Origin of the sequence: Blautia sp. AF17-9LB, assembly GCF_003479185.1 — a bacterium.
Classification (GTDB): Bacteria; Bacillota; Clostridia; order Lachnospirales; family Lachnospiraceae; genus Fusicatenibacter; species Fusicatenibacter saccharivorans.
Map to the genome: position 1 here is coordinate 286,404 of NZ_QUGU01000002.1, position 114,740 is coordinate 401,143.

At 49.1% G+C, this 114,740-nt stretch carries 120 protein-coding genes, 1 tRNA gene and 3 pseudogenes (2 of these 124 cut by a window edge); 112 read left to right on the forward strand and 12 right to left on the reverse strand.

What is annotated here, in order from left to right; genetic code table 11:
• The 32 genes and pseudogenes from DWX00_RS03520 to DWX00_RS03670 all read left to right on the forward strand — a co-directional run.
• On the forward strand, window positions 1–137 hold the 3' portion of the coding sequence (locus tag DWX00_RS03520; protein ID WP_118594655.1) for a hypothetical protein. The gene continues 307 nt to the left of window position 1, outside the view; 137 of the gene's 444 nt are visible here — the last part of the coding sequence; its start codon lies off the left edge, out of view; its stop codon occupies window positions 135–137.
• Window positions 134–361, forward strand: coding sequence for a hypothetical protein (locus DWX00_RS03525; protein ID WP_118594656.1), 228 nt, complete (start codon window positions 134–136; stop codon window positions 359–361). Before DWX00_RS03520 ends, DWX00_RS03525 begins: the two co-directional genes overlap by 4 nt.
• Window positions 358–804: a VRR-NUC domain-containing protein gene (locus DWX00_RS03530; RefSeq protein WP_118594657.1), complete on the forward strand. Its 447-nt coding sequence runs from the start codon at window positions 358–360 to the stop codon at window positions 802–804. Before DWX00_RS03525 ends, DWX00_RS03530 begins: the two co-directional genes overlap by 4 nt.
• Before the next feature lie 10 nt (window positions 805–814).
• Window positions 815–1,078, forward strand: coding sequence for a hypothetical protein (locus DWX00_RS03535; RefSeq protein ID WP_118594658.1), 264 nt, complete (start codon window positions 815–817; stop codon window positions 1,076–1,078).
• Complete coding sequence (locus DWX00_RS03540; RefSeq protein WP_118043599.1) at window positions 1,075–1,332, forward strand: hypothetical protein; 258 nt, start codon at window positions 1,075–1,077, stop codon at window positions 1,330–1,332. Before DWX00_RS03535 ends, DWX00_RS03540 begins: the two co-directional genes overlap by 4 nt.
• Entirely contained in the window at window positions 1,329–2,108 is a 780-nt protein-coding gene (locus tag DWX00_RS03545) for a ParA family protein (protein WP_118594659.1), read from the forward strand. Before DWX00_RS03540 ends, DWX00_RS03545 begins: the two co-directional genes overlap by 4 nt.
• A gap of 46 nt (window positions 2,109–2,154) precedes the next feature.
• The gene (locus tag DWX00_RS03550) at window positions 2,155–2,523 is read left to right on the forward strand and encodes a hypothetical protein (protein ID WP_118594660.1); all 369 of its coding nucleotides are present in this window, start codon (window positions 2,155–2,157) and stop codon (window positions 2,521–2,523) included.
• 67 nt (window positions 2,524–2,590) lie between these two features.
• Complete coding sequence (locus tag DWX00_RS03555) at window positions 2,591–4,000, forward strand: ParB/RepB/Spo0J family partition protein (protein WP_118594661.1); 1,410 nt, start codon at window positions 2,591–2,593, stop codon at window positions 3,998–4,000.
• A gap of 10 nt (window positions 4,001–4,010) precedes the next feature.
• Window positions 4,011–4,625 (forward strand): DUF551 domain-containing protein, encoded by a 615-nt coding sequence (locus tag DWX00_RS03560; protein ID WP_118594662.1) that lies wholly within the window; start codon window positions 4,011–4,013, stop codon window positions 4,623–4,625.
• Window positions 4,606–4,842 (forward strand): hypothetical protein, encoded by a 237-nt coding sequence (locus tag DWX00_RS03565; protein WP_118607921.1) that lies wholly within the window; start codon window positions 4,606–4,608, stop codon window positions 4,840–4,842. Before DWX00_RS03560 ends, DWX00_RS03565 begins: the two co-directional genes overlap by 20 nt.
• 14 nt (window positions 4,843–4,856) lie before the next feature.
• Entirely contained in the window at window positions 4,857–5,300 is a 444-nt protein-coding gene (locus DWX00_RS03570) for a type II toxin-antitoxin system PemK/MazF family toxin (RefSeq protein WP_118594664.1), read from the forward strand.
• A 29-nt stretch (window positions 5,301–5,329) separates the two neighbouring features.
• On the forward strand, window positions 5,330–5,467 hold the full coding sequence (locus tag DWX00_RS19560) for a hypothetical protein (protein ID WP_158578739.1): 138 nt from the start codon (window positions 5,330–5,332) through the stop codon (window positions 5,465–5,467).
• A 1-nt stretch (window position 5,468) separates the two neighbouring features.
• Window positions 5,469–5,654: a hypothetical protein gene (locus DWX00_RS03575; protein WP_004840201.1), complete on the forward strand. Its 186-nt coding sequence runs from the start codon at window positions 5,469–5,471 to the stop codon at window positions 5,652–5,654.
• Window positions 5,654–6,082, forward strand: a complete 429-nt coding sequence (locus DWX00_RS03580; RefSeq protein WP_118594665.1) for a single-stranded DNA-binding protein — start codon at window positions 5,654–5,656, stop codon at window positions 6,080–6,082. The genes DWX00_RS03575 and DWX00_RS03580 overlap by 1 nt, the downstream gene beginning before the upstream one ends.
• A 23-nt stretch (window positions 6,083–6,105) precedes the next feature.
• The gene (locus DWX00_RS03585) at window positions 6,106–6,771 is read left to right on the forward strand and encodes a hypothetical protein (RefSeq protein WP_118594666.1); all 666 of its coding nucleotides are present in this window, start codon (window positions 6,106–6,108) and stop codon (window positions 6,769–6,771) included.
• Window positions 6,772–6,863: 92 nt separating this feature from the next.
• Window positions 6,864–7,115, forward strand: coding sequence for a hypothetical protein (locus DWX00_RS03590; RefSeq protein WP_118594667.1), 252 nt, complete (start codon window positions 6,864–6,866; stop codon window positions 7,113–7,115).
• A gap of 5 nt (window positions 7,116–7,120) precedes the next feature.
• The gene (locus DWX00_RS03595) at window positions 7,121–7,786 is read left to right on the forward strand and encodes a hypothetical protein (RefSeq protein ID WP_118043609.1); all 666 of its coding nucleotides are present in this window, start codon (window positions 7,121–7,123) and stop codon (window positions 7,784–7,786) included.
• Entirely contained in the window at window positions 7,783–8,025 is a 243-nt protein-coding gene (locus DWX00_RS03600; RefSeq protein ID WP_147398230.1) for a hypothetical protein, read from the forward strand. The genes DWX00_RS03595 and DWX00_RS03600 overlap by 4 nt, the downstream gene beginning before the upstream one ends.
• Window positions 8,026–8,530: 505 nt before the next feature.
• Entirely contained in the window at window positions 8,531–9,073 is a 543-nt protein-coding gene (locus DWX00_RS03605; protein ID WP_004840208.1) for a hypothetical protein, read from the forward strand.
• Window positions 9,074–9,087: 14 nt separating this feature from the next.
• Window positions 9,088–10,929 carry a terminase gpA endonuclease subunit gene (locus DWX00_RS03610; protein WP_118594669.1) on the forward strand — a complete coding sequence of 614 codons (1,842 nt, stop codon included), beginning with the start codon at window positions 9,088–9,090 and terminating at the stop codon, window positions 10,927–10,929.
• Window positions 10,930–10,940: 11 nt separating this feature from the next.
• Window positions 10,941–11,171 carry a hypothetical protein gene (locus DWX00_RS03615; protein WP_004840210.1) on the forward strand — a complete coding sequence of 77 codons (231 nt, stop codon included), beginning with the start codon at window positions 10,941–10,943 and terminating at the stop codon, window positions 11,169–11,171.
• Window positions 11,172–11,176: 5 nt separating this feature from the next.
• The gene (locus DWX00_RS03620) at window positions 11,177–12,724 is read left to right on the forward strand and encodes a phage portal protein (protein ID WP_243037944.1); all 1,548 of its coding nucleotides are present in this window, start codon (window positions 11,177–11,179) and stop codon (window positions 12,722–12,724) included.
• Window positions 12,651–13,307 carry an HK97 family phage prohead protease gene (locus DWX00_RS03625; protein ID WP_243037945.1) on the forward strand — a complete coding sequence of 219 codons (657 nt, stop codon included), beginning with the start codon at window positions 12,651–12,653 and terminating at the stop codon, window positions 13,305–13,307. Before DWX00_RS03620 ends, DWX00_RS03625 begins: the two co-directional genes overlap by 74 nt.
• Complete coding sequence (locus DWX00_RS03630; RefSeq protein WP_118594671.1) at window positions 13,304–14,875, forward strand: phage major capsid protein; 1,572 nt, start codon at window positions 13,304–13,306, stop codon at window positions 14,873–14,875. The genes DWX00_RS03625 and DWX00_RS03630 overlap by 4 nt, the downstream gene beginning before the upstream one ends.
• A 19-nt stretch (window positions 14,876–14,894) precedes the next feature.
• Window positions 14,895–15,224, forward strand: coding sequence for a DUF2190 family protein (locus DWX00_RS03635; protein WP_004840214.1), 330 nt, complete (start codon window positions 14,895–14,897; stop codon window positions 15,222–15,224).
• Window positions 15,221–15,529, forward strand: a complete 309-nt coding sequence (locus DWX00_RS03640) for a hypothetical protein (RefSeq protein ID WP_118594672.1) — start codon at window positions 15,221–15,223, stop codon at window positions 15,527–15,529. The genes DWX00_RS03635 and DWX00_RS03640 overlap by 4 nt, the downstream gene beginning before the upstream one ends.
• Window positions 15,526–15,849, forward strand: a complete 324-nt coding sequence (locus tag DWX00_RS03645) for a hypothetical protein (protein WP_004840216.1) — start codon at window positions 15,526–15,528, stop codon at window positions 15,847–15,849. Before DWX00_RS03640 ends, DWX00_RS03645 begins: the two co-directional genes overlap by 4 nt.
• Window positions 15,846–16,412: a phage tail protein gene (locus DWX00_RS03650; protein WP_118043616.1), complete on the forward strand. Its 567-nt coding sequence runs from the start codon at window positions 15,846–15,848 to the stop codon at window positions 16,410–16,412. The genes DWX00_RS03645 and DWX00_RS03650 overlap by 4 nt, the downstream gene beginning before the upstream one ends.
• A gap of 3 nt (window positions 16,413–16,415) precedes the next feature.
• A complete protein-coding gene (locus DWX00_RS03655) occupies window positions 16,416–16,913 on the forward strand; it encodes a hypothetical protein (protein ID WP_118594673.1) in 498 nt (165 codons plus the stop codon).
• Complete coding sequence (locus DWX00_RS03660) at window positions 16,888–17,196, forward strand: hypothetical protein (protein WP_118043618.1); 309 nt, start codon at window positions 16,888–16,890, stop codon at window positions 17,194–17,196. Before DWX00_RS03655 ends, DWX00_RS03660 begins: the two co-directional genes overlap by 26 nt.
• Window positions 17,197–17,199: 3 nt before the next feature.
• Entirely contained in the window at window positions 17,200–19,068 is a 1,869-nt protein-coding gene (locus DWX00_RS20365; protein WP_118594674.1) for a MobA/MobL family protein, read from the forward strand.
• Window positions 19,065–19,480 (forward strand): annotated as a pseudogene (locus tag DWX00_RS03670) (AAA family ATPase); the annotation flags it as partial. The gene DWX00_RS20365 and the pseudogene DWX00_RS03670, both read left to right, overlap by 4 nt.
• A 261-nt stretch (window positions 19,481–19,741) precedes the next feature.
• On the opposite strand, the pseudogene DWX00_RS20295 reads toward DWX00_RS03670, so the two are convergent.
• Window positions 19,742–19,876: pseudogene (locus DWX00_RS20295) on the reverse strand (transposase); the annotation flags it as partial.
• Between the two features lie 252 nt (window positions 19,877–20,128).
• A pseudogene (locus tag DWX00_RS03690) lies at window positions 20,129–20,272 on the reverse strand (winged helix-turn-helix transcriptional regulator); the annotation flags it as partial.
• A gap of 273 nt (window positions 20,273–20,545) precedes the next feature.
• Here DWX00_RS03690 and DWX00_RS03700 point away from each other — a divergent pair.
• Window positions 20,546–20,683 carry a hypothetical protein gene (locus DWX00_RS03700; protein WP_442857661.1) on the forward strand — a complete coding sequence of 46 codons (138 nt, stop codon included), beginning with the start codon at window positions 20,546–20,548 and terminating at the stop codon, window positions 20,681–20,683.
• A gap of 95 nt (window positions 20,684–20,778) precedes the next feature.
• Here the strand turns inward: DWX00_RS03700 and DWX00_RS03705 are convergent, their stop codons facing one another.
• The 3 genes from DWX00_RS03705 to DWX00_RS03715 are packed head-to-tail and all read right to left on the reverse strand — an operon-like array spanning window position 20,779 to window position 22,780.
• Window positions 20,779–21,801, reverse strand: a complete 1,023-nt coding sequence (locus tag DWX00_RS03705) for a helix-turn-helix domain-containing protein (protein ID WP_117814028.1) — start codon at window positions 21,799–21,801, stop codon at window positions 20,779–20,781.
• The gene (locus DWX00_RS03710; RefSeq protein WP_118594675.1) at window positions 21,798–22,184 is read right to left on the reverse strand and encodes an ArsR/SmtB family transcription factor; all 387 of its coding nucleotides are present in this window, start codon (window positions 22,182–22,184) and stop codon (window positions 21,798–21,800) included. Before DWX00_RS03710 ends, DWX00_RS03705 begins: the two co-directional genes overlap by 4 nt.
• A gap of 53 nt (window positions 22,185–22,237) precedes the next feature.
• On the reverse strand, window positions 22,238–22,780 hold the full coding sequence (locus DWX00_RS03715; RefSeq protein ID WP_243037946.1) for an Rrf2 family transcriptional regulator: 543 nt from the start codon (window positions 22,778–22,780) through the stop codon (window positions 22,238–22,240).
• Between the two features lie 127 nt (window positions 22,781–22,907).
• Between DWX00_RS03715 and DWX00_RS03720 the strand changes: the two genes are divergently transcribed.
• From DWX00_RS03720 to DWX00_RS03730, 3 genes are read left to right on the forward strand one after another with little or no spacing between them, the layout of a single operon-like run.
• Entirely contained in the window at window positions 22,908–23,888 is a 981-nt protein-coding gene (locus DWX00_RS03720; RefSeq protein ID WP_173829423.1) for an NAD-dependent protein deacetylase, read from the forward strand.
• Window positions 23,885–24,766 (forward strand): NAD-dependent protein deacetylase, SIR2 family, encoded by an 882-nt coding sequence (locus DWX00_RS03725; RefSeq protein WP_118594677.1) that lies wholly within the window; start codon window positions 23,885–23,887, stop codon window positions 24,764–24,766. Before DWX00_RS03720 ends, DWX00_RS03725 begins: the two co-directional genes overlap by 4 nt.
• A 16-nt stretch (window positions 24,767–24,782) precedes the next feature.
• A complete protein-coding gene (locus DWX00_RS03730; RefSeq protein WP_118594678.1) occupies window positions 24,783–25,619 on the forward strand; it encodes an NAD-dependent protein deacetylase, SIR2 family in 837 nt (278 codons plus the stop codon).
• Between the two features lie 167 nt (window positions 25,620–25,786).
• Here DWX00_RS03730 and DWX00_RS03735 read toward each other — a convergent pair whose 3' ends face one another.
• Window positions 25,787–26,140, reverse strand: coding sequence for a winged helix-turn-helix transcriptional regulator (locus DWX00_RS03735; protein ID WP_055187091.1), 354 nt, complete (start codon window positions 26,138–26,140; stop codon window positions 25,787–25,789).
• 154 nt (window positions 26,141–26,294) lie between these two features.
• On the opposite strand from DWX00_RS03735, the gene DWX00_RS03740 reads away from it, so the two are divergent.
• The 9 genes from DWX00_RS03740 (at window position 26,295) to DWX00_RS03785 (ending at window position 34,498) form a co-directional block, all read left to right on the forward strand.
• Entirely contained in the window at window positions 26,295–26,798 is a 504-nt protein-coding gene (locus tag DWX00_RS03740) for a flavin reductase family protein (protein WP_055218318.1), read from the forward strand.
• Window positions 26,799–27,052: 254 nt separating this feature from the next.
• Complete coding sequence (locus DWX00_RS03750) at window positions 27,053–27,970, forward strand: radical SAM mobile pair protein B (RefSeq protein ID WP_118594679.1); 918 nt, start codon at window positions 27,053–27,055, stop codon at window positions 27,968–27,970.
• 302 nt (window positions 27,971–28,272) lie between these two features.
• Window positions 28,273–29,163 carry a LysR family transcriptional regulator gene (locus DWX00_RS03755; protein WP_022462480.1) on the forward strand — a complete coding sequence of 297 codons (891 nt, stop codon included), beginning with the start codon at window positions 28,273–28,275 and terminating at the stop codon, window positions 29,161–29,163.
• A gap of 113 nt (window positions 29,164–29,276) precedes the next feature.
• Window positions 29,277–29,471, forward strand: coding sequence for a DUF4224 domain-containing protein (locus tag DWX00_RS03760; RefSeq protein ID WP_022462481.1), 195 nt, complete (start codon window positions 29,277–29,279; stop codon window positions 29,469–29,471).
• Window positions 29,472–29,491: 20 nt separating this feature from the next.
• Complete coding sequence (locus tag DWX00_RS03765; RefSeq protein WP_117760428.1) at window positions 29,492–30,835, forward strand: MATE family efflux transporter; 1,344 nt, start codon at window positions 29,492–29,494, stop codon at window positions 30,833–30,835.
• 138 nt (window positions 30,836–30,973) lie between these two features.
• Entirely contained in the window at window positions 30,974–31,138 is a 165-nt protein-coding gene (locus DWX00_RS20370; RefSeq protein ID WP_022462483.1) for an oxidoreductase Fe-dependent alcohol dehydrogenase family, read from the forward strand.
• A 467-nt stretch (window positions 31,139–31,605) separates the two neighbouring features.
• On the forward strand, window positions 31,606–32,622 hold the full coding sequence (locus DWX00_RS03775) for an O-acetyl-ADP-ribose deacetylase (RefSeq protein WP_118594680.1): 1,017 nt from the start codon (window positions 31,606–31,608) through the stop codon (window positions 32,620–32,622).
• A gap of 186 nt (window positions 32,623–32,808) precedes the next feature.
• Window positions 32,809–33,459: a vWA domain-containing protein gene (locus tag DWX00_RS03780; RefSeq protein ID WP_022462485.1), complete on the forward strand. Its 651-nt coding sequence runs from the start codon at window positions 32,809–32,811 to the stop codon at window positions 33,457–33,459.
• 4 nt (window positions 33,460–33,463) lie between these two features.
• Window positions 33,464–34,498, forward strand: a complete 1,035-nt coding sequence (locus DWX00_RS03785) for an alcohol dehydrogenase (protein ID WP_118594681.1) — start codon at window positions 33,464–33,466, stop codon at window positions 34,496–34,498.
• Between the two features lie 89 nt (window positions 34,499–34,587).
• Here the strand turns inward: DWX00_RS03785 and DWX00_RS03790 are convergent, their stop codons facing one another.
• A complete protein-coding gene (locus DWX00_RS03790; protein ID WP_416388102.1) occupies window positions 34,588–35,424 on the reverse strand; it encodes a 4Fe-4S binding protein in 837 nt (278 codons plus the stop codon).
• Between the two features lie 629 nt (window positions 35,425–36,053).
• Between DWX00_RS03790 and DWX00_RS03795 the strand changes: the two genes are divergently transcribed.
• The 3 genes from DWX00_RS03795 to DWX00_RS03810 all read left to right on the forward strand — a co-directional run bounded on the left by DWX00_RS03795 (window position 36,054) and on the right by DWX00_RS03810 (window position 38,344).
• Window positions 36,054–37,355, forward strand: coding sequence for an MFS transporter (locus DWX00_RS03795; protein WP_118594682.1), 1,302 nt, complete (start codon window positions 36,054–36,056; stop codon window positions 37,353–37,355).
• Window positions 37,356–37,489: 134 nt separating this feature from the next.
• Window positions 37,490–37,858, forward strand: coding sequence for a hypothetical protein (locus tag DWX00_RS20015; RefSeq protein ID WP_242998477.1), 369 nt, complete (start codon window positions 37,490–37,492; stop codon window positions 37,856–37,858).
• 270 nt (window positions 37,859–38,128) lie between these two features.
• The gene (locus DWX00_RS03810; protein ID WP_022462490.1) at window positions 38,129–38,344 is read left to right on the forward strand and encodes a hypothetical protein; all 216 of its coding nucleotides are present in this window, start codon (window positions 38,129–38,131) and stop codon (window positions 38,342–38,344) included.
• 36 nt (window positions 38,345–38,380) lie between these two features.
• On the opposite strand, the gene DWX00_RS03815 is transcribed toward DWX00_RS03810, so the two are convergent.
• Window positions 38,381–38,563: a hypothetical protein gene (locus tag DWX00_RS03815; protein ID WP_118594683.1), complete on the reverse strand. Its 183-nt coding sequence runs from the start codon at window positions 38,561–38,563 to the stop codon at window positions 38,381–38,383.
• Window positions 38,564–38,760: 197 nt separating this feature from the next.
• Between DWX00_RS03815 and DWX00_RS03820 the strand changes: the two genes are divergently transcribed.
• From DWX00_RS03820 to DWX00_RS03875, 12 genes are all read left to right on the forward strand, one after another.
• Complete coding sequence (locus tag DWX00_RS03820; protein ID WP_117509129.1) at window positions 38,761–39,756, forward strand: asparaginase; 996 nt, start codon at window positions 38,761–38,763, stop codon at window positions 39,754–39,756.
• Between the two features lie 333 nt (window positions 39,757–40,089).
• Window positions 40,090–40,362, forward strand: a complete 273-nt coding sequence (locus tag DWX00_RS03825; protein ID WP_191892600.1) for a hypothetical protein — start codon at window positions 40,090–40,092, stop codon at window positions 40,360–40,362.
• A gap of 48 nt (window positions 40,363–40,410) precedes the next feature.
• The gene (gene pcp / locus DWX00_RS03830; protein ID WP_117509128.1) at window positions 40,411–41,055 is read left to right on the forward strand and encodes a pyroglutamyl-peptidase I; all 645 of its coding nucleotides are present in this window, start codon (window positions 40,411–40,413) and stop codon (window positions 41,053–41,055) included.
• 139 nt (window positions 41,056–41,194) lie between these two features.
• Window positions 41,195–41,677 (forward strand): LeuD/DmdB family oxidoreductase small subunit, encoded by a 483-nt coding sequence (locus DWX00_RS03835; protein ID WP_055218301.1) that lies wholly within the window; start codon window positions 41,195–41,197, stop codon window positions 41,675–41,677.
• A 5-nt stretch (window positions 41,678–41,682) separates the two neighbouring features.
• A complete protein-coding gene (locus DWX00_RS03840) occupies window positions 41,683–42,933 on the forward strand; it encodes a 3-isopropylmalate dehydratase large subunit (RefSeq protein WP_117509127.1) in 1,251 nt (416 codons plus the stop codon).
• Between the two features lie 45 nt (window positions 42,934–42,978).
• The gene (locus DWX00_RS03845) at window positions 42,979–43,470 is read left to right on the forward strand and encodes a LeuD/DmdB family oxidoreductase small subunit (RefSeq protein WP_022462500.1); all 492 of its coding nucleotides are present in this window, start codon (window positions 42,979–42,981) and stop codon (window positions 43,468–43,470) included.
• Window positions 43,471–43,488: 18 nt separating this feature from the next.
• The gene (locus DWX00_RS03850; RefSeq protein WP_118594684.1) at window positions 43,489–44,736 is read left to right on the forward strand and encodes a 3-isopropylmalate dehydratase large subunit; all 1,248 of its coding nucleotides are present in this window, start codon (window positions 43,489–43,491) and stop codon (window positions 44,734–44,736) included.
• 34 nt (window positions 44,737–44,770) lie between these two features.
• Window positions 44,771–46,297: a Na+/H+ antiporter NhaC family protein gene (locus DWX00_RS03855; protein WP_118594685.1), complete on the forward strand. Its 1,527-nt coding sequence runs from the start codon at window positions 44,771–44,773 to the stop codon at window positions 46,295–46,297.
• 330 nt (window positions 46,298–46,627) lie between these two features.
• Window positions 46,628–48,400: an ABC transporter ATP-binding protein gene (locus DWX00_RS03860; protein WP_158578748.1), complete on the forward strand. Its 1,773-nt coding sequence runs from the start codon at window positions 46,628–46,630 to the stop codon at window positions 48,398–48,400.
• A gap of 2 nt (window positions 48,401–48,402) precedes the next feature.
• Window positions 48,403–50,301: an ABC transporter ATP-binding protein gene (locus DWX00_RS03865; RefSeq protein ID WP_118594687.1), complete on the forward strand. Its 1,899-nt coding sequence runs from the start codon at window positions 48,403–48,405 to the stop codon at window positions 50,299–50,301.
• Window positions 50,302–50,550: 249 nt separating this feature from the next.
• Window positions 50,551–51,243, forward strand: coding sequence for a YoaK family protein (locus DWX00_RS03870; RefSeq protein ID WP_242991102.1), 693 nt, complete (start codon window positions 50,551–50,553; stop codon window positions 51,241–51,243).
• Between the two features lie 35 nt (window positions 51,244–51,278).
• On the forward strand, window positions 51,279–51,560 hold the full coding sequence (locus tag DWX00_RS03875; protein WP_022462506.1) for a hypothetical protein: 282 nt from the start codon (window positions 51,279–51,281) through the stop codon (window positions 51,558–51,560).
• Window positions 51,561–51,659: 99 nt separating this feature from the next.
• Here the strand turns inward: DWX00_RS03875 and DWX00_RS03880 are convergent, their stop codons facing one another.
• Window positions 51,660–52,547, reverse strand: a complete 888-nt coding sequence (locus DWX00_RS03880) for a LysR family transcriptional regulator (protein ID WP_117509122.1) — start codon at window positions 52,545–52,547, stop codon at window positions 51,660–51,662.
• Window positions 52,548–52,800: 253 nt separating this feature from the next.
• Between DWX00_RS03880 and DWX00_RS03885 the strand changes: the two genes are divergently transcribed.
• The 3 genes from DWX00_RS03885 to DWX00_RS03895 all read left to right on the forward strand — a co-directional run bounded on the left by DWX00_RS03885 (window position 52,801) and on the right by DWX00_RS03895 (window position 57,034).
• Window positions 52,801–55,341: a heavy metal translocating P-type ATPase gene (locus tag DWX00_RS03885; RefSeq protein WP_118594688.1), complete on the forward strand. Its 2,541-nt coding sequence runs from the start codon at window positions 52,801–52,803 to the stop codon at window positions 55,339–55,341.
• 193 nt (window positions 55,342–55,534) lie between these two features.
• Window positions 55,535–56,701 (forward strand): GNAT family N-acetyltransferase, encoded by a 1,167-nt coding sequence (locus DWX00_RS03890; protein ID WP_118594689.1) that lies wholly within the window; start codon window positions 55,535–55,537, stop codon window positions 56,699–56,701.
• Window positions 56,702–56,728: 27 nt separating this feature from the next.
• Window positions 56,729–57,034, forward strand: coding sequence for an acylphosphatase (locus tag DWX00_RS03895; RefSeq protein WP_022462510.1), 306 nt, complete (start codon window positions 56,729–56,731; stop codon window positions 57,032–57,034).
• Here DWX00_RS03895 and DWX00_RS03900 read toward each other — a convergent pair whose 3' ends face one another.
• Window positions 57,035–57,286, reverse strand: a complete 252-nt coding sequence (locus DWX00_RS03900; RefSeq protein WP_022462511.1) for a YlmC/YmxH family sporulation protein — start codon at window positions 57,284–57,286, stop codon at window positions 57,035–57,037.
• A gap of 142 nt (window positions 57,287–57,428) precedes the next feature.
• Between DWX00_RS03900 and nrdR the strand changes: the two genes are divergently transcribed.
• The 12 genes from nrdR to metA all read left to right on the forward strand — a co-directional run bounded on the left by nrdR (window position 57,429) and on the right by metA (window position 68,470).
• Window positions 57,429–57,881 (forward strand): transcriptional regulator NrdR, encoded by a 453-nt coding sequence (gene nrdR, locus DWX00_RS03905; protein ID WP_022462512.1) that lies wholly within the window; start codon window positions 57,429–57,431, stop codon window positions 57,879–57,881.
• Between the two features lie 14 nt (window positions 57,882–57,895).
• On the forward strand, window positions 57,896–58,531 hold the full coding sequence (locus DWX00_RS03910) for a DUF3786 domain-containing protein (protein WP_117509119.1): 636 nt from the start codon (window positions 57,896–57,898) through the stop codon (window positions 58,529–58,531).
• Window positions 58,532–58,661: 130 nt separating this feature from the next.
• The gene (locus tag DWX00_RS03915; protein ID WP_117509174.1) at window positions 58,662–60,020 is read left to right on the forward strand and encodes a citrate/2-methylcitrate synthase; all 1,359 of its coding nucleotides are present in this window, start codon (window positions 58,662–58,664) and stop codon (window positions 60,018–60,020) included.
• Window positions 60,021–60,124: 104 nt separating this feature from the next.
• Window positions 60,125–61,012 (forward strand): patatin-like phospholipase family protein, encoded by an 888-nt coding sequence (locus DWX00_RS03920; RefSeq protein ID WP_055218274.1) that lies wholly within the window; start codon window positions 60,125–60,127, stop codon window positions 61,010–61,012.
• 74 nt (window positions 61,013–61,086) lie between these two features.
• Window positions 61,087–61,611, forward strand: coding sequence for a YqeG family HAD IIIA-type phosphatase (locus DWX00_RS03925; protein WP_117509173.1), 525 nt, complete (start codon window positions 61,087–61,089; stop codon window positions 61,609–61,611).
• A gap of 84 nt (window positions 61,612–61,695) precedes the next feature.
• The gene (gene efp, locus DWX00_RS03930) at window positions 61,696–62,253 is read left to right on the forward strand and encodes an elongation factor P (RefSeq protein WP_022462517.1); all 558 of its coding nucleotides are present in this window, start codon (window positions 61,696–61,698) and stop codon (window positions 62,251–62,253) included.
• Between the two features lie 269 nt (window positions 62,254–62,522).
• Window positions 62,523–63,434, forward strand: coding sequence for a DUF5688 family protein (locus DWX00_RS03935; RefSeq protein WP_118666314.1), 912 nt, complete (start codon window positions 62,523–62,525; stop codon window positions 63,432–63,434).
• A gap of 127 nt (window positions 63,435–63,561) precedes the next feature.
• Window positions 63,562–63,634: transfer RNA gene (locus DWX00_RS03940), tRNA-Arg, on the forward strand.
• Window positions 63,635–63,778: 144 nt separating this feature from the next.
• Window positions 63,779–64,657, forward strand: coding sequence for a hypothetical protein (locus tag DWX00_RS03945; RefSeq protein ID WP_117509117.1), 879 nt, complete (start codon window positions 63,779–63,781; stop codon window positions 64,655–64,657).
• Between the two features lie 75 nt (window positions 64,658–64,732).
• On the forward strand, window positions 64,733–65,434 hold the full coding sequence (locus DWX00_RS03950; RefSeq protein ID WP_117509172.1) for a pseudouridine synthase: 702 nt from the start codon (window positions 64,733–64,735) through the stop codon (window positions 65,432–65,434).
• Window positions 65,431–67,386, forward strand: a complete 1,956-nt coding sequence (gene ligA / locus DWX00_RS03955) for an NAD-dependent DNA ligase LigA (RefSeq protein ID WP_117804012.1) — start codon at window positions 65,431–65,433, stop codon at window positions 67,384–67,386. The genes DWX00_RS03950 and ligA overlap by 4 nt, the downstream gene beginning before the upstream one ends.
• A 151-nt stretch (window positions 67,387–67,537) precedes the next feature.
• On the forward strand, window positions 67,538–68,470 hold the full coding sequence (metA, locus tag DWX00_RS03960) for a homoserine O-acetyltransferase MetA (RefSeq protein WP_055228462.1): 933 nt from the start codon (window positions 67,538–67,540) through the stop codon (window positions 68,468–68,470).
• Window positions 68,471–68,557: 87 nt separating this feature from the next.
• Here metA and DWX00_RS03965 read toward each other — a convergent pair whose 3' ends face one another.
• Entirely contained in the window at window positions 68,558–68,791 is a 234-nt protein-coding gene (locus tag DWX00_RS03965) for a helix-turn-helix domain-containing protein (protein WP_022462523.1), read from the reverse strand.
• Window positions 68,792–69,028: 237 nt separating this feature from the next.
• Here DWX00_RS03965 and DWX00_RS03970 point away from each other — a divergent pair, with 237 nt between their 5' ends.
• The 27 genes from DWX00_RS03970 to rny all read left to right on the forward strand — a co-directional run bounded on the left by DWX00_RS03970 (window position 69,029) and on the right by rny (window position 99,956).
• Window positions 69,029–69,802 (forward strand): DUF6062 family protein, encoded by a 774-nt coding sequence (locus tag DWX00_RS03970; RefSeq protein ID WP_117509116.1) that lies wholly within the window; start codon window positions 69,029–69,031, stop codon window positions 69,800–69,802.
• Between the two features lie 31 nt (window positions 69,803–69,833).
• Window positions 69,834–71,903: an LTA synthase family protein gene (locus tag DWX00_RS03975; RefSeq protein ID WP_118594690.1), complete on the forward strand. Its 2,070-nt coding sequence runs from the start codon at window positions 69,834–69,836 to the stop codon at window positions 71,901–71,903.
• 121 nt (window positions 71,904–72,024) lie between these two features.
• Complete coding sequence (locus DWX00_RS03980) at window positions 72,025–73,656, forward strand: ABC-F family ATP-binding cassette domain-containing protein (RefSeq protein WP_022462526.1); 1,632 nt, start codon at window positions 72,025–72,027, stop codon at window positions 73,654–73,656.
• A 2-nt stretch (window positions 73,657–73,658) separates the two neighbouring features.
• Window positions 73,659–76,022, forward strand: coding sequence for a DUF2298 domain-containing protein (locus DWX00_RS03985; RefSeq protein ID WP_118594691.1), 2,364 nt, complete (start codon window positions 73,659–73,661; stop codon window positions 76,020–76,022).
• 98 nt (window positions 76,023–76,120) lie between these two features.
• Window positions 76,121–76,813: a polysaccharide deacetylase family protein gene (locus DWX00_RS03990; RefSeq protein ID WP_022462528.1), complete on the forward strand. Its 693-nt coding sequence runs from the start codon at window positions 76,121–76,123 to the stop codon at window positions 76,811–76,813.
• 113 nt (window positions 76,814–76,926) lie between these two features.
• On the forward strand, window positions 76,927–78,249 hold the full coding sequence (locus DWX00_RS03995; RefSeq protein WP_022462529.1) for a replication-associated recombination protein A: 1,323 nt from the start codon (window positions 76,927–76,929) through the stop codon (window positions 78,247–78,249).
• Window positions 78,250–78,263: 14 nt separating this feature from the next.
• Window positions 78,264–79,211, forward strand: coding sequence for a TIGR01212 family radical SAM protein (locus tag DWX00_RS04000; RefSeq protein WP_022462530.1), 948 nt, complete (start codon window positions 78,264–78,266; stop codon window positions 79,209–79,211).
• Window positions 79,208–79,726 (forward strand): DUF4364 family protein, encoded by a 519-nt coding sequence (locus DWX00_RS04005; RefSeq protein WP_022462531.1) that lies wholly within the window; start codon window positions 79,208–79,210, stop codon window positions 79,724–79,726. The genes DWX00_RS04000 and DWX00_RS04005 overlap by 4 nt, the downstream gene beginning before the upstream one ends.
• A 107-nt stretch (window positions 79,727–79,833) precedes the next feature.
• Window positions 79,834–81,426, forward strand: a complete 1,593-nt coding sequence (locus DWX00_RS04010; protein WP_022462532.1) for a peptide chain release factor 3 — start codon at window positions 79,834–79,836, stop codon at window positions 81,424–81,426.
• 38 nt (window positions 81,427–81,464) lie between these two features.
• Window positions 81,465–82,148 carry an L-serine ammonia-lyase, iron-sulfur-dependent subunit beta gene (gene sdaAB / locus DWX00_RS04015; RefSeq protein WP_118594692.1) on the forward strand — a complete coding sequence of 228 codons (684 nt, stop codon included), beginning with the start codon at window positions 81,465–81,467 and terminating at the stop codon, window positions 82,146–82,148.
• Window positions 82,138–83,010, forward strand: coding sequence for an L-serine ammonia-lyase, iron-sulfur-dependent, subunit alpha (sdaAA, locus tag DWX00_RS04020; RefSeq protein WP_055228454.1), 873 nt, complete (start codon window positions 82,138–82,140; stop codon window positions 83,008–83,010). The genes sdaAB and sdaAA overlap by 11 nt, the downstream gene beginning before the upstream one ends.
• Window positions 83,011–83,080: 70 nt before the next feature.
• On the forward strand, window positions 83,081–83,473 hold the full coding sequence (locus DWX00_RS04025) for an Asp23/Gls24 family envelope stress response protein (protein ID WP_022463352.1): 393 nt from the start codon (window positions 83,081–83,083) through the stop codon (window positions 83,471–83,473).
• 127 nt (window positions 83,474–83,600) lie between these two features.
• Window positions 83,601–84,038: a transcription antitermination factor NusB gene (gene nusB, locus DWX00_RS04030; RefSeq protein ID WP_022463351.1), complete on the forward strand. Its 438-nt coding sequence runs from the start codon at window positions 83,601–83,603 to the stop codon at window positions 84,036–84,038.
• A complete protein-coding gene (gene xseA / locus DWX00_RS04035) occupies window positions 84,028–85,254 on the forward strand; it encodes an exodeoxyribonuclease VII large subunit (RefSeq protein ID WP_118594693.1) in 1,227 nt (408 codons plus the stop codon). The genes nusB and xseA overlap by 11 nt, the downstream gene beginning before the upstream one ends.
• A gap of 22 nt (window positions 85,255–85,276) precedes the next feature.
• Window positions 85,277–85,522 carry an exodeoxyribonuclease VII small subunit gene (gene xseB, locus DWX00_RS04040; RefSeq protein WP_226906307.1) on the forward strand — a complete coding sequence of 82 codons (246 nt, stop codon included), beginning with the start codon at window positions 85,277–85,279 and terminating at the stop codon, window positions 85,520–85,522.
• Window positions 85,500–86,414 carry a polyprenyl synthetase family protein gene (locus DWX00_RS04045; protein WP_330415388.1) on the forward strand — a complete coding sequence of 305 codons (915 nt, stop codon included), beginning with the start codon at window positions 85,500–85,502 and terminating at the stop codon, window positions 86,412–86,414. The genes xseB and DWX00_RS04045 overlap by 23 nt, the downstream gene beginning before the upstream one ends.
• Window positions 86,415–86,425: 11 nt before the next feature.
• Window positions 86,426–88,303, forward strand: coding sequence for a 1-deoxy-D-xylulose-5-phosphate synthase (gene dxs, locus DWX00_RS04050; protein ID WP_118594694.1), 1,878 nt, complete (start codon window positions 86,426–86,428; stop codon window positions 88,301–88,303).
• Window positions 88,300–89,109, forward strand: a complete 810-nt coding sequence (locus DWX00_RS04055) for a TlyA family RNA methyltransferase (RefSeq protein WP_022463346.1) — start codon at window positions 88,300–88,302, stop codon at window positions 89,107–89,109. Before dxs ends, DWX00_RS04055 begins: the two co-directional genes overlap by 4 nt.
• Before the next feature lie 19 nt (window positions 89,110–89,128).
• On the forward strand, window positions 89,129–89,986 hold the full coding sequence (locus DWX00_RS04060; protein ID WP_055218241.1) for an NAD(+)/NADH kinase: 858 nt from the start codon (window positions 89,129–89,131) through the stop codon (window positions 89,984–89,986).
• Between the two features lie 29 nt (window positions 89,987–90,015).
• Window positions 90,016–90,492, forward strand: a complete 477-nt coding sequence (gene argR / locus DWX00_RS04065) for an arginine repressor (RefSeq protein ID WP_055218239.1) — start codon at window positions 90,016–90,018, stop codon at window positions 90,490–90,492.
• Between the two features lie 64 nt (window positions 90,493–90,556).
• Window positions 90,557–92,248 carry a DNA repair protein RecN gene (gene recN / locus DWX00_RS04070; protein ID WP_117509106.1) on the forward strand — a complete coding sequence of 564 codons (1,692 nt, stop codon included), beginning with the start codon at window positions 90,557–90,559 and terminating at the stop codon, window positions 92,246–92,248.
• Between the two features lie 164 nt (window positions 92,249–92,412).
• Window positions 92,413–93,633 (forward strand): SpoIVB peptidase, encoded by a 1,221-nt coding sequence (spoIVB, locus tag DWX00_RS04075; RefSeq protein ID WP_158554956.1) that lies wholly within the window; start codon window positions 92,413–92,415, stop codon window positions 93,631–93,633.
• 205 nt (window positions 93,634–93,838) lie between these two features.
• Window positions 93,839–94,639: a sporulation transcription factor Spo0A gene (spo0A, locus tag DWX00_RS04080; RefSeq protein WP_055218233.1), complete on the forward strand. Its 801-nt coding sequence runs from the start codon at window positions 93,839–93,841 to the stop codon at window positions 94,637–94,639.
• Between the two features lie 192 nt (window positions 94,640–94,831).
• Window positions 94,832–96,274: a glycogen synthase GlgA gene (gene glgA, locus DWX00_RS04085; RefSeq protein ID WP_118594696.1), complete on the forward strand. Its 1,443-nt coding sequence runs from the start codon at window positions 94,832–94,834 to the stop codon at window positions 96,272–96,274.
• 273 nt (window positions 96,275–96,547) lie between these two features.
• Window positions 96,548–97,615 (forward strand): recombinase RecA, encoded by a 1,068-nt coding sequence (gene recA, locus DWX00_RS04090; protein ID WP_022463338.1) that lies wholly within the window; start codon window positions 96,548–96,550, stop codon window positions 97,613–97,615.
• Window positions 97,616–98,242: a regulatory protein RecX gene (locus tag DWX00_RS04095; RefSeq protein ID WP_117760399.1), complete on the forward strand. Its 627-nt coding sequence runs from the start codon at window positions 97,616–97,618 to the stop codon at window positions 98,240–98,242. It begins immediately after the preceding gene.
• A gap of 148 nt (window positions 98,243–98,390) precedes the next feature.
• The gene (gene rny, locus DWX00_RS04100; protein WP_022463336.1) at window positions 98,391–99,956 is read left to right on the forward strand and encodes a ribonuclease Y; all 1,566 of its coding nucleotides are present in this window, start codon (window positions 98,391–98,393) and stop codon (window positions 99,954–99,956) included.
• A gap of 112 nt (window positions 99,957–100,068) precedes the next feature.
• On the opposite strand, the gene DWX00_RS04105 is transcribed toward rny, so the two are convergent.
• Window positions 100,069–100,899, reverse strand: a complete 831-nt coding sequence (locus DWX00_RS04105) for an AraC family transcriptional regulator (protein ID WP_055267029.1) — start codon at window positions 100,897–100,899, stop codon at window positions 100,069–100,071.
• Window positions 100,900–101,086: 187 nt separating this feature from the next.
• Between DWX00_RS04105 and DWX00_RS04110 the strand changes: the two genes are divergently transcribed.
• The 10 genes from DWX00_RS04110 to DWX00_RS04155 form a co-directional block, all read left to right on the forward strand.
• Window positions 101,087–103,669, forward strand: a complete 2,583-nt coding sequence (locus DWX00_RS04110) for a glycoside hydrolase family 3 protein (RefSeq protein ID WP_118594697.1) — start codon at window positions 101,087–101,089, stop codon at window positions 103,667–103,669.
• Window positions 103,670–103,958: 289 nt separating this feature from the next.
• The gene (locus DWX00_RS04115) at window positions 103,959–104,534 is read left to right on the forward strand and encodes a stage II sporulation protein M (protein WP_117814068.1); all 576 of its coding nucleotides are present in this window, start codon (window positions 103,959–103,961) and stop codon (window positions 104,532–104,534) included.
• Window positions 104,535–104,645: 111 nt separating this feature from the next.
• A complete protein-coding gene (gene xerD, locus DWX00_RS04120; RefSeq protein ID WP_118594699.1) occupies window positions 104,646–105,527 on the forward strand; it encodes a site-specific tyrosine recombinase XerD in 882 nt (293 codons plus the stop codon).
• Between the two features lie 206 nt (window positions 105,528–105,733).
• A complete protein-coding gene (locus DWX00_RS04125; RefSeq protein ID WP_117509100.1) occupies window positions 105,734–107,251 on the forward strand; it encodes a response regulator transcription factor in 1,518 nt (505 codons plus the stop codon).
• Window positions 107,248–109,050: a sensor histidine kinase gene (locus tag DWX00_RS04130; protein ID WP_117760396.1), complete on the forward strand. Its 1,803-nt coding sequence runs from the start codon at window positions 107,248–107,250 to the stop codon at window positions 109,048–109,050. Before DWX00_RS04125 ends, DWX00_RS04130 begins: the two co-directional genes overlap by 4 nt.
• 325 nt (window positions 109,051–109,375) lie before the next feature.
• Window positions 109,376–110,308: an ABC transporter permease gene (locus DWX00_RS04135; RefSeq protein WP_117509098.1), complete on the forward strand. Its 933-nt coding sequence runs from the start codon at window positions 109,376–109,378 to the stop codon at window positions 110,306–110,308.
• Between the two features lie 24 nt (window positions 110,309–110,332).
• Window positions 110,333–111,241: a carbohydrate ABC transporter permease gene (locus tag DWX00_RS04140; protein WP_117509097.1), complete on the forward strand. Its 909-nt coding sequence runs from the start codon at window positions 110,333–110,335 to the stop codon at window positions 111,239–111,241.
• 42 nt (window positions 111,242–111,283) lie between these two features.
• Window positions 111,284–112,819, forward strand: a complete 1,536-nt coding sequence (locus DWX00_RS04145) for an ABC transporter substrate-binding protein (protein ID WP_117509096.1) — start codon at window positions 111,284–111,286, stop codon at window positions 112,817–112,819.
• 160 nt (window positions 112,820–112,979) lie between these two features.
• The gene (locus DWX00_RS04150; RefSeq protein WP_158554955.1) at window positions 112,980–113,801 is read left to right on the forward strand and encodes an MBL fold metallo-hydrolase; all 822 of its coding nucleotides are present in this window, start codon (window positions 112,980–112,982) and stop codon (window positions 113,799–113,801) included.
• Window positions 113,802–113,840: 39 nt separating this feature from the next.
• Window positions 113,841–114,740 carry the 5' portion of a glycoside hydrolase family 30 protein gene (locus DWX00_RS04155; protein ID WP_117509094.1) on the forward strand. The gene runs 447 nt beyond the window's last position, so only the first 900 of its 1,347 coding nucleotides appear in the window; its start codon is at window positions 113,841–113,843; its stop codon lies off the right edge, out of view.

Below are 114,740 nucleotides of genomic sequence, written 5' to 3' on the forward strand. Positions count from 1 at the left end.
AAGAAGGTCTGAAAGACTGGCTCCTCTGGAAGCTGGGACTGAAGAAAGAGACAGTATTTGACCGGATGAAGCGAATGGGAGTGACCGGAGATGTTCTTCAGGACATGGAACTCCTGACAGGAGGGAAGAAGAGATGAAGACGAAAGAGTTGATTGAGTACCTTCAGGGGTTCGATGCAGAATCCGAAGTGGTGGTCATTGCGGCGAATCCGAAGGAACGGAAGAAGTATGACGGAGAGATGTTCGGAATCACGGACGGAGGGCAGCCGATCTTCTGCATTGAGATCAGCAACGAGTCCGATCTGGATGAGAAAGAGATCGCGGCAGCAGTACAGGATGAAAGAGAGGAAAAACAGAGATGAATTTGAGATACGCAAAGCGAAGCGAGGACACGGAGCAGATCAACGTGACATCGTGGGCGGCTTGGAACGAGAGACAGTACCCGGAACTGAAGTGGCTGCATCACATACCAAACGGAGGCAGCAGAAACAAGGCAGAGGCGGTCAAGCTGAAGCAGATGGGAGTGAAGGCAGGTGTCTCCGATCTCTGCCTGCCGTACCCAAAAGGAATTTACTGCGGATTGTACATCGAGATGAAGTTCGGAGACGGAAAGCACCAGAAGTCGCAGAAAGAGTTCCTGACCGATATGGCAGCAGTCGGACACTACGTCGCAACCTGCTACACATCAGAGGACGCGGTGAACGTGTTGAGAGAGTATTGCGAGCTATTATCTCCGCAGTGGATGAAAGAGCCGAACAACAGCGTCTGGAAAGAAGGTACGATTTCACCACTGAAGAAAAAGTGAGGACAGGAACATGGACGAATATGCAGCAGTAGTCAGAAAGTTCTATGAGGTGTACAGGCCTATCGGGAGAAAATACAACTTGCGTGTTCACAGCAGATTCTCCATGAACAGGCCCGGATTCATCAAGGTTTATCAGGGAGACGGTCCCGATCGGAAACAGATCATCAAAGTCGAAGAGGACGATGACGTTGCTTGCTACAAGAGAGCGATTGATGAACTGGAAAGCTGGGCGAGGAGCCGGGAAGACGAAAACGCGAGATACAGAACAGCATGAGACGAAGCGATTGCGCTTTTCCGTGCGGAAGATGCCTCTGCAACCATTGTGCAAACAACGTGGAAACGATAGACAACTGTACCGGAGAAGCAAAAGAACCTTGCTTCGTCTGCGATGAGTGCAGATGGTACGACGGAGACACAAGGCACAAGGATATGTGGAGGCAGGAGTGCGGAGAGTATATTGTGACGAATGAACACGCAGAACGCTTGCGAAGAAAATTGAAATTGATAACAGGAGGACACACATCATGAAAATTATTGCAGTTATGACACAGAAGGGCGGAGTCGGAAAGACGATGACAGCATCATCGCTGGCATACATCCTCGGAGTGGAGCATGGAAAGAGAGTGCTCATCGCTGACGCAGATCAGCAGGGGAACATCTCAATGTTGTACGGCAGATTTGAGCCGCAGGGCATCGGAATGTCAGAGTTATTAGAAAAGCACCGGGCGATCGGTGGTACATATAGCACAGAGCAGTTGATTGACGAGACACCATACGAAAACATTAGTATCATTCCGGCGAACGGATTCCTGATGAGAACGAACATGACACTGCTCCTCTTGGAACAGGACAACCAGATTCTCCGTTTCAAGATGGCGATGGAGGAGATTCAGGACAGATACGATTATTGCATCGTGGACTGCGGACTCCTGATGGATATGACAGTGACGAATGTTCTGGTGGCAGCAGACCTCGTGATTCTTCCGGTGAAGGTCGGAGGGTTCGAGATCGAGGCGATTGTGAACATGGAGGAACAGTTGGAAGACCTGCGAGGATTCAATCCAGACATCAGGATGAAACTGCTCATGACGATGCGTCAGAAGAACATGACAAGTCTTCAGGTTGAGGAGTGGTTGAAAGCGTCATCCGGTCAGGATTGCTTCCAGACGGCAATCAGACGCTCGATCGTGGCAGAGAAGGCAACAATGGAGCGCGTACCTCTGCCGAAGTTCTCAAAGAGCGGAATCGTCGCAAAGGATTACAGAGAAGTGGCAGAAGAGTTGCTGAAAGACATGGAGGGATAAAGGATGATGGTCGAATCAAGAAACAGCAGAAAAGGAGGTAGACGGCATGGAAGGAACGGCAACGATTAGTCTGGACACGCTGGACGAGTTGAGAAAGAAGGCAGAAGAAGCAGAGACGGAGAAGAAACGAAGCGATTGGTTTGTAAAGAAACTGATGAACTGCTACGGATTCGATACAGAAGCATATGACAAAGCACTGAAGGAGATTGACAACAAAAGGAACCTGACAGACAAGCAGTGCTCAAAACTGGTCAGAGAAGCAATGGCGAAGCACCTGAAGATCGTGATTGACCCGGAGGAACTGAAAGAACTGATTCAGGAGTACATCGACGAGGAAGCATCGGACGAGCATCTGGACATTGCGAAAGCAAGCCAGAAGGAACTGAAGCAGATTCAGGTGGTGCTGAAAGAGTAGTTATCCCGGCAGGAAATGTGGATATTGTGGATAAGTCATCAGATACAGAGACGAAGGAGGATAAGTGATGGCAGCAGGATGGAGCGTCATGGACGCAATCAACCGGAACAGCAAAGCGGCAGCAGAAGACAGACCGAAGGCGCGGTTCAGAACCAGAGACATCAGCGTGAAGAAGATGTACAGCAACGACATGAATTTCTATTCAAGGCAGGATATTGAGGAGTTGTCGAACCTCATTCTCGCCGTGGGACTGATTGAGAATATGGCAGTTACATATGACCCTTGCGAGAAAGGAGAGTACAGAATTATCTCTGGTGAAATGAGATGGAGAGCATTGAACCTTCTGCTCGAAAAAGGGTATTCAGAGTTCGAGGTGGCAACGTGTCAGATTCTGACACCTGCCGAAGAACACGAGGAGATGGTGCAGATCATCGTTGCGAACTCATACAGAACGAAGAACATCAAAGATCAGCTTGAAGAAGCGCAGAAGCTGAAAGAGTCCTTGCAGTACATGAAAGAGCACGGACTGACACTTCAGGGAATGAAACTGGACGGAAAGAAGATCAGAGACGTTGTGGCGAATATCATGAAACTGTCAGGAACGAAGGTGGCGCAGATTGATGGAATCAACAGTAATTTGTTGCCGGAGTTCGTGGAGCAGTTGAAAGAAGGCAAGCTGACGTTCTCTGCTGCATATGAACTCTCTGGAATGCCGAAAGAAGATCAGGAGGAGATGCTGAAGGCACACGAGGAGGGTGAGGCTCCGACATGGAAAGAAGTCAGAGAAGCGAAGCGGACAGAACCGGAAGAGATGTCAGAGTCTGACACGTTACCGGGACAGATGGAATATCCGAAGGACTATGAGAAACCGGAGGACGAAGAAGAGTCCGATCAGGGAGAAGAACCGGAGCAGGAGGAAGAATGGGAGCAGGCGCATCCAGAGAGTATCACATCATTGTGCTACTCATGCAAGAGATACGCAGAATGCAACGTGAAGACAGGAACCTGCGAGAACTGCGATCAGTATGTCAACAAGGCAGAGGCGGAGAAAACAGACGAGCAGAGGTACGATGAGGAGCAGGCAGCAATCGACAGAGAGACGGCCAGAAAGCTGCGCGAGCAGGAACAGGAAGAGAAGATGAACAATCTCCCATCTGATAGCAGGGAGGAAAAGGAGTACATCAGACTCTCCACGGACACCTTCGAGGATGTGATCGCCGGAAGAAGACCATACCTGATTCTGAAAAATGACAAGATCAGAACTGGAATGATCGTGAGCGCGCTTGAATTTATACAGGGCAGAGCAACCGGAAGAGAACTGGCACTGGAAATCGTCTGCATGGACGATGCAGGAACATCATCAGCACTGGAAGACGGATATTGTGTCGTAGGCATCCGGCAGCAGGAGATTCTGAAAGAAGCAGGAGCAGATGCAGCAGAGTATGCAGATCAGCCTGCTATGCAGTACGGAGCATAAGGAGGAAAACATGATTTTTATAAATTCACCATTCGCGATTCTGGATGAGGCTTTTCGGAGCCTCTATCCAGACAAGAAATACAAAGCCTGCATTGGACCGAGCATAAAAGACGATGAAGGAAACCGAGTGTTCGGGTTCACGCAGTTCAGCAAAGGAGAGACACCAGTCATCGCAATCAGCGCAGAATTGAACATCATGGACGCGACGGAGATATTCGCACATGAACTGGCTCATGTGGCAGCAGGCGAGGGAGCAGGCCTCGGAGAAAGATGGGACGAGGAGTTCCAGAGGATATTCGATGAGTACAACCGGATAGGAAAGGAACGGTTCAGAGAAGACGGAAAAGAGATCGAGACAGCACCGGAGTACAGAGGCGGATGGATTCGATCAGAAGACCGGATGCCGGAGGAAGGCGAAGATGTGCTCGTGTGGTTTGAGTATTTCCGGTTCGGGAACTATCAGAGATTATTCCAGACGGTAGGTATCAGTTGCGCATGGAGAGGCGAGTGGTCAGAGTTCGTGAATGGTTCGAGCGGTTGGAGAGATTTGAGAATTATCGCATGGCAGCCATTACCGGAACCATACAGAGAGGAGCAGGAAGACAATGGCGAAGAAAATGAGTGACGAAGAGATGTTGGAAGCAATGGAAGGGGCAGTGAAGATGCACTTCATGGCATTTCAGCAATTTATGAAGCAGACAGGCGGAGACATCGGCCTGTCACTGCAACTGACAACCAGTTACATGGCGGCGATGCTTAAAGGTTCACAAGAGCAGAACGAGAAGGAAGAGAAACTGTTAAAATTGTTGCTTCCGTCGGGGGAAAGCAATCTGACGAACTAAAGGGAGGAATTGACATGGCACTATTAAACGGATTCAAAGAAACAGAGACAGAGCAGCAGTACAGAAGAGGCGAAATCTATTACATCAACAACGCAAGCAAGGAACACGTCGGAAGTGAGATGAAAAAGGACAGACCTGCGGTGATCGTCTCCTGCGATGCGAACAACAAGCACAGCGATGTGCTCGAAGTGGTTTTCCTGACATCAGCACCGAAGAAAGACCTTCCGACGCACGTTACGATCAGGAGCACCGGAAGAAAGTCAGAGGCATTATGCGAACAGCCGACTCCGGTGTCTGTGGAGAGAATCAACAACTTCGTCGGTAAGGCATCAGAGAAGGAAATGGAGCAGATTGACATTGCGCTCCTGATCGGACTCGGCATCAAACTGGAAGGAGCCGAAAATCAATCGGGGGGGGGGCCTCACGGAAATCTGAACAGCAGATTCAGAGCAGCGTGAAGGACAGAAGCAAGGAAGAATCGGAGAAAATGGCCGAAGAGAACCAGATGCTTCGAGAAGAACTGAAAAAGCAGCAGGAGAGCACAATCCGATCAGAGGCGGAGTGCTCTGCATATAAAGCAATGCACGAACAACTGCTGAAAAAGCTAATGGAGAGGAGGGAATGAGATGCACAAGCTGGCACTACTGATGGAGGACATCGCAAGAGCAAGCGTGTCGGCAGTGGTTGGCCTGTTCATGTTAGGAGTCGCAATCGTGATCGGAATCATCGTTCTGGTCACGATTATGACCGTGTTGAAAATGGCAATCAATGACATCAGCGAGTTTTTCAAGAAAATAGCAAGGAGAAGATGATGAACAAAGCAATTTTGATGGGCCGCCTGACAAGGGAGCCGGAAATCCGGTATTCAAACGGACCGGAGCAGACAGCGGTGGGAAGATTTAGGCTCGCCGTGGACAGAAGAGGACAGAGACAGGGAAATCAGCAGAACGCAGACTTCATTCCGTGCGTTGCCTTCGGGAAGAAGGCGGAGTTTGTGGAGAAATACACGCACAAGGGAACAAAGGTGATCGTCGAGGGAGAAATCCGAACAGGAAGCTACACGAACCGGGAAGGGAGAAAGGTGTACACCACAGAAATCTATGTCAGTGACATTGAGTTCGCAGAAAGCAAGGCGGCAGCAGAACAGAACCAGAACCGGAACGACGATCAGTACGGAATGACAGGTGATGACGGATTCATGAACATTCCAGACGGCGAAGAGTTACCGCCTTTCAACTAAAGGGCGAGAAAGAAGGTGAAGAGATGAGATTGAGAGACGCAGCAAAGTGGATTAAAGAGAAAATCACAGGAAAGAAAGCAGAGGAGACTCCTGTTCTGACACCGATGATCGCAACAGAGGAAGACATCGAGAGGGCAAAGAAAATGGACAGGGAAATCGAGGAGATGGAAAAGAAATCAGCACTCATGGCCCCGGTTGTTACCTCGCAGGCAGAAATGGAACGTCTGAAAAGATTCGAGGCAGGTTCAAAGCAGATCGCAGAGATGACAGGGAAGCCACACGAAGAAGTGGCAGAAGCAATCCTGAAGGTCACAACAGAGACATCTGCATCACTGGAAGAAGCAACCGAACAGGTACGCGAAAGAATGGAGTTGCAGGCAGAGGTTGCAGCAGAGACGAAAGAAGAGTCAGACACTCCGTTCGTTCAGAGATGGGCGGAAGCGAAAGGAATGACAGTTCAGGAACTGGAACAGGAAACCGGATGGACGGCGGAGCAGTTGGAGCAGAACATCATTGACAGCAGCAGGATTATCACAACTGAACTCGTCAAAGCACAGAGACTCATGAAAATACTCATGACCAACAACAGCCGGAGACGAAAAGGGATTCCGATGGTGAGACGGCAGCAGTTACTGCGAGCAGAACGGAACCAGAGGAGGAGAAGGAGTGAGAACAGGAAAGAATCATGAAGGATATTCAGACCCGACGGCGAGTTGTGCTGTCGGGCATCTGACACATGAGGAGAAACAGAGGGAGAAGAAACGAAAGGAGGAAAAGAAGCGTGATAAAAGCAGTGTGCTGGGGAGTGCTCATTCTGATTCTTCTGGCAGTCGCAGCACTGGCACTGTACATCGTCGGGATGGCCCTGTACTTCCATTACCAGCTAAAGGACGGCAGGACAAGAAGAGAGTACACAGAGGAGCAGAAGAGGGCAGACGAAGAACAGATTCAGGCAATCAGGGAAATGCAGGCAAGGAGAGAAGAAAAGCGTCAGAAGAGGCGGCAAAGAAAGAGTAAAGCAAACAGGAGGTAACAGAGATGGATGCAACGAACAACGAGAAGGCGGATGTCCTGAAATGGATGCTCGGCCAGATTTACCGGGCAGAGAAGAGAAAGAAGCAGCTTGACGAGAGGCTGGTCAGGATTGCGGAAGAGAGGGACGCTCCGATCGGTGGTGTCGGATATAGACCACTGCCACGATCGTCTTCAGGAGAAGGGAATGGAGCAGCAAGCATCATCCTGAAGATGTCAGACATCGAGGAGAGAATCTACACACAGAAGGAAGAAGTGGAGAAAGCAATCGTCCGCGTGATGGACATTCTGGATTATCTGCCGCAGGATAGTCTGGAAAGAGAAATCTGCGAATTGCGACACATCGACATGAAACCGTGGAAGGATATTCAGGAGAGCATCCCGATGTCACGGAGCCAGTGCAACAAGAGATATAACAAAGCGATTGAGATGTTGCTGAATAAGGGACGCATTGAGCGAATGATCGAGGAGAACGAGGAAGCATACACGGACTGGAAGTTGGACAAGGAATGGAAGATGCTGAAGAAATCCCCTGAAAAACAAAGTGGGGGTATAGAGTCGGGAAACAAATCTGGAAAATATTTTCAGGAAAATCAGAAAGTAAAAGCGGTTAGCAATGCGGACAGAATTGATCGCAGAAAGAAGAAGGGAATGAAGACACAGAGGACATGATGAACGCACGGCAGCAGGAGCCGCATTCATCGCATCTGCATGGAGCAGGTCACAACACATCCATCTCACGGCAGCGGAGAACCACGAAAAAACAAGGTGGGGTATTCGTTGCCGTTTTCTTTTCTGGAAATATCAGATGGCCAGATCGGGAGCAGATCAGAGAGCCGGAGCAGATGCAGGTGTCAGACTCTGACACGCAGGAGATCAGAGCAGGAGCATCGGCAGCAGTACATACATAGCAGGACAGACAAGAGAAACCAGAGGCAGAGGACAGGCAGTGGAGCGCACGGAGGCAGTGAGAGCCAGTACAGAAGGACAGGAGAGCAGAGACAGCAGAGGAGACGGAGGCGGCGGCAGGAGGCGCGAGAGGGCGGCAAGGACACACAGGAGGAGCAGAGTGGACAGACACGACAGGGAGCAGAGGCAGGGCAGAGAGAAACATGAGACACAATGAGACATTCAAGTGTGCTATGATGGTAGCATGGACAAGCGGACGAGTGAGAGCGAAGCAACGTGACCGCACCACATAGTACAAGAGCGAGAGCACAGGGAGACACTGACGAGGTGATCTCCCTGTTTTTGTGTCCTGCGACTGCTGCAACGATGGCGGCAGGGCGCAAGGTACTTCCACAGGGGGGCCACGAATGCGGGGCGCGGAAGGTCCGGTATTTTTGCCTGTAAAGTCAAAAAAAATACGGCACTTCCTTCCTCTTTTGCCGCTGAAATGGAGGTGAAAATCAGAAAATGGATGTAAATCAGAAAGAACTCGCCGCCATTTTAGGCATCACAGACCGTCGTGTCCGGCAATTAAAGAACGAGTTCGGCTTGTTTTCAAAGGGTTTGTCGAGTGAAAAGAAACAAAAAAACTATGTTTTGGAAAAATGCGTCCCTGAATACATCAATTACAAGCTGGAAGCGGAAGTGCAGCAGGGTACAGGCTACAACAAAGAAAAGGAACAGGCCGAGCACGAGCAGATCAAGAAGAAAATCTCAATCCTGAAGCTGCGGAAGCTGAAAAGAGAGCTTCATGAGGCAGACGATGTGGAGGAGTTTCTGACAGATATGCTTGTGAATTTCAAGAACAGGCTTTTGTCCGTTCCGCAGAAGGTCGCACCTCTGATCGTGTCAGAGGATGATGTGAATGTCATTCTGGACATTCTGGAAAGAGAAATTTTTCAAACATTGGAGGAGTTGTCGGAATATGACCCATTGAAAATAGACAAAGATACCACATCACAGATACTGGAAGAGATGGACGAGGAAGAGGACGAGGACGAAAGCGAGTAAAGGGGTGAAAGAGTTTGTCATCGTCTGAACGACAGCGTTCCCGGCAACGGACGAGAAATTTATTTGTAAACACAATTAAAGCCACACTGAAGAAACCGGAAAAGCTGACCGTTTCACAGTGGGCGGAAAAATACAGAATACTGGATGAGTCCAGCAACTTCTCCGGCCAGTGGTCGAATGACATCACTCCGTATCTGGTCGGAATCATGGATGCGTTTAATGACCCATATATTCAGGAGATCAATTTCTGCAAGCCGACGCAGGTCGGCGGAACAGAAGCGATGCTCAATATGCTCGGATGGATAATCATGGATAGTCCATCACCGACGATGATTGTATATCCGAGCGATGATCTGGCAAAGGACACATCAAATGACAGAATCAAGCCGTCTCTGACAAAGACACCAGAGATCAAGGAGAGATTCTATGAACACTCATCGAAGGAACTGAACCTGAAGTTCCGGGGGATGAAGATATACCTTCGAGGTTCCGGTTCTCCCGGAAAACTGGCATCAAAGTCAATCAAGTACCTGTTTTTCGATGAGATTGACAAGATGGACGGTGCATCGAAAAAAGAGGCATCGCCTTACAATCTGGCGAAGGAGAGAACCAGAACATTCACATACAGCAAGAAGATATACACTTGCTCAACACCGACGCTGAAGACGAACTATGTCTGGCAGATTCACGAAGATGCAGACGAGCAGAGGCATTATTTCATGCCGTGTCCGCACTGCGGAGAGTATATCACGTTCGCGTTCAAACAGATTCATTTTCCGAGCGGAGAAGGGATGACAAACGCAGAGAGGGCAAAAGAGGCCGTCTATGTGTGTCAGGAGTGCGGATGCGAGATTACCGACAAGGACAAAATCAAGATGCTTCGGCAGGGCGAGTGGAGAGATGTGAAAGGAACCTGCATCGGAAAGCCGAGAAAGGTGTCATACTGGCTCAATGCTCTGTATTCACGATTCCTGTCATGGGCGGAGATTGTGAAAGAGTTCCTTGACTCAAAGGATGACCCGGAGAAACTGCAAAACTTCGTCAACTCGTGGCTGGCGGAGCCGTGGGAGGACACGAAACTGAAGACAACGGCAGACACAGTGGCTGAAAGACAGACTGATCTGCCAGAACTTGCAGTGCCGGGATGGGCGAGGATGCTGACTGGTGGTGTCGATGTGCAGGAAACGTGCTTATATTGGACTATAAGAGCATGGGGAGATCATATCACCTCGCAAAATATCGCGCATGGACAGGCAATGTCTTTTGCGGATATTGAAAGAGTGATGAATCTGGCATATGAGCGAGAAGACGGTCAGAAACTGGTTGTGTGCTTGTGCCTGATTGACTCTGGATATGATTCAGACGGAACATATGACTTCTGCGCGAACAATTCAGACTGGGCCTTGCCAGTCAAAGGCTCGAACAATCCCATGATGTCGCATTTCAAGATGTCAAAAATCAATAAACCGACAAGCGCAGCGCACGGAATGAATCTGGTGCTCGTTGACGGTGACAAGTACAAGGACATGATCGCGGCCAGAATGAAAAAACCAAACGGTCGAGGCTCATGGATGGTATACGAGGGATGCGATACTGAATACGCAGAGCAGGTGACTGCGGAGCATAAGATAAACACGAAGTCGGGAAAGAAAACGATTCAGAAATGGGTTCCGAAGCGTTCTCACATCGACAACCATTACCTCGACGCAGAAGTGTACGCGCTGGCAGCGGCAGACATCAGAGGAGTTCGCTCGATGCACTTGGACAGTGAGGAAGAACCAGAACAGCCGCAGCAGGAGGAAAAGCAGTACGCTCCTGAAGAAGCGTGGATAAAAGCAAATGAAAACTGGGTATAGGAGGAAAGTCGATGGAAGAAATGGAACAAATGAACACCGAAGAGTTGCTAAAGCAAGTCAACACAGCAATCCGAACGGTCCTGATCGGAGGCCAGTCATACCAGATCGGAAGCCGAAAACTGACCAGAGCAGACCTGTCACTTCTGCGACAGATGCAGAAGGAACTTCAGGCAGAAGTGAACGCGCAGGAGGCATCTGGACTTCTGGATGATACATACGTTGCCTTCTTTGATGGGAGGTGAGAACGGTGAACTGGTTGGATGCAGCAATCGCATTCGTGTCTCCTGAATGGGGCGCACGAAGAGTTGCGTGGAGAAACGAACTGCGGAACTATGATGCAGGAAACGACGCAAGGTTGAATGCCGGGTGGAGAGTTGCAAACTATTCGGCAGAGGCAACCGACAGAGGAAACCGAGAGTATGTGCGAGCACGAGCAAGGGACCTTGAACGAAACTCTGATGTGATGAACTCCGTGCTTGGAGCATACAAGAGAAACGTTGTCGGAACCGGATTTCAGCTTCGATCAATGACGAAGAAGAACGCGGTCAACAAGGAACTGGAACGATTGTGGAAAATCTGGTGCAAGGCCAGAAACTGCGATGTGACAGGACAGCAGAGCCTGAACCAGATTCTGCGAATGGCCGTCGTGAGAAAGAAAGTGGACGGAGGAATCCTGTTCGTGAAGAGATACACACGAGACGGAATCCTGCCGTTTTCTCTTCAGATGCTCGAAGTGGATGAACTGGACTCAATGCACGTTATGCCGGAGAAAAACGGAAATCGTGTGGTCGGCGGCATCGAATACAACACCTACAATCGCCCGGTCGGGTATTGGATAAGACAGTACCAGATTGACGGATATACAATCGGGAACCCGGTGTATCTGAAGGCATCCGATGTCATTTTCTACTACACGAAGAAACGTCCGAGCCAGATCAGAGAGATGTCTGACATGAGTCCGACAGTGACAAGGATTCGAGATGTCAATGAGTTCATCACGGCAGTATCGGTCAAAGAGAGAATTGCCGCCTGTCTGTCGGTCTTCATCAAGAAGGCCCTTCCGGTGTCTGGTATCGGAAGAAACGTCGCAGCATCGCAGGACAAGGCGAATTATGACGGAAAGACCCTGACTCCGGGCATGATTAAAGAACTGAACGCAGGAGACGAAGTGCAGGTCGTAAACCCGACAGGACAGGCAGCAGACGCAACTTCATTCGTGAAGCTGCAACAGCGTCTCGTCGGAGCAGGACAGGGCATTTCCTACGAAGCAACGAGCCGCGATATGTCCGAGACAAATTATTCATCTGCGCGTCAGGGAGCCATTGAGGACGAATTGACGTTTGCGGAAGAAGAAGAACAGATTCTGGCCGTACTGGATGAGATATACGAAACCTTCGTGATCTCCTGCGTGTTGGCAGGAAAGGTGGATATTGCAGACTTCTGGGAAAGAAAAGAGGAATATCTGCAACACGAATGGATTAAACAGCCGAAGAAATGGATTGACCCGGTGAAAGAGTCAAATGCAACAAAGACGGCGATGCAGACCGGGCAGAAGACGTTCAAACAGATCGCGGCAGAGAACGGTCGAGACTGGCAGACACAGATCGACGATATGGCGGAAGTCCTGAAATATGGACAGAAGAAAGGAATTGATTTAGGAGGTGTGGTTTTCGGTGGCAAAGTGCAGAAAAAAGAAAAAAATAGCACAGGTCAGAATGACAATGGCACAGATGGCGGAAGCGAAGAGAAGACCCCTGTCAAGGGAGGAACCGGAGCAGAAGCAGGAAAGAAATAAAGGCATCAGAGCACTCGTGGACTGCCAGATCAGAGCAGTCGAGGGTGAAGGGAACGAAAGGACATTCGTGCTCTCGTTCTCTTCGGAAGCACCATATACAAGATGGTTCGGACAGGAGATTCTGGACCATACAGGGGAATGCGCGGACCTGACAAGACTCAATTCAATCGGTGTCGTTCTCTATAATCACAAGAGAGACAAGGTTATCGGGAAAATTAACAAGGCATGGATTGAAGATCAGAGAGGTTATGCAGAGATCACGTTTGACTCTGACGCAGAATCCGAAGTCATTTACCAGAAAGTGAAATCCGGGACTCTGAAAGGAGTGTCCGTCGGTTACATGGTAGAGGACTGGGAAGAAGTAGCACCGAACAAGGTGTCAATGGATGGACGTTTCACTGGTCCGTGCTCGATCGCAAAGCGGTGGATTCCGTATGAAATCAGCATCGTGAGCGTTCCGGCAGACCCTACGGTCGGAGTAGGCCGTTCAATGACGGCAGATGAGGCGGCGGCATGGAATGAAACCTATGCTCGGCAGTTACAGTATAACAAAAACATCGCAAGAGGAGGAAAAAGCAGATGACAAGAGAACAGATGCTGGCTCGGCAGAACGAAATCTTGCAGGCAGCGAGAGCGGAAAGCAGAGCAATGACAGCAGAAGAGAGGGCGGAGTTTGACACCTTGCAGCGTTCAATCGAAGCACTCGACAGAGCAGGAGCCACAGCAGGCGGCGAGGGAAGTTCCAGAGGCGCGGCAGCAGGTGAGGGCGAAGGAAATGGAGACGAAGGCGGAGAAGGCAACGGAGACGGAGCAAGAAGCGCAGTCGAGAATGAAAGAGCCAGAATCAGACAGATCGAGGAGATGTGCCGCGATTTCGGAATGAATGAGCAGGTCAGAGGGTTCATCGACAACGGAACAACAGTGGAGCAGGTGAGAGCAGCAGTTATCGAGCACATGAGACAGGCATCCGCACCAGTTCACACCGGAGTAAGCGTCGGAGACAGCGCAGAGGACAAGTTCAGAAGAGCAGCAGTTGACTCTCTGCTCCTGAAGGCAGGTCTTCAGATCGAGAACCCGGCAGACGGAGCGAGACAGATGATCGGTATGCGTATGCGTGATCTTGCAATCGAGTGTCTTCAGATGGACGGAACAAGCGAGAGAGGACTGAACAGAAGAAACTCCGACGAACTGTATTCTCTCCTGTCCAGAGGGTTCTACAATCCAGAGGCAGCGTTCCCGGCAATCTTAGACCAGACGATCGAGAAAGCATACAGAGAGGGACACAAGAAGGTTGCAGTCACCTTCGACAGATTCACGAAGAAAGGAAGTCTCCCGGACTTCAAGACCCACGACAATTATTATGTTGCAGGCCCGGTCGGAGAGTTTCTGGAAGTGCCGGAGAATGGCGAGCTGAAGCATGATGTATTCACCGATGACAAGCTGCCGCAGAGAAAACTGAAGACATACGGAAGACAGTTCACCCTGTCCAGAAAAGCCTTCATCGACGATGACATTTCTCTGGTGACATCCCTTCCGGCTCGTTACGCAGCAGCAGCGAGAAAGACCATCAACAAGCAGGTATTCCAGATTCTTGTCAATAACCCGGCAATCTATGACGGAACTGCTCTGTTCGGCTCAAACCACAAGAACCTCCTGAAGACAGGAACAGGAGTGACACAGGCAGCAATGCAGACGATGATTATGGCACTGGCGAACCAGAAAGATCAGTTCGGAGAAGCAATCATCATCAATCCTGCACAGATCGTCGTTCCTTCCGGCATGAAGTTTGATATGTACACACTGTTCAACTCACCGACGATCAACACCACAGACAATACACAGGCAGTCAACCCACTGTACCAGTACAGAGATCAGATCGAGGTCGTGGAAGACCCGACAATCAATGCACTCTGCGGTGGCATGGGTAACGTGATGCCGTGGTGGTTATTCGGAGCAGCCGGAGACTGCGACGGAATCGAAGTTGATTACCTGAACGGTCAGGAAATCCCGAACATTCGTCGTATGGAAGCACCGGGTCAGCTTGGATTCGTGTGGGACATCTTCCTTGACTGGGGCATCTCCGTCATGGATTACAGAGGCATGGTGAAGAATCCGGGTGTCAAAGTAGAGACAAAACTGGAACTGGCATAAGAGAAGGGAGGCAAACGCAATGAGTAAAGCAGAATACTGGCAGCGCGGAGAGTCTATTGACTACAAGAACACAGGAAGCAGTGCCATCGAAGCAAATTCCGTGATCGTTCTCGGAAAGAGAGTCGGTGTGGCAGGCATGACAATCCAGCCGGGAGAGACTGGAAGCCTTCATGTGAAAGGTGTGTTCCGATTCGAGAAAGATGACAGCGAGATCACGGCAGGGGCAGAGGTATATGTCACTGCGGCAGGCAAGATGACAACAACTGCATCAGGAAATACTGCGGCCGGATTCGCAACAGAAGCGGCAAAGGCAGCAGAAACATCAGTGCTCGTCAATATCAACGCATGAGAGAACTGATTGCGCTTCGCCCTGTACTGTACCACGCACATCAGTATAGTACAGGCGAAAGCCTTCCGGTGAACGATCAGGAAATGACAGAATTGTGGCTCAAAGCAGGAACTGCAATGTGGAAGGAAGACGAGCCAGAACCACAGGCAGCGCAGGCAATTCCGGTGACAGCAGTTGCAGGTATGCCGGGAATGAGCGATGCAGGTACTGATGGACTGATCGGACGCATTCCAGAGACACCGGAAAGAAAGACCACTCCTGCAAAGAAAACGACAAGAACCACAACGAGAAAGAAGAAAGCATGACCTTCAAAGACATCATAAAGAGGGATGTGCAGCAGACTTTTTTGAACGTGGATGAGTTCTCGGAGATACACACAGTCAACGGAAAGCCGATGGCAGTGCAGATCGACAACAACGAGCAGATTGAACGAGAGAAGAGATACAGTCAGCACATGGACGGAATATACGTCAAACAGGTGCTCATGTATGTATCTGCGGAAGATTATGGACCGCTCCCGAAGCAGGGAACAGCCGTGAGTCTGGACAAGAGATCATACAGAGTGGCCGATGCGATTGCTGAAGATGGAATCTATTCGATCACGTTGGAGGCGAACAGAGGATGATTACCTATGAGGTAAACAGGGCAGAACTGGAACTGGTTGAGAAGAAACTGGGAGACATGAAGAGCAAGGCCCCACAGGTATTCAAGAATGCCGTGAACAAGACTGCAAGGCAGGCAAGGAAACGAATCGCGCAAAGCGCAAAAGGAGCCTATACAGTTAAGCAGGTCGGATTCAATAGTCACATGAAGATCAAAAATGCGTCAACAGGAAACCTCACGGCATCGGTGGATGCGGATGGAAAGCCTCTGACACTCGTGCGATTTAAGAACCGGGCAGGCAGACCGAAAAAAGGCGGAGCGGCCGCGGCAGCAGACATCGTGAACAGCGGTATGAAGCAACTGGTCAGTTCGCAAGGCGGAAAAGCGTTCAAGCGCAACGGACTGGTGATGCAGAGGGAAGGCAAAGACAGACTCCCGGTCAAAGTGTTCCATTCAAACTCCGTTCCCAAAATGGTTGAAAAAGTATATCAGGGAGAGAGAGGAATGGCAGGAGCACTCAAAGAGCCGATACAGTCAGATCTTCGCAAGAACCTCGAAGCAGAGATCAAGAAGATTGTGGGGTAAGCAATGACAGCAGCAGAACTTCAGAGGGACCTTGTGGAAGAAATGAAGAAACTTTTTCAGGGAATCACGACGGAGAATACGTCAGGGGAAACTGTGACAGGGGTGAATGTGTACGAACAGAACCTTCCAGTTGTGACAGATGATGAAGAAGATGAATCGCAGTTCTTTCCATACGCTCTCGTAAAATTAGAAACAGGAAAAACTGCGGACGATGATAGTCCGTGGGTGGTTGCAACAGAGATTCACTTCGGGATATGCGATCACTCAAAGAAGAATATCGGTCACAGACACATCATGAACATGATTCAGGATGTGGTGGACAGATTTGCAGCAGAGCCTCTTCTGAACCAGAAGTTCAGAGCGGAGCAGGACATCGAATGGGCCGTTCAGGATGAAGACACATATCCGTTCTACTTCGGAGGAGTTGCGATCTCATTCAACGTGCCGAAGATAGGAAGGAGGGAACCGAAGCATTATGCCGAGGAAGACAGATACTGCTGAAGCAGTAAAAGAGACTGAAACACAGACAGCAGCCGAAGAGGTGAAACAGGAAAATCTGATGTATGTGGGGCCTACGATTCCGGGCATCGGAATCCAGAACAGAGTATACACAGAGATTCCTGAAGCAGCAAAAGAAGCCTGCAAAGACGTACCGGAAATGAGAAACCTGTTCATTCCGGTCATCAAATATCCGATTGCAGAGAAGATGCTGCGTGAAAGAAAAGGATATATCTTCAGTGCGTTCAGAAAAGCACTGGAATATAAAACAGAAGGAGGAAAATAAACAATGAGCAAACATGGAGTTTTTGTGCAGGAAGAAGCAACTGCGCTGACCGCGCCGATCACTGGTTCCTGCTCAATTCCGGTCGTTGTGGGAACTGCCCCGGTCAATATGGTGCAGAACCCGGAAGAAGTAATCAACACACCGATTCTCGCGAACTCGGCAGCAGAGGCGATGGCTGCACTGGGATATGTGGACGACTTTGAAAACTATACCTTGTGTCAGATGATGTATGCGACGAACAACATCTATCAGGTGTCACCTGCGGTCTATATCAACGTACTTGACCCAACAAAGCACAAGAAAGCACTGACGGAAACAACTGCAACAGTGAGCCAGATGCAGGCGAAGATCAGCACGAAGGGAATCATCCCGAAAGGACTGGTTGTGAAAGCTGCATCAGCAACACTGACAGCAGGAACTGACTATACAACAGAGTTCGACACTGACGGAAGCCTGATCGTCAATCTGATTGAAGGAGGAAAGGGAGCATCCGCAACATCTATCACAGTATCAGGAAATGTGCTTGACCCGTCCATGATTACAAAGACGGACATCGTTGGAGCGTATAACGCATCCACAGGAAAAGAAAGCGGTCTGGAAGTAGTAAGACAGGTATATCCAAAACTCGGAGTTGTTCCGGGATTGATTGTTGCTCCGGGATGGTCACAGATTCCAGAAGTCGGAATCGCAATGTCCGCAAAGGCGGCGAACATCAACGGAGTGTTCAAGGCGGTTGCTCTGGTCGATCTGGACACAACGAAGGCAACAAAATACACGGACTGCAAGAAGACAAAAGAGGACAGCGGATTCACTTCTGCGTTCTGTTATCCGACATGGCCGTGCGTAAAGGTTGGAGATTATGAGCTGGACGAGGACGGCAACCGTATCCGAGACGCAGACGGAAAGTTTGTGTTCAACGCCGTTCCCACTACCGACTGGGGCAGTCCCGAAACGCTGGAACATTGGCGTGAAGCATGGGCGGAGCTATGCAATGCCAAGTTTGCGGAAAAAGGTATTGATGTTCGTATCGACCACCGGAGCTATGAGCGTCAGGGCGTGGAGCTTTTTCCCACCGTCCATGAGGGCGCAACCGTCCAGGCAATGGAGAAGAAAGGCATACGCACCGAGAAAGGCGAGTTCAACCGCTGGATCAGAGCCACCAATGCCGTTATCCGGGACATCAAGAAGAAAATCGCTCTCCTGTTTGATTGGATTGCCGAAGCAAAAGCGGAGCTTGCCAAGCCGCAGGCACCCGACCTTGTTTCGCTGCTGAGCGCCTATTACACCCAGCGCAGAGCCGGGGCATATTCGCAGAAAGGCAAGGTCAGCAATCTAAAGGAGATGAACGAGACTTTCAATTATCTCCGGGCAAACGGCATTTACTCCCTTGAAGATTTGGAAAGCCGTGTCAGCGAACACAGTGCTGCCACAGAGAGCTTGAAGAAAACGCTGGACGAACAGACCGCCCGAATGAAAGCAATTAAGCAACTCTATGACAGCTCCGCCGCTTTCCAGAACTTGAAGCCTGTCTATGACGGCTTGCAGAAAATCAAGTTTGAGAAGCCCAGAGCCAAGTACAAGGCAGAGCATGAAGCGGAACTGATACAGTTCTACGCCGCCAGACGAAAGCTGACCGAGGAGTTCCCGGACGGCAAGGTGGATATGAAAAAGCTGTCCGACGAGTATGACGAGCTGGAACAGGCACACGAAAGCACCTACGGCGAGTTTAAGGCTGTCAGAGACGATTTACACCGCCTTTGGAAGGTCAAGTCATGTGTAGATACTGCCGCCCGATTTAACGAGCGTACAGAGGAACAAAAGCTCCAAAATCGACCCCAAACACGACAGAAAAAGGAGGAACTATCCCGATGAATTATACCCAAGCGCAGATTGACCGGGCAAATGCCGTCAGTCTGGAAGATTTTCTCCGCACACAGGGAGAGACACTGATAAAAAGCGGACGAGAATACCGCTGGAAAGAACATGACAGTCTGACCGTCCGGGGAAACAAGTGGTTTCGCCACAGCCAGAGCAAGGGCGGCTATCCCATTGATTTTGTCATAGAGTTTTACGGCAAGTCCTTTCCCGAAAGCTGACAATTATCCAGGGTAATCCCGGCGAGGGCAAGACCTACTTTGCCATGCGCCTTGCGGCGGCTTGCACCAATCGAAAGCCTTTGCCCGGTATGGAGACACTTGAACCTTTCAATATCATCTATCAGACCGCCGAGGACGGTCTGGGCGATACGGTCAAGCCCCGATTGATGGAAGCAGACGTAGCCCTTGCGCTGTAATTCTTTTTCAAGTTTTCTGCGTTCTTTCTCAGAATCCTTAAGTTCGCGGTTAAGCCGGGAAGCTTCTTTAGCGATGCCACCATTGGCATTCATGCAGGCATCTTTCCAGGCTTTGATCTGCTCGATATAAAGACCTTTTTTACGGGCATACTCGGCAAGTTCCGTTTCATTCATACTTGCTGTTTCAACAACAACTAAAAATTTATCCTGTGTACTCCAGTCATCAGGAACCGCATCCGTACCAGGAGCAGCATAGCCTTCCTTTCTGGCTTTATCCCGCCAGTTACGAAGTGTCTGTTCAGAGATTCCTTCTTCTCTGGATATCTTGGTAATAGATTCATTGTTTGGTGGAAGCATCCTCCTGAGGAGTGCATCCTTTAATTCTGGACTATCCTTTCGACATTTGCCCTGTCTCTTTTTTTACCAATACCATAGACAGTTTTCTTTCATTTGCTGTTGTCTCCAATCTCCATACACTGATATGGATAAAGCCTGCCAAGTATCATGCTGATACAGCACCCGGCAGTGCTTTCTGAAAATATGGTTTCTCTGTACTTTTTCTTATCACCCCAGAGATGTAGGATTTCTCACAGGCGGCAGTGTGCTTCACTGCTCCATTGGAAGTTGTCACTCTGTCAGTCAATTCTCCTCGCCCCAGACACAGAGCTGATCCAGCACAGTCATCAGCGTTTTTCCTCGTTCCGAAAGCGTATATTCCACCTTCGGCGGAATCTGCGGATACTCGGTGCGGACGATCAGTTTATCCGCTTCCAGCTCCTTGACAGTCTACATCTGCATTTTTAAAAATATGCGTTTCAAGATTTTTTGAAAGTAAGCGCAAAATAATTCGACGGATTGTGTTGCCCTAAAAATCAATTCATAATAATCATTAGAGAATGCAAGCATTTCACTTCATTTTCTCTTGCTTGAAATGATAGATGCGAGCATTTTACTCTATTCAAGTTATCCCTGTGTGTTAGGATAGTTGTCAGTGAAAGATAATTACTTTTGTGGTAGTATGTAGCTATCACAGGAAGGGAGCTTTCGCTATGAACTATGACGAAGAAGGCGATGGATAAACTGATTACAAGGAAGGAAGCAGCCAGTATACTGGGAATCAGCGTAAAAACACTGGATGCTGTAAGAACAGACGGTTTGATCTCCTATGTTCAGTATGTGGAAAACGGCTGCTGATGCAGTCAGCACAGATTAGGATGACAACGCTGATTGACTATACATCAAAAGTGAAGAACTTGGCTTTGTTGGCAGTAGTCTACCAGAATTTTTCATTACAGTGTTTTGCTAAAGGAATCCGATGGAGCTATACCCTGGATTTTTCTGTATTCTCTGGGTGACATTTTGACTATAGACTGAAAAGCGCTTGAAAATTTCCCCTGGGTTTGGTAGCCTACCTGGGAAGCAATATCCGCGATAGTGTCATTTGTTTCCCGTAATAATTTCATAGCCTGACGCACTCGAAATTCCTTCATATAGGTGGCGATAGGCTGGCCGTAGACTGCCTTGAATATCTCCTTTAGAGTGGAGGTATTTATCAAATACTGTTTGGAAAGTTCTGCGATCGTAAATCGTTGATCCAAGTGCTCTGTCAACTGTTGATGAATTTCTTTTATCAATTCGGTTTGCTGGGAGAAGTATTGAGTCAATTCTTTATGCTCCGATTTCATGTTGCTCAAATAAATCAAAATTTCCAGCACCTTCAATTTCAAGAGGGAAATTCGAACGGATACAGGAGCAGAAAAGAGTGGGGCAAAAATGTGCTCTAAATCGGAACAGGACGGGATTGCGGATGGCTTTCCGGAGCAAAATCGATCCCGTAACTGGTCTGCCTCCACACCGGCATTCTTTAAAACTTCCGGGCAAATGGAAGAGAGCTGTTTCAGATCCACGGAAATGGAAATTCCCTCTGAATATCCTAGGGGAAACATCATGGCGGAATCCGCGCAGCAGGCCATACTATGTGCTGTCACATCACCTGTACCTAAATAGACGGCAGTACCGTCTTGCATATTCCAACCCACGCGACCACTGCGACAATAGTAAATTTCTAAAACAGAATCCGAAGCATCATGCTGAAACTTGATCTCTGAAGCAAGAAAAACATTGAAGGATACCTCTATTCCAGGAAAAGTTTCATATGCCTCCATAACCCCTTTTCCAGCGGTAACCGCTCGAAACTGTTCTCCAAAGAGTGTGGTACCCGTTCCGCCAGCACGGCAATGCTTCAAGGCGAGGGTGCCGTTTGGAATCTTTTGAAATTTTTGAGCGATAACTTTGGATTCTTCTTTTTTCATGGCGTTCCTTTTTGTTTTTCTACTTGCGACGGACAGGCGATTTTTACAAGCCACTCAATCATGTGATGGAAATTTCGGGCCTGCTCGGTATCGGCCGCTTTATAATAGACCTCTTTTCCGTCCCGGCGGCTAACGATCAGACCTGCTGATTTCAACTGCTTGAGATGGTGAGAAACTGCAGGACTGCTCATATTTACCATGGCTGAAAGATTGATAACACATTCCTCACAGTGGCAAAGCAACCAAAAAATGCGAATACGGCTGCCATCCCCCAGCTGCTTGAAAATATCAGCTACGGTTTGAAAGTTTTCTACGCGGGGCATATGTTCCAGTTCCTGCTCGATAGTTTGTCCGTGGTCGTGTGGTAAGGGGTTCTGAATCATTTAGCACTCCTCCTTAAAGTCTATCTTACCATAGGCTGAAGGAAAAAGAAACTTTACTTCTGAAATATTTCTGGTTCAGGACCAGCGTCATGGGTGTAATCCAAGATACGGACACCATCACCTATCTCTTTCTGCACCAGCTCCCGCATACGTTTGGCAAAAGGACAGGGGTAACCAATGGGAGTCATGTGATATTGTTCCAGCACATCTTTCAACGTGATTCCTCGCATTCTTTGTTCCGCTGCTTTTTGAATGTCCAAGTAAAAATCCCGCAGCACCAGTTGAATATTTACACCCACGCCACAGGCAGGATTGGTGTGGATGTCCTGATGGAGCAGGGGCTTGTTGCCCTCTACTGCCCGATAGGCATCCAGCAGAGTGATTTTCTCCGGCTCACGAGCCAGAGCAGGTCGGGGATGTCCCTTCACGCTGACCAGCAGTCCTCCCTTCCGCAGGGCGGACATGAGCTGGCGCACATAGGCAGGATTCGTCTGAATGCTCTCTGCCAGCTTGTTACTGGTCAGGTCGCAGTCTGGGTACAGAGCGATAAAAGCCAGAATATGAACAGCATCGCTAAGGCGGGTAGAATATTTCATAGCCTGATCTCCTTTTTTGTTTTGATGTTATTTTTATTATAACAACATATTGACAGTGACGCAAGAGGATGCTAAAATAATTTGAAGTAAGAATAAAAATAACACCCACTTGAAAGGAATGGTGACAATGAACTTCTATGATGATCTGGTCATGCAGACCCAGATGAATTATTCCAGGCACTATCATATCTATGCTTCCGGCGGTACGCCTTATCAGCTGACTGACAAAAAGCCGCTGCCGTATAGCGAACAGATCCATCGTTTGGTACAGGAGGTAAAGGAAGCTGACTGTGTGGTAGTGGGCGGGGCCTCCGGCCTGTCCGCTGCCGGTGGTGGAGATTTTTACTACGAGGACAACGACTCTTACCGCAAATACTTCCGCCCTTTTGCCGAGAAGTACCACTTCAAAGGTGCTTTTGCAGGGATGATGCACCCCTGGAAGACAAGGGAAGAGTATTGGGGGTATCTCGCCACATTCCTTCACACCACCCAGACCGCACCTGTGCGTCATTCCTATTTGGATTTAGACGCTTTGCTGAAAGGCAAGGACTTCTTCATCCTCACCACGAACCAGGATACCCAGTTTGTCAAACTCTACCCGGAGGAGAAGGTGGCAGAGATTCAGGGGGATCACCGCTTCTTCCAGTGTGCCGCCTGTTGTACCGATGACACTTGGGATGCGGTAAAGCCGGTGGCTGATATGGTAGCCGCTATGGGGAGTGACACGAAGATTCCCACGGATCTCATTCCCCGGTGCCCTCACTGCGGCGGTGAGGCATTCCCTTGGGTGCGAGGATATGGGAATTTTCTGCAAGGAAAGAAATACGAAGAACAGTACGAAAAAATTTCTCGCTATGTGCTGGAACACAAAGACAGCAAAATTCTGTTCCTGGAGCTGGGCGTTGGCCGAATGACTCCCATGTTTATCCAAGAACCTTTCTGGAACATGACCCTCAGCTTTCCCCATGCTCGATATATTGCTGTCAACAACAAGTATAACTTCCTGCCCAAGCAGTTGGAGGACAAGGGCATGACCATTGTGGCCGACATTGCTCAAGTGCTACGGGATGCACGGGATACCATGGACAGCGGAGATAACGATCGATGAGGGTTGGAAACCAAGCGACGCTTCAGGAACTTGCTGAGCGTATTGATCAAGCAGATGCCGTTGTGATCGGAGGCGGCTCCGGCCTGTCAAGCGCGGCTGGATACGACCACTACCATTGGTCCCCGGCACTTTCGGAGGCATTGGCTCCCTTTCGCGAACAGTATGGCTTTACCTCTCCGCTGGCTGGATTCTACCATTGCTTTTCCAGCTATGGGGAACAGTGGGGGTATTACAGTCAATATATCCGCTTCATGTGGGAAGCCCCTACTGGGAAGCCCTATCTGGACCTGCAGGCGCTTGTTGCGGACAAACCTGCTTTTGTTCTGACCACCAATGTGGATCAGCAGTTTTTTCGAGTATTTCCCCAGAAACAAATTTGCGCCTTTCAGGGAGACTTTAGCTACTGCCAATGCAGTCAGCCCTGCCGGGATGATATTGGGGAAAACCGCGAACTGGTGAAGGAACTGACTGGTTGCCTGGCAGGTGTTCGCCTGCCGGAGGAGGCTGTTCCTCGTTGCCCGGATTGCGGGCGGGTGCTGGTGCCCTGGGTACGAGATGATACCTTTCTGGAGGGAACCTTCTGGCAGGATAGTCTGCATCGCTACCATAGATTCCTGCGACACTGGATAATGGATCAGTCCGACAAAAAAGTCCTGCTGTTGGAACTTGGCGTGGGTGAGATGACACCCAGTATCATCAAATTGCCCTTCTGGGAACTTACTGCCAAAAACGAAAACGTCTTTTATGCATGTCTTAATCGAGAGGCAGCTCATAGGCCAGAGCATCTGCGGGGACGCAGCCTGTATCTGCAAGGAGATTTGGCGGAAACTCTGGCTGCCCTCCGGCAGGAGCGATCCATCGCAGCAACCATAAAATAGAAAGGAGCGAATAAATATGATTGATTGGAACCCTATTGCGAAAAAATTCAGAGAAGCGGACGCTATCCTGATCGGAGCCAGTAACGGCCTGTCCATCACCGAAGGACTGCATTTGTTTGCGGACAATGCGACTTTTGAAAGACTGTTTGGGGATTTCAAACAAAAATACGGCTTACGTTGTATTTTGCAGGGCATGATGGCCGGATGGCCCAGCGAGGAGGAAAAATGGGCCTTCTGGGCCCGGCTCATCCATCGTTACTGTGGGCAGTACCAGCCTATGCCGGTGATGAACGATTTGAAGGCCATTGTAGGAGAAAAAGATTACTTTGTCGTCACATCAAACGGAGAAGGTCACTTTGAACTGTGTGGCTTCGATCCGACGAAAATCTATGAGATTGAGGGCAACTGGATTACTATGCAGTGTGCCCGCCCCTGCCACGATACCCTCTATTCAAGTTTAGAGGTGGCCGAAAAATTATCGGCTGCCGAACAGGGCGGCCATGTGCCTACAGAGTTGGTGCCGCGTTGTCCCAAGTGCGGAGGTCCCATGGACATCCACATGGGCGCGGGTCAGAGAATGATCCCGGATGCCGCTGCCCAGGCACGGTTCCAAAACTTTCTGAAAACCTACCACGGAAAGAAACTGGTGGTTCTGGAGCTGGGCATTGGCTGGCGCAATCAGCTGATCAAGGCCCCGATGATGCGCCTGGTGGCCGGCGAGCCAAACGCCACTTATGTGACCATCAATCTGGGGGAGATCTACATTGCGGACAATATCAAAGAGAAGTCCTTCGGACTGGACGGGCGGCTGGATGAGCTGCTGCCTGCTCTCCGGGAGGCGTGCGAGGTATGACGATTTCGGAGCAGGTTCAAAATGACTATACAAATGCATAAACTCTCATGAATCAGGTTGCTTCCTGAATCCTTTGCAGCAGTAGAGAATGCATAAAAAGCCGGGAAGTTGACTCAAATTGTCAATGCCTCCCGGCTATTATCAGGCAGATATTAATATAGTTAGAATCATGGTATATATTTCATTCCCCATTGGGAAATGGCGTAAAAGACCGGCAGCAGGTCCCGCCCTTTTTCGGTGAGGGAGTACTCCACTCGCAGAGGCATTTCATTATATTGGATACGCTGAACCAATTCGTCCGCTTCCAGCTCTTTCAGCGCGTTGGTCAGAGCTGTGTTGGTAATGGGTTTGAGAACTTTTTTCAGTTCCCCAAACCGCATAGGACACTTGATGCACAGTTCATAGAGAATTTGGAGTTTCCATTTGCCCTGCAGCATTTGAACCACCGGCGTGACCGGGCAGTTTCCCTCGCCGGTTAGAATGACACTGCCAACCTTTTCTTTGAATTCTTCATAAGTCATAATTGGATCGTTCCTCGTCTTTTGCAGTATATTTTTTGATACCAGGTATAAATAATTTGCGTACTTGAACAAAAATTACTATCAAATATAATAAATATATCACTGGTTGGACATACAGTCAACGACTGAAATCTCTTAGAAAGGTCTGAATTTTATGAAAGAACTGAACATTATGGAGGCTACTGTTCTGACCTCCCCCAATCCGCTGACACTGATCTGCTCTAAAAAGGAGGATGGTTCTACGAACCTGGCTCCCATTTGCTTTGTGTCTTACCTCTCCTTCAATCCGCCTATGGTGGGCTTCGCCACTGGCAAACAGTCCCACACCGGCAAGCGTGTGCGTGAGACCGGCAAAGTCATTGTCACTGTTCCCGGTGAGAGTCTGGCAGGCGCAGTAATGGCCTGCGGAGCATCTACCGGTGCCGAGACCGACAAGGTGGCCGCCAACAACATCGAGATGATGGCTGTGGAGGGCAGCGATATCCAGATTCCGGCGGACACCCGGCTGGCGATGGTGGCTATCTTGCAGCAGTCGGTGGAGGTGGGCGACCATATCCTGCACATCTGTCAGGTGGACAAGTTCCTGGGCGATGAGGACAAGAAGGGCCTGTATGCCTGGAACGGCTTCGGGAAAGTTGCACCTGCGGCAGAAGGCTAAATCTTAAAACGGTAAGGAGGCATCAGCGGTGGCTGTTTGTATTAAATTGAGTGGATCGTCATTGGGACTGAGACCGGACATAGGAAGGGCAAAGCCGTATCGAAACCGGAATGGGTGTGGAACCTGACACATCAGGCCCATTCGCTTGGCATCCCTGTATTTATGAAGGAAGATCTGCTTCCTATCATGGGCGAGGCACAGATGGTACAAGAATTTCCCCTGGCTTTTTACCGGGTATTGGAGGAACAGAAGACATGACAGAAGTAAAAGAGAGCAGCATTCTGATTCAGGATGTAGAAACCAAAAATATTATGACAAAATCCGCCCTGCCGGTGGGAGGCTATTCCGTCAATCCTTATGTGGGCTGTACCCATGGCTGCAAATACTGCTACGCCTCGTTTATGAAGCGATTTACCGGGCACACCGAACCGTGGGGGACATTCCTGGATGTGAAACATTGGCCAGCAATCAAAAATCCGCAAAAATACAAAGGGCAGCGCGTAGTCATCGGTTCAGTGACCGATGGATATCTGCCCCAGGAGGCTCAGTTTCAGAACACCCGAAAGCTTCTTGAACAGCTCCGGGGCAGTGAGGCAGAAATTCTCATCTGTACCAAGTCGGATTTGGTAATCCGTGACATCGACCTTCTGAAAAAATTGGGAAAGGTCACGGTCTCTTGGTCGATCAATACATTGGACGAAGGCTTTAAAAATGATATGGACAATGCCGTCAGCATCAAGCGACGGCTGGATGCCATGAAGCAGATCTATGATGCGGGCATTCGCACCGTCTGCTTTATTGCCCCTGTCTTTCCGGGTATCACGGATTTTGAGGCTATCTTCCATCAGGTCAGAAATCAATGCGACCTGATATGGTTAGAAAATCTAAATCTGCGAGGCGGATTCAAAAAAGACATCATGGACTATATTTGTAAAAAATATCCTGACTTGGTTCCGCTGTACGACGCTATCTACAACAAGGGAGACAGAAGCTACTTCCGTGGTTTGGAGGATCAAGCGGAACGGCTGGCGAAAGAAAACAGCTGTCCCTTCGTGGACAACGAGCTGCCCTACGGCCGGGCAGAGCCTGGGCACCCGGTCATTGTGAATTACTTTTACCATGAGGAAGTGCGTGGCTCGGAAAACAGCGGGCGACGCAACCCAAAAAAATAATTTGTGAAATAAATGGGTTCTGACATGGAGCTGTGCTTCAATGTCAGAACCTTTTTTAGCACTGTTTACCCATTCAGAAGTTTTCTTATCCCTCTTGGAAGGACTTGTACTCCGTCCATTGTTTTTCGATTTTCCCCGCTCTACAATGTAGACAGAACGATTAAATGATAGGTGTTTATCAAGTTTTACATAAAATTATATTACCGGTAAGCATACGATGAGCAGATGTTTTTTATTGCCTTTCGAGTATAGATACGTTATAATATACTTATTAAGCATGATGAATTTGGGAGGTATTTTTCGTGGAAATTAGAGTTCTTCGATATTTTCTGACTGTAGTAAGGGAAGAAAGTATCACAAAAGCCTCAGAAGTTTTACATATCACGCAGCCGACACTTTCACGTCAGCTTGCACAGATGGAGGAAGATATTGGTGTAAAGCTGTTTGATAGAGGGACACGGAAAATCAAATTGACAAATGAAGGAATACTTCTTCGCCGTCGTGCGGAAGAAATTTTGCAGCTTGTAGATAAGACAGAAAAAGAATTAGTGGAGCAAGAGGAACAGGTGGAAGGTAAAATTTCCATTGGGTGTGGAGAAATTGCTGCTGTACAACTTCTTCCTAAAATAATTGAGTCCTTTCGTCGGAAATATCCCCGTGTTACTTTTGACATTTTTACAGCCACAGCAGATTTGGTAAAGGAACAAATGGAGAAGGGACTACTGGATATTGGTTTGCTTCTTGAGCCGGTTGATATGGAAAAATATGAATTTATTCGCTTGAATATAAGGGAAAAATGGGTGGTTCTGATGAAATCGGATGATCCACTCTCCAAGAAAGAAACGGTAAGCGCAAAAGATTTGTCTGTACTGCCTTTGATTCTTCCTAGGCGTATGAATGTGCAGAGTGAGTTGGCAAGTTGGTTTGGCAACTACTATGAGAAACTGGATATTGTTTTTACCAGCAATTTAAGTACGAACAGCGCAATTATGGTGAATGGAGGCTTGGCATATTCATTGGTGATTGAAGGGGCTGTACCGTTCTGGAATCAATCAAAGGTTACATTCAGACCGCTTGATCCGCCACTTACAGCAACAAGTGTATTAGCATGGAAACGTGGTCAGCCGTTTAGCTTAGCAACCACAAAATTCATCAAACATATTCAATGCTTTTTAGGCATGGACAAACCATAAAAACTAAGTATTTGATATAATTCAATTAGAAAATTATAATATAGGTGTAGAGATAAAGCAAACAGCTTTAATTTCTGCACCTATATTTTTTATTGAGGAGGGAGTGCCATTTCATGAAACCGGATTATGATTCCCGTATAAACGCCGGATTAAGCAAAGAAGAAATCGCAAAAATTTCAGGATGCGAAGATCAAGAAATGCAGATAAGGATGTTGCGAAAATATCGGTACAAATTGCTTGATGAGGTACATGAAAAGCAGCAGTCACTTGATGCAATCGATTATATGATCTGTAAAACAAAAAAATAACAATAAGAGGAGGAAAAGGCGTGAATCAGCAAACAACTCTGTTTTCAAACGAGAAGTTGATGGCTATGATTATTCCCCTGTTTTTAGAGCAGCTGCTGATAATGCTTGTAGGGATGGCGGACACACTGGTGGTCAGCTACGCAGGAGAAGCGGCAGTATCCGGTGTTTCACTGGTAAATCAGTTCAATACTATTTTTATTTATCTGTTTACAGCATTGGCATCTGGAGGGGCGGTTGTGATCAGCCAGTATATTGGTAGAAAGAAAAATGATGACGCTGGAGAATCCGCCAGTCAGCTTCTTTCATTTTCTGCGATTTTTTCCATACTGATCGTAGTGATGGTTCTAATTGGAAATGAAGGGATGCTTCGTCTGATGTTCGGTAAAGTGGAAGATTCTGTGATGCACTCTTGTATTACATACCTTAGGATTTCTGCATATTCCTATCCGGCATTGGCGGTTTACAATGCTGGCGCTGCCCTTTTTCGCAGTATTGGAAAAACCAGTGTGACCATGTATTTGTCGGTAATTTCCAATATCATCAATGTTATTGGAAATTTCATTGGTGTACTTGTTTTGCGTGCAGGTGTTGCAGGTGTTGCATACCCTTCACTGATCGCTCGGACATTTTCAGCCGTGATGATTACAGTACTTTGTTTTCAGAGAAAAAATGAAGTGTTCTATCGCTGCAAGTGGATTTTCCGGTGGAATGTGGATTTCATGAAACAAATTCTAAAAATCGCTATTCCAAATGGGATGGAAAACGGTATATTCCAGTTAGTCAAAGTAGCATTAAGCGGTATCGTTGCACTTTTTGGAACATATCAGATTGCTGCAAATGGTGTTGCACAAAGTATCTGGTCATTGGCTGCGCTGGCGGGAGTCGCTATGGGTCCCGTATTTATAACGGTCATTGGACAGTGTATGGGAAATGGGGATGCAGATGCTGCGGAGCATTATTTTAAGAGATTGACAAGAATCACATTGCTGATTTCATCGGCATGGAATCTTTTGATTTTTCTTCTGACTCCATTCTTTATGAAATTTTATGCTTTGCAGCCGGAGACCAAACGGCTTGTAATCTGGCTGGTTTTAATCCATAACGTGTTTAATGCAGCAGCATATCCCTTTTCCGGTGCGCTTAGTAATGGGCTGCGGGCAGCGGGTGATGTGAAATTTACCATGTATGTTTCGGTTATCTCCACGATAGCGGTGCGTCTGCTTTTATCATGGCTCTTGGGAATTGTTTTGAAAATGGGCGTGATCGGGATTGCTATTGCAATGGTTTGTGACTGGAGCATTCGGGCGGTCATTTTCTTCTGGAGGCAGAAGTCCGGAAAATGGAAAACATTTCAGGTGATATAGATTCATTTATAATAAGTTCAATATCGGTATATTATGCCTTATGGTCTTAGCAAGTTTTGCCGTTTTGCTGTGAATGTGTGGGAGGTCAATCCTGCTGGAAAAGCTGATGAACAGGTTGCCAGAGAAGGGCTTTCCTGTATGGAAGTTTGGATGAAAGAACTGGGACTTACAATGAATCTCCATGAGTTGGGGGCAACAGAAGAAATGTTGCATGGTATTGCAAATGGAACCATCATCATGGAAGGTGGATATAAGGTGTTGAATCATGATGAGGTATTGGAGATTTTGAAGAACAGTTTGTAAGCATTCAAGTAGGAGCTTTTATAACGATAATATAATAGAAAAAGGCAAGTGCTGTGAAAGAAATTTTTCTTTGATGTTGCTTGTCTTTTTTTAATTCATCACTTGACATTGTGGCAAAGAAATCCTGAAAGGGGACGAGTAGAAAAAAGAGCAGCTGCATGAGCAGGAAGAAGAAAATAGACAGAGCAGTTGATGATGTGGAATGTCCGGTGCAGTGTGGGTGTAATGCTCATGCTACACCGGACTTTTTTCGAAAATGATTTTTAATAATGTTGATTTTCAACTACTTTTAACTCAAATATTGCATCTTAACTTAAAAAGAGTTAAGATTGCAAGTAATGACATGGAATATCTCGATAAAGTTCCTGGAGTCAAGAATCAAAGTGTTTTTAAAGAAGCTTATGTTAGGGGATATTCTATTTACTAATGTTGATTTTCAACTGCTGAACGAATGGGAGGGGTGCTTCATGCCGTTGCAAATAATCAGAAACGATATTACAAAAATGAACGTTGACGCAATCGTCAATGCTGCCAACACGTCCCTTTTGGGCGGCGGTGGTGTGGACGGTTGCATTCATCGTGCGGCCGGACCGGAACTGCTTGCAGAATGCAGTACGCTGCATGGCTGCGAAACCGGCAGTGCAAAAATTACAAAGGGATACCGCCTGCCCTGCAAATATGTGATCCACGCAGTCGGTCCGCGCTGGAGGGATGGCAGGCATCGGGAGCAGGAGCTTCTGGAATCCTGTTATCGGACATCTTTGAATCTGGCGAAAGAAAATGGCTGTCAGTCTGTAGCCTTTCCGCTGATTTCCTCCGGTGTTTACGGCTATCCAAAAGACCAGGCTCTGAAGGTTGCAGTCGATACCATCAGCGAATTTCTGCTGGAAAACGAGATGATGGTCTATATCGTTATTTTTGACCGAAAGACATATCAGATTAGCGGAAAGCTGTTTGATGACATCGCAGTGTACATAGATGACAGGTATGTGGAAGAACATACCGACAGGAGGGCAGAACAGAGTCGGTGTTCCGAAGCATGGCAAGAGGAATCCTGCTTTGAAGCTGCATCTGTCCCGCTGCCGCCCGAAGCAATCTGTAAATCCTGCAGTAGTCAGTCTCTGGAAGAGGCGCTGGGGCAGATGGATGAGAGCTTTTCAGAAATGCTGCTTCGAAAGATTGAGGAAAGCGGTATGACGGATGCACAGTGCTACAAGAAAGCAAATATTGACAGGAAGCTCTTCTCAAAAATCCGTTCGGATAGATTCTATAAGCCATCCAAACCTACGGTGCTGGCATTTGCCCTCGCTTTGGAGCTACCGCTTGCCCAGATGCAGGAGATGCTCGGCAAGGCAGGATTCACATTGTCCCATTCGAGTAAATTTGACATCATTGTAGAATATTTTGTCGAACGGGGAAACTATAATGTGTATGAAATTAACGAGGCACTGTTTGCCTTTGACCAGAGTCTGATCGGAGCATAAGGAAAAAGAAATGTCGCTTTCCATGCGACCACTCCGCAAAAGAAAATCGCTATACTATGGCTGTAAGGTACGAAATCGAGCAGTCATTTGCGTGAGGAATGAGCCAAAGCTCGAGCTTGCTCGAAACCTTGGCGAATACTGCGACAGCGAGCCCGTAAGGGCGAGATCTTTTAGGAGGATAAGCATATGAGAAAGAATTTAACAGAGATCGTTTTTATCTTAGACCGCAGCGGATCCATGAACGGACTGGAACGGGACACCATCGGCGGATTCAATTCCATGATTGAGCAGCAGAAAAAAACAGAGGGCGAAGCACTGATTTCAACGGTACTGTTTGATAATGTGAGTGAAGTCCTGCACGACCGTGTAGATGTAAAGGACATCCGACCAATGACTGACCGGGATTATACGGTTCGCGGATGCACGGCACTCTTAGATGCCATCGGCGGTGCGATTCATCACATTGGAAATATTCATAAGTACGCACGACCGGAAGATGTCCCGGAGCATACCATGTTTGTAATCACTACGGACGGAATGGAAAATGCCAGCCGCCGGTATGACAGCGAAAAAGTGAAGCAGATGATCGAGCGGCAGAAAGCGAAATACGGTTGGGAGTTTTTGTTCCTCGGTGCAAATATTGACGCGGTAGAGACTGCAAGCCAGTTCGGAATCGGTGCAGACCGTGCAGTCAACTATCAGTGCGACAGCGAAGGAACTGCGTTGAATTATGAAGTGGTCAGCGAAGCAATCAGCTCTGTCCGGTGCAGTGCCCCGTTGAATGCAGACTGGAAAAAACGTATAGACGAGGATTATAAAAAACGTGGAGGAAAATAGAAATATGCAGGCGTATACCTACGTTTCAAAAGGAAAATTCGAATTAAGAGAGAAGCCAAAACCGACCCTGATGCAGGAGCGGGATGCTATTGTCAAAGTGACACTCGCCAGCATTTGCTCCAGCGATCTGCATATCAAGCATGGCAGCGTTCCGCGGGCAGTACCTGGGATCACGGTTGGCCATGAGATGGTGGGGATTGTGGAAGAGGTTGGAAAGGCAGTTACCAGGGTAAAACCGGGAGATCGGGTGACAGTAAACGTGGAGACCTTCTGCGGTGAATGCTTTTTCTGCAAGAAAGGGTATGTGAATAACTGTACAGATGAAAATGGCGGTTGGGCGCTGGGCTGCCGGATCGATGGCGGCCAGGCGGAATATGTGCGTGTACCCTTTGCAGATCAGGGACTGAATAAGATTCCGGATGGCGTTACGGATCGACAGGCATTGCTGGTGGGCGATGTTCTGGCTACCGGTTACTGGGCAGCGCGTATTTCAGAGATCTCAGAGCAGGACACGGTGCTGATCATCGGAGCCGGCCCCACCGGTATCTGTACCCTGCTTTCGGTAATGCTGAAAAAACCAAGACGGATTATTGTGTGTGAAAAGGATAAAAATCGTCTGCAGTTTATCCGACAGCATTATCCGGAGATTTTGTTGGTTTCTCCGGAGAAGTGTGAAGCGTTTGTACGGGCAAACAGCGATCATGGGGGAGCTGACGTTGTGCTGGAGGTTGCGGGGGCGGAAGCTACCTTCCGTCTGGCCTGGGAATGCGCGAGACCCAATGGTCTGGTGACGGTGGTTGCTCTTTATGATCAGGCACAGATCCTGCCGCTTCCGGATATGTATGGAAAAAATCTTACCTTTAAAACCGGAGGAGTGGATGGCTGTGACTGTGAAGAAACATTACGGTTGATTGCAGAGGGAAAACTGAACACAGAGCCGCTTATCACCCACACCTATCCCTTAGAAAGGATAGAGGAAGCTTATGAACTCTTTGAAGGTAAGAGAGATGGTGTAATTAAGGTAGCAGTAGAATGCTAAAAGAAGATATAGATAATTCCAATCATTAATGTACTATATATGATCAATCAGCCGAAGCGAGGAATAAACTTACGGATGAGGAAAAACGGTTAATGCAGTGCTTTTGAGGGGCAAACTTTCGTGCATTCATAGCAGAGAATACACTCTGTTCCGTTTTTCCGCTTGCGGGTTTCCTTATTAACCTCCACGTTCATGGGGCAGACCTGCAGACACTTCCCGCAATGGACGCACTTATCCTCATCGCAGTGGACGCGCAGAAGAGAGAAATAGCTCATAGGTTTGAGAAAAACCGTAATGGGACACAGGTACTTGCAGAATGCCCGGTTATCTTGAAACAGGAAGGCGAACACAATACCGACAAGGTAATAAAGCGCATTTCCGGCCAGGAAAAGCCAGAACATGATTTGCTCCAGATGTGCCACCTGCATCAGAAACAGCCCGGACACCAACGCCAGAGACAGAAGAAACATCACATAGCGAAGGAAGCCCAGCTTTTCTTTTCGTGGCTTCTGCGGCTGATTGTAGGGCAGAAAGTCCAGCACCATAGCTGTCCAGCAGGCGTAACCGCACCAGCCACGCCCAAAAAGCAACGGTCCGAAAATTTTTGCAACCGCGTAGTGGATAGTTGCTGCTTCGAAAACGCCGAGAAACAGGTAGTACCAGAACCCTTCGATCTGCATATTTTCACGGGAAATCACGCCAAGGTACAGCAACATATAGCTGCCCACCGCCAACTGGACGAAATGCCGGGCATACCGTTTCCCGGCGGTAAACAGTGCCGTTCCAAGCCCAAGGCAGGCTCCGATGTAGCTGAAATTCAGCAGATAGAAAAAATTGTCCTTTGTGAGCCACAGCGTAACTGCCACTGCTTCAAACAGCAGAAACAGCAGCATAGATGGCACGTATTTGTGAAGTCTGTTTGGGATTTTCGTCATCTCTTTGATCCTCTGCTTTCTTATTTTTTCTCAATGCACGGACTGCCAGGCCGGTGCAAGAGCGTGTCTGGTATCTTAGCATAAGTATAGCAGAGAAATAAAAAAATAGTAATCAGATTCTTATAAAACATCTGCAAAAAAAGTGAAACGACTACAGGCGCAGACGGTTATGACCGCCTGCGCCTGTAATCGTTTGGAGTCATGCCAGACTGTTTTTAAAAGCTGTCTGGAAATGGCCTGGACTGGAAAAGTTTGATGTATTCCTATGCATAGGGTATAATGTCTTTAGAAAAAAAGATATGATTACGAAAACAAAATATTCCGCAAACATGATAGAGAAAGCAGGTATGCTATGAAAAGAAAAATTATGATTGCTGCAGTGGCAGCTGCTGTGATTTTTGCGGTGATTGCGATCCTTTCCGTTTTGGCGCAGACACCGGCATTAATCTGAGAAATCGAAATGATCTGCTGTGAAATTTCCGGCGGATCATGGAAGGATGGGAAAACTGGCGTTTTGCAAATGATTTTGCCTACTTTCATACAAAAAATACTTTGAATATCAAGAAATCTATGCTACACTGATACTGCATGACAAAATAAAAGAAAGTGGGGATTGTAGTATGAGTGGTCTGTTTCGGGCTCTTCATCGGACAAAAGTGTTTCGAAATCTGACGGAGCAGGAGTTTGCATGGGTTTTATATGATGTGGGAAATTCGGCATTTATTATGCTTGCCTGTTCGCTGATTCCGATCTGGTTTAAGAGTCTGGCAATCGGTACAGGGCCGGGAAAAATCAGTTCGGATCAGGCGACGGCGTACTATTCGATTGCCATTTCCATTGTTACGGTGGTGGTGGCACTGATCGGTCCTGTCTGCGGTGTGCTGGCGGATCGTAAGGATAAGAAAAAGATCTTTTTTACCACAACGGCAGGTCTTGGCATCACAGGATGTGTGCTGAATGGCGTTGCAACGAGCTGGGTGCTGTTTCTGGTCATTTATATTGTGACAAGAGTCTGCTATAATGCATCGCTGACGATTTACGATTCCATGCTGAATGATGTGACAACGGAGGAACGTATGGATGAGGTATCCTCCTATGGCTATGCGTGGGGATACCTGGGATCCTGCATTCCGTTTCTTGTAGCACTGATTGCTTACATTCTGGGGCCGGATATGGTCGGGGTGCTGCCGGATTTTGTCTCTAAGATGATTGGCTTTGGCGTGACGGCTCTCTGGTGGCTGGTGGTGACGCTGCCGTTGCTGAAGGAGTATCGGCAGAAGAATTACGTGGAAATGAGAACGGTTACCGTCGGTCAGACATTTGGAAAAATATTCAGAACCCTGAAAAAAATCGCAGTTTCGGACCGGAAAGTATTTTTCTTTCTGATTGGATTCTTTCTCTATATTGATGGGGTAGGAACCATCATTGACAACTGCATCAACATCGGAACCGATCTGAACCTGAATACGGTCGGACAGGTTGTTTTCCTGCTTGCCACGCAGGTTGTCGCTTTTGGAGGATCTCTGTTTTTTGCAAAACTGTCGCGGAAAAAAGATACGGTATCCCTGATTCTGATCTGCATCGCAGGCTATTTTGTCATCTGCCTCTATGCGCTGACACTGCGGACGCTGGTGCACTTTGCGATTCTGGCATTTGGAGTGGGATGCTTTCAGGGATCAATTCAATCGTTGTCGCGTTCGTATTATTCTAAAATTATTCCGGCGGAGAATTCGGGAGAATATTTTGGCATCTACGATATTTTTGCCAAGGGCGCTTCCTTCCTTGGATCTGTAGTCATTGCAGTTGTAAAGCTGGCGGGAGGAACGATCAACGTAGCGGTTGCATGTCTGGCGGTTTTCTTTGCACTTGGATTTGTTTTTCTGAAAATTGCAGACCATCAGCCGATGGCGGGTGAAAAATAAAAGATACACAGCATAAAAAAATCTCAAAACCAGGAGAACAAGAGCAACTGGTTTTGAGATTTTTTGCTTTTGACTCCGGGGTTTCACAAAGAGAGGTTACGTGTTACGATAATCAGTGAGTCGGGCTGCCGGGAATGTGGCTGCCTGAAAAAAGCACAGACAGGCCAGATCCGGAAAGCCGGAAGAGTCGATCACAAGGATGCGTCTCTGGACACCGAGGAGCTGCACATTGGTACCAGACCCCATTACACTTCTATCTGCAGACCCCGATTGCACAGATTCATGATTACAGCATGGCGCAGTTTGAGCATTGGACGAAAGAAACATTCTCTGCCAATTTTCGCAAAATGCTGACGCTGGAACAATACCGCGATCCAAAACTTGCGCAGCTTCATCATGATTATCTGGCGGGCGGACCATTGAAATATATGGCGGTGATTTTTCGTAAGCTGGCGGATTCTGATGAAACGGCCATGCAGCTGGCGTTGGAGTTTTATCTGTGACAAGAACCCGGAAGCTTTTGAAAAATTTGAAGCCGCATTCCTCAAAAAGGAAAAGCTGAAACTGCTGGGGCAGCTGTTCTGATTCGAGCGATAAAGTTTGGCAGCAGAACGATGCTGAGGGGTAAGCAGGTGTGTGATAAAAGGATAACAGGACAATGGGGGAATCCCGTGTCCTGTTTTTTTGCCCCTGAAAAGTGGAAATTTCCTATCCCCTCTGCATACAATACAGGTAGAGTATCTTTTCAAACCCGTTCAGAAAGGATGATCATTATGACGAAAGGCATTGTAAAAATAAAGAAAAACCGTGCATTTGTAGAGCAGCAGAACGGCGAGGTGGAAGTGGCTTCCGGGCAGTATGTGTATCTGAAAGTGGAAAATTGCTGGATTCCGGTGGTGGTGCGGTATTCGGCGCGGAGGAAGAAGTGGTATTTTAAGTATCTCGAGGAAATCCCGGTCTGCGGGCAGAAGGTGCTGCTGAAGGCGTAGCCGGTAAAGGGCGTTTCACGCATGTTTAACATGTGTTTAATCTTTCTGAGTCAGAAATTCATTATGCAGCTCCTGGATTCTGCGCTGTTCGGCAGCTTCCTGTTTTTCACGCTCCGATCGATACGAAGATCCCGCAAGCAGAGCGCAGATCAGCGTCAGACCGAAAACAAGAAGAAAAGAATAAAGATATGGATGACCGGGATGATTTTCATGATTCATAGGAAGCCTGGCTTTCTGAATGTAAAATTCGTAGATAAGGATTTTCTGTGTCTAAAATTCAGTATAGCAAACGGAATTTTTCGCGTCAATGGAAAGGATTGGTTTCTCGATTCCCAAATTCATCATTTACGCCGTCCCCAAAGTCTGCTAAGATAAAGAAAACTTGTTACCAAACGAGAAAACAGGAGTGATTTACATTGAAAAAGATTTTATTTATCGCAACCGGCGGCACAATTGCTTCGAAGAAGACGGAAAATGGTTTGACTCCGCAGATTACGCCGGAGGAGTTATTGTCTTATATTCCGGAGGTGGAAGGCCTCTGTGAGATTACGGCGGTGAATCCGTTTAATCTGGACAGCTCGAATGTGGTTCCGGAGAACTGGAGCACGCTGGTGAAAGTGGCGAAGGAGCATTACGAGGATTACGACGGTTTCGTCATCGCGCACGGAACTGATACGATGGCGTACACCGCGGCGGCGCTTTCCTATATGATTCAGAATTCGGAAAAGCCGATCGTCATCACCGGAGCACAGCGACCGATCAATTTGGATATCACGGATGCAAAGACAAACCTGTCCGATAGCTTTTATTACGCCTGTGATGATGCATCCCAGGGTGTACAGATTGTGTTCGACGGAAAAGTCATCGCGGGAACGCGCGCGAAGAAGGTGCGGACGAAGAGCTACAATGCCTTTTCCAGCATCGATTTCCCGTACCTTGCGGTAATACAGGACCGCAGGATTCTGCGGTATCTGCCGATGCTGCCGTATGAAAAGCCGGTTCGTTTTTATGAAAACTTAAGCGATAACGTTTTTCTCTTGAAACTGATCCCGGGAATCAGCCCGGTATTGCTTCCGGCGATTTTTGAGCACTACGATGCGATCATTGTGGAGAGCTTCGGTGTCGGCGGTATTCCGGCGAGCATCAAGGAGCCGTTTTACGAGCTCTGCCAGAAGTACCCGGAAAAACTCATCATCATGTGTACCCAGGTTTCTCACGAGGGAAGCGATATGACCGTCTATGAAGTCGGCCATGAGATGAAAACCCTGTGCAACATTCTCGAGTCATACGATATGACCCCGGAGGCAGTCGCAACTAAAACCATGTGGCTTCTCGGCAACCGTCCGGATGATCATGAGAGCCGGGAAAAAGCATTCTATAAACCGATCAACTACGATACGGTCTGGAAATAAGAAAAAGAAAGACGGCAAAAAGGCTGTCACGGTCCGCAGGAAAGAAATGTTTCTGCTGGCTGTGAACGCCTCTTTTTCTTTTTGAGGAAAAAGAAATTTTCTGCAAAATTTTCAGACAGTACGGACGCAAAATTGATTTTTATTGGAAGAATTGTGCAAATTTCATAGAAAAATCAGAAACAGGTTGATATCTTTTGAACATTTTAGTAGAATTGAATTCATGATGCAGTGCGGAAAACGGCGGATTTTGGATGACGAATCCAACCGCTGGTTACAGTTACAACATATGTCGATATCGAGGAGACACCGACCGGCATCCGCTTAAAGAAGTATATGGAGAAATATTTCGATCCACGGATTTATATCGCAGGAGAGCTTGGCATCGGACTGAATTCGTGCTCGAACTGCCTCGGCAACTGCTACATTGAGGATGAATCCGCGTATGGAACTTTCCACGTAGGGCTTGGACGCAATATCGCGCTCGGCGGCGTGCAGAATGCGAAAGGCCACTTCGACCTGGTCTGCCGGGAACCCGATATTTTTACCGATAACCGTCAGATTATGGACCGGGGAAAGATTATTGCACCCGAGCCTGTGTTATACTAAAGGACAGAACCAGGAGACAAAAATTAAGAGACAAAAGGAGAAAAGACGATGAAAGTTTTATTAACAGGATTTGACCCATTTGGAGGAGAGAGCGTGAACCCGGCATTCGAGGCCATCAAACTTCTGCCGGATACCATCGCCGGAGCAGAGATCGTAAAAGTTGAGATCCCGACCGAGTTTACCAGAAGTATTTCCTGCGTGGAAGCAGCCATCAAAGAGCACAATCCGGACGTTGTCATCGATGTCGGACAGGCAGGCGGACGCGCATGCGTAACCGTAGAGAAAGTCGGCATCAACCTTGCAGACGCAAGAATCCCGGACAACGCCGGAGAGCAGCCGTCCGATGAACCGCTGCAGGCAGACGGCCCGACCGCATACTTTGCAACGATTCCGGTCAAAGCAATGGTTCAGAACGTCCGCGAACACGGCCTTCCGTGCCACGTATCCTTCACCGCAGGCACCTACGTATGCAACTGCGTCATGTACAATGTGCTTCACCTGTGCGCAACGAAATATCCGAACATCCGCGCAGGCTTCATCCACGTACCGTTCGCATGCGAGCAGGTAGTCGGAAAAGCAAGCACCATGGCAAGCATGCCGCTGGAAACGATTGCAAAATCTCTGGAATACTGCATCGAGGCAGTCGTAACCAACAAAGAAGAAGTAGAAGAAGCAATGGGAACTACCCACTAAAACAGACTTTCAGACCGTCGTACCGGAATTTTGGTGCGGCGGTCTGCTTTTTTTGCTATTTTCTCTTTTGCAAACTATATCTTTTGTGATACAATAAGATTCGTCAGAATTTTTATGCGAAAGGAACGAAAGAAAGAAAATGGAACAGGGTAAAATTTTTAAATTTCATAATGACCTTGATACAGACCAGATCATCGCATCCCAGTATCTGCTTCTGCCGAATCTGGATGAGATGAAAGGTCATGCGTTTGAATCGTTAGATCCGGACTTTGCAAAAAAAGTAAAACCGGGAGATTTTGTCGTAGGAGGAGAAAACTTTGGCTGTGGTTCCTCAAGAGAGCAGGCACCGGGCGTTTTAAAGGCACTTGGTGTACAGGCTGTTATCGCAAAATCCTTTGCCAGAATCTTTTTCCGCAACGCCATCAACATCGGTCTGCCGGCGATTGTCTGTAAAGACCTGCCGGATGCCGTAGAAGACGGGGACACCATGGTCCTCCATATGTCCGAGGGAACCGCAGAGGTGAACGGCAAAACGTACACCTGCACCAAACTGCCGGAATATATGCAGAACATACTGAATCAGGGAGGCTTGATTGCCTCTTTGAACCGCGAGGAGGAGTAAGAACCATGGGAATGACAATTGCAGAGAAAATTATCGCCGCTGCAGCCGGCGTTCCGGAAGTAAAACCGGGAGATATCCACACCGTAACACTGGATCGTCTGATGAGCAACGACGGAACAACTCATCTGACGGTTGATATGTACCGCAACAAATTAAACCACCCGCACATTGCGGATCCGAAAAAGCTCGTTTTCATCGTCGACCACAACGTGCCGTCCGACAGCCCGAAAACAGCAGCATCCCAGAAAAAGATGCGTGATTTTGCAAGAGAGAACAACATTGACTTCTGGGAAGGAAAAGGCGTATGCCATCAGGTGATGATCGAGAACTATGTCCGCCCGGGCGAGCTGATCTTCGGCGCTGACAGCCATACCTGCTCTTACGGAGCACTCGGCGCATTCGGCACCGGTGTCGGCTGTACCGATTTCCTGTACGGCATGGTAACGGGAACTTCCTGGGTACTCGTACCGGAAAGCGTAAAATTCAATCTTGTAGGAAAACTGCCGGAGGGCGTTTATGCGAGAGACCTGATCCTCACCATCATCGGCGAGGTCGGCGCAAACGGATGCAACTACCAGGTGATGGAGTTTACCGGTGAGGGTGCAAAAACGCTGAGCATCAGTGACCGTATGGCACTTTGTAATATGGCAGTCGAAGCCGGCGCCAAGACCGGTATCTTTGAGGCAGATGAGAAAGCCATGGAATACCTGAAAGAGCACGGAAGAGAGCCAAAAGAAGTCTTCCACAGCGACCCGGATGCAAAATACGTCCGAGAGTATACCTTTGACCTCTCCAAAGTCCGCCCGGTTGTTGCAAAGCCAGACTTTGTGGACCGCGTTGTTCCGGCAGAGGAAACGTGCGGAACGCCAATCAATGAGGCATTCCTTGGTTCCTGCAACAACGGAAGAATCGAAGACCTCCGTGTCGGCGCAGAGATCATCCGCGGAAAGAAGGTCGCAGAGGGTGTCCGTTTCCTCGTTGTTCCGGCAAGCCAGACGATCTACCGTCAGGCATTAAAAGAAGGCATCATCGACACCTTCATGGAGGCCGGAGCCATCGTCATGAACCCGAACTGCAGCGTCTGCTGGGGAAGCTGCCAGGGTGTCATCGGCGAGAACGAAGTGCTGATCAGCACCGGAACCCGTAACTTCAAGGGCCGTGCCGGTCATCCAAGCTCCAAAGTATACCTGGGATCCGCTGCTACGGTAACCGCATCCGCGATTGCCGGAAAGATTGCGACGGCAGATCAGATCTGACCATTTTCTTTGAGGGATACATAATATTTTTGGGAGAATAAACATATGGAAGCATTTACAGGAAAAGTATGGGTGCTTGGAGACGATATTGATACCGATATCATTATCCCGACCGAGTATCTTGCTTTAAAGACAATTGACGATATGAAACAGTACGGCTTTTCCCCGCTCCGCCCGGAACTGGCCGGACAGATTGAAAAGGGCGACATCATCGTGGCAGGAAAGAACTTCGGCTGCGGCTCCTCGAGAGAGCAGGCACCGGAGATCATCAAGGCGCTCGGCATTTCCTGCGTCATCGCGAAGTCCTTTGCCCGGATCTTTTTCCGCAACTCTATCAACAACGGTCTTCTTCTGATCGAGCAGCCGGATCTGCACGACGATATCAAAGAGGGCGACACCATCACCGTCAAGATGAATGAGCATGTCGATTACAACGGAAAAACATACCCGATCGCAGCTCTGCCGGAGAACCTGATGGATATCATTCAGGCAGGCGGCCTGGTAAAGGCAATGCGCAAGCGCAACGGACTGGACTAAGAGCGGGAGGAAGAAACGATGGGCAATACAGTAATTGAAAAAATCATCCGCCACAACACCGGAAAAGACGTAAAACCGGGCGACATTGTGACGGTCAACGTGGACAGAGTCATGATTCATGATATCTTCATCCCGTTTGTCGGCGATAAATTCGAGGAGATGGGCTTTACCAAACTGTGGGACCCGGATAAAGTCGTTCTGATCTACGACCACCTCGTTCCGGCAAGCCAGGTGGACGATACGAGACATTTCCACAAAGGCGATGAATTTGCAAAGAAATATGGCATGAAAAACGTACACAGAAGCGACGGAATCTGCCATCAGTTAATGACAGAGGCAGGTTACGTAAAACCGGGCGACGTTGTTTTCGGAACCGACAGCCACACGACGACATACGGCTGTGTCGGTGCATTCTCTTCCGGAATCGGCTACACAGAGATGGCGAGCATCCTTGGAACAGGTACGATGTGGATCAAAGTGCCGGAGACGATCAAAGTTGTCATCGAAGGCGAGCTGCCGAAAAATGTGATGTCAAAAGACATTATCCTGCGTCTGATCGGTGACCTCGGTGCAGACGGCGCAACGTACCGCGCACTGGAGTTCTCAGGAAGCACCGTAGAAAATATGACCGTGGCAAGCCGTATGACGATTGCCAACATGGCGATCGAGGCAGGTGCCAAATGTGCACTTTTTACCCCGGATGAGAAGACCGCAGAATACTGCGAGATCGAACTCAATGACTATCAGAAGAGCTTAAAAGGCGATGAGGATGCGAAATATCTGCGCACTATCACTTACCGTGCTGAGGACTTCGTGCCGGTGATGGCATGCCCGTCCCAGGTAGACAAGATCCGTGATACCAGCGTTCTCGAGGGAACCCCGATCGATCAGGTCTTCATCGGTTCCTGTACGAACGGCCGTCTCGAGGATCTGCAGGCGGCAGCCGAGGTTTTAAAAGGCAAAAAAGTAGCCGACTACGTAAAACTGATCGTAACACCGGCAAGCCGCAAGATTTATCTGCAGGCAAGCAAAATGGGCATTCTCGATACACTGGCAGAGGCAGGCGCCATGATTACACATCCAGGCTGCGGTCTGTGCTGCGGAAGAGCGGGCGGAATCCTCTCTGACGGCGAGCGTGTTGTAGCAACGAACAACCGAAACTTTCTTGGAAGAATGGGTACTTCTAAAGTTGAAATTTATCTGGCATCTCCAAAGACAGCGGCAGCATGTGCAGTAGCTGGAAAAATTGTGACGCCGGAAGTGTAAACGAACTTAACAGCAGAAAGGGAAAACAGACGACATGAATGGTTCAATGTTTATCGGAACCTGGTGGGCACTCGTCCCGCCGCTGCTTGCAATTCTGCTTGCATTTGTAACAAAAGAAGTTTACAGTTCCCTGTTCATCGGATCGGCAGTCGGTGTCCTTTTGTACACCGGCTTCCATCCGTGGGATGCGTTCACAAGCTTCTTTGAAATTTTACGGAACAGCATGAACATCAACATTCTGATCTTCGATATCCTGCTTGGCATGGTTGTCGTGCTGATGGCGAAATCCGGCGGCTCGGCGGCGTATGGAAAATGGGCGGGGACGAAGATCAAAACGAAGCGGAGTGCGCTTCTGGCAACGATGGGGCTTGGTGTTCTGATTTTTGTGGATGACTATTTCAACTGTCTGACAGTCGGCTCTGTCATGCGCCCGGTCACGGACAGCCACAAGGTTTCCCGCGCGAAACTCGCATACATCATCGACTCCACCGCAGCGCCGATCTGCATTATCGCGCCGATCTCAAGCTGGGCGGCAGCCGTCAACTCGTATGTGCCGGCGGATGCGGGAATCAGCGGATTCCAGCTGTTTCTGCGGACAATTCCGTATAACCTGTATGCGATCCTTACAATTGCGATGGTCTTTTACATCTGCTACACCGGCTTTGATTTTGGTCAGATGAAGCTCCACGAGGATAATGCCGCCAAAGGTGATCTTTTCACGACCGGAGGCGAGGAGTTTGAGCAGGTTTCCGAGCAGGAGGTCAATCCGAACGGAAAAGTCATCGACCTCGTGCTCCCAGTTGCCGTGCTGATTGTATCAGCGATTGGAGCGATGGTTTACACTGGCTTCCTCGGCGGCGCGGACAATGTGATTTCCGCGTTCGCAGGATGTGATGCAGAAACGAGTCTGATTTTTGCCTCCGTCGTGACGATCCTGTTTATGATGGCGCTGTATCTGCCGCGGAAGGTCATCACCTTCAAGAGCTTTATGGACAGCCTGTCCGAGGGCTTCAAGCTGATGGTTCCGGCGGTTACGATTCTCGTCTTTGCGTGGACCTTAAAAGGCGTCGGTGATGCGATGGGCCTGGCCCAGTTTGTCGGAAGCGTCGTGGGAGACCATGCATCCGCAAGTATTTTTATCCCGGTGGTGCTGTTCGCCGTGGCGGTGTTCCTTTCCTTTTCGACGGGAACCTCCTGGGGAACGTTCGCGATTCTTGTGCCGATTGCAACGGGCATGTTCGCCGCCGGAACAAATCTGGAGATGATGATTATCTCGGTATCCGCCGTCCTGGCAGGGGCGGTCTGCGGTGACCATATTTCGCCGATCTCGGATACGACGGTTATGTCAAGTGCGGGTGCGCAGAGCAACCATCTGAACCACGTATCGACGCAGATGCAGTATGCGGCCGTTACAGCGTGTGTCTGCCTGGTGGGATATCTGATTGCAGCCGTGACCAGAACGTGGTGGATCACACTTGGCGTCAGCCTTCTTCTTCTTTTGGGTGTTTTAACCGGAATGCGCAGATTTTGCGCAAAAAAAGCGGAAAACGGCAAAAAATAAAAAAGAAAACAGAAAAACGCGTGAAATGCTTGACGGGAGAGAAAAAGAACCGTATACTAAAAAATAGAACAAACATTCACAGGACAACGGTGTCCTGCAAAGAAGAAGCGGAACGCTTTTGGAGCAGGAATGTGAATTGGAACAGAAGGAATTGGATTTTTCAAAGTCCAGTTCCTTCTGTTTATCTCTGTTAAAATTGCATCGGAGCTGTGAAATGCAGGAGAAGAAAGGAGGCATTCCGGGGCGAAAACGCTTTGGAAAAGGGAAGGACTGTTATGGTCAGAAAGATCATAGCAGACAATGGCAAAAACAAAAAGAGGGAGAAAATATATGATATTTGGAAAGTACATTAACAAATACTACCTGAAGAATGCGCCCATTCTGATTCTCGGTCTTGCAGCGCTGATTCTCGTAGATTATTTCCAGCTTTTCATACCGGAGCTGTACCGCATGGTCATCAACGGCATGAACGGCGACCCTGTTCTGGTCAACGGCCAGGCGGCGGTGTTTGATATGGAATTTCTGCTGGATCAGGTCTGCCGGCCCATGATTATTACCATTATCGTCATGGTAGTCGGCCGTTTCCTGTGGCGAGTCTGCTTTTTCGGCTCCGCAATCCGCGTGGTGACCGATCTTCGTACCTGCATGTTCGCGCACAGCAAGGAGCTGTCCCAGGAGTATTATCAGGTCAACAAAGTCGGAAACCTGATGAGTCTTTACACGAACGATCTCGATACCGTGCAGGAGTGCTTCGGCGACGGTATTCTGATGTTCTGCGATGCGCTGTTTTTAGGCCTGCTTGCCGTGATCAAAATGTGGCGCATGAACCACTTCCTGACCGGCCTTTCCATGATCCCGATGGCATTTCTGATGGCCGCCGGTACAACGCTCGGCAAATACCTGATGAAAAAGTGGGAAGAGCGCCAGGCGGCTTTTTCCGAGCTGTCCGATTTCGCGCAGGAAAACTATTCCGGTCTTGCTGTCATCAAAGCATTCGTCAAAGAGACGAAAGAGCTGATGATGTTCCGTAGACTGAACCGCGAGAACGAGGACATCAACGTAGAATATACCAAAATTTCCACACTGCTGAACATTATGGTAACGCTGTTCGTCGAGTCCGTTATCTGCGTAATCTTAGGCTACGGCGGCTATCTCGTTTACTGCGGAAGCTTCGACGCCGGCCAGCTTGTCGAGTATATCGGCTATTTCTCGGCCGTTGTATGGCCGATCATGGCGGTTTCCATGCTGATTGAGAAGACATCCCGTGGAAAAGCGTCCTTAAACCGTATTACGGAACTGCTTGACGCAAAAGTCGATGTGAAGGACCGCGGCGGTGTGCAGGATCTGCCGTCCATCCATGGAAAAATCGAGTTCCGCAATCTGACCTTCCGCTATCCAGACGGGGAGTACGATGTGCTGAAAAACGTATCGTTTACCATTGAGCCGGGCGAGAGTGTCGGCATCGTCGGAAAGACCGGTTCCGGAAAAACGACCATCGTCGATCTGCTGCTCCGCACCTACAACGTGCCGGACGGAACGCTGTTCATTGATGACCACGATGTCAACACCGTTTCCATCCACTCCGTGCGTGAGGGCTGTGCCTACGTGCCGCAGGACAACTTCCTGTTCTCCGACACGATTTCCGGCAATATTTCTTTCGCCTTTGATGACGAAAACCAGGAGGCCATTGAGGATGCGGCGATGATGTCCGATGTCCATGACAATATCGCAGAGTTCAAAGAGGGCTACCGCACCGTTCTTGGCGAGCGCGGTGTGACGGTTTCCGGCGGACAGAAGCAGCGAATCTCGATTGCGCGTGCGCTGATGAAACACGCACCGATTCTGATTCTCGATGATTCCGTCTCTGCGGTCGATACCAGAACAGAGCGCACGATTCTCGACAATCTCAAAAAACGTGAGGGACTGACGACAATTCTGATCGCACACCGGATTTCAACGGTGGAGCAGATGGACAAGATCGTGTTCGTCGAGGACGGAGAAGTCCATGCAGTCGGAAAACACGAGGATCTGTACCGGACCTGCACGGCGTACCGCAAGATGGTCGATCTGCAGAAACTTGAAGAGGAAGCGGGGGAGGAGTAGAAATGCACAATTATTATCCGATTCTCTGGGTCGGCGCGATCATCGGCGTGATTTCCACCCTGCTGATTGTGGCCGCGTTTGTAGTGAAAGATGGAGAAAAAGAAACCGGCTTTGAGCGGAACATGAAAGACAGTGAAATCATGCAGCGTCTGATGGATTACGCAAAGCCGTTTTACCGCCAGTTTATCGTTGTTGGTTTTCTGATGCTGTTTTCGATCGCGTACGATATCATTTCGCCGCTGATCGTCGGCAAAATTGAGGAGCTCGTCGTTGGAAAATTCGCGCTGAATGCCCTGTTTCTGTGGGTAGCGGGCTATGCGGCAATCCTTCTTGTCTCGATGGCGTGCACGTATTTCCAGGCCGTGATTCTGCAGAAGACGGGTCAGAAAATTATTTCCAATATGAGGGAGGATCTGTTCGTCCACATCGAGCGCCTTTCCCACGAGCAGTTAAATGAGATTCCGGTCGGAAAGCTTGTCACGAGAACGACAAACGATACGAACGCGATTTCACTGATGTTCACCAACCTTCTGGTCAATCTTCTGAAGAACTTCTTCGTGATCATCGGTATTCTGATTGCGATGCTGTTTCTGAACTATGAGCTAACGCTGATGGTGCTCTGCTTCGTGCCGTTTATCGTGCTGTTCTCGATTATTTTCCGCAAATTCTCGCGAAGAGCACACCGAAAAGTAAAAGACTGTACTACGGACATCAATACGTATCTGTCGGAGAACCTTTCCGGTATGAAAATCACACAGATCTTCAACCGCGAGGATGCCAAGATGCGCGAGTTTACCGACAAGAGCAACGCACTCGGCCGCGCACAGCAGGAGCAGATTTTCGTGTTTGGTATTTTCCGTCCGCTCGTCTACATGCTGTATATCAGCTCCGTGCTCTGCCTTTTGTATTTAGGCGGCAAGGGCTATCTGGAGGGAATGTCGTTCCTCGGCCAGACGCTTACCAGCGGTATGATCGTCAGCTTTTACATGTATATTTCAAAATTCTTCAACCCGATCCAGAACCTGGCGGAGCAGTTCAACTGGCTGCAGTCCGCATTTGCATCCGCCGAGAAAGTATTCTCGATTCTGGATCTCGAGCCAAAAATGCAGGATGCGCCGGATGCGATCGAGCTTACCGACATCAGGGGCGAAATTGAGTTCCGCGACGTATGGTTTTCCTATATCCCGGGCGAGTGGGTGTTAAAAGGCGTTTCATTCCACGTCAACCCGAAAGAGACAATCGCATTTGTGGGTTCCACCGGTTCCGGAAAATCGACGATTCTTTCCCTGATCTGCCGGAACTACGAGTTCCAGAAGGGTGAGATTCTGATCGACGGCATCGACATCCGAAAGATCAAGATCGATTCCCTGCGGAAAAAATTCGGCCAGATGCTGCAGGATGTCTTCCTGTTCTCGGGAACGATCCGTAGCAACATTATTCTCCGTGAGGAGGGGATTTCCGATGAGGAGATCATGGACGTCTGCCATTACGTGAATGCTGACCAGTTTATCAACAAGCTGGATCACGGCCTCGACGAGCCGGTGCGGGAGAGAGGAAACAACTTCTCCGCCGGACAGCGCCAGCTTCTCTCGTTTGCGCGTACCATCATCCATAAGCCTTCGGTCATGATCCTTGACGAGGCGACGGCGAACATCGACACCGAAACCGAGCTTCTGATCCAGGATTCCATGGAAAAGATGAAGAACATCGGAACGATGCTGATCGTAGCGCACCGTCTTTCGACGATCCAGCATGCGGATGAGATTATCGTACTGTCCCACGGAAAAATCGTGGAGCATGGAACGCATCAGGAGCTTTTAACAGCGCAGGGAAGATATTACCAGCTCTACACGCTGCAGTACCACCGCGAGCAGAGTGAGAAACAGAGAGGAAGAAAGTAAGAAAATTTTAGAACAATAAAGACAATTTACAAAAAGGGAGAAATTTTGTTTGTGCAAAGTGACAAAATTTCTCCATTTTTTACGGTGTATCATATTAAAATGATTTTAAATCAATATAGTCATATGAAAAATATATGAGCATAATACGATATCCGTTTTTCCATCTCAAAAAGCGGGCGGTTATAATAAGGGAAGCAAAACGGCAGGCACCAAAAAGCCGGGCCGTCTGTTGAAAGAAAGGGAAAATTTATGGAAAAGAAAGCAAGCCTTGTAGGACGCCTGCTCTCGGAAAATCAGATGTCGGAAGCATTTATCAACAGTATGTTTCTGGCGCTGTCCGGCGGTTTTCAGGATGCCTACACGTACAATTGCAGAGATGAAGTATTCTCAAATGCCCAGACGGGAAACGTTGTGCTGATGAGCCAGAATTTTCTGGAAGGAAACTTTACGGCAGGCCTTCGGTATCTCTTCCCGATCCTCTTTTTTGCGATGGGTGTATTTCTGGCAGAAAATTTCCAGGAGCATTACCGGTATGCAAAGAGGCTGCACTGGCGGCAGGTACTTCTCGCGGCGGAAATTGTGATCCTTGCGATCGTCGGATTTATTCCGTCTTCTTATAATATGCTCGCGGCGATGCTTGTATCGTTTGCGTGCGCGATTCAGGTACAGACCTTCCGCAAGGTCGGCGGTTATTCGTATGCAAGCACCATGTGCATCGGAAACCTGCGAAGCGGAACCGCAGCGCTGTCTATGTATATGCGGGATAAGAAAAAAGAACAGCTCCGTCAGGCCGGATACTATTTCGGCGTGATTCTGGCTTTCGCCATCGGCGCCGGAATCGGAGGCGTGTTCTCCATGCTGTATGGAATCCATGTAATCTGGATTTCCTGCGGACTTCTTCTGGTGAGCTTCCTTCTGATGTCACTGGAAAAGTACCGCTGAGAAATAAGAGAGAGTGAAGAAAGAAGGCTGAAAAAATGGAAGTATTTCTGGAGTGCTGTATGACACTATTCTTTTCAGCGGCCATGCTGCTGCTGATCGTCCGCCTGGCAAAGGGTGAGGAGAAAAACATGATGTTTGCGCGTGTGTTCTCCCTGGCGTCCAACGTCGGTTTCTGGATTGGAATTGTCCGCATCGCTGTGCTGAACCGGAGCGGATTTCTGATGTTCTTCTACATCACAGGCGCAATGCTTTCCTACACGGCGATGGTATTTGCCATGCCGCATAAAAAAGAGCAGATTGCCGGACAGCAGGCATAAATAAAAAAGAGACCCTGTATACGGGAAGGATGGAGCAGCGATGTTCCGTTCGCCGGTAGACAGGGTCTTTTTCTGTTTCAAACAAAAGTTCATAAAATCTTATACGCGTTCCAGAAGCTCCTCGATCAGCTCTTTTGCCGCCGCGTTCTGGTGCTGCCGCGGGTTGATGATAAGACAGATTTCACGTTTGGGGGCCTCCTCGATGAGCGGAATCCGACAGACGGTACGGCTCTTTAAGGCATCGCGTGCCAGCTCCTCCGGATAAAATCCGATGCCGAGGTTATACTCGACCATAGGAAGAATCTGATCCGTCGTCGCCGCCTCCATATCGGGGTGGAAGGCGAGGTTGTGATTCAGAAAGTACTCGGCGTACAGCTCCCGCGTGCCGGTGTCTTTGGCAAGCGAGATAAAAGGATATTCTGACAATTCGCCGAGATGATGCGGCTCTGCGGAAAGGGATGCATATTTCGATCCGCCGATCAGAATTTCCTGGAATGGGAAAATCGGGATCTTGTGCAGCGGTTTGCGGATTTCCACCGGGCTTGTGACGACTGCGAAGTCGACCAGACCGTTTTCGAGCGCCTGGATGGCCTGCGGCGTCGAGTGGTTGGAGATGCGCAGGCGGACGTGCGGATAGCGGGTGTGGAAGTGCTCCAGGCGGGAGAGCAGCATCAGACGAAGTGCCGTCTCGCTCGCACCGATTGTGATAAGGCCGCTCTCAAGAGACCGCTCAAGAGCCAGCTCCTCCTCAACCGTGCGGAGCTGTTCGTAGGCAACGGCCACACGCTCATACACCTTTTCGCCCTCCGCTGTCAGTGTGACACCCTGGTGGGAACGGATAAAAAGTTTGCAGCCAAGCTCACTTTCCAGATTGTTCATGCACCGTGTGATGTTGGGCTGGTTGTTTTTCAGAATTTCCGCGGCTTTTGTAAAGCTGTGATATTGTGCTACGAAGTAAAAAATGCGATAATAATCATATGTAATCATAAAAACCTCCGAAGGATGAAGAAGAAAAAATCATCCATGATTGCTTCAATATAAAATACATGCGCCGGGTTGTCAAGGGATTTCTGAGGATGGTCCGGCCGGATTGTGCGGGGGATGGCAGAAGAGAAGTGGAAATTTTTTGAAAAAACACTTGCAAAATACCCGGACAGGGTATATAGTGTAGAAGAAAACAAGATACCCCATTAGGGTATATGAAATAGAAAATCCAGAACTACAGAAAGGAAGACATACGATGGAACAGTACAATGTAACCGGCATGAGCTGCGCCGCCTGCCAGACCCGTGTCGAAAAAGCCGTGTCAAAGGTACCCGGTGTCACATCCTGCGCAGTCAGCCTTCTGACAAATTCCATGGGCGTGGAGGGAACGGCCTCCCCGGCAGAGATTATTGCCGCCGTGGAAAATGCAGGATACGGTGCGTCGAAAAAAGGCGAGAAGGGAAGCACATCACAGTCGGCTTCCACAGCAGAATACGAAGAGATGCTGAAAGACAAGGAAACACCGGTCATGAAACGCCGTCTGTTGAGCTCCGTTCTTCTTTTGATTCCGCTCATGTATTTCTCCATGGGCCATATGATGTGGGGATGGCCGCTGCCGAAATTCTTTGAAGGAAACCACATCGCAATGGGACTGGTACAGCTCCTGCTTACCATTGCGGTCATGGTCATCAACCAGAAATTCTTTATCAGCGGTTTCAAGAGTCTCTGGCATAAAGCACCGAACATGGACACACTGGTAGCGCTTGGTTCTACCGCATCGTTTGTATACAGCGTCTACGCCCTGTTTGCCATGACGGGAGCGCAGGTACAGGGGGACATGGATGCAGTCATGAGCTATATGCATGAATTTTACTTCGAGTCCGCAGCCATGATTCTGACCCTGATTACCGTCGGAAAAATGCTGGAGTCGATTTCCAAAGGAAAAACGACCGATGCGTTAAAGAGTCTGATGAAGCTGGCTCCGAAGACCGCCGTTCTCTTAAGAGACGGAAAAGAAGTGGAAGTCGGCATTGATCAGGTGAAAAAGGGCGATCATTTCATCGTCCGCCCGGGCGAAAATATTCCGGTGGACGGCGTTGTCCTGGAGGGAACGAGTGCCGTCAACGAATCCGCGCTGACTGGCGAGAGTATTCCGGTGGATAAAGAGGCCGGCGACCGCGTATCGGCGGCGACCTTAAACCAGTCCGGTTTCCTGACCTGTGAGGCGACGAGAGTCGGAGAAGACACAACACTCTCCCAGATCATTCAGATGGTCAGCGATGCGGCAGCGACAAAAGCGCCGATCGCCAAAGTGGCCGATAAAGTTTCCGGTATTTTTGTGCCGGCCGTTATCTGCATTGCACTTGCTACGATTGTGATCTGGCTGTTTGCAGGAGAGAGCGTCGGCTTTGCTCTTGCAAGAGGTATTTCCGTTCTCGTTATCAGCTGCCCGTGTGCGCTCGGCCTTGCAACACCGGTTGCGATCATGGTCGGAAACGGAATGGGAGCAAAACACGGAACGATGTTCAAAACCGCAGTTTCTCTCGAGGAGACAGGAAAAACACAGATCGTTGCACTCGATAAGACTGGAACCATCACAAGCGGAGAGCCGCAGGTAACCGATCTTGTCCCGGCGGACGGTGTAAGTGAGGAGGAGCTTTTAAAAGGTGCCTTTGCACTGGAGCAGAAAAGTGAGCATCCGCTGGCCCGTGCGATTCTTGCACTTGCAGAGGAAAAAGGCCTGGCCCGCGAAGAAGTCAGTGATTTCTCTGCGCTTCCTGGAAACGGTCTTGTGGCAAAACGGAACGGAAAAGAGCTCTGCGGAGGCAACCGCGCACTGATTACGAAAAAAGCGGTTCTCGCGAAACAGATGGAAGAGCAGGCAGCAAAACTTTCCGAAGAAGGAAAGACACCGCTGTTCTTCAGTGAAGACGGAAAGATGCTCGGTATGATCGCGGTTGCGGATGTCATCAAAGAGGACAGCCCGCGTGCGGTGAAAGAGCTGCAGAATATGGGAATCCGTGTCGTGATGCTGACCGGAGACAATGAGCGCACCGCGCGTGCCATCGGCGCTGAGGCAGGTGTGGACGAAGTCATCGCAGGCGTTCTGCCGGATGGAAAAGAAGCGGTCATCAGCCGCCTGAAAGAAAAAGGAAAAGTAGCGATGGTAGGAGACGGCATCAACGATGCACCGGCTCTGACCAGTGCGGATATCGGTATTGCCATCGGAGCAGGAACCGATATCGCGATCGATGCGGCAGACGTTGTCCTGATGAAGAGCCGCCTCTCCGATGTACCGGCAGCGATCCGCTTAAGCCGTGCGACCCTCAGGAACATTCACGAGAATTTGTTCTGGGCCTTCATTTACAATATCATCGGTATTCCGCTGGCTGCGGGCGTATGGATCCCGCTGTTCGGCTGGAAGCTGAACCCGATGTTCGGTGCGGCGGCGATGAGCCTTTCGAGCTTCTGCGTTGTGACAAACGCCCTGCGTCTGAATCTGTTTCGGATGCACGACGCGTCAAAAGATAAAAGAATCAAAAACGAAATTCTAAAGGAGGATCTGAACATGACAACAGAACAGGGAATGGTAAAAACCATGACAATCGAGGGCATGATGTGCGGCCACTGCGAGGCAAGAGTGAAGAAAACACTTGAGGCAATCGAGGGTGTTGCATCCGCAGAAGTAAGCCATGAAAAAGGAACAGCCGTTGTAACACTGACAGCTCCTGTATCAGACGATGTGCTGAAAACAGCCGTAGAGGCACAGGATTACACCGTAAAAGGAATCCAGTAAAACAGGAAACGTTGAGAAAAGGGAAACGCGCCTGGAATGAAAATTTCCGGGCGCGTTTCTTTTTTTTACCAGATATAGCAAAAATATTGCAATTTGTTCGGAATTTTCGTGACAAAAGGACAAAAATCCGTTAGGATAGAGAAAAAGAAGAGCAAAAACAAAAGGGTTTTTAGGATCAGGAGGTTTTTACATTATGACAGAGTACAGACTTGCAAAGCCGGAAGAGTGGGAGGACTGCATCGAACTTGCAAACTACGTGTTCAGCACGGCACACCGTCCGCACGACTTTGAGCAGTTAATTCCAAGGGTTTATCAGGCAGGACCGGAAATGGCACGGATCCACCGCGTCGCTGTTGCGGAAAACGGCAGACTCCGGGCCGAGATTGCGGTGCTTCCGCAGCAAATGGCAGCAGGGGGTAAGCTGCTCCGCGCAGGATATGTGGGAAGCGTTTCCGTGCATCCAAAGGCAAGGGGCGAAGGCCACATGAAGCGTCTTCTTGGCGACTGGATTACGGATCTGGAAGGAACGTGTGATCTTCTGGCACTGGACGGCCAGAGACAGCGGTATGCCTACTTTGGCTTTACGCCGGGAAGTGAAAAATACACGTTTTACCTGGATGTGGCAAATGTGCGCCATACCTGGAAAAACGGGGAACTCTCCGCTTACACCTTTGCGCCGCTGTTTCCGGAAAACGGCGAAGCGGACGAAGAGGCGGCAGCCTTTGCAAAGAAGCTGAATGAGGAAAAACCGCTTTACGTGGTAAGAGAGGATGTGAAAGCCTGCCTGAAAACGTTCGGCGAGCAGGCAATTGCAATCTGGAAAAACGGTGAGCGGATCGGATATCTGGCACTTTGCGGCGGAAACCAGGTTGTGGAAGCAGAAGTGTTGGAGGAACAGGATTTCGTTCCTGCACTTGCCGCTTATTTAAAAGAAAATGCGCTTGACTCTCTTTTCATTTCCATTCCGGTGTATGAGACCGGAAAAGCAGCAGCGTTATCGGAAGTCTGCGAAAGCTTCACAAAAGAGCGCTGCGGTTCCGCGATGTACCGTATTTTCCAATTTGCAGACGTCATCGAGGCAATGCTGACCATGAAAGCAGAGACGATGGGCATCAGCGATGGAACGTGGTCTGCTGTACTGGAGGGACAGCCGGTGACCGTGACGGTAAAAGATGGAACTGTGACCGTGACAGGGGAAGCCCATCCGGGGGCAGATGTACTCAACCGGGAGCAGGCGCAGGAACTGCTTCTTTCACCGCTGGCAAGTAAGGGAAGCAAGGTTCCATCTGAAATCTGGAAGAACATTCCATCCGACTGGTTCCCGCTTCCGCTGTACTGTGCGACGGCAGACGAATTTTAGGCAATGACTGTTGGGAGGCAGAGAAATATGAACGAGACAGCGAAACGAGACAGAAGAGACGAAAAAGAAGAAATCCGGTACCATGTGATTTTCTACGGCCAGGTGCAGGGCGTGGGGTTCCGTTACCGGGCGTATTATGCTGCCTACCAGCTCGGGCTGACAGGCTGGGTGAGAAACTGCTGGGATGAGACGGTGGAGATGGAGGTGCAGGGTGATGAGGAGACGATCACGGAGATGATCAAAAGGATCCGCACCTCCAGCTACATCGAAATCACGGATGCAAAATGGACGAAGATTCCGCTGGAATCGGAATTCGGTTTTCATATCCGTTGATCAGGGCTGTTTTTTCTCTTTTTCCGGAATTTCGACGAGAATGATATCGTTGCCGATCTGGCAGATGCGGTCCCATGGGATCACAAAATCCTCGCCGTGGCAGAAAAAGCCGCAGAATTTCACAGGACCCGGAAGAACGAGTCCGGTAAGATGTCCCGTTTTTGGATTGAATTCCACATCAATCGGACAGCCGAGCGTTTTGCAGGTGCAGATATTGATAACTTCTTTCTGGCGGAGATCTACAACGCGCATGCGGTGCTCCTTTTTACTGATTCCTATGGAAAAACATATGCGAAAATGTTGCTGCAGTTGACTTGAATTTCACGGAAAAATGCGTATACTGTAAAAGTAGAAAACTTTCCGAAATACTTATTTAGAAACGAGGACGAAAGATATGAGATGTCCATTTTGTAATCAGGATAATACCCGGGTTGTGGATTCACGCCCGATTGAAGACAGCAATGCGATCCGCCGCCGCCGGATGTGCGATGTCTGCGGCAGACGCTTTACGACATACGAAAAAGTGGAGACGATCCCTTTGATCGTCATCAAAAAAGATATGAACCGCGAGCAGTATGACCGCTCGAAAATCGAGACCGGTATCCTGCGCGCCTGCCACAAACGGCCGGTGTCCGCCGAGAAGATCAACGAGATGGTCAACAAGGTGGAGACGGAGCTTTTCAACGGCGAGGAACGCGAGATTCCAAGCTCTGTGATCGGAGAGAAGGTCATGCATTACTTAAAAGACCTGGATCAGGTGGCGTACGTCCGCTTTGCGTCGATTTACCGTGAGTTCAAGGACGTCAACACGTTCATGGACGAGCTGAAAAAGATGCTCGACAAATAGCGGGAGGCAAAAAAATGGAAGTGTCGAACTATATTAAAATGCGTGATCAGATGCAGGAACGTTTTCTGACATACGATCAGAAGGAGATCGAAGGAAAGTATGGCTTTGCGTTTGATGGCGATTATTTCTATGTGCCGTATCTTTTTGAAGAATGGAGAGTGAACCGCCATACCGGCGTTGTAGAGGGATCAAAAGACCATTTTCTTCATGTACATCAGGGCAGTTTCAATGAGACGCTGACGATTTTCGACCTGCTCTGCTGCGGAAAGAAGGAGATTGTGCTCGCCGGCACGTATGCGCGTACCAATTCCTTAAAGGGAACGATCAAAGGCCGCACGATTGCGTCCGGCGTTCACGACAGCCGCGCCGCACGGTATGACGGGCATGTGGAACAGCTGAAAAAAGCATGCGTTTCCCTTGGCGGAAAACCATATTTCCCGGGAGACGCTGCTTTTGTTTTTCATGTCTTTCCGTTTCTGCCGCTCGTCTTCCAGTTCTGGGAGTCCGATGAGGAATTCCCGCCGGTGCTGAAGTTTATGTGGGATGAAAACGTCCTCGATTATCTGCGGTTTGAGACGCTGTATTACGTGATGGGAGATTTCCTGGACGCACTGGATCAAGCCTTCGATGCATGTAAAACAGAAGCCTGATACCTTTTGTGAGACAAAATCTTACGAAAATTTTTCGAATGTTTATAAAAATTTCAGTATACGAATCCCTTGGTTTAATGCTATAATGAGCGAAAGTGAGTAAAAAAAGAGAAGAGAAAGGGGAATGCATATGGCTTTTAGCATGAAAGTAACACCGGAAATAGAGGAACTGACAAACATCTGTCTGGATAACTCCAAAATGGATGTTTCGCTGTATGGGCAATACGATGTAAAACGCGGACTGCGCGATGTCAACGGCGTTGGCGTCCTTGCGGGACTGACACAGATTTCAAACGTTGTGTCTTCGGATATCATTGACGGCGTCAAAACACCGTGTGACGGACGTCTGTACTACCGCGGCATCAACGTGGAAAAACTGACCCAGGGATTTTTGAGTGAAAACCGTATGGGATTTGAAGAAGTCGCTTATCTGCTCCTGTTTGGAAATCTGCCGAATGAAGAGCAGCTTAAGCATTTTAAGACGATTTTAAAACAGCAGCAGTCCCTGCCGAAGAACTTTGTGCGTGACGTTGTTATGAAAGCGCCGACCAAGGACATGATGAACACTCTGTCCCGAAGCGTTCTGACCCTGTACGCGTACGACAACCACGCAGATGATACCTCCCTTCCGAATGTGCTTCGCCAGTGCATTAACCTGATTTCTGTTTTCCCGATGCTGTCCGTCTATGGCTATCAGGCGTACAACCATTATATCAAGGGAAAAAGTTTATATATCCACAATCCGTCGAAGAAGCTTTCCACCGCAGAAAACATTCTGCTGATGCTCCGCCCGGATCAGAAATACACCCCGCTGGAGGCGAAGATCCTCGATCTTGCCCTCGTCCTCCACATGGAGCACGGCGGCGGTAACAACTCAACCTTTACAACACATGTTGTTTCTTCTTCCGGAACCGATACGTACTCCGCAATTGCAGCGGCGCTCGGCTCCTTAAAGGGACCGAAGCACGGCGGTGCAAACATCAAGGTTGTGCGGATGTTCGACGATATGAAGTCACACGTCAAAGACTGGACGGATGAGGAAGAAGTATCGAATTACTTAAGAAAGCTGCTGCACAAAGAGGCGTTCGACCAGAAAGGTCTGATTTACGGTATGGGCCATGCGGTTTACTCCATTTCCGACCCGCGTGCGCGCATCTTCAAGACCTTCGTTGAGCAGCTGGCAAAAGAAAAACACAGAGAGAAAGATTACCGGCTGTACGCTATGGTCGAGGAACTGGCTCCGAAGATCATCGGCGAGGAGCGCCATATTTACAAAGGTGTATCCGCAAACGTCGACTTCTACAGCGGCTTCGTTTACAGCATGCTGGATCTTCCGCTGGAGCTCTACACCCCGATGTTCGCCTGCGCGCGTATCGTCGGCTGGAGTGCACACCGGATGGAGGAACTGATCAACACCGACAAGATCATCCGCCCGGCGTACAAGAGTGTCAAAGATGAAGTGGACTATGTTCCGCTGGAAAACAGATAAAACAGGCAGAAGGGCCGGAGCGTGTCGGGATTTTCCGATCTGCTCCGGCATTGCTCTGTGCAGGAAGTAATGTGTCATTGTGAAAAATAGGAGAGTGCAGGAGAATGAATGAGACAAAAAATTACAGCATAACAAAATCCGGAGCAGTCATATTGGAAGGAGGGGCCAATCGCGGCGTCTTTACAGCAGGAGCGCTGGACTTTCTGATGGAGCAGGAGTATTATATCCCTCATGTGATCGGCGTTTCCGCCGGAGCCTGCAATGCGCTGGACTATGTATCGCGCCAGATTGGCAGAACGAGGGACTGTATGATTGTCACGGATGAGAAAAACCGCTACGTCAATAAGAATATCAAGACAATCGTTGAGAAAAAAGCACTGCTCGACATGGATATGGTGTTCGAACGGTATCCGTATGAGATTTTTCCATTTGATTTTGATACGTATTTTGCATCGCCGCAGACGTGTGAGCTGGTTGTGACAAACTGTGAGACGGGACGCGCGGAATATCTGGATGACCGCGAAAATAAAGAACGTCTGCTTGCAATTGGCCGTGCATCATCGAGCATGCCGATCGCCTGCCCGATGGTGGAGATCGACGGAAACGAGTACGTCGACGGCGGTGTTGCCGATTCGATCCCGATTATCCGTTCCTTAAAGACGGGACACCGAAAAAATGTCATTATTCTGACACGGAATTTCGGTTACCGCAAAAAAGAGGGAACGAGAGGCTGGGAGCTGTATGTGGCGGCATTCCGCAAATACCCGAATCTCGTGCGTGCGCTTGTAAACCGCGCGAAACATTATAACCAGGTACTCGAATGCATCGAAAAATGGGAAGAAGAAGGCTCCGTCTTTGTGATCCGCCCGGAGATACCGGCGGTATCGCGTCTCGAAAAGGACGAGGAGAAGCTGCGGGAATTTTACCAGCACGGCTATGACCAGATGAAAGCAAATTTTGAGGCTCTGCAGGAGTTTCTGAAAGAAGAATAAAGTTACTGTATAAACGAAAAGAGGATTGGAGAAAGAAGATGAGTGGAAAAAACCAGAAGAACCGGGGAACTATACTGATGCGGATGTTTTACCCGGACCGGAGAGAAAAAAGTGCCTATACGATCGATTACGCGGATCTGTACCGGAAAGGATACCGGGGCGTGATTTTTGATATCGATAATACGCTTGTTCCGCACGGTGCGCCGGCAACGAAGGAGGCGGCTGCGTTCTTTGCGTCTCTTCGGGAGACTGGTTTTTCCACCTGTCTGCTTTCCAACAATCAGAAACCGCGTGTGGCTCCGTTTGCCGATGCGGTCGGTTCTATCTATATCGAAAATGCGCACAAGCCTTCGGTGAAAAACTACCAGGAGGCATGCCGGAGAATGGGGATCAAAGAGGAGCAGGCGGTCTTTGTCGGGGATCAGCTTTTCACCGATGTGTACGGTGCAAAACGGACCGGACTTTACAATATTCTGACCGAGCCGATCAATCCGAAAGAGGAAATTCAGATCGTTCTGAAACGGTATCTGGAGCACATTGTACTGTTCTTTTATGAGCGTGATCTGGCCCGCGGCAGGATTACGAAAAAAAACAGTTGAAAAATCGGGAAAAATATTATATTATAAGATAAGCCTATGGTGCGCATTTGGCGCATCGTACTATGTTAAGGAGGAAAAATCAGAATGATTTCAGCAGGAGATTTTAGAAACGGCGTTACCCTCGAGATCGATGGTCAGGTCGTTCAGATTCTTGAATTTCAGCATGTAAAACCTGGTAAAGGAGCTGCATTCGTAAGAACAAAATTAAAAAATGTCATCAACGGTGGTGTGGTAGAGCGTACCTTCCGTCCGACTGAGAAATTCCCGCAGGCTCGTATCGAGCGTGTAGACATGCAGTATCTGTACAGCGATGGTGATTTATTCTACTTCATGAACGTAGAAAACTATGAGCAGATCGCTCTGAACGAAGAGACCATCGGAGATGCTCTGAAATTTGTAAAAGAAAACGAAATGGTTAAAGTATGTTCCTACAACGGAAATGTATTCGCAATCGAACCGCCTCTGTTTGTAGAGCTTGAGATCACCGAGACTGAGCCAGGCTTCAAGGGAGATACCGCACAGGGTGCTTCCAAACCGGCTACCGTTGAGACTGGTGCTACCGTAAGCGTTCCGCTGTTCGTAAACCAGGGAGACAAAATCAAAATTGATACCAGAACAGGTGAATATCTGTCCCGTGTATAAGTAAGACTGTTCCCGCCGTTGTCCGTCACAACTTTCTTTGTGGCGGACACGGTTTTCTAAATAAATAGAATATTCGTCTGAAAAATGGCTGATAAAGGCTGTCGGAAGCAGTCCGGGCCCGTTTTTCTCATCGTTCGAAGTTCCGCGAACCAACGAATCTCTGGCATATACAGATCTGTACAGAGGTTTTTAAGTTGTGTTTTTCGGAGCTTTTTTTGTTCCGTAAAGCAAAAATACAAAAGGCAATCAAACAGGAAAGGTGGGAAAAAATGGACTATCAGATGTTCAAAGAGCAGCTTGCCGCGCTGCTGAAAAGAAAAGCCGGCGATGATTTTGAGGTGAAGATAGAATCGGTGCAGAAGCTGAACGGTATCGAAAAAGAGGCGTTTGTCATCAGCAGAAAGAAGGACTGGATTGCACCGACGATCTACGTGGAGCTTCTGTATGAATGCTGTCTGCAGGGCGTGCCGCTTTCTCAGATTGCAGAAAAGGTACTGGAGCAGTACCGGAAAGTGGAAGCGGAGGCGAGAAGACCGGAGAAAGCTGCCTTTTTTACCAACTGGAAAAATGCTGCGCCGCAGATCTACTGCGAGCTCATTCATGCGGAGAAAAACCGTACGCTGCTCTCCGAAGTTCCGCACAGAAAATTTCTCGATCTCGCGGTCGTGTACTATTACCAGATGCGGGGAAACCGCGTGCCGGATGCGACAATTCTGATCCACGAGACGCACCGGGAGCTGTGGGGAATTTCGGCGGAGGAGCTGGATGCCCGTGCCTGGGAGAACACCCTGCGGGATCTGCCGGTGCGCACAGACAGCCTTATGGTGTATTTGAAAGAGGAGTACGGAGTAACATTTCCCCTGTTCGAGCTTGGTCCGCTGGCGGAACAGTTTTACCTGGTCAGCAACCGCAGAGGAAAGCTGGGTGCAATCTGCATGTGCTATCCCGGCGTGCTGGAGAGTCTTTCGCAGCGCTTTGAGGCAAGTCTTTATGTGATTCCGAGCAGTATCCATGAGTGCATGGTGATTCCAGATTATGATGTGTTCCCAGAGGAGTGTCTTTCCGACATGGTACGGGACGTGAATGAAAAGACGGTCAAGCCGCAGGAGATTCTGTCGGATCACGTTTATTATTACCACCGGGAAAGCGGGGAACTGACGCTGTGTGAGGAAGAAACGTAAGCTGTGTGGCAGAATAGTCTGCGAATAATTTAAGAAAAAAATGGGCGGCTGGGTGGGAAAAATACTTTACAATTGCAGGAGTCTGTGGTAAACTATCATAGTGTGGTTGAGAAAACAGATCACATCAGCGTCTGTAGCTCAGGGGATAGAGCAACGGTTTCCGGTACCGTGTGTCGGGGGTTCGAATCCCTCCAGACGCGTTTTTGCTACATGGCATGCTGCGGCGGGCAGGACCGGCGCAGGATAAGGAAAGCCCCTGCTTCGGTGTGAAGTAGAGGTTTTTTTGCTTGCTGAGCATATCAATAACTGATCCGGCGGATCAGTTTTGATGAAGGAGGAAAAATATGGCAAAACCAATGACAACAAAAGATAAAATCCGGGAATGGATTTCCGATAATCTGCGCTACATGCTTCTGATCGGAGCAATTCTCCTGATTGTGGCAGCGGTTCTTCTCATCGTTCATCTGGTGTCACCAAAAAACGATGGAAAATCGAGCGGCGGAACCGTAACAAGCAGCAGCACCGGAAACAATGTGCCGGATAAAAAGACACAGGTAAAAGCAGACAGCAAAGCAGATTCTGAGGACAGCACAGGCATTTCATCGGACGTTTCGGATTCCGCGAATGATTCCAGTGCAGATGCTTCCAGTACCGATACTGCCAGCGCGCCGGATGCAGAGGCTGAGCCGACAAGTGAGCCGGAAGCGGCAGACGATACCAGTAATACAGAGAATACCGATAATACGGCTGTCTCCTTTGCCACGGACAATGTCCCGGAAGTAAGCACCGTGCTGGAGCAGTATTACACCGCGCTCGGTGCAAGGGATATCAACGGTCTTTTTGCAGTAACAGATAATCTGACCGCGGAGGAGCAGGCGCAGATTGAGGCAGAAAGCGATGTGGAGTCATACGGAGATGTAAAGGTCTACACGATCAGCGGTCCAAGCGACGGAACGTACATCGCGTTTGTCAGCAGCAGATGCAAATATCTGGGAATCAACCAGACCCTGCCGATGCTTTCGGAGTATTATCTCTACACGACAGAAGACGGCGGCCTGAAAATCATGGATGATACTGACAGCGATGCGGCCGTAACCGAGGCTATGAAAGCGGCGCTCGAAAACGAAGAAGTCAAAAATCTGATCGAACAGGTTCAGAACGATTATCGGAATGCACTCGATGCAGATGCTTCCCTGAGAGTATATGTAGAGAGCATTCAGTAGGAACAATAGAATAATACAAAACAAAAAAAGCAGTTTCTGGTTTTTATGAAACTGCTTTTTTGGAAGGATAAAACCATGCGCTTAAACAAATACTTAAGTGATGCGGGCGTCTGCTCGCGGCGGGAGGCGGACCGTCTGACAGAAGCGGGCGAGATTACGGTAAACGGAAAACGCGCGGAAACCGGCATGCAGGTGGAGTCTGGCGACGTTGTTGTCGTGAAAGGCAAAACCGTTGTCCCGGAGGAGAAAAAAGTCTATCTCGCCTTCAACAAACCGCGCGGCATCGTCTGTACTGCGGAAAAACGGGAGAAAAACAACGTCATCGATTATCTGTCCTACCCGGTGCGGATTTACCCGGTGGGAAGACTCGATAAAGATTCCGAAGGCCTCCTTCTGATGACGAACGACGGTGCGATCGTAAACGGTATCATGCGTGCCAGAAACCGCCACGAAAAAGAATACCAGGTCGAGGTAAACAAAGAGATTACACCGGAATTTCTGAAAGAAATGGCATCCGGCGTGCCGATTCTCGATACCGTGACGCGCTCGTGCCGGATCCAGAAAACGGGAGAGCGCAGCTTTACGATTATTCTGACGCAAGGGCTGAACCGTCAGATCCGGCGGATGTGCGAAGCATTAGGATATCGTGTCACAAAGCTGAAACGTGTGCGGATCATGAATATTCACTTGAAAGACCTGAAAACAGGGGAGTACCGCCCTTTAACGGAAAAAGAATTAGCAGAACTGAAAAAGCAGATCGGGGAGGAAAAGCGATGAACGAGACAGAACGGATGAAGGAACTGGTCAAAAAGCTGAACGAAGCGGCAAAAGCCTATTACCAGGAAGACCGGGAGATCATGAGCAACCTGGAGTACGACACGCTGTATGACGAACTGCAGGTATTAGAGGAAAAAACAGGCGTAACACTCGCCGGAAGCCCGACCACAAAAGTCGGCTACGAGGCGATGGACGAACTGCCGAAAGAAGCGCACGAGTCGCCGATGCTTTCCCTTGATAAAACGAAAGATGTGGAAGTGCTCCGCAGCTTCATCGGGGATCACAAAACGCTGCTATCCTGGAAGATGGACGGTCTGACCGTCGTTCTGACGTACCGCGGCGGTACCCTCGCAAAGGCCGTCACCCGTGGAAACGGCGTGATCGGAGAGGTTGTCACGAACAATGCAAAAGTGTTTGAAAATATTCCCTTAAAAATCCCGTACCAGGGAGAGCTGGTTCTGCGCGGCGAGGCGATCATCCGCTATTCCGATTTTGAGAAGATCAACGAGGAGATTGAGGATGTCGATGCGAAATACAAGAATCCGAGGAACCTCTGCAGCGGTTCTGTGCGCCAGCTGAACAATGAGATTACGGCAAAACGCCACGTTCATTTTATGGCATTTGCGCTTGTGAGCGCTCCGGAACAGGATTTCGAAAATTCCAGAATCCGTCAGATGGAGTGGCTGAAAGAGCAGGGCTTCGAGGTGGTGGAATACAAGGTTGTCACCAAAGATAACCTCGACGAGGCGATGCAATATTTCTCCACGAAAATCGAGACAAACGATTTCCCGTCCGATGGCCTTGTCACGTTGTATGACGATATCGCCTACGGAGAATCACTCGGCACAACCGCGAAATTCCCGCGGAACGCTTTCGCCTTCAAATGGGCGGATGAACAGAAGGAGACCACTCTGCTTGAAATTGAGTGGAGCCCGTCGAGAACCGGTCTCATCAATCCGGTTGCGGTTTTTGAGCCGGTCGAGCTGGAAGGAACTTCGGTTTCCCGCGCAAGCGTCCACAACATCAGTATCATGCGTTCGCTGGATCTCGGTGTGGGTGATAAAATCCTTGTCTACAAAGCAAACATGATCATTCCACAGATCTCAGAGAATCTGACGAGAAGCGGTGTGCGCGATATTCCGGAAACGTGTCCTGCCTGCGGCGGTGCCACCCGGATTCAGATGATGAACAATGTCGAGACCCTCTACTGTACGAATCCGGAGTGCCCGGCAAAATTCATGAAGGCATTCACCCTGTTTGTAAGCCGCGACGCGATGAACATCGACGGCATGTCGGAGGCAACGCTCGAAAAATTCGTGGGCCACGGCTTCATCCGTGAGTTTGCCGATATTTTCCGTCTCGACCGCTACCGCGACGAGATTGTGGAGATGGACGGTTTCGGTGAAAAATCATACCAGAATCTGATCGACAGCATCGAGCGCGCGAAAAACACAACGCTGCCCCGTCTGATTTTCGGACTTGGCATCTTAAATATCGGTCTTGCAAACGCGAGAATGATCTGCAAAGCCTTCGATTTCGATCTCGACCGGATCCGGAATGCATCGGCGGAGGATTTCGCGCAGATCGACGGTGTCGGAGAAGTGATTGCAAAAAGCATCGTGGATTACTTTGCGGATGAGGAAAATAAAGAACGCCTTGAGCGCCTTCTGTCGTATCTGACGATTGAGAAGCCGCAGGCAAGCCAGGAAGAACAGAAATTAGCCGGTCTTACCTTCGTCATCACCGGAAGTGTGGAACATTTCCCGAACCGGAATGCATTAAAGGCAAGAATCGAGGAGCTCGGCGGAAAAGCCACCGGAAGTGTAACGGGAAAGACGAGCTATCTGATCAACAACGACACGACATCCAGTTCCTCCAAAAACCGGAAAGCGCGCGAACTCGGCGTGCCGGTGATCTCAGAAGAGGAATTTCTGAAGATGACAGAAGAATAACGAAATATCTGCAAAGGCGGTTTGCATCCCGCGCGGGAATCTGCTATAATCGGAAGCAGACGGCAGAAATTCCTGCCGGAAAAAGCAAACCGCCTGTCTGCGCAGAGAAAAGCGCGGCAGATCAAGAAGAATAGAAACGAGGAAAAAGAATATGCCGGTTAAAGTTCAGGCAGATTTACCTGTAAAAGAAATACTCGAAAGCGAAAATATATTCGTCATGGACGAGACAAGAGCGGTTCATCAGGACATCCGTCCGCTGAAGATTATGATCCTGAATCTGATGCCGCTCAAAGAAGATACCGAGCTGCAGCTTCTGCGCTCCCTTTCCAACACCTCCCTGCAGGTTGATGTCACCTTTCTGATGGTGGCAAGCCACGAGGCGAAAAATACATCGACCAGCCATCTGAACACGTTCTATGTGAAATTTGAGGATGTGCGGAAAAATTATTACGACGGTATGATCATCACCGGTGCACCGGTCGAGCAGATGGAATTTGAAGAAGTTGACTACTGGGATGAACTGACAAAGATCATGGACTGGACGAACACACATGTTACCTCCACGATGTTCCTCTGCTGGGGAGCCCAGGCGAGTCTGTATCATTTCTACGGACTGAAGAAACGGATGCTTCCGGAGAAGAAATTCGGGCTGTTCTGGCACAAAGTCAACAACCGCAAGATCCCGCTTGTGCGAGGCTTCGATGACGAGTTTTTGGCACCGCATTCCCGCCACACAGAAGTACCGATCGACGATATCCGTGCCTGCAAAGATGTCACGATTCTCGCAGAGTCCGACGAAGCCGGATTCTATCTTGGCATGGCGGAAGAGGGAAGAAAGATTTTTGTGATGGGTCATCCGGAGTACGACCGTATGACGCTCGACGGCGAGTACCACCGCGATAAAGACAAAGGACTCCCGATTGAGATTCCGAAGAACTATTATAAAAACGACGATCCAAATACAAAACCAGTGCTTTTATGGCGGTCACATGCGAACAATCTGTACACGAACTGGCTGAACTACTATGTATACCAGGTGACCCCGTATAATCTTGACGGAACTCCGGATTTTTCGGGAAAATAAGAGAGAAAAAGCCCCCGCACCGGGCGCACACCGGCTGCGGGGGGTTGCTGTAAAAATCTGCTATAAAAAACGGAAAGCTTTCCGGGCTTACCGTTTGAAATCAAATAATGTTTTCAGCGGAATTTCGAGTGCTTCCGCAATATCCATCAGCTTGTTTAGAGACAGAGAGGTATGACTGTTTGGCGCTTCGATGTTGCTCATATGTGTACGGCTGATCTGGACAGCTTCGGCAAGCTCACTTTGCGTTAATCCGCGTGCTCTGCGATAAAAAGCGATGGTAAGACCGAGGAGGCGCATCTCCTCCGTATGACGTTCTCCCATTGCTATGGCTCCTTTCTGAACAGAGTGATACAAAGACTTATATAATATTTATCTTAAACGATTAAATACCAAAAAGAAACAACTTTAAATTTTTATAATGCACATGTAAATTGTGCAAAATATAGAAATTATCCATCAGAATAATAGGAAAACAGGAAAAAGAGTTCTTTTGACAAATGAGAGGTTTTTGTGTATGCTGTAGAAAGCACCAACAAATAAAATCGGAGGTTTTTGCATATGAAAGAGTCGATCCATACCATTCCGCTGATGGATGCATTCAAGGCGGAAGATGAGTGCCCGTTCTGCTATCTGGAGCGGGAAGCAGAGCAGCATGCGATTTCGTTTGCGCTCGGTTCCGGCGCATCCTATATGGAGGATGATGTGCGTGCGGAAACAGACGCGATGGGATTCTGCCGCCACCACTATAAAATGATGTACGATTACGGAAACCGTCTCGGAAGCGGTCTGATTTTATCCACCCATCTGAAAAAACTGAACCAGGAGCTTGCCGCACAGATGGATCTGTTTGCACCGGGAAAATCCTCGGTGTTCAAGCGGATGCAGAAGACATCCCTCGACAAACAGGGCCGTGAGACTGCGATCGGCCAGTGGATTGATGAGAAGACGCATTCGTGCTACGTCTGCGATCACTTCAAGGCAAACTATAACCGCTATCTTGATACGTTCTTTGATCTCTACAAAAAAGACGAGGAGTTTGCAAGACTGTTCCGCGAGGGAAAAGGCTTCTGTCTGCCGCATTTTGCGGATCTGGTAGAAACGGCGGAGAAAAAGCTGAATGATAAACAGAAAGCGGAATTTTACCCGACTCTGTTCAAAATCATGAAAGAAAATTACCAGCGGCTGCAGGAAGAGGTAACATGGTTTACTGACAAATTCGATTACCGCAACAAGGATAAGGACTGGGGAAATTCAAAAGATTCCATCCAGCGCTGTATGCAAAAATTAGGCGGCGGCTATCCGGCGGACGAGCCGTTTACGGAAGGATTATAATTCTTGTTTATAAAAGGAGCATAAAGTTTCGATGCAGAAGTTTTATCAGAGATTAAAAGAGAATCAAAAGGAGCGCGCCCGGTGCGCGTTTCTTGTTTTGTATTTCGGCGTGCTGGCGGTGCTGCTGTTTCTGGCGCGCCCGCTGCTGGATACGACGGCGGCAGACCGGGAGTGGAGTATTCACTTTCTGTTCCCATGCCTGCTGGCGTGTATCATACTGACGACAGTTGTCAGTTTCTGCCGGTTTGCTGCAAAGCCGGACCAGAAACCAAAACCGCGCTATGTGGGATGGAAACAGCCGATTCTGATGCTGGCAAACGCAGCCTATCTGTTTGCCACACTGGAATTTGTCACAAACAGCCAGTTCCGGGAGATGAAATGGTATTATGCGTTGTTGAATATCGGTGTCATTTTCGTACTTTCCATTCTCGTTTCCCTCTTTCTGAACTCCATCCGCCGCGCGATGATTTTCATGAACATCTTTTATTTCTGCATGAGTCTGGTATTCTACTATGTTTATCTGTTCCGCGGAGAAGCGTTCCAGCTCATCGACCTGTACAGCATTGCGACGGCGGCGGACGTAGTCGGCGGCTACAAATTCGAGATCACAGGTGAAATCGTGACTTCGTTTATCACGATGATGCTCGTTGTGCGCCTCTGGCTGCAGAGCCGGGAATACCGTTTTGCACGGAAAACGAGAAATAAAATTCTGCTCCGCGTGGCTGCTGCTGCGCTGACGCTCGGAACATACCTGGCGTACATGAATCTGAACTGGAACGCCGAGTTCGGTGTCATCAGTGACCTCTGGAATCCGGCGAAGACATACCGCCAGTACGGAACGACAGTCGGTTTTACCGCGGTCGCCAAATACATGCGCCTGACACCGCCGGACGGCTATTCGAAAGACGAAGTGACAGCGATTGCCGATACGAGCGAGAAAGAGACGAAAACAGAAGATCTTCGAAAAGATAATGCGGATAGCGTGACACCCGTCAACATCATCGCGATCATGAACGAGTCGTGGTTTGACTACCGTTCCGTCGGCGATCCGCAGACGAGCGAGAGCTACATGCCGTTCCTCGACTCGCTGACCGAAAATATCATCAAAGGGCACACGCTGACGTGTACCAAGGGCGGCGGAACAGCAAAAACGGAGTATGAGTTCCTGACCGGAAACTCCTGCAAGCGGTTCCCGGGCATGGTGCCGTACGTCAGCTACTTTACGCACAGCCAGTATTCCCTTGTCACGACGTTAAAAGACCAGGGTTATCAGGCAATTGCGATGCATCCGAACAAGGCGACAAACTGGAAGCGGAGCACGGCATACCGTTTCCTTGATTTTGATGATTTCATCTCGATTGATCAGTTCTCCGATACGGCCAAGCGGTACCGCGGCATGATCAGCGATCAGGCGAACTATGAGAAGATCGTGGAAACCTACGAGAACAAGGAGCCGGGCAGCCCGTTCTTCCTCTTTGATGTGACGATGCAGAACCACAGCGGCTACACGAACCGTTATTTCCAGGCGGATATCAACTGCAACGGCTACGACAGTGATGAGGCCGATCAGTATTTCTCCCTGTTAAAGCTTTCCGATGAGGCAATTTCCTATCTGATCCGGTATTTCCAGCAGGTGGACGAGCCGACGATGATCATTATGTTCGGCGATCATTCCCCGAAACTGCCGGATGCGTTTGAAACATGGATTGCCGGAGACGCCTATCAGAATCTTTCGGTCGAGGATCAGGAGAAGTTCTATGGAACCCCGTTCTTCATCTGGACCAACTACAGCATGAAATCCGAGAGCAATGTCTGGATCAGCACAAATTATCTCTCAAGCTATGCGTTAAGCCTTACCGGCCTGGAACTGACGCCGTACAACGAGTATCTGCTTGACCTGCGCGAGAAGATGCCGGCGCTCAATCACCTCGGCTTTTTAGCAAGTGACGGAACCTGGTACCGCTGGAACGACAGCGATGCGCCGGAGGAGGATCTCGAGTACGAACGGCAGTATGAATGCCTGCAGTACAATGAACTGATCGACAAAAAAGACCGGGATGACAGCTTTTTTACAATTTCCGGTGAAAAAGACGAAGAATAAGGGCTTTCCCTACTTGCCAGAAAACGGAAACCTATGGTAGACTATACTCCGTATGACCGGGAAACCCCGGCGGTAACTTCACGTTTACAATTAAGAATAAGAAAATGAGGTTTTAAAAAGTATGATTGCAGCAAATAATGTGACACTTCGTGTCGGAAAAAAAGCGTTGTTTGAAGATGTCAATATCAAATTCACCGAGGGAAACTGCTACGGCATGATCGGTGCCAACGGAGCGGGAAAATCAACCTTTCTGAAAATCCTGTCCGGCCAGCTTGAACCGACAAACGGAGACGTAACCATCACACCGGGCCAGCGTCTTTCCTTCCTCGAGCAGGACCACTTCAAATACGACAGCTATCCGGTACTCGACACCGTTATCATGGGAAATGCCCGTCTCTATGAGATCATGAAAGAGAAAGAGGCGCTGTACGCAAAAGAAGACTTCACCGATGAGGACGGTATCAAAGCGAGCGAGCTCGAGGGTGAGTTTGCAGAGATGAACGGCTGGGAGGCAGAGACCGATGCAGAGCAGCTCTTAAACGGCCTTGGCATTGAGCCGGAACTGCACTACGCACAGATGGCAGACCTGACCGGCAGCCAGAAGGTCAAAGTTCTTCTTGCAAGAGCCCTGTTCGGAAACCCGGACATCCTTCTTCTCGACGAGCCGACCAACCACCTGGACCTCGATGCGATCGAGTGGCTTGAGGAGTTCCTGATCAACTTCGAGAATACCGTTATCGTCGTATCCCACGACCGTTACTTCCTGAATAAAGTCTGCACCCAGATCGCAGATATAGATTACGGAAAAATCCAGCTCTATGCCGGAAACTACGACTTCTGGTTTGAGTCCAGCCAGCTGCTGGTAAAACAGATGAAAGAGGCGAACAAGAAGAAAGAGGAGAAGATCAAAGAGTTACAGGACTTCATCTCTAGATTCAGCGCCAACGCATCGAAGAGTAAACAGGCTACTTCCCGTAAGAAAGCCCTGGAGAAAATCCAGCTCGACGATATCAAACCGTCCAGCCGGAAATATCCTTACATCGATTTCCGTCCGAACCGTGAGATCGGAAACGACGTTCTGCAGGTAGAGGGACTGACCAAAACCGTAGACGGCGTGAAAATCCTGGATAACTTAAGCTTCACCCTCGGAAGAGAAGATAAAGTTGCTTTCGTCGGAAGCAACGAGCAGGCGATCACCATGCTGTTCAAGATTCTGACCGGAGAAGAAGAGCCGGATTCCGGTTACTACAAATGGGGCGTAACCACTACACAGGCTTACTTCCCGAAGGACAACACCGCAGAATTCGACTGCGACCTGACGATCGCAGACTGGCTGACCCAGTATTCCGAGATCAAGGACGTAACGTATGTCCGCGGATTCCTCGGAAGAATGCTTTTTGCCGGTGAGGACGGCGTGAAACGTGTCAGAGTCCTTTCCGGAGGAGAGAAAGTGCGCTGCCTGCTCTCCAAGATGATGATTTCCGGTGCAAACGTTCTCGTTCTTGACGAGCCGACCAACCATCTGGATATGGAGTCCATCACTGCACTGAACAACGGTCTGATCAAATTTCCGGGCGTGCTCTTGTTCACCTGCCACGACCATCAGTTTGTACAGACCACAGCAAACCGTATCATGGAGATCCTTCCGAACGGCGCGCTGATCGATAAGATGACCACCTACGACGAGTATCTTGCAAGCGATGAGATGGCAAGAAAACGTCATGTCTATACAATGACAGAGGAAGATAATTAAAGATGAGCAAAAAGACGACAGTTTCCGGCATTCTGCTGGTGTTGCTTGTGCTGGCCACAACGCCGCTTCTTGGAACGGACAACGTTTCGTTCCTGAAGTGGTGGCTTATGACCCTGGTGCTCGGTATTGGATTTTATCCGGCTGCCGCAGCGCTGTTTCCGCGGTTTCATGACCGGGGATGGATGTTTTCTAAAGTGCTTGGCATCGTTGTTTCCGGTTTTGCTGTATTTGCTCTTGGAAGCTTCGGACTGGTTCCGTTTACCGCACCGGTCTGCCTGATCACAGTCGGTGTACTGATCCTGGCTTCTTGGATTTTCGGATGTTTTAAGGTACGCGTCCATGCGCCGGAAATCGACTTCCTGATGATGGAAGAAGTGTTGTTTTTCGCCTTTTTCCTTCTCTGGACCTATCTTGCGGGCTTTCACCCGGAGGCACACGGAACCGAAAAATTCATGGATTATGGTTTTATGAAGGCCATGATGCGCAGCACCGCCGTTCCGGCAGAGGATCTCTGGTACAGCGGAAGCGGTATTAACTACTATTACGGCGGCCAGTTCTATGCCGTATTTCTGACGAAGATTACCTTCACGGATGTAAAGCAGACGTACCATCTGATGCGTACGATGGTGGCATCGTTCGCGTTTGTTCTGCCGTTTTCGATCACCTACCATCTGGCAGAGTCGCGTGCGTGCCACCGCATCCGGAAAGAGGGCGGCAATAAAAGCCAGATTGCACCGGTGCTTGGCGGTCTTCTTTCGGGAGGCGCCGTTTCCCTTGCCGGAAATATGCACTATGTGATTTACGGCTGCATCCGCCAGTGGCTGGGACTGAACGAATCGGCTTACTGGTTCCCGAGTTCGACCCGCTATATCGGGTATGACCCGCTTGTGGAAAATGACCGCACGATTCATGAGTTTCCATCGTATTCCTTTGTGCTCGGCGACCTGCATGCCCATGTGGTGAATGTCATGTTCGTCCTGCTGGTGCTGGGCCTTTTATATTCCTACGTGAAAAATACCTGCCGTGATCCGGAAAAAGAGTGGAAATGGTCGTTAAAAGACGTTCTGCTTCAGCCGCAGATCATCGCGGCGGGCTTTCTGATCGGTGTGTTCCACTGGTCCAACTACTGGGATTTTGTTATCTATTTCGTCGTGATTGCAGGCTTCTCTCTGTACGGTGCGCTGTACCGGTATCATGCGCGGGCGAAAGAGACGATCGGAACGGTTCTCCTGCAGGCTGCAGAAGTTTTTGCAATTGGAACGATTGTTGCCCTTCCGTTTACAATGAAGTTTGAGACGATGGTTTCCGGTGTCGGCATTGCCAGGCACCATTCGATGCTGTATCAGCTGACGATTCTCTGGGGCCTTCCGACGGTGCTCGTTGTGCTGTTTATCGCAGCCGTTCTGCTAGCATGGCGGAAAAACTGTCATCTTCCGGGCATGGAGCGGCAGGGACAGATTGTACTTGCCGATGGAAAGACGCAGGAAGAGGTGGAAGAGCAGGCCGTTGCCCTGATTCTGGGAGAGAAAAAACCGGAGCCGGGCGAAAAAGAAACGGCGGAAAAGCCAAAAAAAGTTTCTGCCTTCTGTAATTTCTGGAGAGAGATTGCGGTGAGCGATATGGTGATCGGTATTTTAGGCCTCTGTGCCATCGGCCTTATCATCATTCCGGAGCTCGTCTATGTGCGCGATATCTACGAAGAATCGTATGCGCGCTCCAACACGATGTTCAAGCTGACGTATCAGGCATTTATCCTGTTTGGGATCTGCATGAGCTACATCATCACGCGGTTCCTGCTCTGGAAAAAAGAGCGGATTCTGCAGGTGTTCGGCGGAATCGGGCTGGTACTGCTTTTATGGACCTTCGGCTATTTTGGAACGAGCGTGTACTCCTGGTTCGGAAATATTTTCGATCTGTCCGAGTACCGCGGACTCGATGCGACAGCGTATCTGGAAAATGTCTTTTCCGAGGACGCAGGTGCCATCCGCTGGCTGGATGAAACAATAGAAGGACAGCCGGTTGTGCTTGAGGCGAACGGCGACAGCTACAGCGATTACGAGCGCGTTTCCGCAATGACCGGTCTTCCGACCGTGCTTGGATGGTATGTCCATGAATGGCTCTGGAGAGGGGATCCCGCAGACTTAAATGTCCGCGCCGAGGACGTGAAACAGATGTACACCTCGACCGATACGAATGAAGTGCTGCGCCTGCTGGAGCAGTATCATGTGACCTACATTTTTGTGGGAAGCAAAGAAAAGGAGAAATACGGCGATGCACTGAACGAATCGCTGCTGCAGTCCATCGGAGATATCGTTTACCAGGATACTGCGTCCGGTACGCATATTCTTCAGGTGCAGGATACATAAAGAACAAAAACAGGAGAAAAGAACCGCCGGGTGCGGCATCTTTTCTCCTGTTTTTCATATAATACAGGGAATGCAGAAGAAAGTGCGAAGGGCAGACCATGCGGAGATTCCGAAAAGTGCGGCACGTTCCTCTGCCGCTTCTGGCTGTGATAATGGCGGCTATTCTGTTTGCAGAGCTGGCACGGTGTGAAAGAGAAGGCGCGAAAGAGACAGCGGCGGAAGCAGAAAAAAGTGTGCCCCGCCGTGCGGCGCTGACATTTGATGACGGGCCGAATGCGTGCTATACGCCGGAGGTGCTTGAAATTTTAAAAGAAAATGAAATTCCGGCAACGTTTTTTCTGCAGGGGCAGTGTCTTGCCGGAAACGAAGAAATCGTCCGCCGGATGCATGCGGAAGGCCATCTGATCGGAAATCATACGTTTCATCATGTTCAGCTTACGAAAGTATCAGAAGAGGAAGCGAGGGAGGAGGTCGTGAAAACAAGCAATGCAATCTACGAGATCACAGGGGAATATCCCGTCTATATCCGTCCGCCGTTCGGGGAATGGAGAGAGGGGCTGGACCTTGCAGTGACGATGATCCCGGTACTCTGGGATGTGGATTCCCGCGACTGGGAGAGCCAGAACACCGCGTCGATCTGCAGCGAGGTGCTTCCGAATGTGAAGGATGGCAGCATTATTCTCATGCATGACGGCTACCGCGCGACAGTGGAAGCGCTGCGGCGGATCTTAAAAGAATTAAAAGAAGAGGGATACACGTTTGTGACGGTGCGTGAGCTGATTGAAGAATAGCTTCCGCGGATTCCATCGAACATAGTTGCGGAGAATCCGAGATTAAGGGGTTGAGGATACCCGCCAAAATGTGATAAGATAAATGGCAGGAAGAAAAATGGGGTGAAAAATACATGGATTTGTTTGATTATATGAAAGAAACCACAATGGAAAAAGAGTCCCCCCTCGCATCGCGCATGCGCCCGACAACGCTGGACGAGGTGGTTGGACAGGAGCACATCATCGGCCCTGGAAAGCTGTTGTACCGTGCGATCAAGGCGGATAAACTTGGCTCCGTCATTTTCTACGGCCCTCCGGGAACGGGAAAAACGACGCTTGCCCGCGTCATCGCCAACACGACAAGCGCAGAGTTTACCCAGCTGAATGCCACGACAGCCGGCAAAAAGGATATGGAAGAAGTCGTAAAAGAAGCGCAGCAGCGGATCGGCATGTACGGCAAAAAGACGATTCTTTTTGTCGACGAGATCCACCGCTTCAATAAGGGGCAACAGGATTATCTGCTTCCGTTTGTGGAGGACGGCACACTCGTTCTGATTGGCGCGACGACGGAAAACCCGTATTTCGAGGTCAACGGGGCGCTGATTTCGCGTTCCATTATCTTTGAATTAAAGCCGCTCGAAAAAGAGGACATCGAAAAACTGCTGGAGCGCGCGGTGACGGACCCGGTAAAGGGGCTCGGGACGTACAACGTTGTGCTCGATGCGGATGCAAAAGAGTTCCTCGCCGACATCGCAGGCGGTGACGCGAGAGCGGCCTTAAATGCAATCGAGCTGGGCGTCCTCTCGACGGAACGTCAGGCGGACGGAAAAATCCATATCGATCTCGAAACGGCATCGGAGTGCATCCAGAAGCGCGTCGTGCGGTACGACAAGACGGGCGATCAGCATTACGATACGATCTCTGCATTTATTAAGAGCATGCGCGGTTCTGACCCGGATGCGGCGGTCTTTTATCTGGCCAAAATGCTGTATGCCGGGGAGGATATCAAGTTTATCGCCCGCCGCATCATGATCTGCGCGGCGGAGGATGTCGGCCTTGCCGATCCGAATGCCTTAAATGTAGCAGTTTCCGCGTCCCTTGCCGTGGAACGCGTCGGCATGCCGGAGGCGCAGATTATTCTGGCGGAGGCAGCCACGTATGTTGCCTGTGCACCGAAGAGTAATTCTTCGTGCGAGGCAGTCTTTGCGGCGATGAAGACGGTCGGAAGTGTGCGGACGTCGGTTCCGCCGCATCTGCAGGACGCCCATTACAAAGGTTCTGCAAAACTCGGCCACGGTCAAGGCTATCAGTATGCACATGATTACCCGAATCACTACGTCGAGCAGCAGTATCTGCCGGACGAGATCTTAGGAAGCCGTTTCCTTCATCTTGGAACGAACGGCTATGAGCAGAAGATCCGGGAAAACTTCAAAAAAATTGGAAAAGACATCGAATAAAAGGGGAAGAAATCATGACAGACTGGCTTGGAAAGCCGTATTATTCGCTGGACGCCTATCTGAAAAAGACGTTCGGGGAAAAAGTGTACAAGCTCTCGCTCGACGGCGGGATGACGTGTCCGAACCGGGACGGCACCTGCGGTGACCGGGGCTGCATTTTCTGCAGTGCGGGCGGCTCCGGTGATTTTGCCGGGGACAGAAACAAATCCATCCCGGAACAGATCCGGGAGCAGAAATCCCTCCTGCAGCAAAAGCGGCCGGTGCATAAGTTCATCGCCTATTTCCAGGCGTATACGAACACGTACGCGCCGGTGGAATATCTGGAAAAAATTTTCCGGGAGGCAATTTCGGACGAGGAGGTCGTGGTCCTTTCGATCGGAACGAGACCGGACTGCTTAGGGGAAGAGGTTCTTTCTCTGTTAGAAGAGCTGAACCGGATCAAACCGGTCTGGTTGGAGCTGGGACTGCAGACGATGCATGAAAAAACGGCACAGTATATCCGAAGGGGCTATCCGCTTTCCTGTTTTGAACAGGCAGTAAACGAGCTGCACAGGCGGGGGATTCCCGTGATTGTCCACACGATCCTCGGTCTGCCGGGGGAGGGACAGGAAGAAGTCTTTGCAACAATGGATTACCTGAATGGACTTTCCATTTCCGGCATCAAGCTTCAGCTGCTTCATGTGCTGAAAAACACGGATCTTGCGGCGGACTACGCGGCCGGAAAATTTGAGGTGCTGGAGCAGGAGGCGTATCTTACCCTTGTCATCGACTGTCTGCGGCGCCTCCGTCCCGATCTTGTGATCCACCGTGTGACGGGAGACGGCCCCGGGGATCTTCTGATTGCACCAACATGGAGCCAGGCAAAACGCGCCGTCTTAAATGAGCTGCATCATCGCATGAAAGAAGAACATGCGTATCAGGGACAGCTTCTGGACGAAGAAAAAGGAGGAAACACACCGTGATTGAATCATCCTTTACGTTATACAAACTGATTATTCTCTACATGCTGCAGAATGTGAATTTTCCGCTGTCAAATACACAGATTTCGGATTTTATCCTGGAAAAAGAGTACACGAACTACTTTCATCTCCAGGAGGCGTTAAGCGAGCTGCAGGATACAAAGCTGATCGAGATCGAGAAGGTGCGCAACACCTCGTACTACCACATGACTGAGGAGGGCAGCAAGACGCTTTCCTTCTTCGAAAACGAGATCTCTCCGGAAATCCGGGAGGAAATCGACCGCTATATGAAGGAACACTCCTATGAACTGCGAAAAAAAGCGTCCGTTGTGGCCGATTACTACAAGACCGCGGGAGATGACTACGAGGTCCGCTGTCAGGCAAGAGAGCGGAAGACGACTATTTTTGAGATTGTCGTGACGGTTCCGTCCGAGGAGGCGGCCAAAAAGATCTGCAGCAACTGGGAAAACCGGAGTCAGAAGATTTATGCTTCGATTATGAATGAACTGTCAAGATAACGATTGACAGGAATGGTGGCATATAATAGAATAAATTAGTATGTCTAAAAAGCATAAACATGGAAAACATAGTAAATAAGATTTTATATTCCAAAGGAGATAAAACTGTGCCTGATTATACAAAAGAAATTGAAAGACGGCGTACCTTTGCCATCATTTCCCACCCGGATGCCGGTAAAACCACACTGACTGAGAAATTCCTGCTGTACGGAGGAGCGATCAATCTCGCCGGTTCCGTAAAAGGAAAAGCGACTGCGCGCCATGCCGTATCCGACTGGATGGAGATCGAGAAAGAGCGTGGTATTTCCGTTACCTCTTCCGTTCTGCAGTTCAATTACGACGGCTACTGCATCAACATTCTGGATACCCCGGGACACCAGGACTTCTCGGAGGATACGTACCGTACCCTGATGGCAGCCGATTCCGCCGTTATGGTGATCGATGCCTCAAAGGGTGTCGAGGCACAGACCAGAAAGCTGTTTAAAGTCTGTGTCATGCGCCACATCCCGATCTTTACCTTCATCAACAAGATGGACCGCGATGCGAACGATACCTTCGAGCTGCTCGACGAGATCGAAAAAGAGCTCGGCATTGCAACCTGCCCGATCAACTGGCCGATCGGTTCCGGAAAGAAATTCCGCGGTGTTTACGACCGTGACAAAAAGAAAGTCCTTACCTTCTCCGATACAATGAAGGGAACGAAGGAAGGTATCGAGGAAGAAATTGATATCGACGATCCGCATCTTCTCGATGTGGTCGATGAGGACCAGAAAGAACAGCTTATGGATGAGATCGAGCTGCTCGACGGCGCAAGTGCAGAGTTTGACCAGGAGCTTGTCAGCAAGGGAGAGCTCTCCCCGGTATTCTTCGGATCTGCGCTCACCAACTTTGGTGTGGAGACTTTCCTGCAGCACTTCCTCACGATGACGATGCCGCCGCTTCCGCGTACGGCAGACTGCGGCGTGATCGATCCGGTCAAAGAGGATTTCTCTGCGTTTGTCTTTAAAATCCAGGCAAACATGAACAAAGCACACCGTGACCGTATCGCATTCATGCGCATCTGCTCCGGCAAATTCGACGCCGGAATGGAAGTCTTCCATGTGCAGGGAGGAAAGAAAATGCGTCTTTCCCAGCCGCAGCAGATGATGGCGAGTGACCGTCATATTGTTGATGAAGCATACGCCGGCGATATCATCGGTGTATTTGACCCGGGTATCTTCTCCATCGGAGATACGATCTGTATGCCGGGCAAAAAATTCGCATACGAGGGAATTCCGACCTTCGCGCCGGAGCATTTTGCAAGAGTGCGCCAGCTCGATACGATGAAGAGAAAACAGTTCGTCAAGGGAATTTCCCAGATTGCACAGGAAGGTGCGATCCAGATTTTCCAGGAGTACAAAGGCGGCATGGAGGAGATCATCGTCGGCGTTGTCGGCGTCCTGCAGTTTGACGTTTTAAAATACCGTCTGGAGAACGAGTACAACGTGGATATCCGTCTGGAGAACCTGCCGTATGAGCACATCCGCTGGATCGCAAACAAAGAGGAGATCAACCTGGACCGTATTCAGGGTACATCCGATATGAAGAAGGTCATGGACCTCAAGGGAAATCCGCTGCTTCTCTTTGTCAATCCGTGGAGTGTCGGCATGGTACAGGATCGAAACAAAGACCTTGTGCTGACCGAATTCAGCAAAAACTAAGAACAAAAGCGCGGGATGCCGCTTAAAAAGGAGAAGGAATGAACTTATTCGATATTCTGGGCCCTGTGATGGTCGGTCCGTCGAGTTCGCACACAGCGGGGGCAGTGCGGATTGGATGGATGACGCAGAAACTTCTCGGGGAACAGCCGGTGGAAGCAAAAATACTGATGTACGGTTCCGTTGCCGCAACGGGAAAGGGCCATGGAACGGACCGCGGTCTCGTCGCGGGTCTTCTCGGCATGCGGCCGGATGACGAGCGGATTCCGGACAGCTTTGAAATTGCCCGGAAGATGGGTCTTTCCTATTCATTCGGCATCGCCAATCTGACGAGTGCCCATCCGAACAGCGTCGTTCTGGAAGTAAAGGGAAAGAGCGGCCGGACGCTCGAGGTGCAGGCGTGCTCCCTTGGCGGCGGCCGTATCATGATCAACCGCCTCGACGGGCTGGATGTCAACTGCAGCTGCGAGATTCCGACCCTGATCGTCCACAATCTGGACCAGCCGGGCCACGTAGCCGAGGTTACGTCGATGCTGGCACATAAGTCAGTCAACATTGCGAATATGTCCCTCTACCGCGACAAGAGAGGCGGATCGGCCGTCATGGTCGTGGAGATGGATCAGCCGCTTCCCAAAGAGTCGCTGGAATGGCTGGAGCATCTTGAGGGCATTGTAAAGGTAACATACATCAACGTAACGGAAGGAGAAGAGGACGATGTCTTATAATTCACTGGAAGAAATTGTCCGGGAGTGCCAGGAAAAAGACCTGCCGTTTGATGAAGTCATCCTTCTGGACGATATGAATGAGAGAAATGTAAGCCGCGAAGAGTCCATTGAGACGATGCGCGGCATGTGGGAAGCCATGAAAGGCGCTGAACGGAATTATGACGGTTCGCTGCAGTCGAGAAGCGGTCTTGTGGGCGGCGCCGGAAAGACGATGCGCGCGTATGTCGAGAGCGGGAACACGCTCTGCGGACCGTTTGTCGGAAAAGTTATGGCATCTGCACTTGCGATGGGTGAGTCAAACGCCTGCATGAAGCGGATCGTTGCAGCACCGACCGCAGGAGCGTGCGGTGTGCTTCCGGCTGTGCTCGTGAATTACCAGAAAGAGAAGGGGACAGCGGATGAGCAGATCGTGCGTGCGCTCTACACGGCAGCCGGTATCGGCCAGGTCGTTGCGGCGCGGGCCTACATTGCGGGCGCTTCCGGCGGCTGCCAGGCCGAAATCGGAACAGCAAGCGCGATGGCGGCAGGCGCACTGACCGCACTTGGCGGCGGCACTCCGTCCCAGATCACGCATGCGGCAGCGATGGCATTAAAGAACCTGCTCGGTCTCGTGTGTGACCCGGTCGGCGGTCTTGTCGAGGTCCCGTGCGTCAAGCGGAATGTGATCGGTTCCGTGAATGCACTTTCTGCGGCGGACATGGCACTTGCGGGAATCATAAGCCGCATTCCGCCGGATCAGGTGATCGATGCGATGCGGGAAGTCGGCGACCAGATGCATCCGAGTCTGCGCGAAACCGGCCAGGGCGGCCTTGCCAACACGCCGGCAGCACGCGAGTGGTGCGCGGCACAGGAAGAAGAATAAAAAAAACTTTTATTTTCGGAAAACTTTTGGTATAATAAAGGAAAGTCAGCCAAGGAGGAGGTTCTTTAAGATGGCAGAGGCAAAAATTCAGAAAAGAAACACTTATACGATATATGATGACGAAGGAATCGGAACCGTGCAGATTGCAGACGAGGTGGTAGCTATTATCGCAGGACTTGCGGCAACGGAAGTGGACGGGGTAGCCTCCATGGCCGGAAATATTACCAACGAATTAGTCAGCAAGCTTGGCATGAAAAATCTTTCCAAGGGTGTCAAAGTTGATGTACTCGACGGCGTTGTCTGCGTGGATCTTGCCCTCAATCTCAAATATGGATACGAGATTCCGGCAACCTGCAAAAACGTACAGGAAAAAGTAAAAACAGCGATCGAGAATATGACAGGCCTGGAAGTTTCCGATGTCAATGTAGCCATTGCAGGCGTGAATATGGAACAGACGAAATAAAAAACAACGAACCGCGAGGGAATAAGGCGACCCCTTACAACCCCGCGGTTCTTGTTAACTATTCAGAGCCAGATGAAATGGAAGAAAAATAGTTAATTAACTATACAGGAAGGAATTAAAACAGACAATGAACAGAAGCAAACTTCGCGAAAATATTTTTAAACTTCTCTATACCGCAGAGTTCCAGGAGAAAGAGGAGATGCCGCAGCAGATGTCTCTTTACTTTACGTACTCTGACGACAACGACGAGGATGAAGAAGTAACCGTAAGCGAAAAAGATCAGACCTATATGGAAGAGAAATACCATCATGTGACCGAGCACATCCCGGAAATCGACGAGATGCTGAACCGTACTTCCGAGGGCTGGAAAACGACCCGTATGGGAAAAGTAGACCTGGCGATCCTGCGTCTTGCCGTTTACGAGATGAAATTCGACGAGGACGTTCCGGTCGGTGTAGCCATCAACGAGGCCGTTGAGCTGGCAAAACGCTTCGGCAGAGACCAGTCTCCGTCCTTTATCAACGGTATTCTTGGAAAACTGGCAAGAGAAGAAGATGAGAAATAAAAATCAGAATGTTTACACCGTAGGCCAGGTCAATTCATACATCAAAAACATCTTTGACCAGGACTATATGCTCCGCCGGATTTACGTCAGCGGAGAAGTAAGCAACTGTAAATACCATCCGTCCGGCCACATCTATTTTTCCTTAAAAGATGCGGAAGGAACCATTTCCTGTGTCATGTTCGCCGGTTCGCGGCGCGGCCTTGCCTTCCCGATGCGGGACGGCGATAACGTGATTGTCGGCGGCAGCATCAGCGTCTATGAGCGGGACGGAAAGTATCAGATCTATGCAAAAGAGATCACAAAAGAGGGCGCCGGCCTTTTATACGAAAAGTATCTGGCCCTAAAAGCAGAACTGGAAGAGATGGGCATGTTTGCCCCGGAGTACAAGCAGCCGATTCCTGCGTATGTAAAGAAAATCGGCGTTGTCACAGCACCGACGGGAGCTGCTGTGCAGGATATCAAAAACATTGCACTCCGCCGGAATCCCTTTGTCCAGATCATCCTCTACCCGGCCCTGGTGCAGGGAGAGGGAGCGGCGGACAGTATCGTGGAGGGCATCCGCCGTCTGGACGCACTGAATCTGGATGTGCTGATCGTGGGCCGCGGAGGCGGTTCGATCGAGGATCTTTGGGCGTTCAATGAGGAAAAAGTAGCGCGTGCCGTTTTTTCCTGCCATACGCCGGTGATCTCCGCCGTCGGCCATGAGACCGACACAACGATCATCGATTTCGTGGCAGATCTGCGCGCCCCGACCCCGTCCGCAGCGGCGGAGCTGGCGGTCTCTGATGTCCGCGCGGTACTCAACACACTGGAAAATTATAAAAGCCGCATGAACCATGCGATGGCAAACCAGACGCAGAGAGCGAGAAGCCGCCTTCTGCAGTACGAGACAAAGTGGAAGTATCTCGGACCGGAAAATAAGATCCGTGACCAGAGAGCACACCACGCCGAGCTGGAGCGTCGGTATACAGATGCGATGGAAGAAAAGCTCAAAGAAGCGCGCCACCGCCTTGCCCTTTACATTCAAGCGATGAAGGGTCTGTCCCCGCTGGACAAGCTGAACCAGGGCTATTCCTACGTGGAAAAAGAAGGAAAAGCCATCACTTCGGTGCAGGATGTCAAAGAAGGTGATCTGCTCGAAATCTGTGTATCAGACGGAAAGATCGCAGCGCGCGCAGAGAAGACATCGGCCGTATCCTGGATGGAACAATCGTGAAAAAGCAGAGAATCGAGAAAACATGGGAAATATGGAAGCAGAAGAGAGAAAAGAAGAAGGAACCCCTTCCGGTGAGACACTGGAAGCAGCATTTGGAAAACTGGATCAGATGCTCGAAACGCTGGAGAGCAGCGATGTCAGCCTGGAAGACTCCTTTCGTTTATACAAGGAGGGAATGGAGCTTTTGAACGAATGCAGTCAGAAAATTGACCGCGTCGAGAAAAAAATGCTCCAGATGAATGAGGATGGAACATTCAGAGAATTTTAAAGCGGTACTCGAAGAAAAAACGCGGGAAGCGGAAAGTATCATTGCCGCTTACCTGCCGAAAGAGGAAGGCTTTGCAAAGGAACTGGCAAAAGCCATGAATTACAGTATGACAGCGGGCGGAAAGAGGCTTCGTCCGCTGCTTTTGCAGGAGAGTTTCCGTCTGTTCGGCGGAACCGGGGAGGCTGTAAAACCATTTATGGCAGCCATGGAGATGATTCACACCCATTCCCTGATCCACGATGATCTCCCTGCGATCGACAACGATGATTACCGCCGCGGCAGAAAAACGACCCATGTCGTCTTCGGGGAGGCCGTCGGCGTGCTGGCAGGAGACGCCCTTTTAAACTATGCATACGAGACAGCCTGGAAAGCCTTTCCACTGGAGGAGCACACCGACCGCGTAGTGCGTGCTTTTGGCATTCTCTGTCAGAAAACCGGAATTTCCGGCATGTTGGGCGGTCAGAGTGTTGACGTGATGAATGAAAAAGCCGGCCATTTCGCCATCGACCGTGAGATGCTGGACTACATTTACGAGAACAAGACTTCGGCGCTTTTAGAGGCTGCCATGATGGCAGGTGCGGCACTTGCAGGAGCAAACGACGATGATCTTGACGCGCTCTGCCGGATTGCCTCCAAAGTCGGAATCGCGTTCCAGATCCGGGACGACATCCTGGATGTCACATCCACGATGGAGGAGCTTGGAAAGCCGGTTTTCAGTGATGAAAAGAATGAAAAAACAACGTATGTGACGATGTTTGGCACAGACGGGGCGGAGCAGGAGGTAAAACGGCTCACGAAAGAGGCCGTAGACGAACTGAAAAATCTGTCCTGTCCGGGAGATAAAATATTTCTGGAAGAGCTGTTTGAATCTCTGACTTCCAGAAAAAAGTAAGGGATGATTTCATGTTAGAAAAAATACAGAAACCAAACGATATTAAGAAGATTCCGGCGGACCAGCTTCCGGCGCTTGCAGAGGAAATCCGGGAATTTATTATCGAGTCTTTGAGTAAAACCGGCGGCCATCTGGCGTCCAATCTTGGTGTCGTGGAACTGACGATTGCGATGCACCGCGTCTTCGATCTTCCAAAAGACAAGCTGATCTGGGATGTGGGACACCAGTCCTACACGCACAAGATTCTGACCGGGCGGAAAGACGGGTTTGAAACGCTGCGCCGGGAAGGCGGCATCAGCGGATTCCCGAAGCGGAGCGAGAGTGACTGCGATGTATTCGACACCGGCCACAGCTCGACCTCGATTTCCGCAGGCGTCGGCTATGTGCGTGCACGGGAACTGAAAAAAGAAAATTATTCCGTTGTTTCGATCATCGGAGATGGTGCGCTGACCGGCGGCATGGCGTACGAGGCGCTGAACAATGCGGCCAGCCTGAAATCGAATTTTATTATCGTTTTAAATGACAACGAAATGTCGATCACCGAGAATGTCGGCGGTATGTCATCGTACCTGTCCGGCCTTCGGACGGCATCGGCGTACACGGATTTCAAGATGGACGTCACAAAGGCATTGAACCGCATTCCGGGCATCGGACCTGGCATGGTGGATGCGATGCGGAAGACGAAAAGCAGCATCAAACAGATCATCATTCCGGGCATGCTGTTTGAGGATATGGGACTTACGTATTTAGGTCCTGTGGACGGCCACAACATTCCGCAGCTGATCAAGACCTTCCAGGAAGCAAAACGGTTTGAAGGACCGATTCTGGTGCATGTCCTGACACAGAAGGGCCGCGGCTATGAGCCGGCGATGCGCCACCCGGCAAGATTCCACGGTGCGGGTCCGTTCGATGTGAAAACAGGATTGCCGGTTGGAAAATCCAATCCGACGTACACGGATGTCTTTTCCACAGTCATGCGGAAAATGGGAGATCGAAGAAAGGATGTTGCGGCAGTCACGGCGGCGATGATGACCGGTGTCGGACTGAAACGCTTCTCCAACATGTTCCCGGACCGCTGTTTCGATGTGGGAATCGCAGAAGAGCACGCGGTGACATTTGCAGCGGCACTGTCACTCGGCGGCATTACGCCTGTCGTTGCGATTTATTCTTCATTCCTGCAGCGGGCGTACGATCAGATCATGCATGACGTCTGTATGCAGAATCTCCATGTCGTCTTTGCGATTGACCGCGCCGGTCTTGTGGGCTACGACGGGGAGACACACCACGGCATTTTCGACCTTTCCTATCTGGGTTCGATGCCGAATATGACAATTCTTGCACCGAAGAACCTCTGGGAGCTTTCGGATATGATCAAATTTGCGGTCGATTACGACGGCCCGATCGCGGTGCGCTACCCGAGAGGGGAAGCGTATACGGGATTAAAAGAGTTCCGTGCGCCCATCTGCCTCGGAAAATCAGAAGTGATCCATGAGGGAAGCCGTGTTGCACTTCTTGCCGTCGGCAGTATGGTAAAAATGGCAGAAGAAGTGCAGAAACAGTTAAAAGAGCGGATGGATATGGATGCGGCGCTTGTGAATGCGCGGTTCGTCAAACCAATCGATGAAGAACTTCTTCGAAGCTTTGCCGATACGTATGAGCTTGTCGTAACACTCGAGGAAAATGTAAAAGACGGCGGCTTTGGAGAGCGCGTCCTTGCTTTTGCCGAGGAAGAAGACCTTCCGTTCGGCGTGGAGATCATTGCACTGCCGGACCGCTTTATTCCGCACGGAAGTGTATCATACCAGATGAAACAGGTCGGCTTTACGCCGGAAGATATCTGCGGCAGAATTGAGGAATACTACAGAAAACAGGGGCAGGAAGAAAGATGAAAAAACGATTAGATGTATTACTGGTAGAACGGGGCCTTGCCACATCGCGGGAAAAAGCGAAAGCCATGATTATGGCAGGAGAAGTTCTGGTGGACAATGAGCGGGAGGATAAAGCCGGTTCCATGTTCCCGGAAGAAGTGGAGATTGTCTTAAAAGGAAAACCACTGCCGTATGTGAGCCGCGGCGGCTTAAAATTAGAGAAAGCAATGAAAAACTTTAACCTTACCCTGGATGGAAAGGTCTGCATGGATGTCGGAGCATCCACCGGCGGCTTTACCGACTGTATGCTGCAGAACGGCGCCGTCAAGGTATATTCCGTGGATGTCGGCCACGGCCAGCTCGACTGGAAGCTGCGGAACGATCCGCGCGTTGTCTGCATGGAGCGCACGAACATCCGTTACGTCGTGACGGAGGATATCGAGGAGAGACCGTCCTTCGTATCGATCGACGTATCGTTTATCTCCCTGACCAAGGTGCTGCTTCCGGTTCGAAATCTGATGGAAGAGAACGGCGAAATTGCAGCTCTGATCAAGCCGCAGTTTGAGGCAGGACGCGAAAAAGTCGGCAAAAAAGGTGTTGTCCGTGATCCGGCTGTACACAAAGAAGTCATTGAGATGGTCATTTCCTATGCGAAAAGCATTTCCTTCGGCGTGCGCCATCTGGAATTTTCTCCGATCAAAGGACCGGAGGGAAATATCGAGTATCTCGTTCACCTTGTCCGGCTGCCGGACGGCGTGACAGAGGAAGAGACCAATGTCGATGTAGACGCCGTTGTAAAGAGCGCACACGATACACTGGATAAATAAAAGGGTTAAGGAGCATGATATGGAGCGATTTTACCTGATCACAAACAGAGCAAAAGACCCGGACCTTACCGTGACAGACCAGATCAGGCAATATCTGGAGGAGCGCGGAAAAACGTGTCTTCTCTGCGATAACAGCGAAAAAGGGGAAAAATACCATTATACGGATCCGGCGAAGGTTCCGTCAGATATCGACGGCATTCTGGTGCTCGGTGGTGACGGCACGCTTCTGCAGGCAGCAGGCGACGTGGTGGATTTACAGATTCCACTGCTCGGCATCAATCTGGGAACGCTCGGCTATCTTGCGGAAATCGACCGTGACACGCTTTATCTGGCGCTGGATCATTTGATGGCGGATGAGTATACGATTGAGCACCGCATGATGCTCTGCGGATCGATTTACCGAGACGGAAAGCTGATTGCGGAGGACGCGGCACTCAATGACATTACGATCACCCGTGAGGGAAACCTGCGTGTCGTCCGGTTCGACAATTACGTCAACGGGGAGTTTTTAAATTCCTACAGCGCCGATGGCATCATCATCGCAACGCCGACCGGTTCGACCGGCTACAGCCTCTCCGCGGGCGGCCCGATCATCTCACCGTCAGCCAGCCTGATGCTGATGACACCGCTTGCCCCGCACACCCTGAATACGAGAAGCATTGTCTTTCCGGCAGAGGATGTGATCGAGGTGGAGCTCGGGCCTTCGAGAGACGGCGGCATTGAACAGGGCATGGCATATTTTGACGGCGACACCCGCGTTCCGATGAAAACCGGCGACCGGATCGTGATCAAAAAGGCCAGACGGGATACTCTGATTGTGAAAATCAGCAACATCAGTTTTCTGGAGACATTAAGAAAGAAAATGGCAAACATTTAAGATATAGTTACTGGGGAAGGATGCTTGAAATGAAAATCGCGAGACATGCACAGATTATCAAATTAATTAACCAATATGACATTGAAACACAGGAGGAGCTGGCAAAGAAGCTGGAGGAGAGCGGCTTTGCCGTAACGCAGGCGACGATTTCGAGGGATATCCGCCAGCTGAAGCTCACAAAAGTACCAAAAGAGAACGGCGGAAGCCGCTATGCGGTTCTGCAGAACGCACCGTCCGAGGTTGGGAGCCGCTATGCGCGCGTGTTAAAAGACGCGTTTATTTCTGTTGATCTTGCCAAAAATATTCTGGTCATCAAAACCGTGTCTGGAATGGCGATGGCGGCGGCAGCGGCTTTCGATGAGATGAACTGGAATGAAATTGTCGGCTGCATCGGCGGAGACGATACGATTCTCTGCGTGGCAAGAGACGATGATGCGGCGCTTGTGGCAGCAGAACGACTGAAAAAAATGGTGGACGGCATGGAGGAGACGGGCGAAGAGTTCTAAAGAACGCACGTCTCTGCAAAAAGAGACAAAAAGATGACAGCAGGTGTGACACCGGAGGAAAAGAATGCTCACAAACTTACACGTAAAAAATCTGGCCCTGATCGACGAAGCGGAAGTGGAGTTCGGTCCGGGCCTGAATATACTGACCGGAGAAACCGGAGCCGGAAAATCCATCCTGATCGGTTCGATCAACGCGGCGCTTGGAAAGAAGATATCCCGCGAGATGATCCGGACGGGAGAGACAAGCGCGCTGGTGGAACTGGTCTTTGAAACCGAAAATCCGCATGTGCTGGAGCTGTTAAAAGAGATGGATCTCGAGGCGGAGGAGGGACAGGTGATTATTTCCAGAAAGATCACCGGATCCCGCAGCGTCTGCCGCATCAATGGCGAGGCATGCAATATCTCGCAGGTAAAAGCTCTTGCGTCCCTGCTGCTCGACATCCACGGCCAGCATGAGCACCAGTCGCTGCTCTATCCGGACCGGCAGATCGCGATTCTTGACGCGTTTGCGGGAACCGAGGCGGCCACGGCAAAAGGAGAGGTCCGGGCGCTGTACCAGGAGTGGAAGAATGTCCGAAAGGAGCTCTCGGCGTACGAACTCGACGAGGAGGCAAGAAAGCGGGAGGCAGCATTTCTTACGTTTGAAATCAACGAGATTGATCAGGCAGAGCTAAAAGAGGGCGAGGACGAAGCGTTGGAAACTGCGTACCGGAAAATGGGCCATGCGAAAAAGATCGCGGAATCTCTGCAGACGGTATATGCGATCACCGGCTACGGTGCAGAGAACAGCGCCGGGGAGCAGGTCGGCCGCGCAATCCGGGAGCTGCAGCAGGCCGCGGTGTACGACGATGCACTTTCCGGTCCGTCGCAGACCCTTTCCGATATTGACGGACTGCTGAATGATTTCAACCGCGAAATTTCCGCATATCTTTCCGAACTGACCTTTTCCGAAGAAGAGTATTACGAGACGGAAAAACGGCTCGATGAGATCAACCGCCTGAAAGCAAAGTATGGAAAGACGATGGAAGAGATCGCCGCATACCGCGAAGAACAGCAGAAAAAACTGGAAAAACTGGAAAATTTTGAGAGCTGCCGCGCCGCACTGCAGGAGCAGTTACAGAAAACGGAGCAGAAACTGGATGCGGCCGCACATAATCTGTCCAAAATCCGCAGAAACTATGCAAAACGGCTCGAAACACAGATTATCGAAGGTCTGCGCGACCTGAATTTCCTGCATGTCGCATTTGAAATTTCATTTGAAAAGACAAAAAGCTACACCGAAAACGGAACCGATGCTGTGGAGTTCTTAATCTCCACAAACCCGGGCGAAGCGATCCGTCCGCTGGCGAAAGTTGTTTCCGGCGGTGAATTGTCGCGAATCATGCTTGCAATCAAGACGATTCTTGCCGACCGCGACGAGACAGAAACCCTGATTTTCGATGAAATCGACACCGGAATCAGCGGAAGGACGGCGCAGAAGGTTTCCGAAAAAATGGCACAGATCGGGCAGCGCCATCAGGTCATCTGCATCACCCATCTGCCGCAGATCGCAGCGATGGCAGATTCTCATTTTGAAATCGAAAAAAACGTCGAAGAAAACGAGACCGTCACATCGATCCATCCATTATCCGAGGAAGATTCTGTCAGAGAACTGGCAAGAATGCTTGGCGGCGCGAAAATTACGGATTCTGTTCTGGCAAATGCCAGCGAGATGAAGGAATTGGCACAGGTACAAAAATCTGCAAGACTCAAATAAAGAGAAGTCCGCATACTAAGAGGGAAATCACAAAACAAAGCGTGGTTTCCCTCTTTTTCGCGGGCGGCGAGTCAAAGTCCGTGCCTGCACGAGAACTTGACGACCGCCGCGAAAACAAAGAAATGCCGCAGTTCTGCCCTGCGGCGGAAAGGATGGGAATGCAAATGACGAGAAAACAAAAATACCGAAGAGTCCTGCTTGCGCTGGCGGCGCTGTTTCTGATCCTCGCTGTTCTTCTTGGCTACGATGCCATGCGCGAATCCCTGCCGGATACGATGTATGTGGATGAGAACAGCGAAAGCCCGTTTCAGCCGCTCACGAAACATCCGCTTCTGACAATTTCGGAAGATACGAAGGAAGCAGAAAAAAACGAATTCGGAGAAACGGGTGAAACGGTTGTAGAATGTTCCGCCGCCGGGATCCCGCTGAAAAAGATCCGTGTGATCCAGGAAGAACGGCCGAAAGTTGCCGTCTGCGGCGCGCCGGTCGGTATCTATATGGAGACCGACGGTGTGATGGTGATCCGTACAGCCGAAATCCGTTCGTCCGACGGAACCGTCAGCCGTCCGTCAGAAAATATTCTGCGGGAAGGCGACTATATCACAAAAGTAAACGGACAGAGCATCCGCAGCAAGCAGGAGCTGATTGATGCAGTAAAAGTATCAAACGGTTCCCCGGTGTGTCTTTCCCTGCTTCGGGACGGGGAAACGATCGAGGTGCAGGTGACACCGCAGAAAAGCCAGGACGGCACCTGCCGCCTCGGGGCCTGGGTCCGCGACAATATGCAGGGAATCGGAACACTGACTTTCGTGGAACCGGATGGAACCTTTGCAGCGCTCGGCCATGGAATCAGTGATGTCGATACCGGAAAAATGCTCCAATTGAACGGCGGAGAACTGTATCTGACACAGATTCTGTCTGTGATCCCGGGAAAAGCGGGTGTACCGGGTGAACTGCAGGGTGTGATCCATTACGAAGAAAAGAACCGTATCGGATCAGTGGCGGAGAATACCATCTACGGTATCCACGGCGTTCTGGACAGGGAAAAAAGCAGTGCACTGCCGCTTACCGTGACGGAAATTGCCTATCGGCAGGAGATCGAGACGGGCCCGGCCACCGTGCGGATGTGCGTGGACAATACAGTAGAAGAGTATGAGGCGGAGATTACAGAAATCGATCTTGGAAGCGAGAATACGAACAAAAATTTTGTGCTCGAAATTACCGATCAACGGCTGCTACAGAAAACCGGCGGCATCGTACAGGGAAATTCCGGCTCGCCGGTGCTCCAGAACGGAAGGCTGATCGGCGCCATTACCCATGTTTTCGTAAACCATCCAGAAAAAGGCTACGGTGTCTTTGCGGAAAATATGCTTGCACGGAACTGAAAAATATGCGTTAATTTGGTTGAAATTGTTACAAACTTCCGAATTTTTACGGAAAATGTCGATCGAATTTTCAAAAAATTACGGGAAATATATTGAAAATGCGAAAAAATAAAATTATAATGTCTGTGTGATTGGAAAAAGTTCAGAAGAAAACGGATGCAGTGAAATTCCGGAAAGACTATGAGTTTTTGCAAAGGAGAGCTTTATGGAAAAGATCAACATTGCCATCGCGGATGATAACGAACGCATGCAGGAAATGCTTGGGAACGTCATAAAACAGGATGACACGCTTGAACTGATCGGGCAGACCGGAAACGGAAATGATATCTACAGTATCATCCGCGACAAAGAACCGGACGTCGTACTGCTTGACATTTTCATGCCGAAGATGGATGGTCTGACTGTAATGGAGAAAGTCAATGAGGATAAAAATCTGAAAAAAAGACCTGCCTTTATCGTTGTCTCCGCCGTAGGAGAGGAGAGGATCACCGAAGATGCGTTCCGGCTCGGCGCTTACTATTACGTCTTAAAACCGTTCGACAACGAAACTCTTCTGAACCGGATCAAAGCAACAAAAGGAATGACAGCAGTAAGAAGATACCATCCAAGAAATTTTACAAACCCCGGAAAAGAGCCGATCTGTCCGCCGGAAAACAGTCTGGAAATCGATGTGACAAATATGATCCACGAGATCGGCGTTCCTGCCCATATCAAAGGATACCAGTACCTGCGCGATGCGATTCTGCTTTCCGTAGAGGACACGGAAATGCTCAATTCCATTACCAAGATTCTCTATCCGACCATCGCGAAACGCCACCAGACAACGTCAAGTCGTGTCGAGCGTGCCATCCGCCATGCGATTGAAGTGGCCTGGAGCCGCGGCAAAATGGACACAATCGACGAGCTGTTCGGCTATACCGTGAACAACCGCAAGGGTAAACCGACAAATTCTGAATTTATTGCATTAATTGCAGATAAAATACGTCTTGAACTGAAAAATCAGTAAAAAGTAACAAAAAAATCCGAACAAACGGAGAAATTACAGAAGTTTAGACTTTTTTTTCTGGACAAAGTACGGTATAATACAGACAGGACGTTGATTATCCTTTCGCGTTTCATAGGATCGTGACAAAAAGGAAGGAATTACAGAAAAACAAAGATGCGATAATCAGCATGAAATTACAGGAGGATTCTTTTCATGAAAAATATTTTGTTCGTGGCTTCAGAGTGTGTACCGTTCATCAAAACAGGCGGTCTGGCGGATGTAGTAGGTTCTCTGCCGAAATACTTCCCGAAAGAGTATTTTGATGTGCGCGTGGTGATTCCAAAATACGCAGGAATCAAAGAACAGTTTAGAAATCAGATGCAGTATGTGACAAACTTCTACATGGATCTGAACTGGAGACAGCAGTATGTCGGCATTTTCGAGATGGAATATGAAGGCATCAAATTCTACTTTATCGACAACGAGGAGCATTTCGGAGGAAGCACTCCATATGCGGGCATGCCGTGGGATCTGGAAAAATTTGCTTACTTCAGTAAAGCAGCGCTTTCCATTTTACCGACCATCGGCTTCCGCCCGGATCTCATCCACTGCCACGACTGGCAGACCGGTCTCGTTCCGGTTTACCTGCACGAGCGTTTCCAGGCAGATGAATTCTATCGGGGAATCAAAACCGTCATGACGATCCACAACCTGAAATTCCAGGGCATCTGGGACCGCAAGACGATTCAGAGCATTACCGGCCTTTCCGACTACTACTTCACACCGGATAAGCTGGAGTTCAAACACGATGCCAGCTACTTGAAGGGCGGTCTGGTTTACGCAGATGCGATCACCACCGTCAGCAATACATACGCGCAGGAGATTCAGACCCCGTTCTATGGCGAAGGACTCGACGGTCTGATGTGTGCAAGAGCAAACGATCTGCGCGGTATTGTAAACGGACTCGACTACAATGAGTGGAACCCGGAGACAGACGCTCAGATTGCAAAGAATTTCAATGTAAAGAACTTCCGTAAAGAGAAAGTGAAAAATAAACTGGCACTGCAGGAGGAGTTAGGACTCGAGGTCAATCCGAAGACGATGATGATCGGTATCGTATCCCGGCTGACCGATCAGAAGGGCTTCGACCTCATCAGCTATATGATGGATGAGATGTGCCAGGATGCCGTACAGTTTGTGATCCTTGGAACCGGCGAGGAGCGCTACGAGAACATGTTCCGCCACTTCGCATGGAAATACGACAAGAAGGTTTCGGCAAACATCTACTATTCCGATGCAATGTCACACAAGATCTATGCATCCTGCGATGCCTTCTTGCTGCCGTCCCTGTTTGAGCCATGCGGACTCTCCCAGCTCATGAGCCTCCGCTACGGAACCCTTCCGATCGTCCGCGAGACCGGCGGCCTCAAAGACACCGTAGAGCCGTACAATGAGTACGAGGGAACAGGAACTGGATTCAGCTTCACAAACTACAATGCGCATGAGATGATGGGTACCGTGCGGTACGCAGAGCGCATCTATTACGACAAAAAACGCGAGTGGAACAAGATGATCGACCGCGCAATGGTACAGGATTTCTCCTGGGCGAATTCCGCAAAACAGTACGAGGAAATGTACAACTGGCTGATCGGATAAGCTGGTCTGCATTCTGAAAAATAAGAAAAAAATCCCGAAATGGCAGAAGAGGAAAGAAAAGCCGTTTCGGGATTTTTTTGCAGTATTTTTGGGTTGCAGCAGGAGAGTGGAATATGCTACACTTGTGCATAAGGATATATTCGAAGCAGCTCCGGTGCAGAGGATTTGGGAGCTGAAAAAAGACACAAGAAAAACAGTTGACAACAAAGCAGATTTGTAATAGTATGGATACAGAAGCGAACGGACGTTCGCGTGGTAAGGAGAATATTCAGTATGGGAAATAATAACGAAGATAAACTGCGTGCACTCGATGCCGCACTTGGACAGATTGAAAAACAGTACGGAAAAGGAGCTGTCATGAAGCTCGGAGATTCCGCAGCAAACATGAACGTGGAAACCATCCCGACCGGCTCTTTAAGCCTGGATATCGCACTCGGTCTTGGCGGTGTGCCGAAGGGAAGAATTATTGAGGTATATGGACCGGAGTCTTCCGGTAAAACAACCGTAGCGCTCCACATGGTAGCCGAAGTACAGAAACGCGGCGGAATCGCCGGCTTCATCGATGCAGAGCATGCGCTCGATCCGGCCTATGCCAAAAACATCGGTGTTGATATTGAAAACCTTTATATCTCACAGCCGGACAACGGCGAGCAGGCACTTGAGATCACCGAGACGATGGTCCGTTCCGGTGCGGTAGACATCATCATCGTGGACTCTGTTGCAGCCCTCGTTCCAAAAGCCGAGATCGACGGCGACATGGGAGATTCCCACGTCGGACTGCAGGCGCGTCTGATGTCTCAGGCACTCCGGAAACTGACTGCAGCGATCAGCAAATCCAATTGTATTGTTATCTTTATCAACCAGCTGCGTGAAAAAGTCGGTGTCATGTTCGGAAATCCGGAGACCACAACCGGCGGTCGTGCACTGAAATTCTATTCTTCCATCCGTCTCGATGTCAGAAGAATTGAAGCCTTAAAGCAGGGCGGAGAGATGGTCGGAAACCGTACCAGAATCAAAGTCGTGAAAAACAAAGTAGCTCCGCCGTTCCGCGAGGCAGAATTTGATATCATGTTCGGAAAAGGAATCTCCAAAGAAGGAGACGTTCTGGATCTGGCAGCTTCCGTCGGCATCGTACAGAAGAGCGGCGCATGGTTCGCATACGGCGGCGACAAGATCGGCCAGGGACGCGAAAATGCGAAAGCATACCTGCGCGAGCATCCGGAAATCATGGATGAGATCGAGCACAAAGTGCGCGTGGCTTACGGCCTGATCAAGGAAGAAGCGCCGGAAGGCACAGAAGAAACAGCAGCAGTTCCGGAAACCGAAGGAGACGACGAATAAATGTTTGTGACAGAGATTCGTCCTCTGAATAAAAAGAAATCACGGATCCTCTTCGATGACGGAGAGGATCTGGTTCTTTATAACGGGGAAATCCGCGCTTCCCGCATCAAAGAGCAGGAGGAGCTTCCCGATGAGGTTTACGAAAAGCTGGCAGGGGAAGTGCTGACTAAAAGGGCCAAACACCGCGCGATGTATCTGCTGCTCAGACAGATGCGGACGAAAAAAGAGCTGGAAGATAAGTTACGAAAAGACGGCTATCCCGAGAGAGCCATTGAAGAGGCTGTCTCGTACGTGGAGAGCTTTCACTATATCGACGACCGCGCATACGTGGAGCAGTATCTTGCGGGCAGCGGTGCGAAAAAAGGGAAAAAGGCAGTCCTCTATGCGCTGGCACAGAAAGGCGTGGACCGGGAACTGGTGGAATCCGTCCTGGAAGAGCAGGAGGATGCCCGCGATGAGTATGAACTTGCAAAAAGTGCCGCCTTCGCAAAGCTCGGCACGCCGCACCGGCTGGATGAAAAAGAGTACCGCCGTGCCGCCGGTTTTCTGACGCGGAAGGGATTCGGCAGTTCCGAAATCCGTCGGGCACTGGAAGAATACCAAGATTCCGCTGACGAAGAATCCTGAATATTCCCGGCGATTCCGCCACATGCCGCGAAATTATGTGCAATAAATTACATGAATATTTTTAAAACATTGACAAATTTGTGAAAACAGTATAAAATTGTAGTGTTGTAAATGTGCAATGAAAACTAAATAAGGAGGTGCTCCGGTAATGGGTACAGGTATTACAATTCTGCTGGTATTCATTGCTGTAGTAGTCACGCTGCTTATTGCGGTTCCTGTTACCAGGAAAATTGCTGTGGACAATAAAATCAAGCAGGATGCTGAGAAAATTGGCACAGCGGAAGAAAAGGCGAGAAACATCATAGATGAAGCACTGAAAACTGCCGAAACTAAGAAACGGGAAGCCCTGCTGGAGGCGAAGGAGGAGTCTCTTCGTACGAAGAATGAAGTAGAAAAAGAGACCCGAGAGCGCAGAGCGGAACTGCAGAAATATGAGAAGCGCGTTTTATCGAAAGAAGAATCTGTAGATAAAAAAGCGGACGTATTGGAGCGTCGTGAAAACGAAATTGCAGCAAAAGAGGCAAGCGTCAGAAAGAAAGAAAAGGAAGTAGACGGTCTACACGAAAAAGGAGTACAGGAACTGGAAAGAATTTCCGGTTTTACCTCCGAGGAAGCAAAAGAGTATCTGTTAAAATCTGTGGAAGACGAAGTAAAAATCGACACAGCAAAGCTCTACAAAGAGCTGGAGAGCAGAGCAAAAGAGGAAGCAGGCCGTAAGGCAAAAGAGTATGTGGTAACAGCTATTCAGAAATGTGCTGTCGATCACGTATCCGAGAGTACCATCTCCGTGGTACAGCTTCCGAGCGATGAAATGAAAGGCCGCATCATCGGCCGTGAAGGACGAAACATCCGTACACTCGAAACCATGACAGGCGTTGACCTGATCATCGACGATACACCGGAAGCAGTCGTTCTTTCCTCATTCGATCCGATTCGCCGTGAGGTGGCAAGAATTGCTCTGGAAAAACTGATCGTAGACGGAAGAATCCATCCGGCCCGCATCGAAGAGATGGTAGAAAAGGCCCGCAAAGAAGTAGAACAGAATATTCGCGAGGAAGGCGAGGCAGCCGCACTGGAAGTCGGTGTACACGGACTTCATCCGGAGCTGATCCGTCTCCTTGGAAGAATGAAATTCCGTTCCAGCTACGGACAGAATGCATTAAAGCATTCGATCGAGGTAGCACAGCTTTCCGGTCTCCTCGCAGGAGAGGTAGGATGCGATGTCCGCATGGCAAAACGTGCCGGACTGCTTCATGATATCGGTAAATCCATCGACCATGAGGTAGAAGGATCTCACATTCAGATCGGTGCAGATCTCTGCAAAAAGTACAAAGAATCTCAGATTGTGATCAACACAGTAGAATCACATCACGGGGATGTAGAGCCCCAGTCTCTGATTGCATGTATCGTTCAGGCAGCGGATGCAATTTCCGCAGCAAGACCGGGTGCAAGAAGAGAAACACTCGAAACATATACCAACAGATTAAAACAGTTGGAAGACATCACGAATTCGTTCAAGGGTGTCGAAAAATCTTTTGCTATTCAGGCTGGTAGAGAAGTCCGCATCATGGTTGTTCCTGAGCAGGTATCCGATTCTGAAATGGTACTGCTCGCAAGGGATATCTCGAAACAGATCGAAGCTGAACTGGAATACCCGGGACAGATCAAGGTCAATGTTATCCGCGAGAGCCGTGTAACGGATTACGCGAAATAAAAGACTTTCTACGAAACAATTTAATAACGAAATCAAAAAGAGGCTGTGGACATGAGCAATCATGTTCCACAGCCTTTTCAGTGTGTATAAGAACAGTAAGTTTCAAAAGAATTTATACGTGCCGTATCCGGTTCGAGCGCATTTTCTGAGGTGTAGAGCCATACAGCTTTTTGAAGGTCCGCATAAAAATTTTGTAATTCGACAGCCCGTTTTTCTCCATCAGTACCGTGATCGTTTCGTCGGAATTCTGTAAATCTTCGTACAGGTGCATCGTGCGCACATCGTTCAGATATTCGAGAAAGGTCTGTCCGGTATACTTTTTAAAGAGCCGGCAGAAATACTCTTTCGAGAGCGCCAGGGAATCCGCGGCTGTTTCGAGGCTTAACGGTTCCGGGTAATGCACTTTCACCCAGTTCATAACGTGTGTCACGCGCTGCAGATCGCGCTGTGAACCCGTGAGGGATGCCGAAGGGATCTGGTGGGAATACGACCGGCAGAGATGGTACAGAAATTCGTACAGTCGTGAGGTAAAGAGAAGCTGGTATGAATCGGAAGGATTCTGCCGGATCTCGTTCATCTCCGAGAGCAGTGCGCGGAGCGGAGCCGGCTGTTCCGAGCAGGGAATGATCGTGTCGAAACGCATCGTATCAAAGTCCGGCAGATATTGGCGCATCTGGCTTGCGGAAATCTGCAGCAGAAGATATGTACAGGTGTTGGAGCGCGTCATATGGAGGTCGCCGGAGTTGATGATAATCAGATCGCCCTCGTTTAACCGATACTCCGTTGCCTGGACAATCGCGGAAAACTGTCCCCTGATCAGATAGAGAATTTCCACATATTCGTGCCAGTGCGCCGGAAAAACAAAAGCGGGCGCATCCTGCAGCTCAAAACGGACGTGCAGCAGATCGGTTTCGTGTATTGTTTCGTAAAAGCAGGATTCCATAAGTACCTCCAGGATGTGATAGAAATATACGTCAATTATAATCAAAAAAGATAAGAATATTGTACCAGAAATTGGGCGAAATATCAATATCAACCAGAGAAAGGACAAGAAAGGAACTAGAAGTTACACGAAAAAGGGAAGATAATGGAGACATTAGCACGAAACAAAGTTTGGGAGGAACAAAGACATGAAAGCAAAGGTAAGAACCTTTAACGGAACTACATCTCCGGAAGTAACCCAGCGTGAAACAGATCACCGCAAACTTGCCCGCGAGGCAGCAGCAGAGGGATTCGTTCTTCTGGAAAACAAAGATCATTTCCTGCCGCTGGCAAAGGGCAGCAAGGTAGGTCTTTACGGAGCAGGTGCGATCCGCACCATCAAAGGAGGCACCGGTTCCGGCGATGTCAATGAGCGTGACAGCGTTAATATTTTCCAGGGCATGAAAAATGCAGGCTACGACGTAACAAGCAGTGAATGGCTGGAGGATTACGATAAACTCTACGTACAGGCAAGACTGGACTGGAAAAATGAGATTTTCACAAAATTGAATGGAGACGACACAAAATTCTTTGATGCTTACTCTGCAACCCCGTTCTTTATGCCATCCGGAAACCCAATCGATGAAGAGAAAGCAGCAGCCGACGGTGCAGACACCGCATTCTTCGTTCTGGCACGTATCGCAGGAGAGAACAAAGACCGTTTTGATACGGAGGGTGACTACTTCATCTCCAAAGAAGAGAAAGCTATTCTGGCACAGGTTTCCAGATGCTATAAAAACGTTGTTCTTGTTATCAACACCGGCGGCCTGATGGATCTGGCATTCGTAGAAGAATTTGACAATATCCGCTCTATTTTACAGTACGTACAGGCAGGCCAGGAAGGCGGAAATGCATTTGCTGATGTTGTAAGCGGCGATGTAACCCCATCCGGAAAAATGACAGATACCTGGGCAAAAGATTACTATGATTATCCGGGTGCAGAGGTTTACAGCTACAAGAGCGGCGACCTCATGAAAGAAAAATACGAAGAGGGTATCTTCGTTGGATACCGTTACTTCGATACCTTTGAAGTACCAGTCCGTTACTCCTTCGGTTACGGTATGTCCTACACCGATTTCGAGATCAGAACCGATGACATCAAAGTAAGCGGCCGCGGTATGATGAATCCGAAAGTAAGCGTGACTGTTACCGTTACCAACACCGGCGATACTTATGCAGGAAAAGAAGTTGTACAGATCTATGCTTCCTGCCCGCAGGGCAGACTGGTGAAAGAGTTCCGCCGTCTGGCAGGCTTTGGAAAAACAAAACTGCTGGCTCCGAAGGAATCCCAGACCATGACCATCACCTTCCCGCTGTATCAGCTGACTTCCTATGAGGAGGAAAGCGCATCCTGGATTCTGGAGCCGGGCATGTATGGTATCTGGATTGGAAATGATCTGAATACATCTGTTCTCTCCGGCGCGCTGGAGCTGGACGAGAAAGCAGTCATGACAGCGTGTGAAAATATCTGCCCGCTGAAAGAGGAATTGAATGAGATTGTTCCTGATGCAGAAAAAGTTCAGGCAAGAGAGGCTGCATGGCAGAAGGAAGTAAAAGAAAAGAGAATGAGCGTGATCGAGCTCAAAGCATCTGAGATCCCAACTGAGAAAGTAGATTACCAGCCGGTACCGGAAGAGCTTCCTGGAAAAGCAGGAAAGATTGTGGAATCCCTTTCTGTGGATCAGCTGGCACTCCTTGCAACCGGTGATCCGGGAAGAGCACAGGGCAACGCGCTTGGCTCCGCAGGAATTTCTGTTCCGGGAGCAGCAGCAGAGACATCCCCGTGTGCTTCGGAGGAGCCGTGGAATGTAACCACGATTGCTCTGGTCGACGGACCTGCAGGTCTTCGTCTGAAGAGAGAATACCAGGTAGACAACGGAGAGATCGTAGCGAGCGATTTTCTGGCGGCACTGGAAGGCGGATTCTTCAGCAAACCGCAGGAAAAACGCGGAACAACCTATTATCAGTTCTGTACCGCAATCCCGGTCGGAACACTTCTGGCACAGAGCTGGGATGTAGAACTCATCAAGAGAGTCGGCGAAATGATCGGCCATGAGATGGAACTGTTCAACGTAACACTGTGGCTGGCACCTGGTATGAACATCCACAGAAATCCGCTCTGCGGAAGAAACTTTGAATACTATTCCGAGGATCCGCTGCTTGCCGGTATGATGGCGGCTGCTATGACGCTCGGTGTACAGAAGGTACCGGGCTGCGGAACCACGATCAAACACTTCGCATGCAACAATCAGGAGGATAACCGTATGGGCTCCGATTCCATCCTGTCCGAGCGTGCACTGCGTGAGATCTATCTGAAAGGCTTTGAAATCGCAGTCAAAGATGCACAGCCGATGTCCATTATGACATCTTACAACCTGATCAATGGTGTGCACGCTGCAAACTGCTACGATACCTGCACGAAAGCAGCGAGAGATGAGTGGGGATTTGCAGGAGCTATCATGACCGACTGGACAACCACCAACGTACAGATCCAGGGCGAGTGTACGGCAGCGGGCTGCATGAGAGCCGGAAATGACATGGTAATGCCGGGTCTGCCGGAGGATCACGAGAACATCAAAAAAGAACTTGCAGATGGAACTCTGACGATGGCAGAACTGAAACGCTGCATCTATAACACGGTAAATATCGTACTGCAGTCCAATATGTACGAGGGCGCAGTCAGCTACCTTGATCAGTTCGATGATCTGGATACCTATCTTACCGTGAAATAGGGAATTTGCAGATAGCTGTTTTTAAAGAAGAATGAGCGGATTACGAATGAGACGCAAACATTATCTTATGGGGATATACAAAAAAGCAGGGTTTGAAATTGACAGAATTTCCGGTGCGTGAAACATTTGGGGGACCCTGAAAAGAAAAAAGAAGTGCCATTTGCAGATGGGGGTCTGCAAAGTCGGCACTTCTTTTTTTTGCGTTGCTTTTGGAATCCTTCATGTATATCATCCAGAGATCCGGAATACATTGACAGTAAGGCAGAAAATAAGGAGGCGCAAAAAGCAAATGAGAGAACGGGATGAGAATGCATATATTCGTTTTTTTGCCCTCTGGTTTGCGGCCGGTATGACCCTCGGTGTACTGCTGCTGCTTACGGCATCCCACACGGGAATGAAGGAGGGAAATAGCGTCCGCCTCTTTCAGGCGGAGGCGTTTTTGGGAAGAAAAATTTCCGCAAAGGCCTGCTTTTCCTATCTTCTAAAGGTACGGTTAGCACCGGCATTTGCGGGACTTCTCTTTGGATTGACGGCAATCGGTGCGTATTTTGCCACTGCTGCCGTTTGGGCATATGGTTTTCTGTGTGGCGTCTTTCTCTCGGCTGCCTATCTGCAGAACGGAATGGCAGGTCTTTTATTCTTTTTTCTGGCTCTTTTTCCGCAGATTTTCCTCTACCTTGCCGCGTTATTTCTGATGGCTGCTGCGTGCAGCCGGATGGCAGAGACGAATCACCTTGCCGGCGGCATACAGAAAAAGGAATATTTTTGCTTTGGCGTGCGCTACTTCTTTGCACTGATCCTGCTTCTGTGGGGTATTCTGCTTGAGAGTTATGTCAATCCGTGGTTTCTTGCGAAAATCCTGTAAAAACGGTCGGAAAAGGGAATTGCATTTTTGAAAAAACGTGTATATAATTAAAAGCATTGTTACCCTTTATCGGGCAGTGAGAGGGAGAAAAAAGCAAAAAGGAAAAAAGCTATGCAGGAAACGATACAGTCATTTACGGACTATCTACAGACGGAAAAGAAAGCGTCAAAAAATACAGAAGTCTCCTATCAGCGCGATCTTCGAAAGCTGGCAGTTTTTTTGAAGGAGCACGGAATAGAAAAACCGGAGCAGATGAATGCAACGGTTTTAAATTCTTATTTATTATATCTGGAGCGGGAACACTTCTCCCCGGCAACGATCTCGCGCAGCATTGCGGCGATTCATATGTTTTGCCAATATGCATGTCAGGAGGGAAAAATGGTATCTGACCCGTCGAAAGCGTTGCAGCCACCGAGGGTTGAGCGGAAAATGCCGGAGATCCTTTCCATCGCAGAGGTCGATCTGCTGCTTCGCCAGCCCAAAACCGACACGCCAAAGGGTATCCGCGACAAAGCAATGCTGGAAATGCTGTATGCGACCGGTATCCGTGTCAGTGAGTTGATCCATTTGAAAACACAGGATGTCAATCTTATGATGGGCTATATCACCTGCCGCGATGAAAAGGAGCGGATCGTTCCGTTCGGCGGACCGGCGAAAAAGGCGTTGGAGCAGTATCTGGGGAGTGCGCGCGCAGCCCTGATGCATGGACGGGAGGATGATGTATTGTTTGTCAACTGCTCCGGAGGTCCGATGAGTCGTCAGGGATTCTGGAAAATTCTGAAATCCTATGCGAAATCCGCAGGCATTACGGCGGATATTACGCCGCATACCCTGCGTCATTCGTTTGCAACCCATCTGCTGCAAAACGGTGCGGACTTAAAGAGTGTCCAGGAGATGATGGGACACGCCGATATTTCGACGACGCAGATGTATCTCCACCTTGGTGTGAATAAGATCCGGGATGTGTACCGGAAGGCACATCCGAGAAAGTAGCAGATTGAACAAAAAAAAGAAATGGAAAAAGCGTATTTGGCAAAACTTGAATGAAAAGATTTGCCAAATACGCTTAATTTTTTGAGATTATGCAGATTAGAATGTGCCAGGAAACAGCAGTTTTGATTCACAAGCTACAAAATCTGTGTTATACTGAAAAACAGGTTTTACATTTAAGTATGATATAAGCAAAGGGGTATCACAACATGAAACTGATTGTGGTAGAAGATGAAAAGATTATTCGAACTGGCCTTTTAAAGCACGTTCCGTGGCAGCGCCTTGGTGTTTCGGAAGTTGAAGCGGCCGCGAACGGAGAGGAAGCATTGGCGAAAACGGAAAATTTCCGGCCGGATATCGTTCTTTCGGATATTCGCATGCCGGGCATGAGCGGTGTGGATCTGTGCCGAAAATTAAGAGAAAAATTCCCGGAGATCGAGATTATCTTTTCGACGGGCTATGCAGATAAAGAATATCTGAAAGCAGCAATCGATTTGCATGCAGTCGGATACGTGGAAAAACCGGTTAATGTGAAGCTGCTCTCGGAAAACGTCGAGGAAGCAGTGCAGCGTGTGAGAGAGCGCAGAAAAAGCGAACGCGCGAAACTTCGAAACTATCTTTTGGAGGTGGATACCGATGTTTCACTGGAACAGGCGGAGGGAGCCTATTTTCGCATTGTCATGATCCATTTTGACAGTGAAGGCTGTGGAGCCGGATTCTTACCGGAATTTGAAAAAATGGCCAAGGAAGCACTGCGACCATATCAGATTTCGATAACAATGACACTTTTTGATCCATTCTGTCTGATTTTGCTCCTTGGAAGTGAAAAAGAAAAACGTTGGAAAGAAATGGAACCGATTTTAGTTGAGACGTTGAAGAGCTGTACACAGGACGGTTCGATTTCGGGCTGCTTTTTATCGCATGGAAGAAGAGGCAGCTGTCAGAAAGACATCTTATTGTCTTATCGTCAGGCAAAGGAAGCGGGAAAAGCTCTTTCGTGGCTTGGATGGGGAAAAAGTGTCTGCTACGATGACATTCCGCCAGAGAAGCCGTGGATGGATGACGCCAAGAAACAGAGGGATGAATTTTATCAACTCCTTATAGACAACAATGAAAAAGGTGCCTGCCTTTTTCAGGAAGAATTGTATGAAAAACTGGTTAGCCATCATCTGTGTATGAGTTCTGACATACGGTACCATTATTGTGTGATGCGTGATATGCTGGAAAAAGCAGCAGAATATCGATATCCCGGTATGCTGGAAAAGCCGTGGGAACAGAGAGGAACCGATTTCTTTATGCAGGCAGAAACGTTTGCGGAAATGAAAGAGGAGATGATACGCAGAATCGAGCAGCTTTTTGAAAAACAGAATGGAAAAACGAATACGCATAAAACGGAGAACCGTTATAATGTGAGCCGTATCACGGAATATATTCAGGAACATTATGCAGATCAGGATCTTTCTATTGGAACACTCGCTGAGCTTGTTTATCTGACACCGACGTATCTTTCTACCGTGTTTAAAAAACAAACGGGGCTTACAATTGGACAGTACCTGCTGGAAGTGCGTGTAGAGAATGCGAAACAGAAAATGCGTGATCCGCAGCTGAAATTCTATCAGGTATCTGAAATGGTGGGTTATGAGGATGCCAATTATTTTGCGAAAATCTTTAAAAAGAAGACGGGGGTTACCCCGACAGAGTATAAGGAGAGCCTGCAGATGCGATGAAAAATCCATTACAGAAATTGTCAATGCATAAGAGAATGATGTTGTATTTCTCCGTTCCGCTGATTCTGGTGCAGATTTTACTCTGCTTTTTATGTTATCCGCAGGTGGTGCGCCATTATCGTGAAAAAACAGATTACTCAATGGAACAGTCGGTAAGCCAGGCGATTTCTTTTACGGAGAGTTATCTGCGGAATATGACGTATCTGGCGAATATGGTGGAGGACAATGGGGTAATTCAGAATACACTGTCAGCGGATGGCTTTGGAGAAGAAAGACCATACATGGAGCAGTGGCTGGAATACTATGAGCTGAATAAAGAATTTAATTCCTACGAGATTTCGAACTCGATCTATCGTTTCTGCCTGTACGTGCCGGATGAGGTGATGTATGCGGGAAATCAATATTATTTCGATGGAGTATCAAGGCTTAAGGAACGCAGCGATTACGTTGATCTGCGGTATGCTCTGAACACGGGAGAAGATTACGTTGCAATCAGTCGTGAGAGAGACGGTGTGGATCAGCAGGATACCTCGCAGATGGTTACCCTGTATCACCGGATTGCATCCAAAAAAGAAAAAGAAGAGGAACTTGGTATCTGCAGCATCAGTGTTTCTGCGAAATATTTCCAGGATATTATGAAAAATGCCAATATCACATCAGAAGGTCTTGTTTATCTGATGAGTGAAAACGGCAGGATGATTACCAGCTCTAACAGCAGTATTCTTCAAAAAATGCAGAAAAAAGGAATACTTTTAAACTATGGCGCGGAGCTTTTTATGGAAAAAAAGAAGGAGGGACAGAAGGAATATTACATTACCCGGCAAAATGTGGACGGTGCATCCTGGCAGATGATCTTGATAATTCCCGAAAATGAATATGAGGATCAGTACAGGTTTCTGTGGCTCTCAGCGGCTCTGATGCTTGGAAGTATGATTGCCGTTATTGTATTGATGTCATATCTTCTTTCCGGTTACTACGTTGGAAGACTGAAAAAGCTGAATGTGGAAATGACGGGTCTGGAAAGCGGAAATCTGAACGCAAATCTGCCAATCACAACCGAGGAAGATGAAATTGAGGAAATTTATCACAATTTTAACGGTATGGTGCAGGAAGTCCAGCGGCTGATGCAGGAGCATTATCAACTTGGTAAGGAAGTTAAAATGGCAGAGGTACGGGCACTGCAGGCGCAGATCAACCCACATTTTCTCTACAATACGCTGGATCTGATTAACTGGATTTCCATGGACTACGGTGCAGAGGAGATCGGAACGCTGACGTGGAATCTGGCCCGGTTCTATCGGTTGAGTCTGAATCATGGAAAGAGCCTGATTTCCATCGGGGAAGAAGTCGAGCATGTTGAGGTTTATGTCAATATCGAAAATTATCACTTTGATAACGCCATTTCTCTCGAGGTAGATGTACCGGAAGAACTGAAGAGCTATGCATGTCTCAATATTATTCTCCAGCCATTTGTGGAAAATGCGATCGTCCATGGGATTGCGGAGAAACCGGATATTGAAAGCTGTGAGATCCGGATCTGCGCGAGAAGAGAGGAACAGGATATTGTTTTTTCTGTGCAGGATGACGGACCCGGTGTCGATGTGAAAGAGATGCAGAAAGAGACACAGCAGGACATCCGGACAGCACAGCATGGCTATGGTGTGCGGAACATCAACTTTCGCCTGAAGCTCTGCTTCGGTGAAAAGTATGGTGTTACGTATCTGGAAAGTGAAAAAGGAACGCATGTTGAGATCAAAATTCCGGTTATGACAATGGCAGAAGCGGAAGAGAAGATCTGAAAAGAAAGAGAGAGGAAAAACTCTCTTTCTTTTTGTATAAAAATTGTGAAAATGAGCGGAGAGATGTGGAAAGTACGCTGACAAATTGACAAGAAACAGGAAGAAAAACAAGATTTTTCCTGTGCAAGATCACAAAAATCATAAGAAATTACTAGAAATCGAAGTTTTGTTGGGTACAAAATAGCTAAATCCTTCGGTATAATAGGGTCATCAGTTGAGAACAAGCCCAAGACAAAGCGATGCGTGGAGGGTCTTGGGAGCACTCTTGTACAGGCCGGCAGTTGCATACAGTGCAGGAACGATGAAAAAGAAAGGAAGTCAACAAATGGGAAAGCATGTGAAAAGTTTTGTAGCAGAAGTAAAGAAAAACAGAGCCCTTTTTGTTATGGCGATGCCTGCATTTTTGCTGGTATTGATTATGCAGTACCTTCCGATGTCCGGACTGGTGCTTGCATTTAAGAACTATCGATATGATCTTGGCGTATTCGGAAGTGAATGGAATGGATTTGCAAACTTCGAATACCTGTTCTCATCCGGAACCGGATGGCTGATTACGAGAAACACAGTTGTGTACAACCTGTTAAACCTGGTTACTTCACAGCTTCTTGCGGTATTGATCGCAATTTTTATTTCTGAGATCAACAAAAAAATCTTTAAAAAAGTGACACAGTCAATCATTTTCTTACCGTACTTCATCTCCTGGGTTATCGTTGGAGTTTTTGTTTACAATATCTTCAACTATGAAACCGGTATCCTGAACAGTATCGTAACCTTCTTTGGAGGGGAGAAGATCAATATGTACGATGCATCCAAAGCCGGTATATGGCCATGGATCATCTGTCTGTTCAACTCATGGAAATGGTGTGGATATAACTCCGTTATTTACATCGCAGCAATTACCGGTGTCGATGCTGAGATTCACGAAGCAGCTTCCATCGACGGTGCAAATATTTTTGAGAGAATCCGTTTCATCACTCTTCCGAGCATTCTTCCGACCATTATCACCATGCTTCTTCTGCAGGTTGGCCGAATTCTCCGTGGTGATTTCGAGATGTTCTATCAGATCGTTGGAAACAACGGACAGCTCTTCAACAAGACCGATGTTATTGATACCTATGTATTCCGTTCCCTGATTCAGAACTCCAACCTCGGTATGACAGCGGCAGCATCTTTCTATCAGTCCGTCATCTGCTTTGCGACTATTCTGATCGTAAACGCAATCGTAAAACATGTAGAAGAAGATCTTGCACTGTTCTAAGACAGAAAAAAGGAGGAATTAGTTATGCAAGCTGTTGCAAAATCACAGAAAATCAAGAAAAGTACTTCTACAAAAGTATTTTATGTCATCTGTTACACCTTTGTTGCGCTGATGGCTCTGGTATGTTTACTGCCGTTTATTATGGTGGTTTCCGGTTCGTTTTCATCTGAGCAGGCGATTCGGTTTCAGGGTTATGGCATTCTCCCAAGAGAATTTACCACAGCCGCTTACGCACTGATCTTCAAGAGCCCGATGACCGTTGTCCGTGCTTACGGGGTATCTATTTTTATCACCCTCGCCGGAACTGCAGTAGGACTTCTGCTTACGACAATGACCGCTTACGTGATCAGCCGTAAAGATTTCAAGTACAGAAATGCTCTGTCCTTCTTCTTCTACTTTACGACCCTGTTTAACGGCGGTATGGTTTGCTCCTATATTTTCTACATCCAGTATCTGCACTTAAAAGACAGCTACCTTGCCCTGATCTTACCGGGTGTGTTCAATGTCTTCTACCTGTTGATCATGAGAACCTTCGTATCCGCAATTCCGACCGCACTGATCGAATCTGCGAAGATTGACGGCGCAGGCGAGTTTAAAACATTTTTCAGCATCATCCTTCCGCTTCTGAAATCCGGAATGGCAACCATCGGTCTGTTCCTTGCGCTTGGTTACTGGAATGACTGGTACAATGCAATGCTGTATATGAATACAGAAACAAAATATCCGCTGCAGTACATGCTGTATGCCCTGATGCAGAAAACGCAGGCAATGTCCCAGATGGCAAGCTCTGCAAACATTCCGCTGCAGGATATGCCATCCAACTCCCTGAAGCTGGCCATGGCAGTTGTGGCAACCGGCCCGATCATTCTGGTTTACCCGTTTATACAGAAATATTTTGTAAAAGGTGTTACAATCGGTTCCGTCAAAGGCTGATGGAACGATTAGATAAAGGCAACGAAAAAGGAGGAAAAAGAAATGCAAAACAAAAAATTAAGAAAAGCACTTGCTGTATCCATGGCAATCGCCATGACCGGAGGCCTGCTTGCAGGCTGCGGAAGCAACAATTCCAGCTCTTCCAATGGTGGAGCTGCAAAGAGCGGATCTACATCATCCGCAAGCGGTGAGCTTGACACATCCGAGTTTGTGGAGCTTTCCATGTATGTCATCAGTGACCGTCCGGCAGGACAGGATGCAATCGACGAGAATCTGAACAAACTCTTAAAAGAGAAACTGAACTGCTCTTTGAAAATCAACTGGATCGGCTGGGCGGAGTACGCAAACAAATATCCGTTGCTGTTCTCTTCGGGAGAAGAGTTTGATATGGCATACAGTGCATCCTGGCTGAACTTTGCATCTCTGGCGCAGAAGGGTGCCTTCAAGAGCCTTGATGAGCTCTGGCCAACCTACGCACCGAAGAACTTTGCAGCACAGTCTGAGGAAGCAAAACAGCAGGCAACAGTAAATGGAAGCTATTATTGTGTTCCTTCCCTGCTGTCTACCTACAATTCATATGGTCCTATCTATCGTGGTGACCTGGTAGAGGGAACCGAATGGGACGGAAAGATGGAGACCTTTGAAGATATTGAAGAGTACTGCGATATCATCAAAGAAACGCATCCGGAAATGGAGTGCATCGATCTGTACTCTACAGCACCGGAAATCTTCTTCATGTATATGGAAAATCAGGGACTGGCAGCCTTCAACGGAATCCGTTATCTGTGGTATGATCCAAATGCAGAAAATCCAACTGTTATGACTTCCTATGAGCTGGAGAAAACACCGGAATTCCTGGAAATGATGGCAAGATGGAATGAGAAAGGATTTTATTCAAAATCTGCTCTGTCAGACACGGACAGCACGAAATTTCAGAATGGTAAAGCAGCTCTGAAGATCCATAACATTGATTCCTATGTGGGACAGGCAATTCTTCATCCGGAATACGATATTCACTATTCTAACATGGTAAAAGATGTTGCACATCTTCCATATACGCAGGACTGTATGGTAATCTCCAATACTTCCAAGAATCCGGAGAGAGCAATGGCACTGTGGGATCTGATCACCAATGATCAGGAAGTATACGATGCATTCTACTACGGCATTGAAGGAACTTCTTATGAGCTGAACGATGAAGGACAGTTCAAGGTTCTGGATACGGACAACTATGGAACGAGCGCAATGTGGTCTGCAAGAAGTGATGCTCTGAACCGTCAGGCGATCGGTACTCCGGACGATTATAAGACTAACATTGATGAGTTTGAGTCCCACATCGTTTCTGGACAGGGAAATGAGAAATTCACAGGATTTGTACTGGATACCTCTTCCTTCGAGACCCAGCTTGCTGCATGCAACAATGTACAGCAGCAGTACTGGTGGCCGCTTGAGCTCGGATACACAGATGCAGAATCTGGTTTGGCTGATTATCAGTCCCAGATGGAAGCAGCAGGAATCGAGACCATGAAAGAGGCAGCTCAGAAACAGCTTGACGCTTACGTAGCAGGCCTGAAATAAAACGAATTTCCGAAAGGGAAACGCAAAGACTATATAACTTCTGCCGCAGGCAGAACAGACGGACAAAAAGCAGGTACTGGAGCAGAACATATCGTGGGGGTATGCGTGCGGTGCCTGCTTTTTCCGAAAACAGCCATCATGTATGGGAGGGAACAAAACTATGATAAAAGAACCAATGGTAATGGAAATTGCGAAAAACACCTACGCCATCAACGAATTCGGTCTGTCCGCGTGTTATTTTCTGGTCGGAGAGGAGCGTGCGCTTTTGATTGACACCGCATGCGGCCTTTCTGATCTGAAAGGCATCGCGGCAAGCTTGACGGACAAGCCGTACGACGTTGTCCTGACGCACGGCCATCTCGATCATGTCGGCGGAATCGGTGCGTTTACGGATGTCTATCTTGGCGAGGCAGATTTTGCTATGACACGGAACCTGAACGCAGAACAGCTGCGCGGCTTTGCTGATGAAATTGGAAGAAACGGCGGCTATCAGGCATATGAGTATGATCTCAACAAAATTCAGCCGTTCGAAATGCCGACATTCCATGCCCTGCACGAGGGCGATGTTTTCGAACTGGGAAACCGCCGCGTCGAGTGCATCGAGGTGGCCGGCCACACGCCGGGCGGCATCTGTTTTCTTGATGAAGCGACGAAAATCCTGTTCTCCGGCGATGCCTGCAACCAGAATCTTCTTGTCCTCGGCTGCAGCGTGAGAAAAACGCTGGAAGGGCTGTATCACCTGAAAACATACGAAACCCGCTATGAGAGATCCTACAGCGGGCACATCGGTTTCGGCGGCATGCAGGGCTATTTCAGCCAGCCAGAGACGATTCTCGATGACTGCATCAAAACCGCCGAGCAGATTCTGTCCGGCGAAGCAGAAGGAAAAACCGCACCGCGGGAAGGCATGCTCTATGCCGAACACGGAACCGCAAGACTCAGTTATTACCCGGACTGCCTGGAAAAGGATCCGGAGCGATAAAATGATCTGCAAAAAGCAGAGAAAAGGAGAAGAAAACTTATGGCAAAAGTAACATTACACGCAACCATCTTTGGGGAAGATGGCATCAAAACAAGAGACTATGAAACTGCACTGATCCCGGACGCGAAAAATCAGGAAATGCAGGTCATCAACCTGTACCCGGACAAGACGTATCAGAAAATTGAGGGATTTGGCGCCGCACTCACCGAGTCCGCAGGCTATGCACTGTCCCGCATGAGTGAGGAAAACCGTAAGAAAGTAGTAGAAGCGTATTATGGAAAAGACGGCATTGGCTATACGATCGGCCGGATTCACATGGACAGCTGTGACTTCTCCATCGGCAATTACTGCGCAGTCGAAAACCCGGACGATCCGGAATTCAGGGATTTTAGCCTGGAAAGAGATGCAAAATACGTGCAGCCGCTCGTAAAAGCTGTTTCCAAAACTCTTGGCAAACCGGTCTCACTGCTGCTTTCCCCGTGGTCCCCGCCAGCCTTCCTGAAAGAGACCGGCGTGAGAAACGGCGGCGGCCACCTGAAAAAAGAAAGCTATCCGGATTACGCAAATTATATTGCAAAATACATCACCGAGTACGAAAAACTCGGCCTGCCGATTTCCTGGATGACGGTACAGAATGAGCCGCTGGCTGTTCAGACCTGGGATTCCTGCGAATATACGGCAGAAGAGGAAAAAGAATTCCTGCGTGACTATCTGTACCCGACCTTAAAAGAAAAAGGCCTTGATCACGTAAAACTGTACATCTGGGACCACAACAAAGAGAGAACGTACGAGAGAACCCGCGACATTGTGGATGAGACAACGAAAGATATGATTGCTGGTGTTGCATACCACTGGTATTCAGGCGATCATTTTGACACCCTCTCGATGGTAAGAGAAGATTACCCGGATCTGATGCTGATGCACAGTGAGGGCTGCGTA

Coding starts and splice junctions, on each gene's coding strand:
- DWX00_RS03525 (WP_118594656.1), top strand. CDS start 134: ATGAAGACGAAAGAGTTGATTGAGTACCTTCAGGGGTTCGATGCAGAA.
- DWX00_RS03530 (WP_118594657.1), top strand. CDS start 358: ATGAATTTGAGATACGCAAAGCGAAGCGAGGACACGGAGCAGATCAAC.
- DWX00_RS03535 (WP_118594658.1), top strand. CDS start 815: ATGGACGAATATGCAGCAGTAGTCAGAAAGTTCTATGAGGTGTACAGG.
- DWX00_RS03540 (WP_118043599.1), top strand. CDS start 1,075: ATGAGACGAAGCGATTGCGCTTTTCCGTGCGGAAGATGCCTCTGCAAC.
- DWX00_RS03545 (WP_118594659.1), top strand. CDS start 1,329: ATGAAAATTATTGCAGTTATGACACAGAAGGGCGGAGTCGGAAAGACG.
- DWX00_RS03550 (WP_118594660.1), top strand. CDS start 2,155: ATGGAAGGAACGGCAACGATTAGTCTGGACACGCTGGACGAGTTGAGA.
- DWX00_RS03555 (WP_118594661.1), top strand. CDS start 2,591: ATGGCAGCAGGATGGAGCGTCATGGACGCAATCAACCGGAACAGCAAA.
- DWX00_RS03560 (WP_118594662.1), top strand. CDS start 4,011: ATGATTTTTATAAATTCACCATTCGCGATTCTGGATGAGGCTTTTCGG.
- DWX00_RS03565 (WP_118607921.1), top strand. CDS start 4,606: ATGGCGAAGAAAATGAGTGACGAAGAGATGTTGGAAGCAATGGAAGGG.
- DWX00_RS03570 (WP_118594664.1), top strand. CDS start 4,857: ATGGCACTATTAAACGGATTCAAAGAAACAGAGACAGAGCAGCAGTAC.
- DWX00_RS19560 (WP_158578739.1), top strand. CDS start 5,330: ATGGCCGAAGAGAACCAGATGCTTCGAGAAGAACTGAAAAAGCAGCAG.
- DWX00_RS03575 (WP_004840201.1), top strand. CDS start 5,469: ATGCACAAGCTGGCACTACTGATGGAGGACATCGCAAGAGCAAGCGTG.
- DWX00_RS03580 (WP_118594665.1), top strand. CDS start 5,654: ATGAACAAAGCAATTTTGATGGGCCGCCTGACAAGGGAGCCGGAAATC.
- DWX00_RS03585 (WP_118594666.1), top strand. CDS start 6,106: ATGAGATTGAGAGACGCAGCAAAGTGGATTAAAGAGAAAATCACAGGA.
- DWX00_RS03595 (WP_118043609.1), top strand. CDS start 7,121: ATGGATGCAACGAACAACGAGAAGGCGGATGTCCTGAAATGGATGCTC.
- DWX00_RS03600 (WP_147398230.1), top strand. CDS start 7,783: ATGATGAACGCACGGCAGCAGGAGCCGCATTCATCGCATCTGCATGGA.
- DWX00_RS03605 (WP_004840208.1), top strand. CDS start 8,531: ATGGATGTAAATCAGAAAGAACTCGCCGCCATTTTAGGCATCACAGAC.
- DWX00_RS03615 (WP_004840210.1), top strand. CDS start 10,941: ATGGAAGAAATGGAACAAATGAACACCGAAGAGTTGCTAAAGCAAGTC.
- DWX00_RS03625 (WP_243037945.1), top strand. CDS start 12,651: ATGGCACAGATGGCGGAAGCGAAGAGAAGACCCCTGTCAAGGGAGGAA.
- DWX00_RS03630 (WP_118594671.1), top strand. CDS start 13,304: ATGACAAGAGAACAGATGCTGGCTCGGCAGAACGAAATCTTGCAGGCA.
- DWX00_RS03635 (WP_004840214.1), top strand. CDS start 14,895: ATGAGTAAAGCAGAATACTGGCAGCGCGGAGAGTCTATTGACTACAAG.
- DWX00_RS03640 (WP_118594672.1), top strand. CDS start 15,221: ATGAGAGAACTGATTGCGCTTCGCCCTGTACTGTACCACGCACATCAG.
- DWX00_RS03645 (WP_004840216.1), top strand. CDS start 15,526: ATGACCTTCAAAGACATCATAAAGAGGGATGTGCAGCAGACTTTTTTG.
- DWX00_RS03650 (WP_118043616.1), top strand. CDS start 15,846: ATGATTACCTATGAGGTAAACAGGGCAGAACTGGAACTGGTTGAGAAG.
- DWX00_RS03655 (WP_118594673.1), top strand. CDS start 16,416: ATGACAGCAGCAGAACTTCAGAGGGACCTTGTGGAAGAAATGAAGAAA.
- DWX00_RS03660 (WP_118043618.1), top strand. CDS start 16,888: ATGCCGAGGAAGACAGATACTGCTGAAGCAGTAAAAGAGACTGAAACA.
- DWX00_RS20365 (WP_118594674.1), top strand. CDS start 17,200: ATGAGCAAACATGGAGTTTTTGTGCAGGAAGAAGCAACTGCGCTGACC.
- DWX00_RS03700 (WP_442857661.1), top strand. CDS start 20,546: ATGACGAAGAAGGCGATGGATAAACTGATTACAAGGAAGGAAGCAGCC.
- DWX00_RS03705 (WP_117814028.1), bottom strand. CDS start 21,801: ATGAAAAAAGAAGAATCCAAAGTTATCGCTCAAAAATTTCAAAAGATT.
- DWX00_RS03710 (WP_118594675.1), bottom strand. CDS start 22,184: ATGATTCAGAACCCCTTACCACACGACCACGGACAAACTATCGAGCAG.
- DWX00_RS03715 (WP_243037946.1), bottom strand. CDS start 22,780: ATGAAATATTCTACCCGCCTTAGCGATGCTGTTCATATTCTGGCTTTT.
- DWX00_RS03720 (WP_173829423.1), top strand. CDS start 22,908: ATGAACTTCTATGATGATCTGGTCATGCAGACCCAGATGAATTATTCC.
- DWX00_RS03725 (WP_118594677.1), top strand. CDS start 23,885: ATGAGGGTTGGAAACCAAGCGACGCTTCAGGAACTTGCTGAGCGTATT.
- DWX00_RS03730 (WP_118594678.1), top strand. CDS start 24,783: ATGATTGATTGGAACCCTATTGCGAAAAAATTCAGAGAAGCGGACGCT.
- DWX00_RS03735 (WP_055187091.1), bottom strand. CDS start 26,140: ATGACTTATGAAGAATTCAAAGAAAAGGTTGGCAGTGTCATTCTAACC.
- DWX00_RS03740 (WP_055218318.1), top strand. CDS start 26,295: ATGAAAGAACTGAACATTATGGAGGCTACTGTTCTGACCTCCCCCAAT.
- DWX00_RS03750 (WP_118594679.1), top strand. CDS start 27,053: ATGACAGAAGTAAAAGAGAGCAGCATTCTGATTCAGGATGTAGAAACC.
- DWX00_RS03760 (WP_022462481.1), top strand. CDS start 29,277: ATGAAACCGGATTATGATTCCCGTATAAACGCCGGATTAAGCAAAGAA.
- DWX00_RS20370 (WP_022462483.1), top strand. CDS start 30,974: ATGGAAGTTTGGATGAAAGAACTGGGACTTACAATGAATCTCCATGAG.
- DWX00_RS03775 (WP_118594680.1), top strand. CDS start 31,606: ATGCCGTTGCAAATAATCAGAAACGATATTACAAAAATGAACGTTGAC.
- DWX00_RS03780 (WP_022462485.1), top strand. CDS start 32,809: ATGAGAAAGAATTTAACAGAGATCGTTTTTATCTTAGACCGCAGCGGA.
- DWX00_RS03785 (WP_118594681.1), top strand. CDS start 33,464: ATGCAGGCGTATACCTACGTTTCAAAAGGAAAATTCGAATTAAGAGAG.
- DWX00_RS03795 (WP_118594682.1), top strand. CDS start 36,054: ATGAGTGGTCTGTTTCGGGCTCTTCATCGGACAAAAGTGTTTCGAAAT.
- DWX00_RS20015 (WP_242998477.1), top strand. CDS start 37,490: ATGTGGCTGCCTGAAAAAAGCACAGACAGGCCAGATCCGGAAAGCCGG.
- DWX00_RS03810 (WP_022462490.1), top strand. CDS start 38,129: ATGACGAAAGGCATTGTAAAAATAAAGAAAAACCGTGCATTTGTAGAG.
- DWX00_RS03815 (WP_118594683.1), bottom strand. CDS start 38,563: ATGAATCATGAAAATCATCCCGGTCATCCATATCTTTATTCTTTTCTT.
- DWX00_RS03825 (WP_191892600.1), top strand. CDS start 40,090: ATGGAGAAATATTTCGATCCACGGATTTATATCGCAGGAGAGCTTGGC.
- pcp (WP_117509128.1), top strand. CDS start 40,411: ATGAAAGTTTTATTAACAGGATTTGACCCATTTGGAGGAGAGAGCGTG.
- DWX00_RS03835 (WP_055218301.1), top strand. CDS start 41,195: ATGGAACAGGGTAAAATTTTTAAATTTCATAATGACCTTGATACAGAC.
- DWX00_RS03840 (WP_117509127.1), top strand. CDS start 41,683: ATGGGAATGACAATTGCAGAGAAAATTATCGCCGCTGCAGCCGGCGTT.
- DWX00_RS03845 (WP_022462500.1), top strand. CDS start 42,979: ATGGAAGCATTTACAGGAAAAGTATGGGTGCTTGGAGACGATATTGAT.
- DWX00_RS03850 (WP_118594684.1), top strand. CDS start 43,489: ATGGGCAATACAGTAATTGAAAAAATCATCCGCCACAACACCGGAAAA.
- DWX00_RS03855 (WP_118594685.1), top strand. CDS start 44,771: ATGAATGGTTCAATGTTTATCGGAACCTGGTGGGCACTCGTCCCGCCG.
- DWX00_RS03860 (WP_158578748.1), top strand. CDS start 46,628: ATGATATTTGGAAAGTACATTAACAAATACTACCTGAAGAATGCGCCC.
- DWX00_RS03865 (WP_118594687.1), top strand. CDS start 48,403: ATGCACAATTATTATCCGATTCTCTGGGTCGGCGCGATCATCGGCGTG.
- DWX00_RS03870 (WP_242991102.1), top strand. CDS start 50,551: ATGGAAAAGAAAGCAAGCCTTGTAGGACGCCTGCTCTCGGAAAATCAG.
- DWX00_RS03875 (WP_022462506.1), top strand. CDS start 51,279: ATGGAAGTATTTCTGGAGTGCTGTATGACACTATTCTTTTCAGCGGCC.
- DWX00_RS03880 (WP_117509122.1), bottom strand. CDS start 52,547: ATGATTACATATGATTATTATCGCATTTTTTACTTCGTAGCACAATAT.
- DWX00_RS03885 (WP_118594688.1), top strand. CDS start 52,801: ATGGAACAGTACAATGTAACCGGCATGAGCTGCGCCGCCTGCCAGACC.
- DWX00_RS03890 (WP_118594689.1), top strand. CDS start 55,535: ATGACAGAGTACAGACTTGCAAAGCCGGAAGAGTGGGAGGACTGCATC.
- DWX00_RS03895 (WP_022462510.1), top strand. CDS start 56,729: ATGAACGAGACAGCGAAACGAGACAGAAGAGACGAAAAAGAAGAAATC.
- DWX00_RS03900 (WP_022462511.1), bottom strand. CDS start 57,286: ATGCGCGTTGTAGATCTCCGCCAGAAAGAAGTTATCAATATCTGCACC.
- nrdR (WP_022462512.1), top strand. CDS start 57,429: ATGAGATGTCCATTTTGTAATCAGGATAATACCCGGGTTGTGGATTCA.
- DWX00_RS03910 (WP_117509119.1), top strand. CDS start 57,896: ATGGAAGTGTCGAACTATATTAAAATGCGTGATCAGATGCAGGAACGT.
- DWX00_RS03915 (WP_117509174.1), top strand. CDS start 58,662: ATGGCTTTTAGCATGAAAGTAACACCGGAAATAGAGGAACTGACAAAC.
- DWX00_RS03920 (WP_055218274.1), top strand. CDS start 60,125: ATGAATGAGACAAAAAATTACAGCATAACAAAATCCGGAGCAGTCATA.
- efp (WP_022462517.1), top strand. CDS start 61,696: ATGATTTCAGCAGGAGATTTTAGAAACGGCGTTACCCTCGAGATCGAT.
- DWX00_RS03935 (WP_118666314.1), top strand. CDS start 62,523: ATGGACTATCAGATGTTCAAAGAGCAGCTTGCCGCGCTGCTGAAAAGA.
- DWX00_RS03945 (WP_117509117.1), top strand. CDS start 63,779: ATGGCAAAACCAATGACAACAAAAGATAAAATCCGGGAATGGATTTCC.
- DWX00_RS03950 (WP_117509172.1), top strand. CDS start 64,733: ATGCGCTTAAACAAATACTTAAGTGATGCGGGCGTCTGCTCGCGGCGG.
- ligA (WP_117804012.1), top strand. CDS start 65,431: ATGAACGAGACAGAACGGATGAAGGAACTGGTCAAAAAGCTGAACGAA.
- metA (WP_055228462.1), top strand. CDS start 67,538: ATGCCGGTTAAAGTTCAGGCAGATTTACCTGTAAAAGAAATACTCGAA.
- DWX00_RS03965 (WP_022462523.1), bottom strand. CDS start 68,791: ATGGGAGAACGTCATACGGAGGAGATGCGCCTCCTCGGTCTTACCATC.
- DWX00_RS03970 (WP_117509116.1), top strand. CDS start 69,029: ATGAAAGAGTCGATCCATACCATTCCGCTGATGGATGCATTCAAGGCG.
- DWX00_RS03975 (WP_118594690.1), top strand. CDS start 69,834: ATGCAGAAGTTTTATCAGAGATTAAAAGAGAATCAAAAGGAGCGCGCC.
- DWX00_RS03980 (WP_022462526.1), top strand. CDS start 72,025: ATGATTGCAGCAAATAATGTGACACTTCGTGTCGGAAAAAAAGCGTTG.
- DWX00_RS03985 (WP_118594691.1), top strand. CDS start 73,659: ATGAGCAAAAAGACGACAGTTTCCGGCATTCTGCTGGTGTTGCTTGTG.
- DWX00_RS03990 (WP_022462528.1), top strand. CDS start 76,121: ATGCGGAGATTCCGAAAAGTGCGGCACGTTCCTCTGCCGCTTCTGGCT.
- DWX00_RS03995 (WP_022462529.1), top strand. CDS start 76,927: ATGGATTTGTTTGATTATATGAAAGAAACCACAATGGAAAAAGAGTCC.
- DWX00_RS04000 (WP_022462530.1), top strand. CDS start 78,264: ATGACAGACTGGCTTGGAAAGCCGTATTATTCGCTGGACGCCTATCTG.
- sdaAB (WP_118594692.1), top strand. CDS start 81,465: ATGAACTTATTCGATATTCTGGGCCCTGTGATGGTCGGTCCGTCGAGT.
- sdaAA (WP_055228454.1), top strand. CDS start 82,138: ATGTCTTATAATTCACTGGAAGAAATTGTCCGGGAGTGCCAGGAAAAA.
- DWX00_RS04025 (WP_022463352.1), top strand. CDS start 83,081: ATGGCAGAGGCAAAAATTCAGAAAAGAAACACTTATACGATATATGAT.
- nusB (WP_022463351.1), top strand. CDS start 83,601: ATGAACAGAAGCAAACTTCGCGAAAATATTTTTAAACTTCTCTATACC.
- xseA (WP_118594693.1), top strand. CDS start 84,028: ATGAGAAATAAAAATCAGAATGTTTACACCGTAGGCCAGGTCAATTCA.
- xseB (WP_226906307.1), top strand. CDS start 85,277: ATGGGAAATATGGAAGCAGAAGAGAGAAAAGAAGAAGGAACCCCTTCC.
- DWX00_RS04045 (WP_330415388.1), top strand. CDS start 85,500: ATGGAACATTCAGAGAATTTTAAAGCGGTACTCGAAGAAAAAACGCGG.
- dxs (WP_118594694.1), top strand. CDS start 86,426: ATGTTAGAAAAAATACAGAAACCAAACGATATTAAGAAGATTCCGGCG.
- DWX00_RS04055 (WP_022463346.1), top strand. CDS start 88,300: ATGAAAAAACGATTAGATGTATTACTGGTAGAACGGGGCCTTGCCACA.
- DWX00_RS04060 (WP_055218241.1), top strand. CDS start 89,129: ATGGAGCGATTTTACCTGATCACAAACAGAGCAAAAGACCCGGACCTT.
- argR (WP_055218239.1), top strand. CDS start 90,016: ATGAAAATCGCGAGACATGCACAGATTATCAAATTAATTAACCAATAT.
- recN (WP_117509106.1), top strand. CDS start 90,557: ATGCTCACAAACTTACACGTAAAAAATCTGGCCCTGATCGACGAAGCG.
- spoIVB (WP_158554956.1), top strand. CDS start 92,413: ATGACGAGAAAACAAAAATACCGAAGAGTCCTGCTTGCGCTGGCGGCG.
- spo0A (WP_055218233.1), top strand. CDS start 93,839: ATGGAAAAGATCAACATTGCCATCGCGGATGATAACGAACGCATGCAG.
- glgA (WP_118594696.1), top strand. CDS start 94,832: ATGAAAAATATTTTGTTCGTGGCTTCAGAGTGTGTACCGTTCATCAAA.
- recA (WP_022463338.1), top strand. CDS start 96,548: ATGGGAAATAATAACGAAGATAAACTGCGTGCACTCGATGCCGCACTT.
- DWX00_RS04095 (WP_117760399.1), top strand. CDS start 97,616: ATGTTTGTGACAGAGATTCGTCCTCTGAATAAAAAGAAATCACGGATC.
- rny (WP_022463336.1), top strand. CDS start 98,391: ATGGGTACAGGTATTACAATTCTGCTGGTATTCATTGCTGTAGTAGTC.
- DWX00_RS04105 (WP_055267029.1), bottom strand. CDS start 100,899: ATGGAATCCTGCTTTTACGAAACAATACACGAAACCGATCTGCTGCAC.
- DWX00_RS04110 (WP_118594697.1), top strand. CDS start 101,087: ATGAAAGCAAAGGTAAGAACCTTTAACGGAACTACATCTCCGGAAGTA.
- DWX00_RS04115 (WP_117814068.1), top strand. CDS start 103,959: ATGAGAGAACGGGATGAGAATGCATATATTCGTTTTTTTGCCCTCTGG.
- xerD (WP_118594699.1), top strand. CDS start 104,646: ATGCAGGAAACGATACAGTCATTTACGGACTATCTACAGACGGAAAAG.
- DWX00_RS04125 (WP_117509100.1), top strand. CDS start 105,734: ATGAAACTGATTGTGGTAGAAGATGAAAAGATTATTCGAACTGGCCTT.
- DWX00_RS04130 (WP_117760396.1), top strand. CDS start 107,248: ATGAAAAATCCATTACAGAAATTGTCAATGCATAAGAGAATGATGTTG.
- DWX00_RS04135 (WP_117509098.1), top strand. CDS start 109,376: ATGGGAAAGCATGTGAAAAGTTTTGTAGCAGAAGTAAAGAAAAACAGA.
- DWX00_RS04140 (WP_117509097.1), top strand. CDS start 110,333: ATGCAAGCTGTTGCAAAATCACAGAAAATCAAGAAAAGTACTTCTACA.
- DWX00_RS04145 (WP_117509096.1), top strand. CDS start 111,284: ATGCAAAACAAAAAATTAAGAAAAGCACTTGCTGTATCCATGGCAATC.
- DWX00_RS04150 (WP_158554955.1), top strand. CDS start 112,980: ATGATAAAAGAACCAATGGTAATGGAAATTGCGAAAAACACCTACGCC.